Origin of the sequence: Streptomyces uncialis (assembly GCF_001905345.1) — a bacterium.
Taxonomy (GTDB): domain Bacteria; phylum Actinomycetota; class Actinomycetes; order Streptomycetales; family Streptomycetaceae; genus Streptomyces; species Streptomyces uncialis.
This window is the reverse complement of record NZ_LFBV01000005.1, coordinates 1-114,688: the sequence shown is the minus strand read 5'-3', so window position 1 is coordinate 114,688 and position 114,688 is coordinate 1. Positions and strand designations below refer to the sequence as shown.

The following is a 114,688-nucleotide window of genomic DNA, read 5'->3' as shown; positions in this document are numbered from 1 at the left end:
CACCGGCTGGTCAAGCCGCACGGGCAGAACCTCGACGGGGTCTTCGGGCTGCTCACCAATGTCGCGTGGACCTCGCTCGGCCCCGTCGCCGTGGACGACATCGAGACGGTCCGGCTGAACGCCCGCGCCGAGGGCCTGCACCTCCAGGTCACCTCCGTCGACAAGTTCCCCCGGATGACCGACTACGTCGTCCCGAAGGGCGTCCGGATCGCCGACGCCGACCGGGTCCGGCTCGGCGCGCATCTGTCCGAGGGCACCACCGTCATGCACGAGGGCTTCGTCAACTTCAACGCCGGGACGCTCGGCACCTCCATGGTCGAGGGACGGATCTCCGCCGGGGTCGTCGTCGGTGACGGCTCCGACATCGGCGGCGGCGCCTCCACCATGGGCACCCTCTCCGGCGGCGGCAGCGTCATCATCTCCATCGGTGAACGCTGCCTCGTCGGCGCGGAGGCCGGGGTCGGGATCGCCCTCGGCGACGAGTGCGTGGTCGAGGCCGGGCTGTACGTCACCGCCGGTACCCGGATCACCCTGCCGGACGGTCAGATCGTCAAGGCCCGTGAGCTGTCCGGCGCGTCGAACATCCTCTTCCGCCGCAACTCCGTGACCGGAGCGGTCGAGGCCCGCCCGAACAACGCCGTCTGGGGCGGTCTCAACGAGGTTCTGCACAGCCACAACTGACCCATGTGACGTGCCGCTCCGGGCGGCCCGCACGGCACCGGTCCCCGGTCGCCGCGCGGGCCGCCCTTCGCCGTCCGCGGGCACCGGCACACCGTACGGGGAATCGTCCGCGCACAGGCATAGCCGCCGGGCACCGCACCCGTCCGACAGGGCAGACGCCCCTGCCCGGGGGCGCCCACGTGTCGAGGAAGGTGACGATGGATGCCGAAGGGCAGCAGAGTTTCCGGGAGTTCCTGGCGAACCGGTCGTCGGCGTTGCTGAGGACCGCCGTGCTGCTGAGCGGGGGCGATCAGCACGCCGGGGAGGATCTGCTCCAGAGCGCGCTGCTCAAGGTCGTCGGCCGCTGGAACCGGATCGACGACCATGAGGCGTACATCCGCCGCATCCTGTACCGGCAGCAGGTCAACCGCTGGCGGCTGAAATGGCCCCGGCGCGAGGTGGTGGTCGCCGAACCGCCCGAGCGGAAGGCCGCCGGTGACGCCCACGCGACCGCCGAGCTGCGGCTCGTCCTGATGGCGGCCCTGACCCGGCTCACCGCCCGGCAGCGCTCCGTCCTGGTGCTGCGCTACTTCGAGGACCTGCCCGAGGCCGAGGTGGCCCGGATACTGGGCTGCACGGTCGGCACCGTCCGGTCCACCACCCACCGCGCGCTGGCCCGGCTGCGCTCCCGCTCCCCGGAGCTGGTCGCCCTGACCGGCGGCGAGCCCGGCTGGGCCCGTCGGCAGGACCCGCCCGGCGGATCACCCTCCGGGCCACGACCACTCGACCCGGCCGCCCCCCAGGAGACCCGGCGGCCCGGCGGCACCACGTACGCGGAGGCAAGCCCGTGAATGTCGAGAACGTGCTGAGGAGCACCCTGCGGGAACGGGCGGAGCACACCGGTCCCGCCCCGTCCGATCTCGCCGACCGGGTGCTGGGTGCCCGCCGCCGCAGGCGCCGCGTCCGCTGGGGCCTGTCGGTGCTGGTCGCCCTGACGGCCACCGGACTCGCCCTCGGACAGATGCTGGGCGGCTCGGTGGACACCCGTCCGGCCAGCGAACGGGACAAGCGGGACGTGATCGGCCGCGCCGACCAGAGCCCGCCGCGCGAGTTCGTCGCGGCGGGGGACACCGCGCTCGCCGCGCACTACACGATCCACTGGGCGGACGTCTCGTCGCAGCGGATCGGCCGACGCGACTATCAGCTCCTCGACCAGCGGACCGGCACCTACCGGCCCGTCCCCTGGCGCTATCTGGACGTGGCACCGGGACTGCGGACCGCCGCCGTGCTGGAGCAGGACCTGCCCGCCCGCCGGGTCGGTCTCGTCGACATGACGACCGGCAAGGTCACCCGCTGGATCGATCTGCCGGGCAACAAGGCCGGCGCCGTCGCCTTCTCACCGGACGGCAACCGGCTGGTGGCCACGACGTACGACGGGACACCGGAGGAGATCACCCTCGGGCAGGGAAGCCATTTCGCGCGGGCCGACGCGCGGCGCACCGGGTTCTGGATCATCGATCTGCGCTCGGGCCGCACCGCATGGCACCCGGCACCCGACGAGGCGGAGTACACCAGCTTCATCCCCCGCCGGGACTTCGACTGGAGCTCGGACGGACGGCTCGTCCGCAGCCCGAACGACAAGAAGGGGTACGACTACTACGACCTGAAGGGCGGCAAGGCCACCGCGCCCACCGCCGAGAAGCACCTCACGTCCCACCCCGGTGAGGTGTCTCCGGACGGCACACTGGTGGCGGGCGGACCGGCCGGGAACACCACCTCCTGGCTGATCGACGCCCGTACCGGGGCCCGCGAGGACGATGTAACCGGCTCGGAGTTCCTCGCCTGGGCGGACGACAGAAGAGCCGTCTTCCTGGGCTGCCAGGGCCTGACCTGCGAAGACTGGGACAAGCGGGTGGAAACGCTGCTCCTGGTCGATGTGCGCACGGGCCGTGTCGAACCGCTCAGCGGGGAGCGCCCCATGAACAAGACCGAGAAGGAGCTCTGGCAGCCGGTCTTCGCGCCACGTTGACCCCCGGGCCCGGGACGGGGCGATCCCGTCCCGGGCCCGGGGGCCCGCCGCGACCGCCGGTCAGGGGCGGAAGCGCAGCACCTGCGGGTCGTGGTCGCTGTTCTGGTCAGCGAACTCCGCGTTGAGGTGGACCGAGTCGTAGGCGAAGTCGCCCCGGCGCACCGAAGGACTGATCAGGATCTGGTCGAGCACCTGGCTGTTGCCCTGGTACGTGTACGAGTACCGGTCCGACTCCGGCAGCGACCTGACCGCCGGCCACAGCGCCCCGCCGTCCGCCAGGAGCTCGGTGGTCCGGGAGAACTCGAAGTCGTTGATGTCGCCGAGGGCGATCACATCGGCGTTCCGCTGGACCTTCAGGATGTCCTTGACGAAGGAGTTCAGCTCGGTCGCCTGGAGATGCCGCTGGGTCTCCGAGGAGCGGTTCGGGGGCTGGAACTGCGAGGTCAGTGCCTGGTCGCCGCCCTTGGACGCGAAGTGGTTGGCGATCACGAACACCGTACGGCCCCGGAAGACGAACTCGCCCGCGAGCGGCTTGCGGCTGCTCTCCCAGGCGGGTGAGGCGGGGGTGATCCGGCCCGGGGACACGGTCAGCGCGGCCTGTCCGCCGATCCGGGTGACCCCGGCGGCGGTCGTCGCGTCCCCGCCGGCGCGGTCGGTGAAGGACACCCGCTCCGGGTCGAAGAGGAACACCTGGCGGATGTTGCCGCCGGGCTGGCCGCCGTCCGCGCCGTCCACCGGGTCGATGGACCGCCACGCGTAACGCGGTCCGCCCTGCGCGACGATGGCCTCCGTGAACTTGCGGACCGTGGCGTCGGCGGACACCGTGCCGTCGTTCACCGGGCCGTTGCCGTCCTGGATCTCCTCCAGCGCGACGATGTCCGGCGAGGCCAGATTGCCGACCACGGCCTTCGCCAGCGCGTCGAACTTCTCCTGCGGGTCGCCCGGGTCGAGGTTCTCCACGTTGTAGGTCGCCACCGCCAGCTCCCGGTGGTGCTGCGGACGGGTCCGCTCCCGCTCCGGACCCCGGTCCGCGACCGTGCCGAGCGTGCGCGCGGTCAGGGTGTAGCCGCCGAACTGGTTGAAGTCCAGCGGCCCCTCGGCGCCGCCCGTCAGCACATCACCGACATCGGCCACCGGGAACGGCCGCTCCGCGAGCGGGATCAGGGACTGGACCTGGAGCCGTCCGGTGTTCTGGTCGTCGTACGAGCCGTAGACCGTGCCGCCGCGCCGGTTGTCGTTCTCGTCCGGCTTCACCGTGACCCACAGCGCGCTGTACGGGTCGGTGGCGCCGACCACCCGCGAGGTGCCGACCCGGACGTTCATGCCCTCCAGGGACTCGTAGCGGTCCAGCGCGTAGGCGCGCGGGCGCAGCGGCAGCCCGTTCACCGAACCCTGCGCCGCCGGGTCGCCCACCGGGGCGTAGGCGTCGGGCACGGACCGGCGGTCGAGGGTCACCGGCGCGGGCAGCGCGTTGCCGGAGGAGTCGACCGTGACGGTCGCGCGGCTGAGCTGGGTCAGCGACTGGTTCCCGCTCGACGCGCCGCCCGGGACGTACTCGGCGACGGTCCCGGAGACCCGTACCGCGTCACCGACGGCCACCTTCGGGGTGGTCCCGGTGAAGACGAAGAGGCCCTCGCTGGTGGCCGGATCGCGGTCCGGGTTCGGGTCCTGGAACCAGAACCCTCTGGACGAGCCGTAGCCACGGACCCCGGTCACGATCCCGGTGACATCCGTGACCTGCTGCCCGGCGAGCGGGGATATCCGGGTGGTGCCCTGGACGTCATGGACGGCGACCGGGCCCGCGTCCGGCCCGGCCTGGGCGGGAGCGGTGAGGACCACGGCCGTCAGGGTGGAGCAGACGGCGGCGACGGTGAGCGTGGCGAGACGGGTCGAGGTGCTGCTCGGCAAGGGAGATCCCTCCAGGGTCGGGACGGGTCGGGTGGAGAAGGGTGGGGCAGGTCGGGTCGGTACGAGCGGGGCGGTACGGGCAGGGGCGCGGCTGTCGGGACCGGACGCCGGGACCGGACGCCGGGACGGGTGGAACGCGGGCTGAACGCCGGGGCGGGCCGGACGGCGCGGGCCGGGCGTCCGGGGTGGTGCGGGGGTGGCATCGGGTCGTTCGGGGCGCGTGGTGGTGCGGGGGTGGTGTCCGGGCGGCGCACGGGGTGCCACCGGTGGTCGTCCCGGCGGTGCTCCCCGGCCGTCGCGGGTGTCGGCGGTGGCTGTGGTGCTGGTGATGAGGGCGGTCACGGGCCGGTCCGGGCTGGGCGACGCTCTGCCCGGGTCCCGTCACCGTGCGGTTTCTACGCGCGTCAATCTCTTGCGTCGGCGGGGGAGTTGTCAAGGTCCCGGAGGTGTACTCCACTTGTCGAGTACATGAACCAGGCGGCATGGGGTGAAATCCGTCTAGGCTGAGCGGCCGGACCATATGCCTGGAGGAGAACCCCCCGATGTCAGACCGTTCCCCGCTGCCCCCGGTGCTGCTGCGCCCCGAGGCGGAGCTCGCCCGGGAGGCGCTCGCCGCCCCCCTGTTCTCCCGCGCCGTGCGGCTCGCGCGGTGGGCCGCCCCCGGGACCCCGGTGAGCGCCGGGGGAGAACTGGCTGAGGAACTGCTGCCCGCGGCGGCCGTCGAGCTCGGACTCCTCGACCCCGGCGCGGTGGGCCTCGGCGAGGACACCGGCGTGAGCGGGTCCGTCCCGGCCGCCCAGGTCGAGGACGCGCTCGCGGACGCCGGTGAGGCCTGGCGGGTCGCGGTCGACACCGGACTCGTCGAGGTCACGGAACCGGCGGACGAGCCGGCGGACGGCGACGAGGACGGACCCGACGGCACCGCCACCCAGGGCGAGGAGCTGGAGCTGATCACCTCGGGCTCCCCGCAGGACGTCCTCACGCTCTGGCTCACCGCCCTCGACACCGTCCTGGCCGACGCGACCGTCCCCGATCTGGACGACCTGATCGGCTCCGTCGACGAGGAGGGCCTGGTCGACCTGCGGGAACTCGACTGGGACCCGGAGGCCGAGGCCGACTTCCTCGAAGGCGTGCTCGGCAATCTGTATCTGCTGACCGTCGACGAGGACGGCCCCGGCGACGGCCCGGTGCCGCTGCCCGCGCTCGCCGCGTCGATGCTCGTGCCCGACGACATGGGCGAGCCCACCGACGACGTGCTGGAGCAGGTGTCCGACGCGATGCTGAAGCTCGACGGCCAGTTCCGGATGCTCGCCCCGGTCGGCCTGGTCGAGTACCGGCCCGTGGACGAGGCGCTGATGGCCGACGCCGACGAGTCCGCCGCGCCCGGCGCCGACGGCCCGGCCGTCCCGGACGACGACATCGACGTGAGCCGCTACGGCATGGTCCGGCTCACCCCGCTGGGCCTGTACGGGGTACGGGCGCGGATGCTGGAGGCCGGTCTCGACGTCCCCCTCGTCGGGGACCTCGCGGACAAGGGCGCGGACGTCCTGCTGGACCGCGCCGGAGCCTTCCCGCCCGCCGCGGCCCGCGCCGAGACCGCGCTGTGGCTCGGCCGCCGCGAACCGCTCGCCGCCGCCCGGGAACTGCTGTCCGCCGCACGCGGCGAGGACGCGGACGGCCCGCTGCGCAGGCTCAGCTGCCAGCAGGCCCTCGCCGTCCTCGGCGCCCCGGCGGAACCGGCGGTACGGGAGGTGCTGGACGATCCGGAGCTGGGCGGTCTGGCCCGGGTGTGGCTCACCGAGCACGGCGCCACCGACGTCCCGCCGCCCGGTGAGGACATGATCTTCTGGCTGACCGTCGACACGGTCGCCGCCCAGCTCGCCGCCGAGGGCAACAGCGAGGAACTCCAGGGGCTGGTCGAGGGCATCGCCGCCCAGCACTCCGGGTTCTTCGGCACGGTGTGGCGGGTCGACCACCCCGCCACGGCGGACGTCCTGGAGGCGATGGGGAGGCTGCACCCCGACAAGGCGGTGGCCAAGCTGGCCCGGAAGGCCGCGTTCAAGGCCCGGTCGCACCGGGCCTCGTGACCCGGCGGTCCGGCGCCCCGCGCGTCGGACCGCACCCCGGGGGTTTCGGTCACCCCGGGGTTCGTCGGTTCGCCGGTTCGCCGGTTCGGCAAGCGGCGGTTCGCCGGGCATCGCCCGGAGCGGCCGGGTCGCGTTCGTGCCCCGGACACCCCTGGAGCGGTCTCCCAGGCACTTACGGATGCGGGCTGTGCGGGAACCGAGGGCGGGCTGTGGCGGGAACCCGAGGACGGGCTGTTCCGGAGCCCGGCTCCGGGTGCCGAGGGTGACTCAAGTGCGCGCGGGGGCGTACGCCTTGACCTCCGCGCGGCCGAGCCGGACGTACCAGCCGTGGCGGTCGGCGGCCAGTTCGGCGACCGTCCCGCCCGTGTCCCAGCTGCCGAGCGGTTTCCCGTCGGAGCTCCGGAACGCCTCGCAGATCCGTCCGGCCACCGCGTACACCACCGCGCCGACCAGCACCGGCGGACAGGAGGCGGGGCCGTCGCCGACGCTCCTGGCGGACCAGCGCGGCTTGCCCGTACCCGGGTCGACGCATTCCAGCGTCCGGCCGCCCGACCAGTGCACCAGCGCTCCGCCGTTCCCCACCGGGGCGCGGGTGCCGCCCGCGCGCCGGGGCCAGTTGGGCTCCAGGCCGAGGGTCGCCCGGCCCCAGGACAGTGCGCCGGTCGAGGGGTCGATGCCGTGCAGCCGCCCGCCCGACACCAGCAGCGCGGCGTCCCTGACCCGGCCGAACGCGGTGGTGCCCGGTGACACGGTGAGCCCGAGTTCCCGCTCCCGGACGCGTTTCCCCCCGGCCGGGTCGAGCAGGACCAGCCGTCCCCCGGCGTCCAGCAGCGCCGGTCGGTCGTCCGCCACCGCCCCGGCGACCGCCCAGCCGGGCCGGCCGTCGCTCCGGCCGCCCTCCTCGTACGTCCAGCGGTTCCGGCCGTCGTCCAGGCCGATGTAACGGGCGACCGCGCCCGGGGCCGGGTCGGTGAGGAGCACACCGCCGGGGAACGCGACCGCCCGCTCCCACCGGACGGACTCCGTACGCCGCCAGAGCCGTTCGCCGGTCGTCAGGGACGCGGCGTGCAGCAGGTACTTCGCGGGGTCGCCGGTGTCCTCGTACAGGCCGACCAGGGTCCGGCCCGACACGGTGAACCACAGGGGGCCCGACGGGAGGCGCGGGTCCAGGGGCAGGGCGCGCCCGTCGCGCAGCCGCAGCGGCCGGGTGCCCAGATCGCCCGCCGTGAGCAGACCGCCGACGACACCCCAGGCGGTGGGGGCCGAGGTGGACGCCTTCGCCGCCCACGCCCGTCGGCCCCCGGCCGCGTCATGGGCCTGGACGGTACCCACGGCCGGGTACCCGTCGCGGGTGCCGTGCACGACCACCCCCGTCCCGCTCGCGAGGATGGCGTCCACCGCGCCGCCGTCGCCCGCCGACAGGGTCCAGCGGGGGGCGTCCGGGCCCGCCCCGCCCGTACGCACCTCCCACTCGGGAGGTCCGGACGGGCCGTCGTCCGGGGTGGGGAGGCTCGCCGCGTAGGCCACGAGACCGGCGAAGCCGCCCGCTCCGGCGATCAGCAGACCGCGACGCCCCAGCTTCCGCAGCCGCCGCGCGCGCTCCCCGGGCACCGGGACGGGAACCCCCGGGACGGCCGGGGTGGCCCCGGACGGGGGGCCACCGGCTGTCGTCGTCCGAGTGGCGGTGTCCACCCGGATCCTCGGGTCGGTCTTCGGGCGGGTGCTCGTGGCGGCTGGTGTGGCGGCGGCCGTGGCGGCGGGCCGCGGGTCCGGGTTCATGGCCGGGTCCGGGGTCGTGCCAGTGCTCGTGTCCGGGGTCGGGACGGTGGCCTGTGCGCGTGGGTCGGCGGGTCCGCTCGCCTTGTCGCCCGGGGTGCGCGGGGCGCCCGGGGGCGGCTGGGGTGGTGCTCCGACCAGGGTCCGTACCGGGTCCGTACGCCACCACAGGGGGGCCGCCCGGTCCGCCGTGCGGCGCAGGATCTCGGCCGGGCCGGGGCGTCGGGCGGGCTCCTTGCGCAGACAGTCCGCGACGAGCGCCCGCAGCCCCGCGGCCGAAGGCACCCCGTCCAGATCGGGTTCGTCGTGGACGGCCCGGTACAGCAGCACGGCCGCGTTGCCCGCCCCGAAGGGCGCCCGGCCGGACGCCGCGTACGCCAGGACCGCGCCCAGGGCGAAGACATCCGTCGCGGGTGTCACGGGTGTGCCCTCCGCGATCTGTTCGGGGGCCATGTAGCCGGGTGTCCCGATCAGCGCCCCGGTCCCGGTCAGGCCCGGGTGGGTGCCGTCGGTGACCCGGGCGATCCCGAAGTCGATCACCCGGGGCCCGTCGCCGGTCACCAGGACGTTCGACGGCTTCAGGTCGCGGTGCACCAGACCCGCCGCGTGGATGTCGCGCAGCGCCTCCGCGAGCGCCCCGCCGAGCGCGAGCGCGGCGGCCGGGGCGAGCGGGCCGCCGACCGCGACGGTACGGCGCAGGGTGACCCCCGGCAGATACGCCGTGGCGAGCCAGGGCAGCGCGGAGCCCGGGTCGGCGTCCACCACCGCCGCCGTGAACGCGCCGGTCACCGCCCTCGCGGCAGCGGCCTCCCGGCGGAACCGCGCCCGGAAGTGCGCGTCCCCGGCGAGATGCGCGTGCACGGTCTTCACCGCGACCAGCCGCCCGCCCGGACTGCGTCCCAGGTACACCTGCCCCATCCCGCCCGAGCCGAGCCGCGCCAGCAGCCGGTGCCCGCCGAGTTGTTCCGGGTCACCCGGCCGCAGCGGTTCACCGACTCCGGGCGGTGCGCCGGCCGGTGCACTGGCCGGTGTGTCCGGTGTGTCCGGTGGCCTTTCGTCCGCGCCGGGCGGTGTCCCGAGCCGTCCTCGGGGTGCCCGGTCCGGTCCGGGCCGCGTCCCGTCCGCTCCGAGGGGTGTCTCGGTTGCCCCGGGCTGTGCCTCGCCCTCCCCGGCCGGGTCGCCGTCCCCGGGGGGTGTCCGGTCGGTCCTGGGCCGCGTCTCGTCCACTCCGGGGGGTGTCCGGTCGGCCCCGGGACGTGCCTCGCCCCGCCCGGCGGGTGCTCCGATCCCTCCGGGGGGTGTGCCGTCCGGTCCGGGTGGCTTCCCGCTCGCCCCCGGCGGTGTCCCGCTCATCGCCGTACCCGGCCCGTCACGGGCGTTCCCCTCTCGCCGTCAGCGGATCGGGCGGGGCGTCGTCCCGCCCGACCGTTGGCCATGGGTCCTCCGACCCGTACGTCATCAGTCGTCCGGCCCGCCGAGGGTGTGGACGGTTCCGGTGGCCCATACATGGACCACTCCGTCCCCCGCCGCCGCGCGGACCGTGTCGAACCGTTCCACGGGCGCGGCCCACACGGTGTCGCCCGTCGCCGCGTCCAACGCGTGCACACCCCAGCCGGGACGGCCGCCGCCCGGTGTCGCCCCGACCGCCGGATCGGGGCCCGCCGCGTACACCAGACCGTCGGCCACCAGCGGTACGTTGCTGTCCTCGGCGAGCGGCGCCACGTCATGGCGGCGCCAGCGGACGGCGCCGCCGTCCACGTCGAGCGCGCCGAGCCCGCCGCCGTCCGTGCCGAAGTGGACGAGACCGCCGACCACCACGCCGGTGATCCCGACCGGCTCGCCTTCCTCCGGCTGCCGCGACCAGCGGACGCCGCCGCTGGCCCGGTCGACGGCCTCGACCCTGTCGTACACCGCCTGATGGACGACGCCCCTGGCCCCGGGGCGTACCCCGGGCCGGGCGGAGCCGCCCGCGATCTCCTCCAGTACGTCGCCGTCCCGCTCGCGCAGCAGGAACAGCGGACCGGTGGGGGCGGCGCGCCGCCGGTCGCCGGATCCGTCGACCGCGAGGGCCAGGACACCGTCCGCCAGCTCCGCGCCGATGGCCTCGGCGGCGGTGCCCTGATGGAACCAGAGCGGTTCGCCCCGTGCCCGGCCATAGGCGTACACGCGCCACGGCTTCCCCGCCGAGGAACGTTTCTCCCATCGGGTGCCGTACGGCCAGGTGGTGACGAGGCAGAGCCGGTCGGCGGAGCGGACGAGCAGCGTACGGGTGCCGTCCGGTGTCCACGCGTCGGTCAGCGGACCCGGACGGCCCGGAAATCCCGCGAGGCCCGGGGTCTCCCAGCGGACCGTACCGGCCGCCGAGTCGAGGGCGATGATCGCCGTGTCCCACATGGTGTGGCGCAGGGCGTGCACCGTCCTGCCGTCCGGATGGACGGAGTTCACCTCCGGGTACGTCCACGAGGTGGTGCCCGTCCGGGCGTCGAGCCGGTGGAGGGTGGTGTCCGTGTGGGCGAGGAGCGCGGGTCCGTCGCGGTGGAGGGCGACGGTGGACGTGGCGGGTGCGGCGATCTCACGGCTCCAGCGGACGACGCCCCGGGGCAGGGTCCGCGCGGACGGCGTCCGCCGCGGCTTCCCCGCCCCCACGGTGTCCCCGGACGCGTTGTCGTCGCTGAGGGCGAGCGCCGTCGCGGTGGCGGCGGCCGAGGCCGCGGCCAGCCCGGCCGCCCCCCAGGAGAGAAACCGGCGACGGGCCAACAGGCCACGCGGGGGCTGCTCAAGAGCACCGCGCGGGGGGTCCCCGGTGGGGGCGGCGGTGACGGTGGTGTCGGCAGGGGCACTGGGGCCGGTGTCGGCGGTGGCGGTGCCAACAGCGGTGACGATGGCGGTGTCAGGGGCGGGAGGCGGTGGGCCGGTGGGGACCCGGCCGTCAGGTGCTGTGCCGTCAGGTGGTGGCCCGGCGGGGGCTTGACCAACAGGTGCGGGGCCGGAAGGTGATGCGCCACCAGGCGTTGGACCTGCGAGCCTTGGACCGGCGAGCCTTGGGTCAGCGGGTGTGGGGGTGGCGGGAGCCGTGTGCTGGGCGTCGGGGGTGGCGGGAGCCGCGCTCCCGGACGCGGCCCACTCGGTGTACGCGGTGACCGCGCGGGCCGCCGCGAGGTCGTGGTGGCCGATCAGCTCGGTGACCGTGGGCGCCTCCCACCAGGGCGCCGAGGCTCTCGGCGCGCACCAGGCCAGCAACTCCGGGACGGTGGGACGGTCCGCGGGCTCCTTGGCCAGACAGCGGCCGAGGAGATCGTCCCAGCCGCCGTCAGGGACCCCGATCAGATCGGGTGCCTCATGGACGGTGCGGTAGAGGATCTGGGGCGCGGTGCCGGAACCATGGGGGTTGCGGCCGGTCGCGCTGAGCGCGAGGAGCGCGCCGAGGGCGAAGACATCGGCGGCCGGGCCGGTCTCCCCGTCCCGGGTGATCTGCTCGGGGGCCATGAAGCCGGGGGAGCCGATGATCTCCCCGGTGCCGGTCAGCGTCTCCTCGTCGTCCGAGGCCGTTCCGTCGCCGCGCCCGGCGTCCCCGCCGGGGTCGCCGCCCGTGGCGCGGGCTATCCCGAAGTCGATGACCTTCGGCCCGTCGGCCGTCACCACGACATTGGACGGTTTCAGATCGCGGTGCACCAGTCCCGCCGTATGGACGGCCGCCACCGCCTCCGCGAGTGCCGCGCCGAGCGCGGCGAGGTTCCCGGAGTCCAGCGGACCGAGCGCGGCCAGCGCCTCCGAAAGCGCGGGACCGGCACAGAACTCGACGGCCAGCCACGGGTGTCCGGCCTCGGGATCGGCACCCAGGACGGCCGCGGTGAAAGGTCCGCGGATGGCTCGTGCCGCTGCCGTCTCCCGCCGGAACCGTTCCCTGAATCGGGGGTCCGCCGCCAGGTGCGGGTGCACCACCTTGACGGCGACGAGCCGCCCCGAAGCGGAACGTGCCAGGAACACCCGGCTCATCCCGCCCGCCCCGAGCGGCGCCACCAGAAGGTACTCCCCGAGCCGCCCGCCGGGCTCGGCGCCACCGGGACCGCTCCCGTACCCGAAGGCGGAACCGCCGTCCGCGCGCTCCGGCATCTCTTCCGTGCCCCGCACCATCAACGTCCCTCCTCCGTAACGACGCTACGCCCGTACGCCGTCCTCCCGTCCGGTGAACACCGACGCCCGGACGATCACAGCGACGCACATGGGACACAACGGGGTTGCATCCGGCCGAAATCCTCCCCGGGACTTGTCCACGCAGGATCGAGATATCTAACATTTCACCGTATGGGCGGCGTACACGGTGCCGACGGAACGAGAGGCGTACGGATGCGGAACGCGAGCGGTTCCGGAGGGCCGGGCGGGCCGGGGCGTACCGGCACCGCCGGGGCACCTGGCCGGACGGCCCGCGTCGACGCGCCGAAGAGCCCGCCCGCTCCGACCCTCCAGCTTCTCCCGCTCGACCCGGCCGGTGCCGGGGACCGAGCGGTTCCGCTTGCATGGGGAACCGGCACCGGCACCGGCGACTTGCGACATTCGGGGACTTCGGGGACTTCGGGGACCGTCGGGGCGGCGGGTGACAGCGGGGCCTTCGCGGGGATCGGTGTCGGCGGGGTGCGCCGGGTCCGGCGGACCCTGCTCCGCGACCAGGCGTACGAGTCGATCCGGGACGCCATCGTGGGCGGGGACATCCCGCCCGGCTCGGTCGTCCGGGACACCGAGCTCGCCGAACTGCTCGGCCTCTCCCGCGCACCGGTGCGCGAGGCGTTCTCCCGGCTCACCGACGAGGGTCTGCTGGAGTCGAAACCGCAGAGCTACACACGGGTGACCGAACTCGTCGCCGCCGATGTCCGTGACGCGGCGGCCGTGGTCCGGGCCATGCACGAGGTGGCCGTCCGGGCAGCCGTACCGCGCCTCACGGACACCGACCTCCAGGCGATGCGCGAGGCGGACGCCCGCTTCCTGCGGTTCGTGTCGGAGGGGGACATCGATGCCGCGCTGCACGCCGACGACGAACTGCACCACACCCTCGTCCGGGTCGCGGACAACCGCGCGGCGGCGGCCACGATCCGCCGCTACACCCCGCTGATCCGCCGACTGGAACGCGACCGCTTCGGTGATCCGGTGACCTGCCGGTCCGCCGGACTGCACGACCGTCTGATCGCCGCGTGCGCGGCCCGTGACCTCACGGCCGCATGCACGGTGACCACCGAGATCTGGCGTGGCCTGGAGCAGTTGGCGGACGACTGCGACGCGGACGGGCCGGGCCCGGTGGACGCCCTGACCGGCCCGGGCTCCCCGCGTCGTACGGGACGATAGCCGCCTTCGCCCAGCCCCGCCGAAGGCCGGGCGCCTTTCCCGTTTCGAACCATGCTGCTCGTCGGCCGTACGGCCGACGGCGGGTGGGGCCCCGGATGCCGGGTACCCCACCCGAAGGGTGTTACAGCGCCTGCGCGCTCGGCTTCACCATGCCGCGCACCGTGCGGGACTTGACGAAGTCGCCCAGGGCCGTCATCTCCCACTCGCCGCTGAACTGCCGGATGAGCTTGCACATGATGACGCCCGTCTGCGCCTCGGCGTTCGTCAGGTCGAAGCGGACCAGCTCCTCGCCCGTCGCCCCGTCGAGCAGCCGGCAGTACGCCTTGGCGACATCGGTGAACTTCTGGCCCGAGAAGGAGTTCACCGTGAAGACCAGGCCCGTCGCCTCCTGGGGGAGCCGGCCGAGGTCGACCATGATGACCTCGTCGTCCCCCGCGCCCTCACCCGTGAGGTTGTCGCCGGAGTGCTTGATGGAGCCGTTCAGGATCGAGAGCTTGCCGAAGTAGCAGCTGTCGAGGTGGTTGCGCTTCGGGCCGTACGCGATCACCGAGGCGTCGAGGTCGATGTCCGCGCCGCGGTACGCGGGCTCCCAGCCGAGGCCCATCCGCACCTGGGACAGCATCGGACGGCCGCCCTTGACCAGCGACACCGTCTGGTTCTTCTGAAGGCTGACGCGGCCCTTGTCGAGGTTGATCTTGCCCGCGCCGAGCGGCGGCGCCGCGGGCGGGGCGGCCGGGGCCGCGGCGGGCGGCGGGGCCTGCTGCTGGGCGGCCGGGGCCGGGGGCGGCGGCGCCGCGGCGACCGGGGCGGCGGCCGGGGCGGCCGGAGCCGGTTCCTCCACGCTCACGCCGAAGTCCGTCGCGATGCCCGCGAGGCCGTTCGTGTAGCCCTGGCCCACCGCGCGGGCCTTCCACACGCCGTTGCGCAGATAGACCTCGACGATCACCAGCGCGGTCTCCCCGCTGAGCTGCGGCGGGGTGAAGGTGGCCAGGACGGAGCCGTCGTCGGCGTTGCGGATCGTGGCCGTGGGCTCGATGCCCTGGAAGGTCTGCCCCGCCGCGTCCGGGCTGGCCGTCACGACGATCTTCTCGATGCCCGCGGGGACGGCCGAGGTGTCCACCGTGATCGCGTCGGGCGCCGTGCCGTTGCCCGAGCGGTAGGCCACACCCGGGCCCGCGGGCTGGTTGTAGAAGATGAAGTCGTCGTCGGAGCGCACCTTGCCGTCGGCGGTGAGCAGCAGGCCCGAAACGTCGAGCCGCACCGGAGCGGCGACGTCGACCGCCACTCGCGCGGCGGTGAGAGGGATGTTCGAGCCGGGGGTCATAGCTGTCATGCCGGGGTAACGAACGACCCCGCACCGCCGTTCCCTCACCCGCACGACAAGTCGCGAATCCGCTCAAATGGACCCCCAGGTCGCCTTCGCTCGCGCTTCCGAGGTCCCCCGGCTGGACGTACTTGTCCCCGCACAGGCCGTCCGTGGGTGCGCAGTTCCCCGCAGGCCGCCTTCGCTCGGGCTCCGGGGCTTCCTGCCGGGCCGCTTCGGATCGCCGACCTCGGCGGCCGGGTGCGGTTACTGGTGCGTGGCCAGGAACGGCAGGAGGACGTCGGCCATCTCGTCGGGTACCTCCTCCGCGAGGTCGTGGCCGGCGTCGAAGGTGTGTCCGGTGACGTCGTGGGCCATGAGCCGCATCTGGGACTCGTTGCGGTCACCGATGAACGCGGATCCGCCGAGGGCCAGCACCGGGATGTCCAGTTTCTTCTGTGCGGTCCGCCGGTTCTGTTCGGCGTCGACGAGCATGGCCCGGTAGATGGAGAGCATCGCGCGGATCCCGCCAGGCATGGAGTAGCAGCGCACGTATTCGTCGACCGCGTCGGGGGTGGCGCTGTCCGGCCGGCTGCGCTCGTACTTGATCATGTAGGTGATCAGCTCGCGCTCGTGTCCGGCGATCAGCATCTCGGGTATGTCCGGCTGGAAGTAGAAGCCCAGGTGCCACAGGTGCATGCCGCTGGAGATGTTCTCGGGGGTGAGGGCTGTGTGGTCCTCGAAGCCGAATCCGGGGAACAGGGCCTCGGCGAACACGAGAGCGGTGACGTGGTCGCGGTGGCGGGCGGCGAGTTGGTAGCCGATCACCGCTCCCCAGTCCTCGCCCGCGACGGCGTATGTCCCGTGTCCGAGGTGGTTCATCAGCTCTGCGATGTCGTCGCTCATCGTCGCGGAGTCGTAGCCGTCCGACGGGCGGGCGGAGTCGCCGAGACCGCGAAGGTCCGGGACGACGACGGTGCAGTGGGGCGTCAGCTTCGGGACGAGGTGGCGCCAGTGGTAGCCGGTCTTGGGCACGCCGTGCAGGAGCACCACCGCGGGGCCGGACCCGGCTGTGCGGTAGTGCAGACTCGTTCCGTTCACGGCGGCTCGGCCCGTGCGGACAGGCGTTCCGTCATGGTCGAACATCATGTTTTTCCACCTTCTCGGTGTACGTCGCGATGCGGGTGTCAGTGGACTTGCGCGGGGTCGACGAGGGTCACCAGGCGGCTCGGTCCGGTGCCGTCCGCGGTTGTCCGGGCAGCGGAACGGCCGGCGGGGCGCAGGGCGACGTTCTCCGGGTAGAGCCGGCCGAGCAGGGCCAGTACGACGAGGTCGTCCTGACCGGTGGCGTCCAGGGTGACGTCGCCGCTCCGCGTACACACCAGTCCCGGCGCGCGCAGCGCGGACCAGGCGTCGGCGGTGCCGGACGCATCACCTGCGGCGGGGTCCTCACGCTGGGCGAAGCGGTGGCCGCGCAGGGCTTGGCCGAGGTCGACGTGGGCGGTGGTGCCGTCGTGGGTGACCTCGATGCGGGCGGTGCGGGTCCCGTCGGCGACCGGCGCGGTGACGGTACGGGCGGAGAACGGGCCGGATGTGGTGGTGGCGGGCGGCAGGTCCTCGACGAGGGTGCGGGGTGCGGCGTAGTAGTCCCGCACCGCGGGGACATACGTGGCGGCTTCACCGACGGCCGGGTCGGGTTCCGCCGAGAGCGGGCGTACTCGGGACGGGTGCGGGGGGCATGGGTCCTCCGAAGTCTTCGACCGAAGCGGGGCGAGGTCGCCTGATCCCGTGTCCGGGCGGGCACCGGCCACTTTTCTGGATCGTGCGATACAGATTCCGGGCATGAAAAACTCAGTCGAGGGCGGCCAGCGCGACCTCCATAAGGGGTTCGAGGGCGCGGACGTCCGGCGTGATCTTCGCGGAGACCAGCAGTCCGTTGAGGAAGGTGACGAGGAAAGCGGCGAGGCTGTACGGGTCGTGCCGCTTCGCGATCTCACCCCGCTCCGCCGCGACCCGCAGCACTTCGGCGAGCGCGTCCCGGCCGGCGTCCTGCGTGTCGCGCACGGTGCGCCGGGTCGCCGCGTCCTCCGGCAGGCGCTCGCAGGCGGCATTGACCACCAGGCAGCCCCGGCCGTCGTCCTCCACGGCGATCCGGACCCGCTCGACCAGCATCGTGCGGATCGCCGACCGGGCGTCCGCCCCCTCCTCCAGGCTGCGCAGGGCGTCCGCCGCGAGGGTGGTGCGGTAGTGCTCCAGCGCCGCCCGGTACAGGCCGGCCTTGTCGCCGAACGCGGCATACAAGGACCCCTGCCCGATCCCCAGGTGTCCGGTCAGGTCGCGCACCGAGGTGGCCTCGTAGCCGCGCGTCCAGAACAGCTCCATCGCACGGCTCACCGCCGCCTCCGTGTCGAACTCCCGGGTCCTTGCCATGACCTCACCGTAACCTATCTGGATCGTGCGCTCAAGAAAAGAGTCCCTGGCCGCCCGGCCATTCGCTGACCCGCAGGCCGCCTCACGGCTGCTCGTCGTCAGCGTCCTCGGCGGTGTCCGGGTCGCGCGGCGGGCGCAGGTGCATGGCCTCGTCGATCCGCCCGTACTCGGCGAACGCGGCGCCGAGCGGGGTCGGGTGGCCTTCGCGGCCGAACATCCGCAGCAGGTCGTAGGTCCGGACCTGGTTGGTGAGGAGCGACAAGTTGATCTTCCTTTGGGGTGTTGTCAGGCCGTGCGGACATAGGCTGAGGCTCTCGACGAGGTGACGGGGGGAAGCGTTGTGGAGGTCACCGTTCAATGGATACGGACGTCCTGGACGAAGCGGTCCCGTGGAGGTGAGGCCGCGGCTCGCAGGAACGCCGTCCCGGTCGGCTTTCGCGTCCCGCCTGCGTCGCCCGCGGTAGCGCATGTGGTCCGCATGGATGAGAGCGACGGCTTCGACCCCTTCGACGGCCAGGAAGACCTGCGGAAGGTCGACGTCCGGCTCCGGGAGGACGAGGGCCGCTTGCGAGTCCTTCCCCGGGTCCAGCCCCTCTTTGCCCTACCTCCTCGGCCACGGCGGCCCCCGGCCGTACGGCTCGTTCCCGGACAGTGGGTCCGCTGGCAGCTCAACTACCGTTTCAGCAGTGCGGCGGGGGTGCGGGGCTGGTCGTACTGGCTCGACACCTTCAACATCGCTTACGGCCCGGTGGAAGCCGACGTGTTCTTGTCTCCGCCCACGGTGCTCGTCGATGAGCGAGGACCGGTCCGGTAGCCCCCGGGTAGCGGTCACGGACTGATGCTTTCGGGTTTCCCTTCGGGACAGGCGGGTTGCCCGAGCTCCGCGAGAAGCTTGTCGATGCGGTCGCTGGTGCAGCGATGCCGTTCGACTTCGCGGCCCCAGCCGCGTTGGAACGGGCAGGCGATCGCGTTGACGGCCGGCATCAACTGGTCGAGTTCGTCGTCGGAGATGAAGCGGGGCACTTTCAGCGGGAACTTGAGTGCGTCACCGGCGCCGATGGGAGTGTGGCCGGGCACGTCGGCGTACTGCCAGGGCACGGTGTCCCGGAAGAACTGCGACAGCCCCGGCTTCACCCCAGGGGTGCTAGCCGACCATGATCGATCTCAGCGGCACTTTCTGTACCGCAACTCCTCACACCCGGGTTCCACACCTGGGCGTACTTGTTCCTGTGCGGGTCGTTCGTGATGCGCAGTTCCCCGCGCCCCTTAGGGTTCCTGTTCGGCTGCGGATGGCTCTCGGCTGCTCGCGCAGTTCCCCGTGCCCCTGGGGTTCCCCACCTGGACGTACCTGTTCCTGTGCGGGTACTCCGGGGGTGCGCAGTTCCCCGCGCCCCTGGATGCTGCCCCATTACGGTCGCTCTTCGGGTGCGGGCCGGTCCTCGTTTTTGCGCAGTTCCCCGCGCCCCTGAAGGGGCGCCCACCTGGGGCTGCCGTCCGTCTGCGGGCTGTCAGCAACCGGGGCCGGGGTTCATACCCCCCTCCTCGCGCAGTCGCAGGACTCACCGAAGGGGGTGGGCGGGAATCTCTGCCCGCAGACTCCGATGCTCTTCAGTAGGACCACAGGTACGTCGTACCGAGCGTGTCGGATCGAGGACGGAGAATCCCGACCGGCACCGACCCGAAGAACCGACCGGACGCGCCCCAAAGGGGCGCGGGGAACTGCGCACAACCACCGACCGACGGCACAGCAACGAAGTACGCCCAGCCGGACAGACCTAGGAAGCGCAAGCGAAGTCGACCCGAGGGGAACTGCGCGAAACCACCGAACGACGGCACAGCAACGAAGCGCGCCCCGCCGGACGGACCTCAGAGGCGCAAGCGAAGGCGACCCGCCACGACCAGTCCGGCCGAGCCCAGCGCGAGCAGCAGCACCCGGTGGTCCACCCCCGCGACCAGCCCCGCGCCCACACCCAGCGCGACCGCGTTCGGCGCGAGCAGCAGCGTGTTCGCGGTGGCCACCGCACGCCCCAGGAACGCCTCGGGCACCGCCCGCTGCACAGCGGTCAGCGCCGCGATCAGCACACACGGCAGCCCCGCCCCGACGGCCGCCGACGCCACCAGCGCCACCGACACGTCCGGCACCGCCCGCGCCGCGACCGCCACCGCGAACAGACCCGCCCCGTACGCCGCGAACCGCCGCTCGCCCAGTCGCCGCAGCAGTCGTCCGGCGACCGCTCCCACCGCGACCGACCCCACGCCCTGTGCCGTGTACAGCGCACCCACCCAGCCCGGTGGCCGTCCGAGCCCCTCGTCCACCACGGCGAAGACGACCGCGCCGTTGACCCCGGCGAGCAGCATCACCGCCCCGCAGCCGACCAGCAGGGGCCGTAGCGCGAGACAGCCCCACAGCTCCCGGACCCCCTCGGCCACCGCGCCGAACCCCCGCGCCGTGCCCGGCTCCGGACGGGGTTCGTCCACCCGTACCCGCGCGTAGAGACCGGCCGCGAGGGCGAACAGCACCGCGGCGAGGACGGCCACCGCCGGGCCGCCGTACGCGGTGAACAGGCCCGCGCCGGCGAGCGGGGCGATCAGTTTCACCCCCTCGTTGGCGGTCGTCCGCAGCCCGTTGAAGTCGCCCAGCAGATCCCGGTCCACGATCCGCGTGACCAGCGCGCCCTCCGCCGCGTCCTGGACGACACCGGTCGCGCCGTACAGCACCAGGACCGTGAACAGCAGCCACAGCCGGTCCGCCGAGTCCACCGCGCACAGGGTCAGGAGGAGCAGGGCGAGCGCCAGGTTCGAGCGCACCAGCAGGGGGTGGCGCCGGGTGCGGTCGGCCAGCGTGCCGAGCAGCGGGCCGAGCAGCACGGGCGCCCAGAGTGCGAAGGCGCACAGCGCCGCGAGGGCGTTCGACCCCGTGAGGTCCTTCACCCAGATCCCGGCGGTCAGCCACAGCAGCGACGCCCCGCATCCGGCGCCGACCACCCCGCCCAGATACAGCGCCGCGTCGCGGTCGCGCAGCACCCTGCCCGTCGCTCCGGTCCCGCCGGTCCCGTACTTCTCGCCTGTCATGAGAGGCGAGCGTGCGGCTAAGACCCCCCGGCCGGGATCAGGCGGTTGCCTCAGATCCGGCCGGGTCCGAGGGGCGGACCGTATCCGCGGGTACCGATGAGTTCCGAGGCACCCGGGAGTCACCCCTCACACAGGACCTCACAGGACCGCATCACCGCCGCCCGCCCGCCGACCCGCCGCCCGACCGCTGACCCGCCGGCCACCACCGCCCGACGCACCGCCGGCCCTCCCCGTGAAGGAGCCACCATGTCCACCCCGCCCAGCCCGCCCGCGCCGTTCGTCGACCTCACCTCCCAGGCCCGGTCGGTCGCCCGGCTCGCCGAGGGGGTCCGTGAGGACCAGCTCGACGCGCCCACCCCGTGCCCCGACTACGCGGTACGGCACCTCCTGGGCCATCTCGTCTCGCTGTCCGTCGCGTTCCGCGACGCGGCCCGGCGGGAGCTGGGGCCGACCACCGACACGTCCCCCGGTTCGTCCCTGCCCGAACTCCCCGCCGACTGGCGCGTGGCGCTGCCCGGGGCACTGGCCGAGATGGCCGAGGCGTGGCGCGACCCCGCCGCCTGGGAGGGGGAGACCCGCGCGGGCGGGGTGCCGCTGCCCGGTGCCGTCGCGGGGCTCGTCGCCGTGGACGAACTCGTCGTGCACGGCTGGGACCTGGCGCGGGCCACCGGCCAGGAGTACGCGCCCGACGAGGCGGCCCTGCGGGCGAGCGAGGCACTTCTGACCCCCGTCGAGGACCCGGCGGCCGACCCCACCGACGACTCGGCCACCGAGCCCCCCGCCGCCGAGGACCCCGCCGCCAAGGACTCGTCCGAGGACTCCGCAGGCGACCCCGCCGGTGACGCGTCCAGCGGTGCGGGGCTCTTCGGCCCGCCCGTGCCCGTCCCGGACGGCGCGCCCCTCCTGGACCGGGTCATCGGTCTCAGCGGGCGCGACCCCGGATGGCGCGCCTGATCCCACGGCCCGCCCGCCGGGACCCCGGGGCCGGACGCCCGCACGGACGGTGGCGGAGCGTCACCGTACGCACCGTTGTCACCGTTCGGGCCACTCGCCCGGCATGGGCGCGGTGTTTTTGGGAGACTGGCCGGATGATCGATATGCGTGTGGCGAATTCCGCCGACTACGACCGGATCGACGCCCTCGACGATTCCTTCACCACGGACCGGATCATGCATGTGACCTCCGGGGAGGCGGGCTTCGAGATCCGGAGCGTGGCCGTGCAGCCGCCACTGCGCAAGGAGTACCCGCCCACCGGCGAGGAGGGCGGCGGCAGCGGGGACCCGGACGCCCCGCACATCGTCGTCGCCGTCACGGACGGCGAGATCATCGGATTCGTCGCCGTCCGCTACGCCGCGTGGAACCGGCGGGCGCATGTCGAGCAGATCACCGTCGCCCCCGGGCACCGCGGCAAGGGCCTCGGCAGCGCGCTGATGGCCCAGGCCGAGGCGTACGGGCGCAAGTGCGACGCGCGGACGCTGTGGCTGGAGGTCACCAACGTCAACGCGCCCGCCGTACGGGCCTACCGGCGGATGGGCTTCGAGGTCTGCGGGCTCGACACCAGTCTGTACGTGGGCACGCCGTCCGAGGGCGAGATCGCGCTGTACATGGGCAAGTCGCTGATGTGACGGGCCCGGTACGGCCCCGGCGGGGGCCGTACCGCCGCCGCGAACGGCGTGCCGTCACGTCCCTACTTCAGGGCGGCGGCCATCATGGCCTTCGCGATCGGCGCCGCGAGGCCGTTGCCGCTGACCTCGGAACGGGCCGCGTCCGACTGCTCGATGAGGACGGCCACGGCGACCTGCTGCCCGCTGTCCGGGTCCTGGCCGTACGAGGTGAACCACGCGTACGGCTTCTCGCTGTTGTTCACACCGCGCTGGGCCGTGCCCGTCTTGCCGCCCACGGTGGCCCCGGGGATACGGGCGTTGCTGCCGGTGCCCTCCTCGACGACCGTCTCCATCGCGGAACGCAGGCCCCGCGCCGTGGACTCGCTGAGGACCCGCTCGGTGGCCGGGTCCGTGAAGTCCTCCAGGGTGTTCCCGTCGGCGTCGGTGACCTGGGAGACCATATGCGGCTCGACCAGCTCGCCGTCGTTCTCGATGACCGCCGACACCATCGCGATCTGGAGCGGTGTCGCCGTCACCTCGAACTGCCCGATACCCGTGAGCGCCGTGGACGGACGGTCCATGCCCTTCGGGTAGACGCTCTCGTACGCGCGGACGGGGATGTCCTGCTCGGCGTCGTTGAAGCCGAACTTCTCCGACATGGCCCGGACCTTGTCCTCCCCGAGGTCCACGGCGGCCTTGGCGAAGACGTTGTTGCACGAGTAGCGCAGGGCCGTGCGCAGCGAGGCGTTCTCACAGGGGGCCGTGGCGATCGCGTTCTCCAGGACCCGGGTGGTGTCGGGGAGCTTGTACGGGCTGGGGCTCTTGGTGGCCTCGTCCACCGAGGAGTACAGGCCCTCCTCCAGCGCCGCCGCCGCGACGACCAGCTTGAACGTCGAACCGGGCGCGAGCGGGTTGCGTATCGCGCGGTTCACCAGCGGCTTGTCGGGGTCCTCACCCAGCTCGCTCCACCGCGCGACGTCCTGCTGGCCGGAGCCGGAGAACACCGACGGGTCGTACGACGGGGTCGACACCATCCCGAGGACCCGGCCCGTGGCCGGGTCGAGGGCGACCGCCGCGCCCTTGGTGTCCCCGAGCGCCTCGAACGCGGCCCGCTGCACCTCCGGATCGATGGTCGTGACGACACCGCCCGGGTCGGCGCGCTTGCCCGTCAGCACGTCCATCGGGCCGCCCAGCTCCAGGGAGGTGCCGTCGAGCACGTCCTGGTAGACGCCCTCCAGGAGGTTCGCCCCGTACACCTGCGAGCTGTAGCCGGTGACCGGCGCGTACAACTCGCCCTCCTTGTACGTGCGCTTGTACGCGAGGTCGCTGCCCGTGGTGCGCTTCGAGCCGGTGACCGCTTCCCCGGCCACGATGATGTCACCGAGCGGATAGGCGTACTGCTCGATCGCCTTGCGCCGGTTCTCCTTGTTGTCCGCGAGGGCCTGGCCTTCGTAGAACTGCACCCAGGTGACCCGCCCGAGCAGGGCGAGGACGAGGAGCAGCGAGAAGACCGAGGCACGTCTGATCATCTTGTTCATCCTGTCCGGTAGGACGAACGGCGCAGTTCAGGGGTTCCCCGCCGGCCCGCGCGCGGCGGCGCGGCGGTCCGATTCTCATGGAGTGTTCAGGAACTCCGGACGAACCCGGCCTCGTAGGCGGCGATCACCGCCTGGGTCCGGTCCCGCGCCCCGGTCTTCGCCAGGACCCCCGCCACATGGGTCTTCACCGTCGCCGCGCCGACCTCCATCCGGGCGGCGATCTCCGCGTTGGTCAGCCCCCGGGCCATCAGCCGCAGTACGTCGCCCTCCCGGCCGGTCAGCCGCGCCACCCACGGCGGGGCGGGCGCGGCCCGTCCGTGCGCCCCGGCGAGCGCCCGGACGGCCGCCGGGAACAGCAGGGTGTCGCCGCGCGCGACCAGCCGCACCGCCTGTACCAGGGTGTCCGCGTCGGTCCGCTTCAACAGGAACCCGGAGGCGCCCGCGCGCAGCGCCTCGTACACGAAGGCGTCGTTCTCGAAGGTCGTCACCACCAGCACCCGGGGCGGGGTGCCGACGGGGGCGCCCACGATGCGTTCGGTCGCGCGGATGCCGTCGATGCCCGGCATCCGGACGTCCATGAGCACCACATCGGGCTGAAGCTCCCGCACCACGGTGACCGCCTCGGCCCCGTCCGCCGCCTCCCCGACGACGGTCAGATCCGGCTCGGCCTCCAGGATCACCCGCAGCGCGGTGCGCACCATGCGCTCGTCGTCGGCGAGCACCATGCGCAGGGAGCGCGGCGCGGCGGAGGATCCGGTGGGTGACGGGGTCGTCATGGGTCCCTTTCCTTAAGACAGCGGGCAGCGGGCAGCGGGCAGCGGATACGTGTGCCCATACATGCACGTACGGGTCGACGCGTACGGGGTGCGGGGCGGGTGCGGTCCGGCCCGGGGTGCGAACGGCGGGGTCACCGTGGGGCGCGCAGGGGCAGCCGTACCCGCAGCAGCCAGCGGTCCTCCCGGGCGCCCGACTCGGTGCGGCCGCCCAGCAGCCGTGCGCGGTCCGCGATGCCGCGCAGCCCATGGCCGCCTCCCGGACGCGACGCGGTGTCCGCCGATCGGGGCAGCGGGTTGTGCGCCGTGATGTCCAGGTTCCCGTCCGCGACGGTGACCGTCAGATCCACCCTGACCCCCGCGCCCGCGTGCCGCAGCGCGTTGCTCAGCGCCTCCTGCACGATCCGGTACGCCTCCCGGGACACCTGCGGCGGCAGCGCGCCGAAGCCGTGCGGGCCCGGGTCCAGGGTGGTGTCCAGCAGCGCGCCACCGGCGCGGGTGCGCCGCAGCAGCCCGTCCAGGTCGGTCTCCAGGGTCGGCGCGGGCGCGGTCGTGCCCCGCTCACCGGTGTCGCGAAGCACCCCGAGGACGGCGTCGAGTTCCCCGACCGTGCGCCGGGTGGTCTCCTCGATCGCGGCGAGGGCCTCCCGGACGAACCCGGGATCGGTGTCGAGGACCTTGCGGGCGGCGACCGCCTGGAGGGTGACCGCGCTGAGCGCGTGCCCCACCGAGTCGTGGAGCTCGCGGGCGAGCCGCCCCCGTACCGCGAGATCGGCGGCGCGCCGCTCCGCCTCCGCGAGCCGGTCGGCGGGCGCCGGGCCGAGCAGCGCGGGCGCCGCCCGGGCCAGCAGCGCCCCGGCGAGCGCGACGCACCCGGCGAGCAGCAGCAGCATCGCGGCGCCCGCGAGCGGTGACAGGACGAGCGCCCACACGCCCCCGTCGCGGTAGAGCTCCCCGAGGGGCCCCGTCCGCAGCCCGGGGACCAGCGGCAGCAGGAGCACCACCGAGGCGAACGGGACGACCGCGAGGGTCATCCCGCTGGTCACCGCGCCGACCCCCAGATGCAGGGTGAACCACACGGCCGTGCGCCCCCGGGCCGCTCCGCTGCGGGCGGGCCCGTCCGCCAGCTCGGTGCCGTCGCCGTCGCCGATGCCGCAGAGCGCGCGGACGGCGGTCACCGACAGCGGGCGGGTCGGCGGGAACAGCGCGGTGACGGCGGCCAGCGGCAGTCCGGCCAAGAGCGCCAGCACATGCGGGGGTCCCAGGAAGGCGGGACCGCCGATCTCCGTGCCCAGGCTGACGAGCACGATCGAGCCGACCAGGTAGTACGGCATCGAGAGCGCGCCGCCGAGGACCAGATGGGTCCAGCGGCGCAGGGCCCGGCGCCCGTACAGGGCCGACAGCCCCCGGGCCGGGGTGGACAGCGCCCGTGTGACGATCCGGGTCATGGCCCCGGTCGAGTTCTCGGTCATGCTCCCGGCGTTGCTCCCAGCCTTGCTTCCGGCCATTCTTCCGGCCTTGCTTCCGGTCATGGGGACACCCGCCCGTCCGGTGCGTCTCCCGCGTCCGGCCCGTCCGGCGTCCAGGGCCGGGGAACCGGAGCGGGGGCCGACGCGGGGCCCGGCGTGGAGGCGGCAGCGGAGGCCGGGGCATCCGTCGGGCGGACGGGCGCCGGGGTGGCGCCCGCGTGCGCTCGGGCGCGCCCCGCGAGGAACCGCGCGCCGACGGCGGCGACGAGTGCTCCGGCGATCATCTGGCAAGCGTAGGCGAGGTACATGGGGCCGCTGGTCCCCGAGGCGATGCCTCCGCCGCCGAGCGAGGCGAGGCTGATCCAGCCGCCCCAGGTGGCCGTGGCACCCGAGCCGAGCCAGGCCGCCGCGAGCGCCACCCACACCGGCACCCGTACCCGTACCCGCACTCGCACCGGTACCCGTACCCGTACCCGCACTCGCACCGGTACCCGTACCCGTACCCGCACCCGCACCGGTGCCCGCGCCCGCGCCCGCACCCCCACCCACCGCGCGCCGTCCCGCCCGAGGGCCAGCAGCCCCGCACCGGCCACCGCCACCAGCGGGAACACCGCGCAGGTGGCCTCCATCACGGCCAGCTCCCCGGTGCTCCGTCCGGCGAGCCTGGTGCCGTCGGCGCCCATGGCGAACCCGGACGCCCACAGCGTGTGCAGGGTCGCGGGGACCAGGGCGACCAGTGCGGCGGCGCCCGTGACGGCCCGGGGGGCGGCCCCGGCGGTCGGCAGGTCCCGTACCCGGTCCCGCCACAGATGCCCCCAGCGGTCGCGGGCGTACAGCGCGAACAGGGCGCCCAGCGACAGACCTTGCACGATGAAGCCGCCGTAGACCATCCCGAAGACCCACTCGTGCAGGAAGGGCTCGGCTCCCTCCCCACCTCCTCCGCCATCCCCGGCGGACACGCCCGGTCCGCCCCCGCCGAGCGCGCGGACCAGCAGCTGGAGCGGGTACGCGGTCATGATCGGGGCCAGCAGCCCGGTGGCGGTCCACATCGGCACCACCAGCAGCCAGGCCGGGACGCGCCGCCCCCACGGCCGGGTGAGCAGCAGCGCGAGCACGATCACGCAGGCGTCGAGGGCGAGGGTGACCAGGTTCGCGACGGCGGTGACGGCCGGGTCGTCGAGCAGCAGACTGTCCTCGGGCATCCCGATACGACTGCCGCCGAGCCAGGCGGTCTTGAGGGCGAGGTACGGGACGCACGCGGTGATCGCCACGGCGCGCAGCACCCGGCGGACGCGGTCGGGCGGCGCGGTCGCGGTGCGGGGCCCGCCGGTGGGCTCCGGGGTCGGTGTCATGGCTCCAACCTCCCGCGCCGGGGCCCTCGTCCACCTCCTGCCGGACGACGATCCGCCTCCGCCGCTCGGGGGAGGCCGGGCCGTCCCGGTCCCGGTCCGGGGCAGCCGAACGGACGGCCGCCGATGGATGCCCCCGCCCCGGAATGCCACACTGACCGTCATGGACCGAACCCCACCCACCTCCGCAGCCCCGCAGATACCCGAACTGCCCTTCGTGGTGCGCTCCTACGGACCCGAAGGCCACTGGACGTACGCCGACGGCGTTCTCGGCGCGCGGGCCGGTGCCCGGCAGGACCGGTTCGTGCCGCCGGGGGGCCACGCGCTCGCCCCCTCCTCGGACGCGCCCCGGCTGCTCGGCACGGCCCCGGAGGGCGACTTCCAGCTGAGCGCGCGGGTCACCGTCGGCTTCGCGGGGGACTTCGACGCGGGCGTCCTGTACGTCCACGTCGGTGAACGGGAGTGGGCCAAGCTCTGCTTCGAGCGCTCACCCGGTGTCCCCACCATCTGCTCGGTGGTCACCCGGGGCCATTCCGACGACGCCAACTCCTTCACGGTCGACGGTGACAGCGTCTGGCTGCGTGTGAGCCGTACCGGCGACGCCTTCGCGTACCACGCCTCCACCGACGGCGAGCGCTGGACCTTCGTCCGTACGTTCGCCCTCGGCAGCCCCGGGGACACGGCCCGCGCCCTGGTCGGCTTCATGGTCCAGTCCCCGGTCGGTGACGGCTGCCCGGCCGAGTTCCGGGACCTCGCCTTCCACCGCCACGCCCCCGCGGACCTCCGCGACGGCAGCTGACCGGGACCGGGACCGGGACCGGAACCGGCTCGGCGACCCGGCTCAGCGACCGGGCCCCGGGGGTGCGCGAGGGGGGAATGTACCGATCCGCCACGGTGTTGCCCCGGGGAAAAGTGGTCCCGGAGAGAAGTGGGAGCGGTCTGTCATGCGCGTCGAGATCTGGAGTGACATCGCCTGCCCCTGGTGCTATGTCGGAAAGGCCCGCTTCGAGAAGGCGCTGGCCGGGTTCCCGCACCGTGAGCAGGTAGAGGTGGTCCACCGCTCCTTCGAGCTGGACCCGGGACGGTCCAAGGACGAGGTGTCGCTGGTCCTGCCGATGCTCAGCAAGAAGTACGGCATGACCGAGGAGCAGGCGCGGGCGGCCGAACTCGACCTCGGGCGGAACGCGGCGGCCGAGGGACTGGCGTACCGCACCGAGGGACGTGACCACGGCAACACCTTCGACATGCACCGGCTGCTGCACTTCGCCAAGGAGCACGGCAGGCAGGACACGCTGATCGGTCTGTTCTACCGGGCGAACTTCGCCGAGGAGGAGTCCGTCTACGGCGCCGCCGAGGACCGGCTGGTGGCCCTCGCCGCCGAGGCGGGCCTGGACGCGGACGCCGCCCGCGCGGTCCTCGCGGACCCGGAGCGCTACGCCGACGCGGTCCGCGCCGACGAACGCGAGGCCGCCGAGCTGGGCGCGAACGGCGTCCCCTTCTTCGTCCTCGACCGCCGGTTCGGTGTGTCCGGGGCCCAGCCCGCCGAGGTCTTCGCCCAGGCCCTCGACCAGGCGTGGGGCGCCCGCTCCCCGCTCACCCCGATCGTCCCGGCCGGCGCGGACACCGACGCCGAGGCGTGCGGGCCCGACGGCTGCGAGATACCGCAGGACGCGAACCAGGCCGCCGAGCGGGCCTGAGCTGCCACGGGCGCCTGAGCTTCCACGGGCCTGGGCTCTATCGGGCCTGAGGTTCCACGGGCGTGAACCCGGCCACCAGCCGCGCCTGAGCTTGCGCAGGCGCGAACCCGCCACCGGTCACGCCCGCGTTTCCGCAGTTCAAAGGCGGGCGCGGGGGCGTCCCCGGCCGGATACACCGGGAGGCGTCATGGACCGGGGCGCGGCGGGGCGGCACAGTGAGGCCATGGAGACACTTGCCGTTACCGCGATCCGTACCGAGTTCACTCCCGAGGCGACCTATCTGAACACCGCCAGCACCGGGCTGCTCCCCGCCAGATCCGTCACCGCGATGCGGGAGGCGGTGGATGCCACGGCCGCGGGGCGGCCGGCCGATATGTTCGAGGATCTGGAGGCGAGCCGCGCGAGTTTCGCGCGGCTCGTCGGCGTCCCGGCGTCCCGGGTCGCGGCGGGGGCGTCCGTCGCCGTGTACACCGGGCTGGTCGCCGCTTCCCTGGCGCCGGGCACGGAGGTGCTCACCGCCGAAGGGGACTTCAGCTCGCTGGTCACCCCCTTCCGTGTCCGCCAGGACCTGAAGGTGCGCGAGGTGCCGCTGGAGCGGATCGCGGACGCGGTGCGCCCCACGACCGGTCTGGTCGCGGTGAGCGCCGTCCAGTCCGCCGACGGACGGATCGCCGATCTGCCCCGTGTCCGGGAGGCCGCCCTCGCCCACGGCGCCCGTACCTATGTCGACGCGTCGCAGTCCGCCGGGTGGCTGCCGATCGACGCCGACGCGTACGACTACGTGGTGTCCGTCGCGTTCAAGTGGCTGCTGTGCCCGCGCGGTGTCACGTTCCTCGCCGTCCCCGAGGACTTCGGCGGGCTGAGCCCCGTGTTCGCGGGCTGGGTGTCGGGGGAGCGGCCCTGGGACAGCTGCTACGGCCCGGTCCAGGAGCTGGCACGCTCGGCCCGCCGGTTCGACGAGAGCCCGAGCCTCTTCTCGTACGTGGGGGCGCGGCACTCCCTGGCCCTGGTCGAGAGCGTGGGCGTGGACGCGATCCGCGCCCATGACGTGGCCCTGGCCGACCGCTTCCGCGCGGGTCTGGACGCCCTCGGGCACACCCCGGTGCCGTCCCCCGGCTCCGCGATCGTCTCGGTCCCCGGGCTCGGGGCCCGCCAGCGGGAGTTCAGCGACGGCGGGATCGAGGTCTCGGACCGCGCGGGCAATCTGCGCGCGGCGTTCCACGTCCACAACACGGAAGGGGACGTCGACCGGCTCCTGAGCGCCCTGTAGGAACCCGGGGCCACGCGGGACCCGGGAGCGGGACCCGGCAGCGGGACCGGGAACAGGACCGGGAACGGGCCCCGGGACCCGTAAGGCGAGCCGCCCGGACCGCCGTACGCTCCGCCCCCGCCCGTACGCCCGCCCCCGTACGCCCGCTCACGGCCCGCCGTGCTCCTCGCGCGGCGGTGCCCCGGGCGGGTCGTCCCCGCGCTCCCGGGGGGCCTGCCCGCACAGGTTCGCCTCGACCTTCTCCAGCAGCCGGGCCAGCTCCCGGCGCTCCGCGGGGTCGAGACCGCCGAGGGTCCGGGTCTCCAGTTCGCACCAGGCCGCCGCCATCCGGTCGTGCAGCGCGCAGCTCGGCTCGGTCGCCTCCACCAGGACCGCGCGCCGGTCGCAGGGGTCCTGTCCGCGCCGGACATGGCCCGCCTGCTCCAGCCGCTGGAGCATCCTGGTCACCGTCGAGGGGTCCAGGTCCAGCACCTTGATCAGCTCGGACGGGCGCACCGGCCCGGAGCTCCACAGATGCATCATCAGGAACTCCTGGCCCGGGTACAGGTCCAGGTCCCGCAGCAGCTCGCGGGCGGTGACGCGGTGCAGCCGCGCCACCCGGGCCAGGGTGTTGCTGACGGGGCCGCCCCGGGCCGCCGGGGGACAGTCGGGGTCGGACGGGGCGGGGCCGGAGGAAGCGGTCATGGGGAGGCTCCTGGGTGGGCGGGGCGGACCGGGGCAGCGGGGGGTCCGGCTGCCGGGGGGCCGGTGGTGGCGGGGCCGCCGCCGAACCGCGTTACGTGCGTGGGGGGTTGGTCCGCCAGATTACCTTGGCCGGCCAAGGAATGAGCTACAGTGGCGCGCGGTTCTCTTGCTTGGCCGACCAACTATCGCCCCGGCCGGCCATCGCGCCGACCACCTGGAGCGCCGGCCGACCAGTGCGCCGGCCAACCATCGCACCGCCAGACTTTCGCACCGCCCGACCTTCGTACCGATCACCGTGCTGGGGAGCAGTCACCATGACGACAGCGTTCGACCCGATCGACCTCGCCGGGACCCGGCTCGCCAACCGCGTCGCGATGGCGCCGATGACCCGCAGCCGCGCCGGTGCCGCCGGAGTGCCCACCGCGCTGACGGCCGAGTACTACGCCCAGCGGGCGACCGCCGGTCTGATCATCACCGAGGGCGTCCAGCCCAGCGCGGTGGGACAGGGCTATCCGGACACACCGGGTCTGCACAGCCCGGAGCAGACCGCCGCCTGGCGCGCGGTCACCGACGCGGTGCACGCGCGCGGCGGCCGGATCTTCGCCCAGCTGATGCACACGGGCCGGATCGGGCACCCCAGCCTGCTGCCGGACGGGCTGGTGAACGTCGGGGCGTCCCCCGTGGCCGCCCAGGGCGAGGTGTACACCGCCGAGGGCGCCAAGGCCTTCGTCACCCCCCGGGAGCTGACGGACACCGAGGTCCACGCGACCGTCGCGGACTTCGCGTCGGCCGCCCGCAACGCGGTGGACGCCGGGTTCGACGGGGTCGAGCTGCACGGCGCCAACGGCTATCTGATCCACCAGTTCCTCGCGGCAGGGTCCAATGTCCGCACCGACGCGTGGGGCGGTTCGCCCGTGGCCCGCGCCCGGTTCGCCGTCGCGGTGACCGAGGCGGTGGCGGCGGAGATCGGCGCCGCGCGCACCGCGCTGCGTATCTCGCCCGGAAACGGGTTCAACGACATCAGCGAGCCGGACCCGGAGCCCGTGTACACCGAACTGGTGCGGCGGCTGGAGCCGCTCGGGATCGCCTATCTGCATCTCTCCGAGGGCTCCGCGCGGATACGTGAACTGACCCACACCCTGCGCAAGCTCTTCTCGGGCGTACTGATCCTCAATCCGCCCTCGCCCGACGACGCGGACGGCACCGATCACCGGGCGCTCGCCCTCGTCGAGGACGGTACCGCCGACATGGTCGCCTTCGGCACACTGTTCCTCGCGAACCCGGACCTCCCGGCGCGGCTGCGGACCGCCGGTCCGTACAACCCCCCGCACCGCCCCAGCTTCTACGGCGGCGACGCCCGTGGATACACCGACTACCCGACGCTCGACGGAAGCTGACGAAGCGCCGCCCCGCCTCCACGTGCCACGGGAACGCGCGGCGGGGCGGTGACCGGAAGGTTCCGGTCACCGCCCCGCCGTACCACCGTGGTGCTCAGCGCACGGGGGTGAAGTCCCGTGCCCCGATGTACTCCGGCCTGCGGACCGGCGCGGCGAAGGGCTCCTGCGCCGTGTTCTCCACGCTGTTGAAGACGATGAAGACATTGCTGCGCGCGTACGGGGTGATGTTGTCGCCCGAGCCGTGCATGCAGTTGCAGTCGAACCAGGTGGCCGACCCCGCCGCACCCGTGAACAGCCGGATGCCGTGCTCGTCCGCGAACTGTGTGAGCGCCCCGTTCGACGGGATGCCCGCGTCCTGCATCTGGAGCGACCGCTTGTAGTTGTCCTTCGGGGTCGCTCCCGCGCAGCCCAGGAACGTCCGGTGCGAGCCCGGCATGATCATCAGACCGCCGTTGGTGTCGAGGTTGTCGGTCAGCGCGATCGACACGGACACCGTCCGCATGTTCGGCAGTCCGTCCTCGGCGTGCCAGGTCTCGAAGTCCGAGTGCCAGTAGAACCCGGACGCCCCGAACCCCGGCTTCACATTGATCCGGGACTGATGGACGTACACGTCCGAGCCGAGGATCTGCCGGGCGCGGCCCACCACCCGCTCGTCGCGCACCAGCGCGGCGAACACCTCACTGATCCGGTGCACCTCGAAGACCGAGCGGATCTCCTGGGAGGACGACTCCACGATCGACCGGGGGTCGGCGCGGATCGCCGGGTCGCCGACCAGCCGGTCGAGTTCGGCGCGGTAGCCGGTCACCTCGTCGGGCGTGATCAGCTGGTCCACGGTCAGGAAGCCGTCCCGCTCGAACGAGGCCAGGTCCTCGCGCGCGACGGGGCCCGGGGCGTCCGGGGAGTTCCAGACGACCGGGTCCTTGCGCGGCACGGACACCTCGGTGGCGCCCCGGCTCGGATACAGGTCCGCGCGGATGTCGGTCGTGGTGGCCATCGTTCATACCTCCTCGGTCAGAAGCGGATATACGCCGTTCTCATCGTGGTCCTCACGGCCCGTGACGGGCGGGTTGAACACGCACACGCACCGGAAGTCGGTCTTCGGCCGCAGGGTGTGCCGCTCGTGCCCGTCCAGCAGATACATCGTCCCCGGGCTGATCCAGTGCTTCTCGCCGGTCTCGTCGTCGGTCAGCTCGGCCTCGCCCTCGACGCACAGCACGGCCTCGATGTGGTTGGCGTACCACATGGAGGTCTCCGTACCCGCGTACAGCACGGTCTCGTGCAGCGAGAAGCCGACCCGCTCCTTGGCGAGGACGATGCGTTTGCTCTCCCAGGTGCCCGAGCGTGACTTCACATGACGGTCGGTTCCCTCGATGTCCTTCAACGATCGGACGATCACGGTGACGTGCTGCCTTTCTCTGGCGGACGGACGGCGCCGGACGGATGACGCCGGACGGACGGGTGTCCCCGGCGGACGGACGCTGCCCGGGACCGGCCGGGACGGCGCCGGGACATGGATCAGGTAGGGGGGTCGGGTATCGGGACCGGGACCGGCGTGGGGCCTGGTCCGGTTCAGGGCCGGGTTCGGGGCCGGATCAGGGTCCGGGTCCGGGTCCGGGTCAGGCGGTCTCGCGGACCGCGCGGGTGAGGGTGCGCAGGCCCTCCTCCAGCTCGTCGGGGGAGACGGTCAGCGCGGGAAGCAGCTTGACGACCTCGCCCTCGGGGCCCGAGGTCTCGATCAGCAGCCCCAGCTCGAAGGCGCGCCGCGCCACCCGGGAGGCCCGCCCCTTGTCGTGGAACTCCACACCCCACACCAGTCCGCGGCCCCGGAACTCCTTGATCTCCTCGCGGTGCTCCTCGGCCAGCGCGCCCAGCGCCTCCTGGACCTGCTGCCCGCGCGACAGGGTCTGCTTCTCCATCGCGGGCCCGTCCGACCAGTACGCCTCCAGGGCCGCCGCGGCCGTCACGAACGCCGGGTTGTTGCCGCGGAAGGTGCCGTTGTGCTCGCCGGGCTCCCAGATGTCCAGCTCCGGCTTGAACAGGCACAGCGACATCGGCAGCCCGTAGCCGCTGATCGACTTGGAGACCGTCACGATGTCCGGCACGATGCCCGCCTCCTCGAAGGAGAAGAACGCGCCGGTGCGCCCGCAGCCCATCTGGATGTCGTCCACGATCAGCAGCATGTCCCGCCGCGCGCACAGATCCGCCAGCGCCCGCAGCCACTCGGCGCGCGCCACATTGATGCCGCCCTCGCCCTGCACGGTCTCCACGATCACCGCGGCCGGCTGGTTGAGCCCGGAGCCCTGGTCCCCGAGCAGCCGCTCGAACCAGAGGAAGTCCTGCACCTGGCCGTCCAGGTAGTGGTCGAACGGCATCGGGGTGCCGTGCACCAGCGGGATGCCCGCGCCCGCCCGCTTGAAGGCGTTGCCCGTGACCGCCAGCGAGCCCAGCGACATCCCGTGGAACGCGTTGGTGAACGACACGATCGACTCGCGGCCCTTCACCTTGCGGGCCAGCTTCAGCGCGGACTCCACGGCGTTGGTGCCGGTCGGACCCGGGAACATCACCTTGTAGGGCAGGTCACGGGGACGCAGCACCAGGTTCTGGAACGACTCCAGGAACGCCCGCTTCGCCGTCGTCGACATATCGAGACCGTGGGTGACCCCGTCGCGCTCCAGGTAGTCGATCAGGGCGCGTTTGAGTACGGGGTTGTTGTGGCCGTAGTTGAGCGACCCGGCCCCCGCGAAGAAGTCGAGGTACTCATGGCCGTCCTCGTCGTACATACGGCTGCCCTGGGCACGGTCGAAGACGGTGGGCCAGCTGCGGCAGTAGCTGCGCACCTCCGACTCCAGGGTCTCGAAGACGCTCAGGTCGGGCTGGGTGATGGTCACGGCAGGTCTCCTGGCTGTTCGGGGTGACAGGTGGTGGGGCGGGTCGGCGTGAGCGGGACGGGCGCCGGTGGTACGGGTCCGGCGCCGGTCAGCCGGCGAACGGGCCGATGCGGTAGAGGATCTCGGGGTCGTGCCCGCCGTCGGGGAACACCCCGGCGCCGAAGAGCACCTCCCGGTCGACGGCCAGCCCGTGCCGTTCGGCGTACGAGAGGAACAGCCGCTCGGAGGCCGTGTTGCCGGGCGTGATGGTGGTCTCCAGCGAGTTCAGCGCGACGGGCGCGGACGCCCGGTCGGCGGTGACCCGCTCGGTGAGCCCGTCCAGCAGCGCCGCGGCGAGTCCCCGGCCCCGGTGCGCCGTGTCGACGGCGACCTGCCAGACGACGAGCGTGCCCGGACGGGTGGGCCGGATGTATCCGGTGATGAAGCCGACCGGCTGCCCGTCCGCGTCACGTGCCACCACGGAGGTGCCCGCGAAGTCGCGGCACCACAGGAGATAGCTGTAGGAGGAGTTCAGATCGAGGGTCCGGGAGTCCCGTGCGATGCGCCAGAGCGCACCGCCGTCGGCCACCGTCGGACGGTCTATCCGTAGTCCGTCGGGCATTTCTCGGAATTGCGTTCGCAGGTCTGCTTGTGCAGCGGTCATGCGGATTTAATTTACCGAGCAATTCCTTGGATTGCATGGCCCGGTGGGGTTACTTCCAGGGCGTCGTTATGTTATCACGCGGGCGCATGCGGACGCGCGAGAAGGCAGCAAAAAGCCCGTTTCGTACTGGATTTATGGTACGAAACGGGCTTGATGTGGAATGGATCACAGGATCGTCGACCTGGCGGAACCTGCCGCAATTGCGCCGCCGTGCGTTCACGAAACCTTAGCGTTTAGGGTTTGGATAAGCGGGCAGGAGAATATGGGCGCCTGAGCGAAAACTAATTTCGAATATTAATGCCCGTACAGGCAACCCCGGCCCCGTGAATTACGTCCACGATTCCAGGAGGCCCGTACGGACCCGCTCGGCGCCCCCGCCGGACAGACCTGCCGGGCGGACGTGGTGGCCCTCCGGCGCTCGCCCGGCGGATGCCCGTCGGCCGCCGCCCCGGCCCGCCCAGGGGCTCAGCCCGACAGCGCCCCGGCCAGCGCCGCCAGCGAGCGCTCGACCACTTCGTCCGTCGCGTCCGGGCCGTAGTGGTTGACCCGCACCATCTCCCGCGCCAGCGCCCCGCCCCCGGCCACCAGTGGCAGCCCCGGGTCGAGCGCGAGCGCCCGCGCCACCACCGCGGACGCGTCCGCGTCCGCCGGGACCCGCAGCGTCGTCGCCACCGGAGCCGCGTCCCGCGCCTCGGTGACATACGGCTCCAGCCCGATGCCGAGGGCCGTCGCCCCCGCCCGGGTGGCCCGTGCCGCCGCCGCGTGGCGCGCCATCACGATGTCCGGCCCGACCGACTCGATCCGCTCGACGCACGCCTCCAGCGCCAGCATCTCCAACTGCGCGGGCGCGTGCAGCAGCGCCCGGCGCCCCGCGTCGATCCACCGCTCCTTCCAGTCCAGCAGCGACAGATACGAACGCCGCGGCGCCTGCGGGTTCGCGGCCATCCGCGCCCACGCCCGCTCGCTCACCGACACCGCCGACACCCCGGCCGGACCGCCCATCGCCTTCTGCGCGCCGATCACGCACAGGTCCACGCCCCACGCGTCCGGCAGCAGTGGTTCCGCGGCCACGGAGGCCACCGCGTCCAGCATGAACAGCGCGCCGTGCCGCCGGACGACCTCACCGATCGCGGCGACCGGGTTGGTGTTGCCGGTGGCGGCCTCGGCGTGCACGAGCGACACGAAGTCGATCTCCGGACGGTCCGCCAGCGCCCGCTCGACCTCCTCGGGCGTCACCGCCGCGTGGTACGGCACCGCGAGGTCGATCACCTTCGCGCCGCAGTCCCGCAGCCAGTCCCCGAAGGTCTGCCCGTACGGGCCGGTGATGACGTTCAGCGCGGTCGTGCCCGGACCGGCCGCCCCCCGGATACAGCCCTCCAGCGGGAGCAGGGCCTCGCCCTGGGTGATCACGACGTCCTGCTCGGTGGCCAGCAGACCCGCCACCCGCCGCTCGATCGCGGCGAAACGGTCGGCGGTCAGGGGCGCCAGGTCGAGTAGGGGATGGCTCACGGCGCTGCTCTCCTCGGTACGGGAAGCCGTGGACGGCTCACGGAACGACATGAGCGTAACCGCAGGTCGCCGGGGGCGGGACAGGAGCCTGCCGGGCCCGCGCGGGCGAGGGGTAGGTTGCGGGACATGAGCGATCGCACGGTGCTGCACGTGAGCGGACGGGTGCTGGTGGGACCCGACGACGTACGGGACGAACTGTGGGTGGTCGGGGGGCGGATCACCTACGAGCGGCCGGCCGGCGTCCGGGACACCGTCACCGTACGGGGGTGGGCGCTGCCCGGTCTGGTGGACGCGCACTGCCATGTGGGACTGGACGCCCACGGGCCCGTCCCCGCCGCGACCGCTGAGAAGCAGGCCCTCACCGACCGCGAGGCCGGGGCCCTGCTGATCCGCGACGCGGGCTCCCCCTCCGACACCCGCTGGATCGACGACCGCGAGGACCTGCCGAGGATCATCCGCGCGGGCCGCCATATCGCCCGCACCCGCCGCTACATCCGCAACTACGCCCATGAGATCGAGCCCGCGGACCTCGTCGCGTACGTCGCCCAGGAGGCCCGCCGCGGCGACGGCTGGGTCAAACTCGTCGGCGACTGGATCGACCGCGACGCGGGTGACCTCACGGCCTGCTGGCCCCGGGACGCCGTCCGGGCCGCGATCGCCGAGGCCCACCGGCTGGGCGCCCGGGTCACCGCGCACTGCTTCGCCGAGGACGCGCTGCGCGATCTGGTGGAGGCCGGTATCGACTGCGTCGAGCACGCCACCGGACTCACCGAGGACACCGTCCCGCTGTTCGCGGAACGCGGCGTCGCCATCGTCCCCACCCTGGTCAACATCGCCACGTTCCCCCGGCTCGCCGACGGCGGCGAGAGCAAGTTCCCCCGCTGGTCCGCGCATATGCGACGGCTCCACGCCCGGCGGTACGACACCGTGCGCGCCGCCTACGACGCGGGGGTGCCCGTCTTCGTCGGGACGGACGCGGGCGGCTCGCTCCCCCATGGACTGGTCGCGGACGAGGTCGCCGAACTCGTCACCGCGGGCATCCCGCCCGTCGAGGCCCTGTCCGCCACCACCTGGGGCGCCCGGCGGTGGCTCGGCCGCCCCGGCCTCACCGAGGGCGCCCCGGCGGATCTGGTCGTGTACGAGACGGACCCCCGGGCGGATGTCCGGGTCCTCGCGGCTCCGCGACGGGTGGTGCTCCGCGGCCGGATCGTCGGCTGAGCCGATCATCGCCCCCGGGCGCGCACGCTGTTGACGAAGCGTCACCCCGGCGGTCCGGGGCCGGTCCGGGCTGCCCGAAACCGCACCGGCACCGGCCTGACCCACCCTCCCCGGGTCCGTCTCCCGCACCCCACGGGTGACCGGAGGGAACATCCGTACCCGCATATTCAAACAAAAGCGCGAAAACCCCCCTTTGGGGTGAACTCACGCCAGGTGGCTGTCCGTTCACTCTCGGTGCGCGAGTATTCCGGCAACGGCACGGTCACCGCCCACGACGGTCCCCCGTCGCGGTGCCGAGGTGACCCCGCCGCGCACTTTCCTGATGTCTCTTGTGGGGGTCCCACCACCTTGAACAGCAACGCCATCCGCCTGCCCGCACGCCGTCTCGCCCAGGCCGCCGCCGCCACCGTGCTGGCCGCCGCGCCCACGGTCCTGGCCGGAGCGGGTACCGCGCACGCCACCGGCGACGAGGGCAAGGCGAGCGCCGTCGTGCTCCGCACCGGACTCGACGTCTCCCTGCTCGACAAGACCGTGCACGCACCGCTCGCGGTCTCCCTGAACGACGTCCAGGCGCCCGCCAGCGCCGACCGGACCGCCCTGACCGCGCGGCTCGACGGCGTCGGGGGCGGCAAGCCGTTCAGCCTGCTGCGCGCGGACGTGGCCCAGGCCAAGGCCACCGTCGACAAGCAGCGGGCCGAGGGGTTCACCAACCTCGTCCGCGCCCAGGTCCACCTCCCCGGACTGCCGCTGCTGTCCCTCATCGAGGTGCAGCAGGTCACCGCGAAGGCCGTGTGCGCGGTGGGGCAGCGCCCCGTCGCCGAGTCCGAGGTGCTCGGGCCTGTGACCGTGCTCGGCCAGAAGGTCACCCTGTCCGCCGGGGGCACCACCGAGGTGAAGGTCCCCGGGATCGGCGAGGTCCGGCTGGACCTCTCCCAGAAGTCCACGACCACCCGCACCGCCGCGGCGACCGCGCTGGAGCTCGACGTCTCCGTGAACCCGCTCAAGCTGAACGTGGCCGACGTGAAGGGCACGGTCACCCTCGTCGGCGCCACGTGCGAGACACCCGCGAAGGCCGCCGTCGTCCCGTCCGCACCCGCGGAGCCGTCCGCCGAACCGTCGGCGCCCCCCGCCGAGGAGAAGCCCGAGGCGCCTGGCGTCAAGCCCCAGTCCGGCGGCGAGAACCTCGCGGAGACCGGCGGCAGCTCCATGACCCCGTACCTCGCGGGCGGCGCGGTGGCCCTCCTCGCGGCAGGCGCCGCCGCCTTCCACTTCACCCGCAAGCCCCGCAACACCTGACACCACCCCAGGCCCCGCACCAGGCAGCGCCCCCAAAGGGGCGCGGGGAACTGCGCAAAAACGAGAGCGGCCCGCACCCGAGGGACGACCGCACCAGGCAGCGCCCCCAAAGGGGCGCGGGGAACTGCGCAAAGACGAGGGCGGCCCCGCACCCGAGGGACGACCGCACCGGGCAGCGCCCCGAAAGGGGCGCGGGGAACTGCGCAAAAGCGAGGGCGGCCCCGCACCCGAGGGACTACCGCAAGGGGGCAGCATCCAGCGGCGAGGGCGAGGGCGAGGGCGAGGACATGGGCATAGGCGCAGGCGACGGCGACGGCAACGCCGAGCCCAGCGCCTCCAGGAACCGTCCCACGGTCCCCGCGTCCCGCACCGCGACCCGAAGCCACCCTGCCCCCAGCCCGGGAAACGTGTCCCCCCGCCGCACGGCGAACCCGAGCCCCCGCAACCGCTCCCGGACCCCGATCCCATCGGGGACCCGGACCAGCACGAACGGCCCTTCGGGCACCCCGGCCACCGTCACCGCCGCGCCGAACCCGGCGAGGCCCGAGAGCAACCGCTCCCGGTCCTCGCCGACCCGCACCGCGACCCGTCCGGCCTCCGCCACCGCCTCCGGCGACACACACGCCTCCATCGCGACCAGCCCGGGCGAGGACACGGGCCACAACGGCTGGGCCCGTTCCAGCAGCCGTACCGTCCCGGGGTCGGCGACCACATAGCCGACCCGCAGCCCGGCGAGCCCCCAGGTCTTCGTCAGGCTCCGCAGCACGATCAGCCCCGGGACGCGGTGCCCGGCGAGCGATTCCCGTTCGCCGGGCACCGCGTCCATGAACGCCTCGTCCACCACCAGCGTCCGGCCGGGCCGGGCCAGCCCCGCCACGACCGCGGCCGGGTGCAGCACGGACGTGGGGTTCGTCGGATTGCCGATGACGACGAGATCCGCGTCGTCGGGCACCGCCCCGGGCGTCAGCCGGAACCCGTCCTCCGGGCGCAGCAGCACCCGTTCCACCCGGTGCCCCGCGTCCCGCAGGGCCGCCTCCGGCTCGGTGAACTGCGGATGCACCACGACCGCCCGCTCCGGTGACAGCGCCCGCGCGATCAGGACGAACGCCTCGGCCGCCCCGGCGGTCAGCAGCACCTCCTCCGCCGTCACGGCGTGCCGCGCGGCCACCGCCGCCCGGGCCGCCCGGCCGTCGGGGTAGGCGGCCAGTCCCGTCAGCGACGCGGCGATCCGCTCGCGCAGCCAGTCCGGCGGTGTCCGCTCCCGGACGTTCACCGCGAGATCCGTCAGTTCCCGGCCGTCGTCGCGCACCTCGGCGTCCCCGTGGTGCCGCAGGTCGTACTCGGGTGCCTCGGCGGACAGCCCCGCCGCCTGCGGGAGTCCCGCCCCGAGGGCCAGCGCGCAGGTCGCCCGGGAGGGGCCCCCGTCCCGCCCGGCCGAGCGGCGTTTGGGGACCAGCAGCCGCCCGCCCCCGATCAGCGCCGCGGCCTCCGCCACGGACGGCGTGCCGACCGCCGCGCGTGTCCGGTCCGACGGCTCCGGGACCGGGACACCGGCCAGCCGGTCGGCCGGGTACGTCAGCAGCGGGACCCCGAGCCGCGCGGCGGCGCCGACCACCCCGGGTTCACCGGCCTTCGCCGCCACCGTCGCGAGCGCGGACAGCGCGGAGCCGTCGGCCCCGGCCTCCCGCAGCACCGCGTGGACCAGCTCCAGCACCTCGTCCTCGGACACCCCGCGCGAGGCCCCGACCCCGGCCACCACCGGGCCGGGGGACGGCGACGGCGCGGGCACTGAAGACGTCATGGACGGTTCCTCTCGGCGGCGGGGGAGCACCCGGGTACGGGGCGAACAGGTATCGGTCGGGTGATCAGTGGATCTTGTACGTGCGCACGGGCGGCCGATCGGCTAGCAAGGGACCATGGCCGTGCTGGTGGCGCTGGGTTCGTTCGTGATGACGCTGGTCGGCGGCTGGGCCGCGCTGCGGGTCGTCGACCGTCGGCATCTCGTGCTCGGCTTCGCGGGCGGTCTGATGCTCGGCGTCGTCGGCTTCGACCTGCTGCCCGAGGCGATGGAGGGCGCCGGTCAGCGGCTGCACGGGGTGCCGGTCGCGCTGCTGCTGTTCGTCGGCGGTTTCCTCGTCGCCCATGTCGTCGAACGGCTTCTCGCGCTCCGCCAGTCGGAGCACGGCGCGCACGAGCCCGGCCATGTCCCGCAGGCCGGACTCGGCGCCGGTGCCGCGATGGTGGGGCACAGCTTCGCCGACGGGGTCGCCATCGGCGCGTCGTTCCAGGTCGACGCCGCGATGGGGACGGCTGTCGCGATCGCGGTGATCGCCCATGACTTCGCGGACGGCTTCAACACGTACACGGTCACCAGCGCGTACGGCAACGACCGGCGCAAGGCGCTCGCGATGCTGTTCGCGGACGCGCTCGCGCCCGTCGCCGGGGCCGCGTCGACCCTGCTGGTGACGATCCCGGAGGACGTCCTCGCCTGCTACCTCGGCTTCTTCGGCGGCGTCCTGCTGTACATCGCGGCGGCCGAGATCCTCCCGGAGGCCAGCCACCGCCACCCCGCGCGCTCGACACTGCTGTGCACGGTGGCCGGGGCGGCCCTGATGTGGCTGGTCATCGGCACAGCGGTCCACTGACCCACCCACCCCCCAACCCCGGCACAGCAACGCCCAACGCGAGCCGGGGCGTACCTCAGGGGCGCGGGGAACTGCGCACCCCGGACCACGCCACAGCAACGCCCAACGCGAGCCCGGGCGTACCTCAGGGGCGCGGGGAACTGCGCACCCCGGACCCCGACGCAGCAGCGTCGAACGCGAGCCAGGGCGTACCTCAGGGGCGCGAGGAACTGCGCACCCCGGACCACGGCACAGCAACGTCGAACGCGAACCCGGGCGTACCTCAGGGGCGCGAGGAACCGCGCACCCCGAAGTACGGCACAGCAACGCCGAACGCGAACCCGGGCGTACCTCAGGGGCGCGGGGAACTGCGCACCCCGGACCACGCCACAGCAACGTCGAACGCGAACCCGGGCGTACCCCAGAGCCGCGGCCCCCCGCACCCCCGCACCCGACCGGAAAGGTCACCCGCCCCCACGCCCCGCCGCCCCCGCGGCCCCCGCCGAGGCCACGACGAACCGCTCCGCGACCCCCGCGGCCCCAGCCCAATGCGTATGCAGATAACTCGCGTGCACACCGCCCCGCACGAACCCCTCCACCCGGCGCTCCGCCCCCCGGAACCCCCACGCGGGGGACGACCCGGCACCAGGCTCCAGCACCGTCCGGTGGAACTCATGGCCCCGCATCCGGGTCCCGGTCACCGCCAGCGGACTGTCCGACACGGCCACCGCGTCCCGGTACCCCAGCGTGAGCCGTCCCGACATCCGGGCGTCCCCGGGCACCACCCCGCACATCGGCCGCCCGTCCAGCGACCGCGCCAGGTACAGCAGTCCCGCGCACTCCGCCGCGACGGGCGCGCCCGACGCCGCGAGCCCGGCGACGGCCGCCCGCAGCGACTCGTTCGCGGCCAGCTCACCCACGTACACCTCGGGGAACCCGCCGCCGATCACCAGTCCCGCCGTGCCCTCGGGCAGCCGCTCGTCCCGCAGCGGATCGAGGACGACGACCTCCGCCCCCGCGGCGGTCAGCAGCTCGGGGTGCTCCGCGTACAGGAACGAGAAGGCCGGCCCACCCGCGACAGCGATCACCGGCCGACGCCCCGCACCCCCCGCCCGGACCGAAGGCGACCCAGGGACCGATGACCCAGCGACCGAAGGCGCCCCAGGGACGGACGACCCCGCGGCCGAAGGCGACCCCGAGACCGAAGGCGACCCCGCGGCCGAAGGCGACCCCGCGGCCGAAGGCGACCCCGCGGCCAGCGCCAGCGCCTCCGCCGGGTCCCAAGGCTCCTCGTGCAGCGGCCCCGCCGTCCTCGCCAGCGCCAGCAACGCGTCCAGGTCACAGCCCCGCCGGACCGCCGCGGCCATCCCCGCGACGGCGTCCGCCGCGTCCCCGTGCCGTTCCGCGACCGGGACCAGACCCAGGTGCCGGGACGGCGTGGCGACCCCCTCGGCGCGCCGCAGCGCGCCGAGGACCGGCATCCCCGCCTCCTCCAGCGCGTCCCGCAACAACGCCTCGTGCCGGTCGGAGCCCACCTTGTTGAGGATCACCCCGCCGATCCGCACCTGGGGGTCGAACGACGCGAAGCCGTGCACCAGCGCGGCCACCGACCGCGACTGCGACGACGCGTCCACGACCAGCACCACCGGGGCCCGCAGCAGCTTCGCGACCTGCGCGGTCGACGCCAGCTCGCCCTGCCCGGAGGCGCCGTCGTAGAGGCCCATCACCCCTTCGACGACGGCCAGTTCACAGCCGCGCGCCCCATGCGCGAACAGCGGCCCGACCAGCTCGGGGCCGCACATGTACGCGTCGAGGTTGCGGCCGGGACGGCCGGTGGCCAGCGCGTGGTAGCCCGGGTCGATGTAGTCGGGGCCCACCTTGTGCGGGGACACCCGCAGCCCGCGCTGCGCGAACGCCGCCATCAGCCCGGTGGTCACCGTGGTCTTGCCGGTGCCCGACGCGGGCGCGGCGACGACCAGTCTCGGTATGTCGATCAGCACGCCGTCACCACTCGATGCCCCGCTGGCCCTTCTGGCCCGCGTCCATGGGGTGCTTCACCTTCGACATGTCGGTGACCAGGTCCGCGAACTCCACCAGCTCGGCGGGGGCGTTGCGGCCGGTGATCACCACATGCTGGTTCCCGGGCCGCTCCCGCAGCACCGACACCACCTCGGCCACATCGATCCAGCCCCAGTGCAGCGGGTACGCGAACTCGTCCAGCACGTACAGCCGGTACGTCTGCGCCGCCAGGTCCCGCTTGATCTGCTCCCAGCCCTCCCGGGCCTTCGCCGCGTTGACCAGGTTGGAGTCGGCGCCGTCCGCGGCCTCGACGGGCGCGCGCTGGATCCAGGACCAGCCCTCGCCCATCTTGTGCCAGTCGACCGTGCCGCCCTCGCCGCTCGCGCCCAGCACCCGCAGCGCGTTCTCCTCGCCGACCTTCCACTTCGCCGACTTGACGAACTGGAACACCCCGATCGGCCAGCCCTGGTTCCAGGCGCGCAGCGCCAGCCCGAACGCCGCCGTCGACTTGCCCTTGCCGATGCCCGTGTGCACCATCACCAGCGGCCGGTTGCGGCGCTGACGGGTGGTGAGTCCGTCGTCCGGGACGACGGACGGCTGTCCCTGTGGCATTACGCGACCCTTCCCCGGGCGCCCGCTCCGGCGCCCCGTACATCCCTGACCAGTCCCGCGAGCACATCGGCCCGCAGCTCCTCCAGCGTCACCGGGGTTCCGCCGAGGTCCACGGCGAGCCGTCCCGCGAGCCCCAGCCGCACCGGGCCCGACTCGCAGTCCACGACCACCGACGCGATCCCGTCGGCCGCCAGCAGGCCCGCCGCGCGGGACGCCCGGCGGACCGGCTCGACCCCGCCGGTGGCGCGGCCGTCCGTCACCACCACGAGCAGCGCCCGGCGCGCGGGGTCCCGCAGCCGCTCCACCCGCAGCACCTCGCGGGCCCGCAGCAGTCCGGCCGCCAGCGGGGTCCGCCCGCCGGTGGCCAGCGACTCCAGCCGGTTCGCCGCGGTGTCGACCGACGACGTCGGCGGCAGCGCCACCTCGGCGTCCGCGCCCCGGAACGTCACCAGCCCGACCTTGTCCCGCCGCTGATAGGCGTCCAGCAGCAGCGACAGCACCGCGCCCTTGACGGCGCTCATCCGCCGTCGCGCGGCCATCGAGCCCGACGCGTCCACCGCGAACAGCACCAGATTGCCCTCCCGGCCCTCCCGGCTGGCCTGCCGCAGATCGTCGCGGCGCACCACCAGCCCCGGGCCCGAGCGGCCGCGTGCCCGCTGGTGCGGGGCGGCGGCCCGGACGGTCGCCGACAGATGCAGCTTCGTCAGGGTGCCCCGGGGCCGGTGCGAGCCGGTGGTGCGGCCGTGCTCGGTGCGCGCCCGGGAGCGGCGTCCGGCCGCGCCCTCGCCCAGCCCCGGCACGGTCAGCGTCCGGGCCCTGAACGGCTCCGACGCGGCCACGGCGGCCTGCTGCGGGGCGGCGGCCACGGGCCGGGCCGCGCCGTCCCCCTCGGCGGGCGCCGGACCGTCCACGGGGTCGCCGTCACCGGTGGTGTCCGGGGCGCTGTCCGGGGCCTGGCGTGGCGGCGGGGGGCCGTCGGGGCCGTCGCCGTTCCCGGGGCCGCCCGGTCCGTCCGGGTCGTCGGGGCCGCCGTCGGGACCGTCCGGCTCGGGCTCCGGATCGTCGTCGTCCTGCCCCTCGCCCCGGCCTTGTTCCTGGTCCTGGCCCTGGTTCTCGTCCGGGACGTCGTCCTCGTCCTCGTCGGGGCCGCACCGGTCCAGCACCTCGTCGAGCTTGTCCTCGTCCAGTCCCGGCGCGTCGAACGGGTTGCGGCGCCTGCGGTGGGGGAGTGCCAGCAGGGCCGCCTGCCGGACGTCCTCCGTGCGGACGGCCGTCCGGCCCGCCCACGCCGCGAGCGCGGTCGCCGTCCTGGCCATCACGATGTCCGCGCGCATCCCGTCCACCTCGAACGCCGCGCAGGCCGCCGCGATCCGCAGCAGCGCGCCGTCGCCGAGCCGTACCCGGGGCAGCAGGGCGCGGGCCGCCACGACCCGGGCCCGCAGCGCGGTCTCGTCGTCCGTCCAGCGGACGGTGAACGCGGCGGGGTCGTCGTCGTACGCGAGCCGCCGCCGGACCACCTCGACCCGCTGGGCGGGCTCCCGGGACGCCGCCACCTCGACGGTCAGCCCGAAGCGGTCCAGCAGCTGGGGCCGCAGCTCGCCCTCCTCCGGGTTCATCGTGCCGACCAGCAGGAACCGGGCCGCGTGCCGTACGGACACCCCCTCCCGCTCGACGTACGAGGCGCCCATCGCCGCGGCGTCCAGCAGCAGATCCACCAGATGGTCGTGGAGGAGGTTCACCTCGTCCACGTAGAGGATGCCCCGGTGGGCGTCGGCCAGCAGGCCCGGCTCGAACGCCTTCACCCCGTCCGCGAGGGCACGTTCGATGTCGAGCGCGCCGACCAGACGGTCCTCGGAGGCGCCCACCGGGAGCTCCACCATGCGGGCGGGCCGGGTCAGACCGGTGCCCGGTTCATGGGGCCCGTCCGGGCAGGCCGGGTCCGGTGCGGCCGGAGCGCAGGAGAAACGGCAGCCGGTGACCACCGAGACCTCCGGCAGCAGGGTCGCGAGGGCCCGGACCGCGGTGCTCTTGGCCGTGCCCTTCTCCCCCCGCACCAGGACACCGCCCACCGCGGGGGACACGGCGTTGAGCAGTAGCGCGAGTCGCAGGTCGTCCTGGCCGACGATCGCCGTGAATGGATACGGGGTGTTCACCCGTGGCCCTCCCTGTCGTTGCTGTGCGGGTGCCTGTCTCGGCCGGTTCCCGCGCCGGCCGGTCGTCGTCGCCCGGCGCGGGCTTCCGTGCCCCGTCCGCCGGGGCCGGGGTGCGTCATGGGGCGCCGGGCGGGACGAAGGGGAGATCCGGCGCGGGGCCCGACTCGATCAGACGCCACAGCGCGTCCGTGTCGGCGTGCCGCTCGATCAGATCGCCCAGCCGGTCCAGCTGCTCCTCACGGAGCGCCGCGAACGAGGTGTCCGGCGCCGCCACGAAACGCCGCCCGGTCAGCGCGGCGACCTCCCGCAGGAACGCCCGGCGGAACCCGTCCGACTCCAGGGAGCCGTGCCAGTGCGTCCCCCACACCGCGCCCGAACGGCATCCGTCCAGGAACGGTTCCCCGCCCAGCACCTCGGCCACCCCGTGATGGATCTCGTACCCCTCGACCCGTTCACCGAGGGCCGTGCCCGAGGGCCGCCCGAGCGTCTTCTCCCGGGCGAAGCGGACCCGTACGGGCAGCAGCCCGAGCGCGTCGACGGCGCCCGCGCGGGACTCGACCTCGTCCTCGATGTGCGCGCCGAGCAGCTGGAACCCGCCGCAGATCCCCAGCACGGGACGCCCCTCGGCGGCCCGTTCGCGCAGGACCCGCGCGAGCCCGCGCTCCTGGAGCCAGCGCAGCGCCCCGACCGTGCCCCGGGTGCCGGGGACGACCACGAGGTCGGCGTCGGCGGTCTCCTCGGGCCGGTCGACGAAGCGGACCACGACACCGGGTTCGGCGGCGAGCGCGTCGACATCGGTGAAGTTCGACATCAGCGGGACCGCGCACACCGCGATCCGCAGCACCTCCGCCCCGGCCGGCGGCGCCACCGACGACTCCCGGACCGTGCCGCGCAGCGAGACCCGCAGCCCGTCCTCCTCGTCGATGCCGAGTCCGTGCTGGAACGGCAGCACCCCGTACGTGGGCCGGCCGGTAAGACCGCGCAGCATGTCCAGGCCGGGCTCCAGCAGCGAGACGTCGCCGCGGAACTTGTTCACCAGATAGCCCGCGACCAGGGCCTGGTCCTCGGGCGCGAGCAGCGCCGTCGTCCCGAAGAACGACGCGAACACCCCGCCCCGGTCGATGTCCCCGACCACGACGACGGGCAGTCCGGCGGCCCGCGCGACGCCCATGTTCACGATGTCCGTGCGCCGCAGATTGATCTCGGCGGGGCTGCCCGCCCCCTCGCAGATCACGGCGTCGTGGGTGGCCCGCAGCTCCTCCAGGCACTCCACGACGGTCCCCAGCAGAGCCTCCCGGCCACCGGGCACCGGCTGCCCCGCCGCCGGACCGCCCGCCGGGCCGAAGAACCCGCGCGCGCTCATCTCACCGACCGGCCGCCCCATCAGCACGACCTGACTGGTGCGGTCGCCGCCGGGCTTCAGCAGCACCGGGTTCATCAGCGCGCTGGGCTCCACCCGCGCGGCCTGCGCCTGCATGGCCTGGGCGCGCCCGATCTCGGCGCCGTCCCGGGTGACGAAGGAGTTGAGGGACATGTTCTGCCCCTTGAACGGCGCGACCTTCACCCCCTGACGCACCAGCCACCGGCAGATCCCGGCGGTCACCACACTCTTGCCCGCGTCGGACGTCGTCCCCGCGACCAGCAGCCCGCCGCCCATCAGCGGCCCCCCGTCCTTGTCGTGGTCCGCGCCCCGAGCGCGAGCCGTCCGGCCGCGCAGACCCCGAGGGTGAGCCAGGCCACCCGCCGGGACAGCCGGACCGCGCGGTCGATGTCCGCCACGGTGACGGCCCGGCCGCCGCCGTTCAGCTCGGGCCGGTGCTCGACCCGGCCGCCGTAGGAGAGGGTGCCGCCCAGCCGGACGCCGAGGGCCCCGGCGAACGCGGCTTCCGCGACGCCCGCGTTGGGGCTGGGATGGCGTCCCGCGTCGGCCCGCCACGCGCGGGCGGCGCCCTTGGGCGAACCGCCCGCCAGTACGGCGAGGGCGCCGGTGAGCCGGGCGCCGGGCCAGCCGACGACATCGTCGAGCCGTGCCGAGGCCCAGCCGAACCGGCGGTGCCGGGGCGACTTGTGGCCGACCATCGCGTCCAGCGTGTTCACGGCCCGGAACCCGACGAGCCCGGGGACCCCGGCCACGGCACCCCACACCAGGGCGCCGACCACGGCGTCGGAGGTGTTCTCGGCGACCGACTCGACCACCGCGCGGGCGATGCCGTCGGCGTCCAAGGCCTGCGGGTCGCGCCCGCACAGATGCGGCAGCCGCGCGCGGGCCGCCGTCAGATCGCCCGCGTCGAGGGCGGCGGCGACGGTCCGCGCCTCCCGCCCGAGGCTGGTCCCGCCGACCACGGCCCAGGTGGCGGCGGCGGTCAGTACGACGGAAGCGGTACGGGAGCCCCGCACCGCACGGGTGGCGAGGGCGGCGGCACCCGCCGCGCCCCCGGCGCACACCGCGGTGTGGAGCGCGCCCCAGCCGCGGTGGTCACGCCACAGCACGTGTTCGACGGCGCCCGCGGCACGGCCGAAGGCGGCGACCGGGTGTCCGCGGCGGGGATCGCCGAGGAGCAGGTCGCCGATCAGACCGGCGGTGGCGCCGTACGTGAAGATCCGTCCGGCACTCATCGGCTCAGTCCGCCGGGCCGTTGAGGACCTTCGTACGCTGCGTGGGTCCCGCGCCGGTGCGCGTGGGACCGGGTGACGGGCGCCCCGGCATGACTGTGTGTCCTCACTCAGGGTCCGCGCCCTGGGTCGACGGATACGCCGGCGAGAGTCTCCTGGCTTCCGGATCGGCGCCGCCCCCGGCCTTCCAGCCCCTGCGGGCCGTGACATCCGGTGTGGGGGAGCGCTCCCCGGTGACAGTGGCGGGACCGCGCCGGATTCGCACCGGCTTCCTCTGCTGCCGCCGTAATGGCCCCGGAAGTCCACCACGCCCCCGGAACAGCCGTCAACCACGCGCTGACCTGCGGCGGCGCAGTGTGTGAAGACCCACACGCACTCGGTGACGGCGGGGGTGACGACAGCCGTCGCGGGAGCCGCCGCAGGAGCCCTCGCGGGAGCCGTGCCGGGAGTGATGACGCTGGCCGGTACGAGGGGAGGGTGACGGCGGCCGGTACGACAGCCGGGGCGGCCGGGTGCCGGGGACCTTGGGGGTGACGACAGCGGTCCGGCCGGTCACCGCGCTGGAGGCGGTGACCGGCCGGACCGGTGGTTCATCGGATGCCGCGACCCTGTCGTCACCAGGGCGACGGGGGCCGGAGCCGACGCGGGGGCCGGGGACCGGCCGTGGGACGGCTCGGCTCAGATGACGATCAGATAGATGCCGTAGCTGACCGCGGCCACACACAGCGCGAAGCTGGCGTAGGCGCTGGTCGCGGCGACGGCCGCGGCCCCGCTCTTCGCACCGCCGTTGGCGGCGACGGCCGCGTCACGCTTGGAGAGTCCGACTATACCGAGTGTGAACAGGCCCACCAGGGCCACGGTGGCCACGAGGCTCACTCCGAACACCGTGCCCAGTGCTACCCAGTCGATCTTCATGGGAGGGTTCCTTACACCTTGGCGGTCCGCGGAGCGGACTCCGTCGAGGGACCGTTGTCGGCCGGGATGGTTGCCGTGAGGTCACCCGTGACCGTCACCGTCTCGGCGGCCGGCCCCGCCGGGGGAGGGGTGACAGCGGCCATGGCGTTGGTGACGACGCCCGCGGGCTCGCCGTCCACGTCGTTGACGTTGTTGTGGTCGACGATGTCACGCCGCGACAGCACCCAGATGACCGCCGAACCGGCGATCAGCAGTGTGCCGGTGGCGATGACGCCCCAGGTGCCCTGCTTGGTGAGCAGCTCGGCGAGCGCGCCGACCAGACCGGCGGCCGGGAGGGTGAGCCCCCAGGCCACGAACATCCGGGTCGCGGTCGACCAGCGGACGACCCCGCCCTTGCGGCCGAGGCCCGCGCCCATCACGGCACCGGAGCAGGACTGCGTGGTGGAGAGCGAGAAGCCGAGGTGCGAGGAGGCCAGGATGACCGTCGCGGCGCTGGTCTGCGCGGCGAAGCCCTGCGGCGGCTCCAGGTCGGTCAGGCCCTTGCCCATGGTGCGGATGATGCGCCAGCCGCCGAGGTAGGTGCCGAGCGCGATGGCGATACCGGCCGAGGCGATGACCCACGCGGGCGGGTTCGACCCGGGCACGAGGACACCACTGGTGACCAGCGCCAGGGTGATGATGCCCATCGTCTTCTGCGCGTCGTTGGTGCCGTGCGCCAGCGAGACGAGACCGGCCGAGGCGATCTGACCGGCGCGGTAGCCCTTGGAGGCCGCCTTGCCGTCGGCCTTGCGGCCGATCCGGTAGGTCAGGCGGGTCGCGATCATCGCGGCCACACCGGCCACCAGCGGGGCGGCGATCGCGGGCAGCAGAACCTTGGTGACGACCGTGGAGCCGTTCACGGAGGACCAGCCGGCCGACATCACCGCGGCGCCGATGAGGCCACCGAAGAGCGCGTGCGAGGAGCTGGAGGGCAGACCCAGGAGCCAGGTCAGCAGATTCCAGAGGATCGCGCCGACGAGCGCCGCGAAGATCACTTCTGTGCGGAGGCCCTGTTCGTTGATCATGCCGCCGGAGATCGTCTTGGCGACCTCGACCGACAGGAAGGCACCGACAAGGTTCAGCACGGCGGACATGGCCACCGCCGTCTTGGGCTTCATTGCGCCAGTGGAGATGGTCGTCGCCATCGCGTTGGCTGTGTCGTGGAAACCGTTCGTGAAATCGAACACGAGAGCGGTGACGATCACGATTCCGAGGAGGAGCGTGATGTTTTCCATTTACCCAGGCTTCTGTTGGACGACAGTGGCGGTTGGAACGTAGGCAACCTGAGTGAACGGAAGATGAACTGAGGCAGGCATCGCGGTGTCCCAATCTGGAGCAAGGCTATTCCGCATAGCGGAACCCGGCGAGCGTGCCGCACCGGCGCCGCGGAATCCCGGACTCCGGGGCTCCCGGGGGACTCCCGGGACGCACCCTCCGGACCCCGGCGCGGACTCCAGGAGATCCTGGTCACGCACGGTTTCGGGGTCCGTCCACCACCCGCCCGACCGGTACTCACCGACCGTTCACCCACCGGGCGACGCCCGGCGGCAGGCCGCGCGGACCTCGCTGTCCGCGCCGCGGTGTTCGTCGGTGCCGGAACGCCCTGTCGATCGGAACCGCTCACGGCCTGTCCTCGACACCTCTTCCGACTGTACGGCCCATGACTCGAACTCCTGACATTAGAGCCGATTTGCCCCCGTATGTAAGGAAGGTCACCTGATCACCCTCGGCCCCACCGGTGCCATCCAGCCGCAGGACCCCCGCATACCCGGTAGGCCGGGCCCCGACGGGGATCCGGCCTACCGCTGCATGGCCCGTAGGGCCTGTGCCGGACGGGGCAGAGGAGCGGGGGCGTGCGGAGAGGTGAAGCCCGGGTACCGGCAGCCCGGGTACCGGCAACGGGATCGGCCGCTGCCGAGGCCCGCGCCGAAGGGCGAAGCCCGAACACCCCCGCCGCGGCCCGGCCCGGCCCCGCTCCACCCCGGCCCGGCCTCCGCCGCGACCCCGCCCGGCCCCCCGTCGACTGGCCGCCCGAACCCCCACCGCAGACACTGGACGAGTGCGTACCGCCCAAGCGACGGCAGCGGCCGTCACCGCCGCAACCACCACCGCCCTGGCAGCCCTGGCCGCGGGCCACGTCGCCAGTGGCGCGGCCCTGAGACCCGCCGCCGGCCGCCCCCTCCCCACCGAACCCCGCCTCACCCTGCACGCCGTCACGGCGGGCGACGCGGCGGGCAGGGCGACGGCCGCCGCGACGAGCTCCGCAGGGAGCCCCGCGACGAGCTCCACGGCGGGCCGCGTCACCCTCACCCGCGCCCTCGCGTCCCTGCGCCCCGGCGTCTACGGCCTCGCGGGCGACGGCACCCACGCCGTCGTGGGCCCTGTCGTCACCTCGGCCCCCCACACCGCCGACACGGTCGTCCGCCGCCTGGAGCGGGTCACCCACGGCGCCCTGGAGCCGGGCGACAAGGTCTGGCTCACCCCCCAGGTGCACATCGGCAATCCCCGCACCGCCCTGGGCCTCGACCACGCCGACGTCAGCGTCCCCGGCGAACTCGGTTCCCTGCCCGCCTGGTTCGTCCCGGGCGCCCGGGACACCTGGGTCATCGCCGTGCACGGTCTGGGCACCACCCGCGAGCACCCGATGGTCGTCATGGAGCAACTGCACCGGCACCGCTTCCCGGTCCTCGCCCTGGCCTACCGGGGAGACCTCGGCGCGCCCCGTCCCCCGGACGGGCTCAGCCACCTCGGCGAGACGGAGTGGCGCGATCTGGACGCCGCGATCCGCTACGCCGTCCGCTACGGCGCGGAACGCGTCGTCCTGCACGGCTGGTCCACCGGCGCCACGATGGCCCTGCGCGCCGCGACCCACTCCGCGCTGCGGGACCGTATCGCCGGGATCATCCTCGACTCCCCGGTCCTGGACTGGGAGGCGACCGTGCGCGCGCTCGCCGCCGCCCGGCATGTGCCCGGCCCCCTGCTCCCGCTGGCGGTCCGCGCGGCCCAGGGCCGCACCGGACTGCGCCCGCACCAGATCCGCGAGCGCGCCGACATCCGCGAGCTGCGCGTCCCCACGCTGGTGGTGCACGGCCCGGGGGACACCGTCGCCCCCTGGGGGCTGTCCCGCCGCTTCGCCCGCACCCGGCCCGATCTCGTCACCCTGCACACCGTCCCGGACGCCCCGCACGGCGCGATGTGGAACGCCGACCCGAAGGGCTACGAAGAGGCCATGCGCCGCTTCCTCACCCCCTTCGGCTGACGCGCACCCCGTCCCCCCTCCCGCCCCGGTGGCTCCACGCGGCCCCGGCGGCACCACCGCCACCCATACCCCCCTGCGGTAACGCGCACCTCGTACGGGGCCCGTGCGGGCACCTCCGGCCGTGCCTTCCGTTTCTCCTCTCTCGAACACGGCACGAACCACGGGACAGGGGTTCGCTGTCTACCCGCGTGGCATTCCGTTTGGGTTTTCCGACCGTCAACCGGAAGACTGCACCCGTGACGTCCCGTATCCCGCGCGACTCCAGGCTCCGACTCGTCCGTCCGCGCCCCCTGGCCGCCGCCACCCCGGCGGTCGGTGAGCGACGCACCCGCCGCCCCGCACCCAGGCCCCCGGAAGGCACACCCGCGCCCTCCGAACTGGCCCGCACGGCCCGTGCCGGCCTCGCCGGCGCGGTCCGGGTCGCCCGCTGGGCCGACACCGAACTGCGTCCCGGCGGTGACCTCACGGGGCCCCGGAGGAACCCCGCCCCCGGCCTGCGCGGCGCCCCGGCGCCGGCCGCACCGGCCGCCTCGGGCACCCCGCACAACTCCCTCGCCACCACGCCCGACGGCGGCGGCAACCTCTCCGACCCCACCGCCGAACGCGCCGCCGCCGAACTGGGGCTGTCCGCGCGTCAGATCCGTGCCGACTGGGACACCGCCCGGCTCGCCGGACTCGTCGAGGTGCACGGCGACTACGCCCGCCCCGGCTGGCGGCTGCGCGCCTGGGACCGGGACGACGCCGCCGTGCTGCGCGGCTGGGTCGCCCTCTTCGACGCCTGGTCGCTGGCCCACCCCGCCCCCGGCGGACTCGACCCGGCGGCCGTCGCCGAGGCCGTGGAGGCGATGCCCCAGGTGCTGTCCTTCCTCCAGCTCTCCGCCGGACCCGTCCCCGTGCCGCAGCTGCTGGACCTGCTGGAGCAGCGCGTCACTGAACTGCGCACCGAGCGCTGCGAGATCCCCTACGGTCCGCGGCCCGAGCCCCCCGCGCCCGACGCCCGCGCCGCCGCCACCGCGCTGCCCGCCCTGCTGGACTGGGCCCTGCGCGCGCTCACCGCCGTCGGCGCGCTCACCTGCGCCCCCGGCCAGGCCACCCTCACCCCGCTCGGCAGCTGGGCGGTGTGGGTCAAGCTGGAGCAGATCTGCGTGGCCGCGCAGAGCCAGGCCGGGGGCAACATCGAGCAGTCCGCCGAGGACATGCTGCGCGGCTGCGCGCGGCTGCGCCCCGGTGACGCCCGCGCCGAGTACCGCGCGTGGCTCGCCGCCCGGACGGTCTCCAGCGCGGTCACCGAACTCGTCGGCGCGGCCCGGGGCGAGGACGCGCTGCTGCGCGGGCTGGCCTTCGAGGCGCTGCGGGTCGTCGGCGCCCCCGCCGAGTCGGAGGTCCGCCAGGTCCGCGACGAGCCCTCGCTGAGGCCGTACGCCCTGCTGTGGCTGGCCGAGATAGAGGGCGTCGACCCCGAGGACACCCACACCGTCCTCACCCATGACGAGGAGACCTGGCTCTGGGTCGACACCGCGGCGGCCGTCGCCGACCACGGTGAGGCGCAGCTGCTCGTCCGCCATCTGGAGTCCGCGCGGCAGCCCACGGTCCCGGCGCTGCTGGACGACATCCGCAAGGTCGGGCATCCGCGTACGGTGCAGGTCCTCGTGGCACTGGCCGCCGCCCATCCCGATCCCGCGCTCGCCAAGGCCGTGCGCCGCGCGGCCTTCCAGGTCCACACCGGGGGAGGCTGACCCGCCCCGGACCCGCCGGATCACCCCCCGATCGCGGGGGCGTACGTACCGAAGCTCCACAGATTGCCCTCGGTGTCCCGGGCCAGGTAGTCCCGCGAGCCGTAGTCCTGGTCCGCCGGGGGCGTCACGATCTGCGCGCCCTGCTCCACGGCCCGCCGGTGGTGGGCGTCGATGTCGTCCACCACCACGTACGTCCCCGACGGGCCCGCGCCGGACATCGCCTGGTCGAACCGGCCGCCGCGGCCCTTGGAACCGAGCATCACCGCGCCGTTCCCGTGGGCCAGCTCGGCGTGCGCGATCCGGCCGTCCGCCCCCTCGTGGACACTCACCACCGTGAAGCCGAACGCCTCCGTCAGCTGCTTGATCGCCGCGTGCGCGTCGGCGTACAACAGGGACGGGTAGACGGTCGGCGGGGTGCCGTTCGCCGCTGCCATGGGACTCCTCCTCGGTCGTGCGGCACCGGGCCGCTCCCGGCGCCTCCGCGAGCGGAAACCGGACTGTCACTCAGTGTGACACCGGCCACTGACAGTGACCTCCTGAACGGCCGCCGTCCCGTCCGTCCGCTCCGCCCCGCGCCCTGCCGAGATCTCCGCACGACCCCCGCCGAGACCCTGCCGCGACCCCCGCTGCGGCTTCCCGCCAAGGCGTCCGGGGCCCGATCGGGAAATCCGCTTGCGTACGCCCGTTAGAATTGCTCCATGGCTGTTCTCCTCGTGCATTAGACGGCGTCACCCGCCCTCGCCGCCCACCTCGCCGTCCACCCGCCACAGGAGTACGTCCGTGATCACCGCCTCCGGTATCGAGCTGCGTGCCGGTGCCCGCATCCTCATCGAGTCCGCGACCTTCCGTATCGCCAAGGGCGACCGCATCGGCCTCGTGGGCCGTAACGGCGCCGGCAAGACCACCCTCACCAAGGTCCTCGCCGGGGAAGGCCAGCCCGCCGGGGGTACCGTCGCCCGTTCGGGCGAGGTCGGCTACCTCCCGCAGGACCCCCGCACCGGCGACCTCGACATGCTCGCCCGCGACCGGGTGCTGTCCGCCCGCGGCCTCGACACCCTGATCCGCAAGATGCGCGAGAACGAGCAGCGCATCGCCGTCGGCCAGGGCGCCACCCGCGAGAAGGCCATGCGGCAGTACGAGCGGCAGGAGACCGAGTTCCTCACCAAGGGCGGGTACGCCGCCGAGGCCGAGGCCGCCACCATCGCCGCCGCGCTCAACCTCCCCGACCGGGTCCTCGGCCAGCCGCTCCATACGCTCTCCGGTGGCCAGCGCCGCCGGATCGAGCTGGCGCGCATCCTCTTCTCGGACGCGGACACCCTGCTCCTGGACGAGCCCACCAACCACCTCGACGCCGACTCGATCGTCTGGCTGCGCGACTACCTCAAGACGTACCGCGGCGGCTTCATCGTGATCTCCCACGACGTCGACCTCGTGGAGACCGTCGTCAACAAGGTGTTCTACCTGGACGCCAACCGGTCCGCGATCGACGTCTACAACATGGGCTGGAAGCTGTACCAGCAGCAGCGCGAGGCCGACGAGAAGCGCCGCAAGCGCGAACGGCAGAACGCCGAGAAGAAGGCCGCCACCCTCAACGCCCAGGCCGACAAGATGCGCGCCAAGGCCACCAAGACGGTCGCCGCCCAGAACATGGCCCGTCGCGCCGACCGGCTGCTGGCCGGTCTCGACGCCGTCCGCCAGTCCGACAAGGTCGCCAAGCTGCGCTTCCCCGACCCCGCGCCCTGCGGCCGGACCCCGCTCACCGCCGAGGGCCTGTCCAAGTCGTACGGCTCGCTGGAGATCTTCACCGATGTCGACCTGGCCATCGACAAGGGCTCCCGGGTCGTCATCCTCGGACTGAACGGCGCGGGCAAGACCACCCTGCTCCGGCTGCTCGGCGGGGTCGAGAAGCCCGACACCGGCGAGGTCGTCGAGGGCCACGGCCTCAAGCTCGGCTACTACGCCCAGGAGCACGAGACCCTCGACCCGGAGCGCACGGTCCTGGAGAACATGCGCTCGGCGGCTCCCGACCTGGACCTGGTCCAGGTCCGTAAGACGCTCGGCTCGTTCCTGTTCTCCGGCGACGACGTCGACAAGCCCGCCGGCGTGCTCTCCGGCGGGGAGAAGACCCGGCTCGCCCTCGCGACGCTCGTGGTGTCCTCCGCCAACGTCCTGCTCCTGGACGAGCCCACCAACAACCTCGACCCGGCCAGCCGTGAGGAGATCCTGGGCGCGCTGCGCACCTACAAGGGCGCCGTCGTCCTCGTCACCCACGACGAGGGCGCCGTGCAGGCGCTCCAGCCCGAGCGGATCATCCTCCTCCCCGACGGTGTCGAGGACCTGTGGGGCGCCGACTACGCGGACCTGGTCGCCCTCGCCTGACCCCGCCCGCCCGGCGCCCACGCGCCCGGCCCGCCGACCGCCGCCCGCCGGACCTTCCCCGGCGGGCGGTTTCCGTTCCGGCCCGGGCCCCCGGTCCCCGACCCGGGCACCGGTCCCCGACCCGGACCGCACCGGCCGGTCCGGTCGGACAGCGCCCGGCCACCCCGGACCGGGCCGACCCCGACCCGTGCCGCCGCCCCCGGAGGGCGTGGCCGCTCGATGGGTGATCCAAGCAGTGATCCACCGCGTATGGATCATTCGGCCCAGCGGTGATCCATCAAAGGTGTGAGATCGCCTAGTGCCGTGGTGCGCCCTACACCGATCCCAGGGAGCGGACCCGTCCCTTCCACTTCCGCCCGGCATCGCCGTTCTGACCTGCCGATTCCCCGCCGATCGGCTGCCAGGGGGTGTGAAAGCCCGAGCGGAGGCAAAGATTCCCCTCGTGTGGATCGCTTCCCAATCGGCCTCCGATGTCGTACTGACCTTGCCGAATGGGTGGCCAGGAAGCCGAAGAGGGGTGATCATGAGAAGTCCAGAGCGCACTTCCCATGAGGAGGCACGGGTGGCCGAGACTCTGAAGAAGGGCAGCCGGGTAACCGGCGCCGCGCGCGACAAGCTCGCGGCAGACCTGAAGAAGAAGTACGACTCCGGTGCGAGCATCCGGGCACTGGCCGAGGAAACCGGCCGCTCGTATGGATTCGTCCACCGGATGCTCAGCGAATCCGGCGTCACGCTGCGGGGACGCGGCGGGGCGACGCGAGGCAAGAAGGCGTCCGCCGCGGGCTGAGGTTCCGGCGGCTCCACCGGCTCCGGTGTGGCCACCCGGTCGGCTTCCGGGCCGACCGGGTGGTTACTGTGCAGTCACTTAAGGGTGCGGCCGTGCGTGTACGGTCCCGCACCCTCCGGACGGCACACCTCGGAGGCGCTCCATGACGTCGGTGGAACCGGTACTCGACAAGGACGGCGTACGGCTCGTCGTGACCGATCGGACCGCGACGGTCACACTGACCGGCCCGGCCCGGCGCAACGCGCAGAGTCCCGCTCTGTGGCGGGCCCTGGTCGAGGCCGGACAGGCCCTTCCGGGTGCCGTTTGTGTCGTCGTGCTGCGCGGTGAGGGTCCGTCCTTCTCCGCGGGACTCGACCGGCAGGGGTTCACCCCGGAGGGCTTCGACGGCGAGCCGTCGTTCCTCGATCTCGCGCGCGGCACCGACAAGGAGCTGGACGCGGCGATCGCCGGGTACCAGGAGGCGTTCACCTGGTGGCGGCGGAGCGACCTCGTGACCATCGCCGCTGTCCAGGGCCACGCCATCGGCGCGGGCTTCCAGCTGGCGCTGGCCTGCGATCTGCGGATCGTCGCCGAGGACGTGCAGTTCGCCATGCGCGAGACCGGGCTCGGTCTGGTGCCCGACCTCACCGGCACCCACCCCCTGGTGGGACTCGTCGGCTACGCGCGGGCCCTGGAGATCTGTGTGACCGGCCGCTACGTCCAGGCCGCCGAGGCCGAACGGATCGGCCTCGCCAACCTCGTCGTCCCCGCCGACCAGCTGGACGCCGCCGCGAGCGACCTCGCCGCCGCGCTCCTCGGCGCGCCCCGGGACGCCGTCATCGAGACCAAGGCCCTGCTCCAGGGCGCGACCCGCCGCGGCTACGAGGAACAGCGCGCCGCCGAACGCGCCGCCCAGGCCCGACGGCTCCGCGACCTGGCGGGCCTCGGCGACTGACCCGCCCCGGCCCCGGGTTCCTCAGCCCCCGGCCCCTCGTCCGCCGTCCGGGCCGCCGGGTCCCGTGCGTCGGGGTCGGGCCCCCCGGGTCCGGGCCGCCGGGTCCGTGCATCCGGTCCGGCGCATCCGGTCCCGTGCATCCGGCGGTCCTGTGCGTTCGGCGGTCCCGTGCGTTCGGGCCGGGTCCACCGGGCCGGGGCCGGTCAGGGGTCCAGCGCGGTCACCAGTACCGCGACCGTCGGGCGGTCCGGAGCCGCGTCCGTGACCGCCCGGCGTACCGCGCGCACCACGGCCGGCGGACCGGCCGCCACCGACAGGGCCAGCTCCACCCGTACATGCCGCCGCGGCAGCGCCGCCGCGTCCCCGTCGCCCGGGTGCTCCGCGATCCGTACCGGGGCGGCCCGGCCGCCCAGCGCGCCGGTCAGCCGGGTCACCCCGGGCACCGCCGCCGCCACCGCGCCCAGCCGCCCCGCCTCACCGTCCGGTTCGTCCCCGGGCGCTCGGTCCGTACCCGCGTCGTCCCCGGCCCGCGGTCCCGTACCGGCGCCGCTTTCGGCTCGTCCGTCAGCCGGGCGTTTCTCCGGGCCGTCCCCGTCCGGGTGACCGCCGTTCGCCGCGCCGTCCGGGTGATCCGGGGCCAGGACCCCGGTCACCCGGAGGTCCACCTCCGTCACCGCCAGCCCCAGTGATCCGGCCGCCGCCGCGAGCGCCGTACGCACCCCGGCCACCGTCACGGGCAGCGGGGTGTGCAGTGTCGCGGCCAGCTCCGCGGTGATCCGCAGCGGGCCCGGCGGCACGGCGCCCGGCGGTGCCACAACCGCCGGTTCCCGGGCCGTTCCAGGGGCATCGTCCGAGGTCACGGGGGAGGCCGCGGCGATCCGCAGTGCTCCGAGGCGCACCCCCGACCGGGTGTCCAGCGCCCGTCGCAGTGCGCCGCGCGCCGCGGCCTCCGTCACCCAGGCCCCGTCACCCGGTCCGCCCAGCGGCAGCAGTCTGCCGAGGCCGAGCTGCTGCCTTACCACCTGTGTCCAACCGTCAGCGGTCATCGCCCCAGCCTGCCGTATCCCCGGCGCGCCACCCGGCAACCGCGCTTAGTGTGGATTGCAGGACCACGACTCCGGTGAGAGGGACGAACGGCGATGACCGAATCCACGCAGCGGAAGGGCCCGGACAATCCGGCGCAGTCCTCGAACGAGCAGCGCGAGTCGCTGCGCAAGCAGAGCGGGGCCAGGAAGGGCGGCGATCCGGCCACCCGGGGCCGCACCACCATCGCGGACGGTGTGGTCGAGAAGATCGCCGGACTCGCCGCCCGTGATGTCGTCGGTGTGCACGCCATGGGCAGCGGGCTGTCCCGGACGTTCGGCGCCGTCCGCGACCGGGTGCCCGGCGGCACCAAGTCCGTGTCCCGAGGGGTCAAGGCCGAGGTCGGCGAGGTCCAGACCGCCCTCGATCTGGAGATCGTCGTGGACTACGGCGTGGCGATCGCCGAGGTCGCCCGCGCGGTACGCGAGAACGTCATCACGGCGGTGGAGCGGATGACCGAACTGGAGGTCGTCGAGGTCAACATCGCCGTCAGCGATGTGAAGCTCCCCGACGAGGAGGACGACGAGCCGGAGTCACGGCTCCAGTGACACCCCCGAGGACCGCCGCCCCCGGCGAACCCGGGGCGCGGCCCGGTCCCGTCCCGGACCCCCGCAGCAGCGCACAGGCGCAGAGGAGCGCACGATGAGCATGGCCGTGGTCGGCTTGATCGCCGGAATGGCACTGGGCTTCGCCGGTTACTTCGGCGGCTTCGGCGCCTTCCTGCTGGTGGCGGCGCTCGGCGCCGTCGGTTTCGTGGCGGGCAGGTTCCTGGAGGGCGACCTGGAACCGGGTGACTTCTTCCGTTCCCGTTCCCGTGGCGACCGGCGGGGGTGACGGTGCCCGCTCAGGTCGTCGACGCCGCCGAGCGCGGCGCCACCGCGATCGCCGACCGGGTCGTCGCGAAGATCGCCGCGCAGGCCGCCCGTGAAGCACTGACCGGACTGCCCCGCGCCGCGGCCCCGCCGCACGCCACGGTCGTCGTGCACAAGGACAGCGCGCGGGTCCGGGTCGTCCTCGAACTCGGCTACCCCTCCGACATCGGCGCCCAGTGCGGTGCCGTACGCCGTCAGGTCGCCGAACGGGTGCGGACCCTGGCGGGGATGACGGTGCCCGAGGTCACCGTCCAGGTGGAACGGCTGCACTCACCGCTGGACAGCGGTACCCGGGGGAGGACCCGATGAGCGAGCCCCACGAGCCCGCGAAGGCTTCCGCCAAGGCGGGTGCGGGCGGGTCCGCCGGTGGCGGTGCGGGTGCCGGTGCGCGTGGCGACGGTGGTGCGGGCCCGGTGTCCGTGCTCGATCCGTCCGGCGACGACAGCGCGTACCCCGCGTCGTCCGCGCCCCGCCGCTTCTGGTCGCCGCGCCGGGTGCCCGCCGGGATCGTCGCCGCCCTGCTCGTCGTCGCCGCCGGTCTCCTCCTGTACGACATCGCCGCCGTACGCGCCGGACGCCCCGCGATGCACTGGCGGCAGGTCCTCGGCCGGGAACTCGCCGAACGTCCCCTGGACGATGTGTGGGTCCTCGTCGGCGCGGGCGTCGCGGCGGCGCTCGGCCTGCTGCTGCTCGTGCTCGCGCTCACCCCCGGCCGGCGCGCCCTGCTGCCCATGCTGGGCGCCGACGACGCCATGCGCGTGGCGCTCGATCGCCGCGCCGCCGCGATGGTCCTGCGGGACCGGGCCGCCGAGGTGTCCGGGGTGCAGTCCGTACGGGTACGGGTGAAGCGCCGCAAGGCGCGTGTCCGTGCCGTCTCGCACTTCCGCCCGCTGGACGACGTCCACACCGATCTCGACTCCGCGCTCGCCGACGGCGTCCGCGAACTGGGCCTCGCCAGGCCCCCGTCGCTCGACATCCGGGTGCGGCGGCCCGGCAAGAAGGGGTGAGGCCCGTGCTCAGGACCGTCGACCGTGTGCTGCTCGGTCTGCTGGGGCTCGTCCTGCTGATCGCCGGGGGCAGCGTCCTCGCGATCGGCCTCGGGGTGCGCCCGCCCTCCTGGTGGCCCTACGAGGATCAGCACGACGTCCTGCTGAGCGCGGCCCGGCGGACCCGCTGGCGCGACGAGGGCTGGTGGTGGCCCGTGGTGATCGCGGCGCTCGCCGTCGCGGTGCTGCTCGCCCTGTGGTGGCTGTCGGCGGTGCTGCGCCGCCGGCGTCTCGCGGAGGTCCTGGTCGACACGGGGGACGGCGAGGGCGCGGTGGTGCGGGGGCGCGCGCTGGAGTCCGTCCTGGTGACGGAGGCGGAGGCGATGGACGGGGTCGACCGGGCGGAGGTGCGGCTCGTCGGCCGGCGGGGTGAGCCGGGGGCCCGGGTGCGGCTCGTGCTGGAGCCGCACGGGGTGCCGCGGGATGCCGTGCGGCGGCTGCACGGGGAGGTGCTGGCGGGGGCCCGTACCTCGTCGGGGTCCGCGCGGTGGCCCTCCACGGTGCGGATCCGGGCGGTGAAGCACCCCCCGGAACGCGTGACCTGACGGGTCGCCTTCGCTTGCGCTTCCCAGGTCTGTCCGGCTGGACGCACTTCGTTCCTGTGCCGTCGCTCGTCGTTTTCGCGCAGTTCCCCGCGCCCCTGGATGCTGCCCCTGTTCGTCGTTCTTCGGGTGCGGGCCGGTTCTCGTCTTCGCGCAGTTCCCCGCGCCCCTTTGGGGCGCACCCGGTCGGTTCTTAGGGTCGGTGCCGGTCGGGATTCTCCGTCCTCGATCCGACACGCTCGGTAAGTCGTTCCGTGACCCGACTGAAGAGCATCGGAGTCTGCGGGCAGAGATTCCCGCCCACCCCCTCCCGCAGCAGCGCGGGTCCGCGAGGAGGGTGCTTCCGCAGACGACGGACAACAGCGAGGGCGCCCCCAAAGGGGCGCGGGGAACTGCGCAAAAGACGAGGGCGGCCCCGCACTCGAAGAGCGACCGTAAGGGGGCAGCATCCAGGGGCGCGGGGAACTGCGCACCCCCGTTCGACCCGCACGGGAACGGGTACGTCCAGGTGGGGAACCCCAGGGGCGCGGGGAACTGCGCATCCACGAACGACCCGCACGAACGGGGTGCGCCTACCGGGGCTGACCCAAGGGGCGCGGGGAACTGCGCGAAGACGAGGGCGGCGACGCACTCGAAGAGCGACCGCGAGGGGGCACCACCCAGGGGCGCGGGGAACTGCGCACCCCCGTTCGACCCGCACGGGAACGGGTACGTCCAGGTGGGGAACCCCAGGGGCGCGAGGAACTGCGCATCCACGAACGACCCGCACGAACGGGGTGCGCCTACCGGGGCTGACCCAAGGGGCGCGGGGAACTGCGCGAAGACGAGGGCGGCCCCGCATCCGAAGAGCGACCGCAAGGGGGCAGCATCCAGGGGCGCGGGGAACTGCGCAAAAACGACGAACGACGGCACAGGAAACAAGTACGCCCAGCACAGGGAACCCAGGGGCGCGGGGGAACTGCGCACCCACGAACGGCCCGCACGGGAACAAGTACGTCCAGCCGGACGGACCTCGGAAGCGCGAGCGAAGGCGACCCGCGCCCCCTGCACCCCGGGCTGGTCAGAAGCCCTTGCGGGCGCCGCCGTCCACCGGGACCATCACCCCGGTGAGGTAGGACGCCGCGGGCGACAGCAGGAACGCGGCCACCCGCCCGAACTCCTCGGGCGTCCCGTACCGCCGCAGCGGGATCTGCGACTCGAACCCCAGCCGGGTGGCCCCCGGGTCCGCGGACAACGCGTCCAGCTCCCGCACCCGGTCCGTGTCGATCCGCGACGGCAGCAGCCCCACCACCCGGACGCCCCGCGGACCCACCTCGTCCGCCAGCGACTTCGCGAAGCCCGCGAGCCCGGGCCGCAGCCCGTTGGAGATGGTGAGTCCGGGGATCGGCTCGTGCACGGACGCCGACAGGACGAACCCGATGACCCCGCCCTCGAGTTCCCGCGCGGCGGCCCGCGCGAACCGCACCGCGCCGAGGAAGACCGACTCGAACGCCGTGCGCCACTGCTCGTCCGTGTTGTCGTCGAGATGGCCGGGCGCGGGCCCGCCGACGCTGATGAGGATGCCGTCGAAGCGGCCGAACCGCTCGCGCGCGGCCCCGATCAGCCGCTCCGGGGCATCCGGGTCGGCGTTGTCCGCCGCGAGCCCGACGGCCCCCGGCCCGAGGGCCGACGCGGCCTCCGCGGCACCCCGCTCGTCGCGCCCGGTGACGATCACCTTGGCCCCGTCGGCGATCAGCTCACGGGCGCTCGCGTTGCCGAGCCCCCGGGTCGCCCCGGTGACGACGTACACACGGTCCTTCAGTCCAAGATCCATGGCCCTATCCTGCCCCGGGAACCGGCCGGGAGTCAGTACGGGAGCCGGGGTGTGAGGACGGGACGGGTCAGACCGGGACGGTGGCGGGGGCGTCCGCGGACGAGGTGGCCGCCGCCTTGGCCGCCGCCTGGTCCCGCAGTTCCCGGCGCACCAGGATCACCCAGCCCACGGGCACGGCCGCGGTGAACAGCCACCACTGGACGGCGTACGCCATATGCGCGCCGATCCCGCTGGAGTCGGGGGCGGGCAGCAGCTCCGGGGTCCCGTTCGCGGGGGCGGGCGAGGCCAGCTGGACGAAGCCGCCGAGCACCGGATCACCGAGGGTCGTGGCCATCTGCGCGCTGCCGATCAGCATGACCATGCCGTCGGGGAGGCCCTTGAGGTCCTTGATGCCGCTGGTCGAGGTGGTCTCGTCGGGCATCAGCCGCCCCGTGACGTTCACCTCGCCGCGCGGGGGCGCGGGGATCGGCGGGACCTTGTTCTGCGGCCCGTTCGCCTCGATCCAGCCCCGGTTGACCAGCAGCACCTTGCCGCTGTCGAGGACCAGCGGGGTGACCACATGCACCCCGACCCGGTCGTCGGCGTTGGTCCGGCGGCGTACGACGACCTCGTGCTCCGTGTCGTACCGGCCGGTCGCCGTCACCTGGCGGTAGCGCTCCCGCTCGGACACCTTGTGCCCCGGGGAGGTCAGCTCCTCGGCCGGAACGGGCGCCGCCTCGATCGACGTCGCGATCCGTTCGTTGCGCGCGACCCGGCTCTCGTGCCGGTGGAACTGCCAGAAGCCCAGCTCGATCATCACGGGGATGAGGACGAGGGCGAGGAGGGTGAGGATCACCCACTGCCGGGACAACAGGAAGCGGTACACCCCACGACCGTACAACTCGGCCATGGGGCGATCGTCGCCAGGGGGCCCCGAGCGGGCCCGGTCACCGTCCCGCCCCCGCCGGCCGGTGGGAGGCGTCACCCGCCCTGGGACGGGGGAGTGCCGGGCTTCGGCGCGGCCGGTGCCACGTCGAGGAGGAGCTGGCCGAAGGCGGCCTCGTCGATCACGGGGGTGCCGAACTGCGCGGCCTTCGCCGTCTTGGAGGTGCCCGACCCGGGGTCGTTGGTCACCAGCAGGCTCGTCAGCCGGGACAGGCTCGTCGCGATGTGCAGCCCCGCCTCGACGGCCCGGTCCTCCAGCAGCTCCCGGTCGACGGAGGTGTCCCCCGAGAACGCCACCCGCATGCCCTGCCGGAGTGGCTCGCCCGGGACGTACCGCCCCGGGTTCGGATACGGGCACGCCGGGCGCTTGCGCGAGGGCCGCCAGCTGCCCGCGCCGTACGAGGAGCCCCCGGCGCGCGCCCCCGGCGAACCGCCGCCGTACGACGCCTGGCGGCCGATCACGGGCGTCGCCGGGCTGTCCGACCACTCGGTGAGCGGACGGCACTCCAGCAGCGGCAGCCGCAACCCGTCGCGGGCGGCGGCGCGCAGACTCGGGCGGAACGCCTCGGCGAGCACCCGCGCGTCGTCCAGCGCGTGGTGCGCGCGCTGCTGGACGACCCCGAAGTGCGCGGCCAGCGACGCCAGCTTGTGGTTGGGCAGCGGCAGACCGAGCTCCTTGGAGAGCGCGATGGTGCACAGCCGCCGGCGCACCGGGGCGGTGCGCCCGGCGCGGGCGTACTCGCGGGCGATCATCGACCAGTCGAAGACGGCGTTGTGCGCGACGAGGACCCGGCCGTCGAGGCGGGAGGCGAACTCCTCGGCGATGTCGGTGAACAGGGGCGCCCCGGCGAGCGCGGCGCTCGTCAGCCCGTGGATCCACACCGGGCCCGGGTCCCGCTGGGGGTTCACGGTGGTGTACCAGTGGTCCTCGACGTCACCGCGCGCGTCGAGGCGGTACACGGCGGCGGACACGATCCGGTCGTCGCGGGCGAGGCCCGTCGTCTCGACGTCGACGACCGCGTACCCCTCGGGATACGCGGTCGGCCACTCGGGCGGGTGCGCTGCGGTCGTTCGGTCGTCGAGCATGGTCAACGAGGATACGTCCCGGGACTGACACTCTGTCCGCCACCACCCGTGTTCGGGCGGGAAACGCCCCTCGCGCGCGGGGGGCGCACAACTCCGCAGGACATGTGTCCACTTGGCCCGGTCGGAGTCCGTGGCGCGTCGGCGGGTCTACGGGGGCACCCGCGCGCGGGTGCCCCCGTACGGCTGGTCAGCGCAGCGCCGCCACCAGGTCCTGGGCCGCGAGCTGCTCCAGCCCGCAGCCGTCGACCGGGCCCGGGAGCAGCCGGTACACCTCCCCGGTCACGTCGTCGGGCGCGAGGTCGCCGCGCACCAGCGCGCACAGGACCCGCTTGCCCCGCGCGTGGGCCGCGGCGAGCTTGTCGACATCCTTGCTCGGGAGCCGTCGCTGCGGGGTGCCCACGTCGCGGATCCGGGCGGCGAAGGCGGTGACCGTCTCCCCGGCCTGACGCCGGTAGTGCCACAGTTCGTCCGTCCCCTCGGGGCGCGGGTCGCGGTGGATGACGGCGACCTGCTCCGCGCGGGCGGCGGCGTGCCACACGGCGAGGTCCCACAGGGTGGTGCGGCCCCGGCCGAAGGACTCCGTCAGATCCCGTCCGATCCGGCCCAGGTCCCACCGGTGGCGCTCCACGCTGTGATAGCCCTCGGACGCCGGGAGATGGACGTCCGTCCACAGGCACGTCCGCCGTTCCAGGTCCACCAGCATCGGCAGCAGGATGCGTGAGCTGCCGGCCAGGTCGAAGCGCTGGCGCACCGCGCGCGGGTCGAAGCGGGCGTCGCGTCCCACGCGCGGCAGGGCCATGAACCCGGCGAAGGCGTCCGCGAGCTCGTCGAAGGGTGTGTTGTCGTAGGCGAACACGACCGGCACGGCGTAGCGGACGCCCGCCGCGCCGAGCGCCACCGGGTCGAGGTCCACGTACTCGGAGGAGCCGTTCGGCCGGGGCGCGGAGGTCAGGTCGCCGGAGTGGGTGGCCGCGTCCCGGAACCGCAGCCTGGTGTAGTCGCACAGCCCGAGGTACTCCCAGCGCGCGTCGTAGAACGCCACGGAGAGGTCCAGGTCGACGGCCTTGTGACCGTCCTGCGTCCAGTGCAGGAAGAGCCGCACGATCTGTCCGTCGGGCAGCGGTCGGGTGCTCCCGCGCGGGACCCGGATCAGCGACCGGGCCGCCGCCCGCTCGGCGCTCGGCACCGCGAGGTCGGCGAGGTCCGTGTCCAGGACGGCGAGGTCCACCCGGGACGCCGCGGACAGCCGTCGCAGCAGTTCGGTCTCCAGCAGCGCGCACGCGCGCGTGGTGACGGCTTCCGGCAGCGGCGTCCTGGTGTCGTCGGTGCTGTACGACCGGGTGACCCGGCCGCGGGGCAGGAACACCCGACGCCCGGCGGGCAGATGACGGGCCCGCAGCTGTCCGTACGCGCTGAGCAGCGGCCCCGTACCGGCCTTCGGAAGCGTCTCACGCAGTACGTCCGCGACGCGGTCCGCCGCCTTCGGGTCGTCGGAGGTGAGCCGCAGGAGGTGGTCGAGCCTGCGGACGAGTTCACCGGGCCGGCGTGCCAGCAGACCGACGGCGGTGCGGGTGTCCCGCGCGCGGAGCGCGTCCTCCAGCCGGGCGCCCCAGGTGCGGGCGCGTACCCGGGTGCCCTCGACACGGACGGCGTCGGGGTGTTCGGACGCGGTACGGCGCAGCGCGGCGCCCAGCGCGTCGTCCGTCAGCTCCGTGCCCCGCAGGACCGCGCACGCGAGCGCGGCCCTCGGGTGGCGCTCGTGGCGCTCGTAGGGGTGCAGCAGTTCCGCCGCGCGCTTCCAGCCGGACGGGTGCCGGGACATGTCCTCGACCAGCGCCCGCGTGGGCAGCGCGTCCAAGGCCGCCAGCAGTTCGCGGCGCAGCGGACGCGGCAGGGTCCGCAGCCGTACGCGCGGGGTGACCTCACCGAGGTCGGCGCCGCCGCCGGACCACACATGCAGCAGGCGCAGCACATCGGTCGCGGTGGTGAGCCGGGCGGCGAGCAGCGGCCGGACCGCGTCCCGGGTCGCGGGCTCCCGCAGCAGGGTGCCGAGCACCAGGGCTTTGGTCTCCCGTACGGGGATGTCCTCGGGCAGCCAGTCGGGCGTGGTGGGCGCGTGGGCGAGCAGGACGGCCAGATCCTCCCGGTCCTCCGGCGACAGCGGCGTACGGCGGCCCAGCAGCCGTCCCAGGGCCCGCGCGCTGTCGGCGGCGGGGTCCGTGGCGAGGGCGAGCGGCTGGAGGGGGCCCTTCACGGGCGCGGGCGGCGGGCCGTCGGCGGGCGTGGTGGGCGCGGTGGGGCGCAGGAACGGGTCGGCGGGGTCGATCCGGCGGTGGCACAGCGGGCAGCCCGAGTAGTCGGCACCGTCCCAGCAGGACCGGCACACCAGATGGGCGCACGGCGCGACCGGGTGCACGACGCCGGTGGTCCCGCACAGCACGCACGGCTGCTCGGGCGTCTGGAGCAGCAGCGCGAACACCCGCCGTACGTACAGCTCGTGGGTGTTCTTCGGCACGGAGTGCGGGAAGCCGCGGAACAGCGGGGTGTGGGTGCGGTCGGCGCCGGTCAGCCGGTCGAGGTCGCGCAGCAGCGCCATGCCCTGACGTCGCAGTCCCCGGCGGTCCAGCGCGGCGAGCGCGGCACGCAGCGGAGCGGTGAGCACATGGCCCCGCTCCAGCAGTTCCGCCTCCAGCGCGACGAGCGGGAGGTCCTCCGACGGGCGTCCGGGACGGGACCCCGTGGTGGCGACCTGGACGGTGCGCAGACGCCGGAGCAGGACGAAGGAAAGCGTGGTCATGGTGGGTCCCCCGGGATATGACGAAGCGGGGGCGGAGAGTGCGCGCACTACGGTTCTTTTGCAGAGAAGTAGAAGGAAGCACGCCGCGGAGCCGCCCCCGCGTCCCTGAGTCTACGAGGGCGCGATCACCCGGCACCAGCGGATTTCCCCGCCCCGCAACGCGCCCTCCCCGCGCGGGCGGTGCCCCTGGGCTCAGCGCCAGCAGTACGTGCCCGAGTCGACGACCGCCCCGCGGTGTCCGTCGCCGGGGTCGTGGCCGGGCTCGCGCTCGCACAGGACCATGAGGTCCGACAGATCCCGTCCGGTGACCTCACGGTACGACGCCAGCATGTCGCCTGGCAGCCTTGTGACGGCCCCGCACAGCCCCTCCAGCGGGCCGGGAGGGGCGGCCGGGGCGAGCGGCTCCTCGGCCCCGTCCACACCGACCACGCGCCAGAACCCGACCGTCTCCGCGCGGTAACGCAGGTGCCCCGCGCTGACGTCGGCGTGCGCGGTGGCCCACGCGTCCACCACGTCGACACGGTCCCAGGCGGCGGCGGGGGAGCGCGCGCCGCACGCCGCGCACACGAGCTGGAGCACCGGCGCCTCGGGCACCCCGGGCCCCTCGTCACTGACGAGGAACCGCCGTGCCCAGCGGACCTCCCCGGTCCGCCCCCGGGCCGGGCCGGCCACGGCGCTCGCGGGCGCGGCTTTCTCCGGCTTGTCGTCCGTCAGGTGTTGTGTCATGTGGCGCACCTCCGTCGGTGGTTGGTCCACCCAGATTCCCGCCCGCCGGAATCCCCCGCCAGTGGCCTCGTGTAGGCCAGGTGTAGGCCACAATGGAGGCTGTGCGAAATGTAGTCGGCGCCAATATCAAACGCCTCCGGGAACAACGGAATTGGTCGCAGGCCCATCTCGCCCGGCGCATATGCATCGCGGCGGATGTGGCAGGTGATCCGATCGGACGACAAGAGGTAAGTCGCTACGAGAACGGGCGCCGGACCCCGAGGGAGTGGCTTCCCTTCGTGGCCCAGGCGTTGAACGTCTCGGTGCACACCCTCACCGAACCCTGCTCGGCCCCGGGCCCCGCCGCTGAGGACAGCGCGGACATCACGGAGCACGCCCGTGCCTCGGTGGCGCATCTGCTGGACCACGACAACCGCTTCGGGGGCGATCACGTCGCCACCGCGGCCGTCCAGGTCTGGCGGAGCGGACAGCGCACCCTCGACACGAGCAGCAGGCAGCACCTGGCCGCGATCGCGGAACTCGCGGAGGTCGCGGGCTGGATCCTGTTCGACGCCGACCGGCAGGACGAGGCCCGGCACGCACTGCTGGAGGCGCATATGTACGCCCGGCTGGCCGGTGACGGTCCGCTCCAGTGGTTCGTGCTCGACCTGGTCGCGATGCACAGCCTCCACACCGGCAGGACCGCCGAGGCCCTCAGCATCTCCGACGAGCTGCTCACGCGCCCCCGGGTGCCTCGCCGAGTGGCTCTGATGGCCCAGATCCGCCGGGCGACGGCACTCGCGCACGCGGGCGACCGTTCACGCGCGCTGGCGGCCATCGAGACGGCGACCGGCGGATTGCAGGACTCGGTGCACGAGAGGGACCCCGCGTGGACGTGGTGGATCGACGAGGGGGAGGTGGCCCGTCACCACGGCGAGATCCTGATGTCGCTCGGCGCCACCCGGGCCGCGCTCCCCGAACTCCATCACGCGACTCTGGTCGAGCCGGGGGAGGGCCGCCGCAAACTCGGCCACGCCGTGGCCGAGCTGACCGCGCTCGTGGCCCTGGGGGCCTGGCACGAGGCCGAGACGGCCCTCACGGAACTGGTCCTGCCGCTCGGCCATGTGTCCTCGTCCCGCATCCGCCACCGCCTGGGCACGACACTGAGACACATGGAACGGTACGCACCCCCCTGGCTCACCACCCTGGCCAGGGACATCACCCCGACCGTGCCACGAGCCCGGCGGGAGCCACAGGAGCGATGAGAGCGCGCCGACCCCCCGGCACGGGCGACGGGGCCGCAGGGCAGGATGGGGGGTATGAGCATCGTGAAGATCAATGTCCTCACCGTCCCGGCGGAGCAGCGTGAGGTGCTGGAGCAGCGGTTCGCCTCGCGCGCGGGGGCCGTGGAAGGGTCCGACGGGTTCGAGTGGTTCGAGCTGCTGCGCCCCCTTGAGGGCACGGACGACTACCTCGTGTACACCCGCTGGCGGAGCGAGGAGGACTTCCAGAAGTGGATGGACGGGCCCATGCGGTCCGCCCACCGGGACGGCGCCGCCGCGGGCGGTGAGCGGCCCAAGCCCGCCGCCTCGGGGTCGTCCGTGTGGTCCTTCGAGGTCGTCCAGCAGGCCGCGCCCAAGCAGGGCTGAGGTCCGCGCCCACATCACGTTGCGGGCCGGGTCCCGGGCCCACCTGGGCCGAGGTCCGCGCGGCACGCCGGGGCAGGTTCCCCGTGCCGCGGGGCCCGGGGTGAGACGCTCCGCGCGTGAGCGAACCGACGACCCCCGGGGGCGGCCCGCCGCCCGCGCCGCACGCCGAGGCGCACGGCGGTGCCCTCGGCGGCCGGCTGAACTGGCTGCGGGCCGCCGTCCTCGGCGCCAACGACGGCGTCGTGTCGACGGCCGGTCTGGTGGTCGGTGTCGCGGGCGCCACGAGCGACCGGGACACCCTGCTGACGGCGGGACTCGCGGGGCTGCTCGCCGGGTCGCTGTCGATGGCGGCGGGCGAGTACGTGTCCGTGTCGACGCAGCGCGACTCCGAGAAGGCGGCGATCGCCCAGGAGCGGCGCGAACTGCGGGACGAGCCCGACGAGGAACTCGCCGAACTGACCGGACTGCTCGCCGCGCGGGGACTCAGCCCCGAAACGGCGCGGGAGGCGGCCCGTCAGCTCACCGCACGGGACGCGCTGCGCGCACACGCGCGCGTGGAGCTCGGCATCGACCCCGACCAGCTCACCAACCCCTGGCACGCGGCCTGGGCCAGCTTCCTGGCGTTCACGGTCGGCGCGCTCCTGCCGCTGCTGGCGATGGTGCTGCCGCCCGCCGACCGGCGGCTCGGTGTGACCGTCGTGTCGGTGCTCGCCGCACTGGTGCTCACCGGCTGGTCCAGCGCCCGGACGGGCGCCTCCGACCCCCGGCGGGCCGTCGTACGCAATGTCGCGGGCGGCGCGATCGCCATGGGCGTCACCTACGCCGTGGGGTCGCTGCTGGGTGCCAGTGGGATCTGATCCGGGGCGACGGCTGTCCTGTGCGCCCGTGTCCTGTGCGCCCGCGCGCGTGTGTGCGGTGGGCCCGCCGTGCGGGGCAATTGGCGGAGGTGGACAGAACTCGCCCCTACCGGACGGTAATACTTGTGGGTAACCACGTCTGGTGGTGACCCCGAGCGGGCCCTTACGGTGCACGCATGCCCCATCTGCCCGATGTCGTGCTGTGGTCGATACCCGCCTTCGTGCTGCTCACCGTCGTCGAGATCGTGAGCTACCGGCTGCACCCCGACGAGGACGCGGCGGGCTACGGCACCAAGGACACCGCCACCAGCGTCACCATGGGCGTCGGCAGCATCGGCTTCGACCTGCTCTGGAAGATCCCCGTCGTCGCGATCTGGACCGCCCTGTACGAACTCACCCCGCTGCGGGTGCCCGTCCTGTGGTGGACGATCCCGCTGATGCTCCTCGCGCAGGACTTCTTCTACTACTGGTCGCACCGGGGCCACCATGTCGTCCGCGTGCTGTGGGCGTGCCATGTGGTGCACCACTCCAGCCGCAGGTTCAACCTCAGCACCGCGCTGCGCCAGCCCTGGACCAGCCTCACCGTATGGCCGTTCTATCTGCCGCTGATCCTGTGCGGGGTGCACCCGGCGGCGCTGGCGTTCTGCTCGTCGGTGAACCTCGTCTACCAGTTCTGGGTGCACACCGAACGCGTGGGCAAGCTGCCCCGGGCCGTCGAGTACGTGCTCAACACCCCGTCCCACCACCGGGTCCACCATGCGTCCCAGGGCGGCTACCTGGACCGCAACTTCGGCGGCATCCTCATCGTCTGGGACCGCCTCTTCGGTTCCTTCGCGCCCGAGACCGAACGGCCGGTCTACGGGCTCACCAAGAACATCACCACCCACAACCCGCTGCGCGTCGCCACCCACGAGTACGCCGCCATCGCCCGTGACCTCCGCGCCGCCCGCACCTGGGGCGACCGCGCCGGACACCTCCTGCGGGGCCCCGGCTGGCAGCCCCCGGCCCCGGAGCCCGCCACCCTCCCCACGGCCCGTACCGGCCCCGCCGAGCCCCCGGCGCACCCCGCCACCGCCCCCGGCGGCACCATCCCCGAAGGACCCGCGTGATCCAGCACCTCACCCCCGCGACCGTGCAGGGCGACCGGCGCGCCACGGTCGCCCGCGTCCTGCTCCTCGGCTACGGCGTCGCCGCCACCGCCGACCTGCTGGCCCTGCTCGCCGACGCCCCCACCGGGCACACCGTCTTCAAGCCCCTGCTGCTGCCGCTGCTCGCCGCGTACGCAGCCGTCAGCGGCGGCCCCCGGCTGCTGACCGTCGCGCTGCTGTTCGGCTGGGGCGGTGACGTGATGCTGCTCCTCGACGCCGACCTCGCGTTCCTCGCCGGGATGGGCTCCTTCGCGCTGGGCCACCTCTGCTACCTGGTGCTCTTCGCGCGCCACGGCGACCGGCCCGCCGACCGCCGCGCCCGCGGTCGCCGTACCGCCCTCGGCGTGGCGTACGGGGCCGCCCTCGTGGGCACCGTGGCGCTGCTCTGGCCGGATCTGCCCGCCGAACTGCGTGTCCCGGTGGCCGTGTACAGCCTGCTGCTCACCGTGACCGCGTTCCGCGCGGGTGCCCTCGGCCTGGTCGCGGGGCTCGGCGGCGCGCTCTTCCTGCTGTCCGACACCCTTATCGCCACCGGCATCGCCGACTGGCCGCAGCTCCCGCGTCCCGACCTCTGGGTGATGCTGACCTATATCGCCGCGCAGTTCCTGCTGGCCACCGGGGTGCTCCGGGCCTTCGCCGCGCGCGGGCCCGGGACCCGGCCGTACCGTGGGAAGCGCACCTGAACGGCGGTATCCGCACCGGGAAGGCCCATGCGCGCGACGACGATCCACGGCACCCGTGACATCCGGGTGGAGGACGTGCCCGCGCCCCGGGTGCAGTTCGCCACCGACGCCGTCGTACGGGTCACCCGCGCGTGTGTGTGCGGCAGCGACCTGTGGGCCTACCGGGGCGAGACCGAGCGGCGGCCGGGGCAGCGGATCGGGCACGAGTTCCTCGGCGTGGTCGAGGACACCGGCTCCGAGGTGACCCGGGTGCGTGGCGGTGACCTGGTCGTCGCCCCCTTCGCCTGGTCGGACGGGGTGTGCGAGTACTGCCGTGAGGGGCTCACGCCCTCCTGCGCGCACGGCGGCGCCTGGGGCCGCCCCGGCTACGACGGCGGCCAGGGCGAGGCCGTACGGGTGCCCTACGCCGACGGCACCCTCGTACCGCTGCCCGCCGAAGCGGCCACCGACGACCGTCTGCTGGCCGCGTTGGTCACCCTGTCCGACGTGCTCGGCACCGGACACCACGCGGCCCTCGGCGCGCGCGTGGGACCCCGGACGACGGTCGCCGTGGTCGGGGACGGCGCGGTCGGCCTGTGCGCCGTCCTGGCCGCCCGCAGGCTCGGCGCCGAGCGGATCATCACCCTCGGACGCCATCACCCGCGCACCGCGCTGGCCCGCCGCTTCGGTGCCACCGACATCGTCCCCGAACGCGGCGAGGAGGCCGTCGACGCGGTCCGTGAACTCACCCACGGCCAGGGCGCCCACGCCGTCGTCGAGGCCGTCGGCACCGAGCAGTCCATGCGGACAGCCGTCGCCATCGCCCGGGACGGCGGCGCCGTCGGCTTCGTCGGCGTCCCGCACGGCAGCGGCACCGGGATCGACCTCACCGTCCTGTTCCGGCGGAACATCGCCCTGCGCGGCGGCGTCGCCCCGGTCCGGACGTACATCCCCGAACTGCTGCCCGACGTGCTCGACGGCACTCTCGACCCGTCGCCCCTCTTCGATCTGACGATCGGCCTGGAGCAGGTGCCCGACGGCTACCGCGCGATGGACGAACGCACCGCCCTCAAGGTCCTCATCACCTTCGGGGACCGCGACGGCACAGGTCCGCGCGGCAGCGGCCCGCTCACCACCACAGAGCGCCCCATCTGATCGGCACCGGCAACGCCGTCAGCAACGCCGACACGGCCACCACCAGCCCCAGCAACGCGACCTCCACGCGCGCGGGGACGAACGCGTGCAGCGCGTCGGCCGCCTGCCTCGACCGCCGCCCCCGCCGCCGGTCGCGCCGCCGCAGGCGCTGCCGCGCGGCCAGGGCCAGCGCGGCGACAGCCACCATCAGCAGCACCTTGGCGAGCAGCACGCGCCCGTAGGACGTCGTCCGCAACTGTTCGAAGAGGGTGTCCGGCGGCATCCGGCGCAAGGTGCTGACCAGCCCGGTCGCCGTCACACCCGCGATCAGCAGCGCCGCCACGCGCGCGTAGAGCGCCAGCAGCGCGGCACCCGCGCGCGGCGCGGACACCCGCCACCGCCAGCCGGCGCGCACCGCGTACAGCAGGCCGCCCGCCCACAGCGAGGCGCACAGCAGATGCACCAGTGTCAGTCCGGCCCCGACCATCGGCCGCAGCTCCGTGACGGGGTGCGCGCGCAGCGCCTCGGCCACCACGACGGCGGCCAGCGGCAGCGCCCGGACCACCGGCCGGCGTGAGCGCGCGAGCAGTCCGGCGGCGACGAACGCGTTCACCTCTATCAGGGCCAGCGCGCCGTCCCTGCTCTGGTAGAGGCCCCCGATGTCCATGTCGGACAGCTTCGAGGGGACCAGGTTCCCGGTGGCCACCACCGACGCCAGCCCCAGCGCCGCGACCGTCCCCGCCCATGCCGCGTATCCCGACCACGCCCTTGGTACGTCCTCCGGCGCCTGCGGCACCCGGCGGATCAGCCATCCGCCGAGCACCTCACCGGCCTGGACGGCGAGCGCCGCGAACATGACCGTCCGCAGCAGGCCGATCCCGGCGGTTCCGGGGGCCGGGTCCTCGCCGGTGCCGCTCAGGGCCGCGGACGGCCCCAGCAGGGGGATCAGGGCGGCGAGCAGCAGCAGGACGAGGACGGCGGCGGTGCGGCTCACCTGGGCGGTCGGCCGTGGGGCTTGCGTCGGCCGGGCGACCGGCGTCGGCTCGGGGCCGGGCGTGGGCGGCGGTATCGCGGGTATCGCGGGCTCGCCGTCCGCCCGGGAGTCGCAGGACAGGGACATCACACCGAATCTTCGCCATCCACCCGTGAGCGGGGCAAGTCCCGGTGCGCGGGTCGCCTTCGCTTGCGCTTCCCAGGTCCGTCCGGCTGGACGTACTCCGTTCCTGTGCCGTCGCTCGGTGGTTTCGCGCAGTTCCCCGCGCCCCTGGATGCTGCCCCGGTCCGTTGCCCTTCGGGTGCGGGTGCGCCCTCGTCTATTCCCGCCCACCCCCTCCCGCAGCCGAGCGACTGCGGGAGGGGGTGGGTGCCCCCAAAGGGGCGCGGGGAACTGCGCACCCCCGTCAGTACCCGCACAGGAACAGGTACGTCCAGGTGTGGAACCCCAGGGGCGCGGGGAACTGCGCACCCCCGTCAGTACCCCCACAGGAACAAGTTCGCCCAGCACACGAAACCCAGGGGCGCGGGGAACTGCGCATCCCCGAGCGACGGCACAGGTACAAGTGCGCCCGGCACGGCGAACCTCAGAAGCGCGAGCGAACGCTACCCGCACGGGGGCAGGTGGGCTCAGGGGCGGAGACCCGAAGGCAGGTCTCCGGGCACCCCGGGGAACACGGGGGGACCGTTACTTCCGGACTGCGTCGAGCGCGTCGGCGATGCCCGCCCCGTAGAACCCGTTGCGGTTCTTGCCGCCCTCGCACACCGCGTCGATCTTCCCGTCGCCGTTGATGTCGTACGGGTCGGTGCACGGTGTCGCGTCGGCGCCCCGGTACAGCAGTTCCTTGACCCGCGCGGCGGAAGCCCGCGGATGCGTGGACTTGATGAGCGCCGCGACGCCCGCGACATGCGGTGACGCCATCGACGTACCGGCCATGTAACCCCAGCGCCCGCCCGGCAGCGTGCCGAGGATCAGACCGCTGGTGGCGGGCGGCTCCGGCCGCTGGTACGCGGTCGAGTCGCCGCCGGGCGCGGCGATGTCGACGACGCCCTTGCCGTAGTTGGAGAACGACGACTTGATGCCCTTCGCGCCGGTGGACGCGGTCGTGACGACACCGGGGAGCTGGGTCGGGATGTCGAGACACTCCGACGGGTCGATCACCCGGGTACCCGGGGTGGTGTCGTTGGGGCTGGACGGGTCGGTGAGCTCGTCCGCGGCGAGGTCGAAGTTCTCGTTGCCCGCGGCGGCGACGTTCACCGTGCCCTTGCGCTCGGCGTACAGCGAGGCCCGGGTTATCGCCTCGACCAGCGCCTTCTGGTCCGGGTCGTCGGCGCAGTTGAAGTACCAGGGGTCGGTGTAGTAGCTGTTGTTGGTGACGTCGACGTCGTTCTCGGCGGCCCACATGAAGCCGCATACGACGGCCTCGGTGTAGAAGAAGCCCGCGGTGGTCGACACCTTGATGCCGGAGACCTTCACGCCCGGCGCGACCCCGGTCATGCCGAGGCCGTTCTTGGCCGCGGCTATCTCGCCGGCGACATGGGTGCCGTGCGGGCTCTCGGCCGCGCTGGGCCGCCACGCGCCGTCGGTGGTGTCGGGCGCGCCGGAGACGCAGTTGACGGACGCTTCGCGGTCGAAGTTCGGGGCGATGTCCGGGTGGGTGTCGTCGACCCCGGTGTCGATGACGGCGACCGTGACGTCGCGGCTGCCCAGGGTCCGCTCGTGGGCCTTGTCGGCCTTGATGGCGGGCAGGTCCCACTGGAGGGGCTGGAGCGGGTCCTGGGCGGGGGCCGCGGCCTCGGTCGCGGCCCGCACCTGCTCGGCGGTGAGGGTCTTGGGCGCGCCGAGGTCACCGGTGGCCTGCGCGGGCAGCGGCGCCGTACGGGTGGCGCCCGCCGACTCGACCCCGCGTATCTTGCGCAGCTTCTTCGCGAAGTCCGGGTCGGCGGAGTGCGCGACGATCACCCCGATCCGGTCGTACGCCGCGACGACCGAGCCACCGGCGGCGGCGATGGCCTTCTTGACGGAGGAGGAGGCGTACTTGTGCCGCAGGTTGACGACATAGCTGAGGTTGGCGCCCTGGACGGTGGCGGCGCTGAACGCGGTGGCCCGGGCCTCGGTGTCGGCCGCGGTGGCGGTGTTCGGCAGGAAGGCGAGGGAGGAGGCGACGACGGCCATGCCGAGCGGGATGGTGACGGTACGCCGGGTGCGTGACGGACGAGCGCTCATGTGATCTCCAGTTCGTCGGACCGGCGCGCGGGCGCCGGGTGGGAGTAACGATCTGAGGGGGTGCGGTGCGCGGGCGCGCGCGGGCGCCCACGGGTGCGCGCTGTGTGCGGCCCGGCGCGGGAAGCCGGGAACCCAGGGGCCGGGCCGGGGACCTGCGAAGGGGCCGGGTGACCGCCGCGCGGACAGCGCGGCGGTCACCCGGCCCCGGGGACGGTCAGTCGACGGCGTCGAGGGCGTCCACGACGCCGTGGCCGTAGAAGCCGTTGGTGTTCTTGCCGCCCTCGCAGGTGGAGTCCACGACCCCGTTGCCGTCCGGGTCGTACGGCGTGGTCGGGCAGCCCGGGTTGTCGGCCTGCGCCTTGAGCAGCGCCTGGAGCACGGCGGGCGGGGCCCACGGGTGCTTCGACTTCAGCAGCGCGGCGACCCCGGCCGCGTGCGGCGCGGCCATCGACGTGCCCTGGAGGTACGCGTAGCGGCCCTCCGGCATGGTCGACAGGATGCGGCCGTTCTTCGACGGGGTGTCGGGGATCTGGTACTTGTCGCCACCGGGCGCGGCGACGTCCACGACGCCCTTGCCGTACGAGGAGTAGTACGACTTGATGCCCTGGTTCCCGGTCGCGCTGACCGTCACGACACCCGGCAGCTGGGTCGGGAGGTCGAAGCACTCGCTCGGGTCGATGGTGCGGTCCACCGGTGTCGAGTCGTCAGGACTGGAGTCGTCCAGGATCGCGTCGGAGGCGAGGTCGTGGTTGGAGTTGCCCGCCGATGCCAGGTGCAGGGTGCCCTTGCGCTGGGCGTAGAGCTGGGCACGGTTGACTGCGTCCACGATGGCCCGCTGGTCCGGGTCGTCCATGCAGTTGTACAGCCACGGGTCCACGTAGTAGCTGTTGTTGGTGATCTCCACCCCGCGGTCGGCGGCGAAGACGAAGGCGCACACGACGCTCTCCGGGTAGAACAGCTCGCTGACCGGGTCGGCCACCTTGATGCCCGCGACCTTCACCCCGGGCGCCACGCCCGCGACACCGACACCGTTGCGCGCGGCGGCGATCTCACCGGCGACATGGGTGCCGTGGTAGTGCTCGGGGGTCTGCGGACGCCAGGCGCCCGGCGAGGTGTCGGGCTTGCCGCCGACACAGTTCGCGGACTGCTCCGCGGAGAAGTTGGGCGCGAGGTCCGGGTGGGTGTCGTCGACGCCCGTGTCGATGACCGCGACGGTGACCTTGGAGCTGCCGGGGTTGATCTTCGCCGCCTTGTCGGCGCCGATGGCCCGCAGGTCCCACTGGTCGGCCTCCAGCGGTTCCGTCGCGGGAGCGCTCTCGCGTGCGGCCGGGGCGCTCTGGGCAGCGGCGGCGGCAGCGGCCTTCGACAGGTACTGCGGGCCGCCCTCCTGGGTGGTCCCGGCGGCGCTCAACGGCGCGGTGCGGGTGGCGCCCGCGGAGTTCACCCCGCGCACCTCGCGCAGTTGCTTCGCGAAGTCGGGGTTGGCCGAGTGGGCGACGATCACGCCGATCTGGCGGTACGCGATCACGACCGTCCCGTCGGCCTCGGCGACGGCCCGGGTCACCGCGTCGACCGTGCGCCGGTCGGTCCTGGTGTTGACGACGTACGCCAGCTTCGGGCCGGTCGGGGCGGTCGCGGTCGTGCCGGCCTTCGCGTCGGCCGGGGTGGCGGTCGCGGTACCCGGCAGGAAGCCGAGCGAGGCGACCAGCGCCAGACCGATCGGCACCGTCAGGGCCGACCGGCGTCTGGAGCGCAGCGGAACCATGGGATCTCCACATCATCCGGAAACGGAACAGCCCGAACACAAGGGTTGGTGCTCGGGCAGGTACATGACGTATGGCTCAGGGTGAAGCTATCCCCAGCCGTCCCCGGCCTTCAATGATTTCCGGAAGAAATGCTGAACGTGCCGTTCTATGCGCGTCCAGTTGGGCGGCTCGTCCCGATCCCGTCCCCGCCCGGCAGCCCGTCGGCGGACCCGGCCGGGGCCCGGACCGGCGTACCGCCGACGGCGGACGGCCGCCGATCGATCGGCTCCGGACCGCTTCCTCGGGGCGGGCGGCGGCGTTGGGCAAGCGGTACGAGAGCACCCACCCCCCTGTCGGATCACGCGCGATGGGCCTAACATCCATGCGACCTGCGTGATCCACATCACTGTGAGGTCACCACCCGTCATGTCCCTTCCCTCCCAGCCGTCCTCCCCCCTCGGTCACGCACCGGTTCCGACGGCACCGGTGATGTCCCCCGCCGCGGACGACCCCTCCGAAGCGACCGCGGCGGCCACCACGACCGCATCGAGTCCCACACCAGGGTCACACCCCACATCCATCGCATCCGCACCGCGAGGAGACTCCGTGGCAACCGACGCACCACCCCCGCCCGGCGACGAACCCGCCCGCCGGGCCGATCTGCCGCCGACCGAGGAGTTCATCGAGGTCCAGCGCAGCGCGGAGTTCGCCGAACTGCGCCACTCGTACCGCTCGTTCGCGTTCCCGCTGACCGTGGCCTTCATCGCCTGGTACCTGCTGTACGTGCTGCTCTCCAGCTACGCGGGCGCGTTCATGGGCACCAGGCTGTTCGGCAACATCAACGTCGCCCTGGTCCTGGGCCTCGCGCAGTTCCTGACGACGTTCCTCATCGCCTGGTGGTACTCCCGCCACGCGGCGGCCAAGCTCGACCCCAAGGCCAAGGCCATCAAGGACCGGATGGAGGGCCGCGCATGAGCGCCGAGGCAGCAGCGCTGGCACCGGCCGTCCTCGCCGCCTCCGAGGCGAGCGAGCACCGGCCGCTGATCATCTCCCTGTTCGCGGCCTTCGTCGTCGCGACCCTGTTCATCACGGTGTGGGCCGGACGCCAGACCAAGGACGCCGCCGACTTCTACGCGGGCGGACGCCAGTTCACCGGCTTCCAGAACGGACTCGCCGTCTCCGGCGACTACATGTCCGCCGCCTCGTTCCTCGGCATCGCGGGCGCCATCGCCCTCTTCGGGTACGACGGGTTCCTGTACTCCATCGGCTTCCTGGTCGCCTGGCTCGTCGCCCTGCTCCTGGTCGCCGAACCCCTGCGCAACTCCGGCCGCTACACCATGGGCGACGTCCTCGCCTACCGGATGCGCCAGCGCCCGGTGCGCACCGCGGCCGGTACGTCCACCATCGTCGTGTCCATCTTCTATCTGCTCGCGCAGATGGCCGGTGCCGGAGTCCTCGTCTCCCTGCTGCTCGGCATCACCAGCGACAGCGGGAAGGTCCTCATCGTCGCCCTCGTCGGCGTCCTGATGATCCTCTACGTCACCATCGGCGGGATGAAGGGCACCACCTGGGTCCAGATGGTCAAGGCCGTCCTCCTCATCGGCGGCACCCTGCTCATCACCTTCCTGGTGCTGCTCAAGTTCGACTTCAACATCTCCGACCTGCTCGGCAGCGCCGCCGAGAACAGCGGCCAGGGCGCCGCCTTCCTGGAGCCGGGCCTGAAGTACGGCGCCACGGCCACCTCGAAGATCGACTTCATCTCGCTGGGGATCGCCCTCGTCCTCGGCACCGCCGGACTGCCGCACATCCTCATCCGCTTCTACACCGTGCCCACCGCCAAGGCCGCCCGGAAGTCCGTGAACTGGGCCATCGGCATCATCGGCGGGTTCTACCTGATGACCATCGCCCTCGGCTTCGGCGCGGCGGCGCTCATCTCACCCGAGGAGATCGTCGCCTCCAACAAGGCGGGCAACACCGCGGCACCGCTGCTCGCCCTGCACATCGGCGGTGTCGACTCGACCTGGGGCGCGATCCTGCTGGCCACCATCTCGGCCGTCGCGTTCGCCACGATCCTCGCGGTCGTCGCCGGACTCACCCTCGCCTCGTCGTCGTCCTTCGCCCATGACATCTACGCCAACGTCATCAAGAAGGGCCGGGCCACCGAGAAACAGGAGGTACGGGCCGCGCGCTGGGCCACCGTCGCCATCGGTGTCGTCTCCATCGGCCTCGGCGCCCTCGCCCGTGACCTCAATGTCGCCGGGCTCGTCGCCCTCGCGTTCGCCGTCGCGGCCTCCGCGAACCTCCCGACGATCCTCTACAGCCTCTTCTGGAAACGGTTCACCACCCGGGGCGCCCTCTGGTCGATCTACGGCGGACTGACCACCGCGGTCGTCCTGGTGCTGTTCTCGCCGGTCGTCTCCGGCAAGGCCACCTCGATGTTCCCGGACGCCGACTTCCACTGGTTCCCGCTGGAGAACCCCGGGATCATCTCCATCCCCGTCGGCTTCCTCCTCGGCTGGCTCGGCACCCTCCTGTCGAAGGAGCCCGCCGACCAGGGCAAGTACGCCGAACTGGAGGTCCGCTCGCTCACCGGCACCGGAGCCCACTGACCCCGCCGAAGGGCCCGTCCCGCCCGGCCGTGCCGCACCCGTGTCCGCCTCCCGCGGACCGGTACGGCACGGCCGGGCCGCGTCCGGGACACCGGACTCCTGGTGTTGTCGGTGGTCTCACGTACGCTCGGAGGTGACGGGAACCACGCGAGGCACCGGACGGACCCGCGAGAGGGAACCCGCGAAGGACCGAAGGAACCGCACGCACACGAGGACACCGGGGGAGGGGACCGCACATGCTGATCGACACCTACGCGCGGGTCGCCACCGACCTGCGCGTATCGCTGACGGACCGCTGCAATCTCCGCTGCACCTACTGCATGCCCGAAGAGGGCCTGAAGTGGCTGGCCAGACCCGACCTCCTCACCGACGACGAGATCGTCCGGCTGGTCCGCATAGCCGTCACCCGGCTCGGCGTCACCGAGGTCCGCTTCACCGGCGGCGAACCCCTGCTGCGCCCCGGACTCGTCGGCATAGTGGACCGGGTCGCCCGGCTCACGCCGCGCCCCCGGATCTCCCTCACCACCAACGGCATCGGCCTCGCCCGCACGGCCGCCGCGCTCAAGGCGGCCGGTCTCGACCGGGTCAATGTCTCCCTCGACACCCTGCGCCCCGACGTCTTCAAGACCCTCACCCGGCGCGACCGCCACCAGGACGTCCTCGCCGGACTGGACGCCGCGCACCGCGCGGGCCTCACCCCCGTCAAGATCAACACCGTGCTGATGCGCGGACTCAACGACGACGAGGCGCCCGAGCTGCTCGCCTGGGCCATCGAGCGGGACTACGAGCTGCGGTTCATCGAGCAGATGCCGCTCGACGCCCAGCACGGCTGGAAGCGGGACGGGATGATCACCGCGGGCGACATCCTCGCCTCGCTGCGCACCCGTTTCACCCTGGACGCGGAGGAGTCGGCGGTCCGGGGTTCCGCGCCCGCGGAGCGCTGGACCGTGGACGGCGGGCCGTACCGCGTGGGGGTGATCGGCTCGGTCACCCGTCCGTTCTGCGCGGCGTGCGACCGTACCCGGCTGACCGCCGACGGACAGGTCCGCAACTGCCTCTTCGCCCGCGAGGAGACCGACCTGCGGGCAGCCCTGCGCACCGCTCCCCGCACGGACGGCAGCGCTCCGGACGGGACCGGCACCACCTCGTACGAAGGCGCCATCGACACGGGCGGCGCCGTCAGCGACGCGGACGGGACCGGCGCCGGTCCGGACGACGAGATCGTCCGGCTCTGGAAGCTGGCCATGTGGGGCAAGAAGGCGGGCTCCGGTCTGGACGACCCGGCCTTTCTGCAACCCCAGCGTCCGATGTCGGCCATCGGCGGCTGAGCCGCCGCCCGCGCGGAGCGGTCCGTGCGATCAGCTCTCCGGCTCCGCCGACCCCGTCGGCCCGTCCCACTCCGCGAGGGTCACCACATCCTTGAGGAACCCCCGCACCCCGAGGAACTGCGACAGATGCTCGCGGTGCTCGTCGCACGCGAGCCAGGTCTTGCGCCGCTCCGGCACATGGATCTTCGGGTTGTTCCAGGCGAGCACCCACACCGCGTCCGCCCGGCACCCCTTGGCGGAGCACACCGGAGGACCGGGGACGGGGTCCGGGGACGAACCGGGGAGGCCGGGCAGACCGGAGAGCGGCGGAAGGAAGTTCACGCCCCCACAGTAGGCGGCCCGGCCCGCACCCCTCCGGGACACCCCCCGCCCGACCGCCGCGAGGATGGCCGGATCCCGGTCGGCGGGGCGCCCATGAAGGGGGCGCGGAAGGCGGGGAAAAGGCGACGCCGAGCAGCCACGGGGGGAGCTGCCCGGCGTCGGTCACATAGCTCCGACGGGGGATGCGGAGCGCGTACGCAGTATGTCACGCGTCACCCGTCGGCCGGGACCGGATCGGCATGATTGATCTGAGCCGCCCTTGAGGTCCCAGGGACGACTCCGGTCAGTCCGACCCGTCCCGGACACCGCCCGCGGGCGGGCCCCCGGCCTCCCCGGAAGGAGCCCCGCCGGGCGCGGCCGGGGATTCCGCAGGGGCCTGCGCGGCGGCCTTCGGAAGCACGGGCCGGGCGGGCGCGGGGACGAATGTCGAGGGCAGCGAAGGGGCGTTCTCGCGCCCCGCGTTGGCGATCACCACGGAGATATAGGGGAGCACCATGCCGAGGACCAGCGCCACGATCGCCACATGGCGTTGCACGTTCCACAGGGACGCCCCGGCGACGAACGAGACCGTGCGGACCGACATCGAGATCATGTAACGCCGCTGTCTGCGGCGCACGTCCTCGGTCAGCCCCTGCCGCGCCCCCGTGATCCGGAAGACCTCGCCGCTGTTCTGCTTCCGCATCCCGTTCCACCACCGCCCTGGTCCGTCGGACACCACCGGTCCGGCCCGCCCCTCACGGTACGCCCCGGCCCGGGTTCCCACGAGGCCGGGTCGGGCCCCGCGAGGCGGGGCCCGGGTCCCCCGTCACGCGTATGGCCGCGGCCGGCATGCGGCGTACGGAACCCGGCCCGAGACTGAGGGAACTGCTCGCGACGAATCACGCGTCGCGCCAGATCAGGAGGCACCCATGGGCTGGTTGTGGGCGATCATCGTCGGTTTCGTGCTCGGTCTGATCGCCAAGGCGATCCTGCCGGGCAAGCAGCACAGCCCTCTCTGGCTGACGACGATCTTCGGCATCATCGGCGCGGTGGTCGGCAACTCGCTGGCCTCTGCCTTCGGTATCGCCGAGACCAAGGGCATCGACTGGGGCAGACACGCGCTCCAGATCGTCGCCGCCATCATCATCGTCGGACTCGGCGACATGCTCTACATGGCGTTGTGGGGCAACAAGAAGAAACAGACGACCTGACGTACGGCACGCCTGCCGTACGTGAGAGGGGTGGCCCCGCGGTCCTCGACCGCGGGGCCACCCCTCCTTGTCGTGCGTCGTACGGCTCAGCCGCCCGTGACATCCGCCCCGGGGCCGCCGGCCGCCTCGTCCGTGACCTCGATCGCGGCGAGGTTGCGCTTGCCGCGGCGCAGCACCAGCCACCGCCCGTGCAGCAGCTCCGAGGGGTCCGGGACGGCGTCCTCGGCGGTGACCTTGACGTTGTTCACGTAGGCGCCGCCCTCCTTGACGGTGCGCCGCGCGGCCGACTTGCTCGCCACCAGACCCACCTCGGCGAACAGGTCCACCACCGGACCCAGCTCGGTGACCCTGGCGTGCGGCACCTCGGACAGGGCCGCCGTCAGTGTCGCCGGGTCCAGGCCGGCGAGCTCGCCCTGGCCGAACAGCGCCTTCGACGCGGCGGTCACGGCGGCGCACTGGTCGGCGCCGTGCACCAGCGTGGTCAGCTCCTCCGCCAGCGCGCGCTGGGCCGCGCGCGCCTGCGGGCGCTCCTCGGTGGCCCGCTCCAGCTCCTCGATCTCCTCGCGGGAACGGAAGCTGAAGATCCGCAGGAACTTGGGCACGTCCCGGTCGTCCGCGTTCAGCCAGAACTGGAAGAAGGCGTACGGCGTGGTCATCGCGGGGTCCAGCCAGATGGTGCCGGACTCCGTCTTGCCGAACTTGGTGCCGTCGGCCTTGGTGATCAGCGGGGTGCCCAGCGCGTGGACCTGCGCACCCGGCTCGACCCGGTGGATCAGGTCGGTGCCGGAGGTGAGGTTGCCCCACTGGTCGCTGCCACCGGTCTGGAGCGTGCACCCGTACCGCCGGTACAGCTCCAGGTAGTCCATGCCCTGGAGGAGCTGGTAGCTGAACTCGGTGTAGCTGATGCCCGCGTCGGAGTTGAGCCGCCGTGCGACGGCCTCCTTGGCGATCATCTTGTTGACCCGGAAGTGCTTGCCCACGTCCCGCAGGAACTCGATGGCCGACATGCCCTGGGTCCAGTCCAGGTTGTTGACCATGACCGCCGCGTTCGGGCCGTCGAAGTCCAGCAGCGGCTCGATCTGCCCGCGCAGCCGCTCCACCCACGCGGCGACGACCTCGGGCGCGTTCAGGGTGCGCTCCGAGTTCGGCTTCGGGTCACCGATCAGCCCGGTGGCCCCGCCGACCAGGCCCAGCGGACGGTTTCCCGCCCGCTGCATACGGCGCATGGTGAGGATCTGCACGAGGTTGCCGAGATGCAGGCTGGGCGCGGTCGGGTCGAAGCCGCAATAGAAGGTGACAGGACCGTCCGCGAACGCTTTGCGCAAGGCGTCCTCGTCAGTGGACAGGGCGATCAGCCCGCGCCACTTCAGTTCGTCGACGATGTCCGTCACGGTTCTCTTGTCTCCTCGCAGCGTGTGGGGTGGGCGGCGGCACATACCCGGGCGCCCCGCCGGTCAGTCTAGCTTCGGGGGTCAGACCCCCTGGCTCACCGAGCTCATGTTGAAGTCCGGCACGCGCAGCGCGGGCATCGCCGCCCGAGTGAACCAATCGCTCCATTCCCTGGGCAACGTCTTTTCGGTCCGTCCGGCCTCGACGGCCCGCCCCAGCAGATTCACCGGCGACTCGTTGAAGCGGAAGTTGTTGACCTCCCCGACGACCTCGCCGTCCTCCACCAGGTACACGCCGTCCCGGGTCAGCCCGGTCAGCAGCAGCGTCGCCGGATCGACCTCGCGGATGTACCACAGGCAGGTCAGCAGCAGGCCCCGGCCGGTCGAGGCGACCATCTCGTCCAGCGAGCGGTCCGCACCGCCGTCCAGGATCAGGTTCCCGATCGCCGGGGCGACCGGCAGCCCGGTCAGCTCCGCGCTGTGCCGGGTGGTCACCAGCCGGGACAGCGACCCCTCGCTGATCCAGTCGGTCGCCGTGAGCGGCAGCCCGTTGTCGAACACCGACGAGTCACCGCCGGAGGAGTGGGCCAGCACGAACGGCGCCGTCTCCAGCCCCGGCTCATGGGGGTCGCTGCGCAGCGTCAGCGGCAGTCCGGCCAGTTTCTCGCCCACCCTGGTGCCGCCGCCCGGCGTCGAGAACACCGTGCGCCCCTCGGCCGCGTCCCGGCCCGCCGCCGACCAGTACTGGTAGATCAGCAGATCGGCCACGGCGGTGGGCGGCAGCAGCGTCTCGTAGCGGCCCGCGGGCAGCGCGATCCGCCGCTTCGCCCAGCCGAGACGCCGCGCCAGGTCGGTGTCCGTCTCCCGCGGGTCCACATCGGTGAAGTCCCGGGTCGACCGGCCCGCCCACGCCGACCGGGTACGGTCCGGCGACTTGGCGTTCAGCTCCAGCGTCCCCATCGGCTGGTCGTGCCGCAGCCGCAGCCCCGTCGAGGTGCCGAGATAGCTCGACACCTGCTCGTGGTTGGCGAAACCGTACAGTTCCCGGCCGCCCGCGCGGGCCGTCGCGAAGGCCTCACCGAGCGCCGGGGCGAAGTCCGCGAACACCGCGGACGAGGTCTCGTGCGGGGCGTCCGTGAAGCCAGGGGAGTGCGCCTGCCCCGACACCAGCGGCTGCGCGTCCTCGGCCGCGCCCCCGGCGCTCCGCGCGGCCTCCTCGGCGGCCCGCACCAGCGGCTCCAGATCGGCGGCGGTGACCGCCGACCGGGACACCACCCCGGACGCCGTGCCCCGCGCCCCGTCCACCGTCGCGATCACGGTGAGGGTGCGGCCCCGGGTGACCCCGTTGGTGGTCAGGGCGTTGCCCGCCCACCGCAGGTTCGCGGTGGAGTGCTCGTCCGCGATGACGACACAGCCGTCCGCCCGGGACAGCTCCAGCGCCCGCTCCACCAGCTCGTGCGGCTTCCCCAGCCGCCCCTTGCGCCCGCTCATCGCCCTGCCTCCTGCGTGGTGTTGAGGATGTTCACACCGCGGAAGAGCGCGGAGGGGCAGCCGTGGGAGACCGCCGCGACCTGGCCCGGCTGGGCCTTGCCGCAGTTGAAGGCGCCACCGAGGACATAGGTCTGGGGGCCGCCGACCGCGGTCATCGAGCCCCAGAAGTCGGTGGTCGTCGCCTGGTACGCCACATCGCGCAGCTGCCCGGCGAGCCTGCCGTTCTCGATACGGAAGAAGCGCTGCCCGGTGAACTGGAAGTTGTACCGCTGCATGTCGATCGACCAGGACCGGTCCCCGACCACGTAGACGCCCCGCTCCACCCCGCCGATCAGGTCCTCCGTCGACATGCCCGCCGGGTCCGGCCGCAGCGACACGTTCGCCATCCGCTGCACCGGGACATGCCCGGGGGAGTCGGCGTACGCGCAGCCGTTGGACCGCTTGAAACCGGTCAGCCGGGCGATCCGGCGGTCCAGCTGGTAGCCCACCAGGGTGCCGCCCCTGACCAGGTCCCAGGACTGCGCGGCCACCCCCTCGTCGTCGTAGCCGATCGTCGCCAGCCCGTGCTCGGCGGTGCGGTCACCGGTCACGTTCATGATCTCGGAGCCGTACCGCAGCTTGCCCAGCCGGTCGAACGTCGCGAAGGACGTGCCCGCGTACGCCGCCTCGTAGCCGAGCGCCCGGTCCAGCTCGGTGGCGTGCCCGATCGACTCATGGATCGTCAGCCACAGGTTCGACGGGTCGACGACCAGGTCGTACAGCCCGGCCTCGACGCTCGGCGCGAGCATCTTCTCGGCGAGCAGCTCGGGGATGGTCTCCAGCTCACCCGCCCAGTCCCAGTGGTCCCCGGTCAGATACTCCCAGCCACGTCCGGCCGGGGGCGCCAGCGTCCGCATCGAGTCGAACTCGCCCGTCGACTCGTCCACCGCGACCGCCGTGAACTCCGGATGCAGCCGGACCCGCTGCTGGGTGGTGACCGTGCCCGCCGTGTCCGCGTAGAACTTGTTCTCGTGGACGGTGGTCAGGGCCGCGTCCACATGGCTCACCCCCTTCGCGGCCAGCAGCTTCGCGCTCCACTCGGCGAGCAGCCCCGCCTTCTGTTCGTCCGGCACCGCGAACGGGTCCACCTCGTACGCCGACACCCATGTCCGGTCGGCGTGCACCGGCTCCCCGGCCAGCTCCACCCGCTCGTCCGACCCGGCCGCCTCGATGACCCGCGCCGACAGCTTCGCCATCGCCACCGCCTGGGAAGCCACCCTGGCCGCCGCGTCCATCGTCAGGTCCACCCCCGACGCGAACCCCCAGGTACCGCCGTGCACGACCCGGACCGCGTAGCCCAGGTCCGTGGTGTCCGAGGACCCCGACGGCTTGGCGTCCCGCAGCCGCCAGGACGCGCTGCGCACCCGCTCCAGCCGGAAGTCCGCGTGCTCGGCCCCCAGCGAGCGGGCCCGCGCGAGCGCCGCGTCGGCGAGTGCCCGCAAGGGCAGCGCCGTGAAGGCTTCGTCGATCGAATGTGGCACGGAGGATCTCCCGAGGGGCGTGAGGGTGTGGTGCGGGCGGACGGCCGGAGCACTCCGCGGGACGGACGGGACGGGCCGCCGTCCCCGCCGACCGGCCCGCCCCGATCATGTCCGACGGGGGTCCCGAAGGCCACCTCCTGGCGGGTACCGGACGGTGCCGTTCTGTAGGGTCCCGACAGCGGGCCCTCCCCGTCGCTGTCGGTGGCCGATTCTCTCCGTGCGGGACGGTACCGATAGGTTTTCGAAGGGTCGGTCACCAGGACCCGCCGCCACCGGCGGCGGCCGGGACCACCGCGTCAGCAGACCGCTATCGAAAGGGTGATCCGTTGAGCCGCTCGGTTCTCGTCACCGGAGGAAACCGGGGCATCGGCCTCGCCATCGCCCGCGCGTTCGCCGAGGCCGGCGACAAGGTCGCGATCACATACCGCTCGGGTGACCCCGAGGCCCTCACGGCCCAGGGCTTCCTCGCCGTCAAGTGCGACATCACCGACACCGAGCAGGTGGAGCGGGCGTACAAGGAGATCGAGGCCGAGCACGGCCCGGTCGAGGTGCTGATCGCCAACGCCGGGGTCACCAAGGACCAGCTCCTGATGCGGATGTCCGAGGAGGACTTCACCTCCGTCCTCGACACCAACCTCACCGGCACGTTCCGGGTCGTGAAGCGTGCCAACCGGGCGATGCTGCGCGCCAAGAAGGGCCGTGTCGTCCTGATCTCCTCCGTCGTCGGGCTGATGGGCTCCGCGGGGCAGGCCAACTACGCCGCCTCCAAGGCCGGCCTCGTCGGCTTCGCCCGCTCCCTCGCGCGGGAGCTCGGCTCCCGCAACATCACCTTCAACGTCGTCGCGCCCGGCTTCGTCGACACCGACATGACGCAGGTGCTCAGCGAGGAGCAGCGCGCGGGCATCGTCAAGCAGGTGCCGCTCGGCCGTTACGCGCGGCCCGAGGAGATCGCCGCCACGGTGCGGTTCCTCGCGTCGGACGACGCCTCGTACATCACTGGAGCCGTCATCCCGGTTGACGGCGGACTGGGAATGGGTCACTGATCAGCATGAGCGGAATCCTCGACGGCAAGCGCGTCCTCATCACCGGGGTGCTGCTGGAGTCGTCCATCGCCTTCCACACCGCGCGTATCGCGCAGGAGCAGGGCGCCGAGATCATCCTCACGGCCTTCCCGCGCCCCACCCTCACCGAGCGCATCGCGAAGAAGCTCCCCAAGCCGACCAAGGTCATCGAGCTCGACGTCACCAACGACGAGCACCTGGGGCGCCTCGCGGACGTGGTCGGCCAGGAGCTGGGCGGGCTCGACGGGGTCGTGCACTCCGTCGGCTTCGCCCCCCAGGACGCCCTCGGCGGCAACTTCCTCAACACCCCCTTCGAGTCCGTCGCCACCGCCATGCACGTGTCGGCGTTCTCGCTGAAGTCGCTGACCATGGCGTGCCTGCCGCTGATGCGCGACGGCGGCTCCGTCGTCGGTCTGACCTTCGACGCGCAGTACGCCTGGCCGCAGTACGACTGGATGGGCCCCGCCAAGGCGGCCCTGGAGGCCACCAGCCGCTACATGGCCCGTGAACTGGGCAAGCAGCAGATCCGCTGCAACCTCGTCTCGGCCGGTCCGATCGGTTCGATGGCCGCCAAGTCCATCCCCGGCTTCGAGGACCTGGCGAAGGTGTGGGACAGCCGCTCCCCGCTGGAGTGGGACCTGAAGGACCCGGAGCCCGCGGGCAAGGGCGTCGTCGCCCTGCTGTCCGACTGGTTCCCGAAGACCACCGGCGAGATCATCCACGTCGACGGCGGGCTGCACGCCATCGGCGCCTGAACCACCCGGCCGGCCCCTCGCCCGGCCCTCCGGTGTCACCGACGACGCCCCGTTCCCGCACCGCGCGGGGACGGGGCGTCGCCCGTTCGGGTCAGCAGCGCAGGCGGACGGGGGGCCGAACGGGGCAGGCTGGAACACGCGTTCCCGTGTCCCGCCCAAGACGCGGTGCTTCCCTTGTGGTGCAGCCGCGGCACACCTCACCGTGCGTCGCCGTACAGCCGAGGAGGTTCCCTTGTGCGCTTGTCACATGGATTCGTCCCGCTGCTCGCCGTACTCATCTTCCTGACCTCGCTGCCCGCGGGCGCCGTCCCGGGCGGGATCGACCCCGATCCCGGGCCCGAACGGTCCACCCGCGCCGAGGGCGACTTCGGCCGGTCCGGCGCCGAGTGCCGTACCAGTGTCGAGGGCGCCGAGGCCGTCACGTACTGCCACAACCCCTACCCGGCCGTCTACCGGGTCAGCCTGCACATCGAGTGCGTCCAGTGGTGGGACATCGACGTCGACGGCAGCCCCGTCGAGGTGGGTCCGGCCGGGACGGTACGGCTCACGGGCCGCTGCTGGGAGGGCATCGCGTCGGTGTGGGTCACCGAGCAGCGGGTGTGACGGACGGACCGGTCTGACAGACGGACCGGCCGACCGGCCGGTCGTAGCCGTGCCGATCAGCGTGCCGACCGCCCCGTGCCGGGTGCCGGGGCCGTGCCGTGGGTGCGATGCCAGCACTTCAGGGCGTACGCGGCGGCCTCGGCGGCGGCCGTCTCCTGGTCACCGGCCCGCACGGCGTCCACCAGCCGCGCGTGGTCCATATGGGCGTCCGGCGTCAGCTCCGCGCCCACACCCTCCCGCAAGCGGTCGCGCAGCACCTCGCCGAGGTCCGCGTACATCGCCGTCAGCACATCGTTGTGGGACGCGGCGACGACCGCCAGATGAAAGGTCGCGTCGGCGGTCACGAACCGCTCCGTGTCCCCGGAACCCCAGGCCTCCTCACGGCGCGCCAGCAGCGCGTCGAGCTGCCCGAGGTCACGCTCCGTACGGCGCTGCGCGGCCAGCCGGGCCGCGCTGGACTCCAGCGTGGAGCGCAGCTCGGCGATGTGCAGGGGGTCGGCGTCCGCGAACCTGCGCTGCATCACCCCGGCCAGCTCGCTGGTCGCCACCACATACGTACCGGAGCCCTGCCGGATGTCCAGCAGACCGTTGTGCGCGAGCGCCCGGACGGCCTCCCGGACGGTGTTCCGCGCCACACCGAGCTGCTCGACCAGCTCCGGCTCGGTCGGGATACGGGAGCCCACCGACCACTCACCCGAGGTGATCTGCGCCCGCAACGCCGCGATGACCTGCTCGGACAGGGCCGATCGTCTGGGATGGCTGAGCGGCATACGGCGTCGGTCCTTCGCTCGGTGTTGTGAGGCAGGCAACGGAACGACCAATCATCCCATGATTCTATGATGGGTGTCATGCAGAGCGAGGACATCCCCACGAGCAGCTCCACGGCCGGTTCCGTGACCGCCCCGACCACCGGGACGCGTCCGCGGTCCGCCGGGACACCCGTCGCCCCGCGCCCCGGCGCTGCCCCGGCCCCGGGCGGCGAACCGCTCGTCCCCACCGGTCCGGACCCGCGCACGGGCCAGGCTCCCGCCGCACGGCGCTGGACCGTCCGGCTGATGATCATCGGCATCGTCCTCGCCGCGCTGAACCTCCGCCCCGCCATCACCAGCTTCGGCGCCCTCCTCGAAGAGGTACGGGTGGGCCTCGGTATGAGCGGCAGCCTCGCCGGACTCCTCACCTCCGTCCCGCCCCTGTGCTTCGCCGTGTTCGGGATCATGGCCCCGCGCCTCGCCCGCCGCTTCGGGCCCGCCGCCGTGGTCTGCGCGGGCATGGCCGCGGTCGCGCTCGGGGTCGCGATCCGCCCCTTCCTGGGCGGCACCGCCGGATTCCTGGCCGCCAGCGCCCTCGCGCTGATGGGCATCGCGGTCAGCAACGTCCTCATGCCGGTGATCGTCAAGCGCTGGTTCCCCGACCGGGTCGGCTCCATGACCGGCCTCTACTCCATGGCGCTGTCGCTGGGCACCGCGGGCGCCGCCGCCGTGACCGTCCCCCTGACCGACGCGCTCGGCGGCAGCTGGCGCACCGGACTCGCCCTGTGGGGCGCGCTCGCCGTGGCGGCCGTCGTGCCCTGGCTGCCGCTGGTCCGCGAGCGGGGCCGTACGGGGGAGCCCCGTACCGGACGGACGGCCGCCGCCGCGCCCGCGTCGGACGGGCTGCGGATCACCCGCAGCCGCACCGCCTGGGCCCTCGCCGGATTCTTCGGCCTCCAGGCCACCGCCGCGTACATCACCATGGGCTGGATGCCGCAGATCTTCCGCGACGCGGGCGTCCCCGCCGGTACGGCCGGGCTGCTGCTCGCCGTCACCATGGCCATGGGCGTACCGCTCGCGTTCGTCATCCCCCGGATCGCCACCCGACTGCCCCACCAGGGCCCGATCGTCGCCGTACTGGGCGTCTGCGGGCTCGCCGGATACGCCGGGCTGTACCTCGCCCCCGCCTCCGGCGCCTGGGCCTGGGCCCTCCTCCTCGGGATCGCCAACTGCGCCTTCCCGCTCGCCCTGACCATGGTCGGGATGCGGGCCCGCACCGCCGCCGGAGTGGTCAAGCTGTCCGCGTTCGCGCAGAGCGCGGGATATCTGCTGTCGATCCCCGGTCCGCTGCTCGTCGGTGTGCTCTACCAGCACAGCGGTGGCTGGGGGCTGCCGATCGCCCTGATGGCGGGCCTGATGATCCCCCAGATCACGATGGGTGTGCTCGCCGGACGCAACCGCACGGTCGAGTCCGAGCTGGCGGCGGCCAAGGGCTGACCCTCTCCTGGGGAGTCGCGGGGGCGACCCCCGGAGGGAGCCCGCGCCGGTCCGGTGCGAGACTGGGCCCATGCCTGTTCTCGACCCGAACCCCCAGAACGGCCAGAAGAAGCTGGTGCTCGTCTTCAGCGCCATGCTGGCCATCACCGTAGTCATCGGCGTCATCGCCACGATCGCGTCCCCCTGACCCGGAACCCCGGCCGCCCCGGCCCCCGGGATCTGCCCGGGGGTGGGGGTAGCCCCCCTGTCCCCTAGGGGGCCAGGGTCAGGGTCAAGTGGGTGGATCTCCGGATGGGTTGAGCACGCCGCGCTCCGTACTGTCGAACCATGGCCGCGGACCTGCGGCCGACCGACCGTCGAGGATCCACGGAGGCGTCATGCCGGTCCGACCGTACGCCCGGACATCCAGCCCCGTGTCCACGCCCCGCGCCGGGATCCGGCTGCCCTGGTGGGCCCTGCTGCTGCCCGCCGCCGCCTTCGTGATCCTCCTCGGGCTGATCCTCAACCCCGCCGAGGCCCAGGCCGCGACCGCCGAGCCGGGCGCCACCCAGCTGCTGGAGCGCGTCAGGGACCTGCTGGCCCGATAGCCCTCGTGGCACCCCCGGAAACCGTGGGGAACGGCCGGTCAACTCCCTGCGCCCGGTAACAGGTTTCATGCGAAGCTGGAACACATGAGCGTCGCAGAACCCCGCAGGATCGTCGTTTTCCGGCACGCCAAGGCCGACTGGCCCGACGTCGCCGACCACGAGCGCCCGCTGGCCGAGCGCGGACGGCAGGACGCCCCCGTCGCCGGACGCAGGCTCGCCGACACCGGAATCTCCTTCGACCTGGCCCTCTGTTCCACCGCGGTCCGTACCCGCGAGACCTGGAAGCTGGCGGTCCACGAGCTCCCGCATCGACCGCGGACGGTCTACGAGGAGCGGATCTACGAGGCGTCGCCGGGTGAGCTGATCACCCTGCTGAACGAGACCCCCGACGAGGCGCGGAACGTTCTCCTGATCGGCCACAATCCTGGGGCGCAGGGGCTCACCCAGGTGCTCGCCGGCTCCGCCGAGGGTGACGCCGCGGAGCGGCTCGCGGGGCGGGGTTTCCCGACCTCCGCGTTCTCGGTGCTCACGTTCACGGGTTCCTGGAAGACCCTGGAACCCGAGTCGGCCACCCTCACGGGGTACTGGGCCCCCGGCCGGACCCCCTGACCCACCCCGTCCGTACCTGCGGCTGAGCGGCCCCCAGGTGGGTGCCTCGTGCTGTTGCTGCCCGGGTGCGGGCCGGTTCTCGTTTCGCGCGGTTCCCCGCGCCCCTGTCGGGGCGCCATCTGCTTGTTCTTCGGGTCGGTGCCGGCCCCGCACCCGACCGACAGCCTCAAGAGGCGCCCCCGAAGGGGCGCGGGGAACTGCGCAAAAACGAGGACAGCCCCGCACCCGAAGAGCAACCGCAATGGGGCAGCATCCAGGGGCGCGGGGAACTGCGCGAGCAACCAAGGGCCACCCGCACCCGCACCCGAACGGGAACCGGAAGCGGCACGTCCTCAGGGGCGCGGGGAACTGCGCACCCACGAACGACCTGTGCGGGAACAAGTACGCCCAGCACAGGCACCCGGAGGCGCGAGCGAAGGCGACCCGCGGGGAACTGCGCACCCCACGAGCGACGACACAGGGACAAGCACGCCCCGCACAGGAAACCCCGGGGCGCGAGCGAAGGCGACCCGCCGGGGGAAGACACCTCAAACCTGGACGGAGTCCTCGTCGTGGATGTCCGCCGCCTCGACCTCGTCCCGCGTCACCCCGAGCAGATACAGCACCGTGTCGAGGAACGGCACGTTCACCGCCGTATGCGCCGCCTCCCGTACCACGGGCTTCGCGTTGAACGCCACCCCGAGCCCGGCCGCGTTCAGCATGTCGAGGTCGTTCGCCCCGTCCCCGATCGCCACCGTCTGGGACAACGGCACCCCGGCCTCCGCCGCGAACCTCCGCAGCAGCCGCGCCTTGCCCGCCCGGTCGACGATCTCGCCGGTGACCCGCCCGGTCAGCTTGCCGTCCACTATCTCCAGCGTGTTGGCCTGCGCGAAGTCGAGTCCGAGGCGCTCCTTGAGGTCGTCCGTGACCTGGGTGAACCCGCCCGACACGACCCCCACCTGGTAGCCGAGCCGCTTGAGCGTACGGATCAGGGTCCGGGCACCCGGCGTCAGCCGCACCTCGCTGCGGACCTTCTCCACCACCGACGCGTCGAGCCCCGCCAGCAGCGCCACCCGCGCGTGCAGCGACTGCTCGAAGTCCAGCTCCCCGCCCATCGCCGCGGCCGTGACCTCCGCGACCTGCTCCTCGCAGCCGGCGTGCGCCGCGAACAGCTCGATGACCTCGTCCTGGATCAGGGTCGAGTCGACGTCCATCACCACCAGCCGCTGCGCCCGGCGGTGCAGCCCCGCCGACACCACCGCGATGTCCACGCCGAGCGCGGCGGACGCGGTCGCCAGCTCCGTGCGCAGGGCCTCGGTACTCGCACCGGACACCGCGAATTCGACGGCCGTCACCGGATACTTGGCGAGGCGGAAGATCCGGTCGATGTTGCCGCCGACCGCGGTGATCCTGGACGCTATGCCCGCCGTCGACTCCGCGGTGAGCGGGTGGCCGAGGACGGTCACGAGGGAGCGGCCGACACCGCGCGGGCGGTTGTCACCGTGGCCGGAGATGATCTCGGCCTGCATCTTCATGGACTGGGCCCAGCCGTGGACGGTCACCCGCAGATCGCCCGCGAGCCCGTGGGGCGGCTCGGTGACGAGGGCGCACAGGGTGATGCGGCCCCGGGTGACGACCTGCTCGATGTCGACCACGTCGACGGAGTAGGCGGCGAGGGTGTCGAAGAGCCCCGCTGTGAGACCGGGGCGGTCCCTGCCGAAGATCTTGACCAGGAGAGTGGGAACGTCTGAGGTCTGCGAAGCGCTCATGGTGCTTCCACGGTATCCGGCGCCCCCGCCGGACGCGCGAGCGGTCCGGTTGCCGGACAGCCGCACCTCCCGCCGCGCACCGCGTGCCCCGCCCGCACCCCGCGTCCCGTATCGGTGCCCGCACCCGAGGCCCCGCCCGACCGTCCCCCGGCACCCGTCCGACCGCCCGCCCGGCCCCGGTCGGACCGTCCGCCGGGCCCCGGTCCGATGGCCCGACTTTCGAATAGAGGGCTGAGCCTGAAATAGTTCCCCACATTGTTCGCCATCCCTAAACTCCCCATGACGGGGGACTAATCGGGGGACACAGCAGTGGGGCATGGAGTGCCGGAACTCGTAGTGGAAGTGAACGGACGGACCTGGACGCTCGACCCGTCCAGGCCGTTGACCCTCGGACGTGATCCGCAGGGGGACATCGTGCTCGACGACGCCAGGGTCTCCTGGCGGCACGCCACGATCAGCTGGAACGGCCGGACGTGGGTCGTCGAGGACCACGGCAGCACCAACGGCACCTTTGTGCAGGGCCATCGGATCCATCAGGCGGACATCGGCCCCGGAGCGGCCGTCCACCTCGGCAACGGCAACGACGGCCCGCGGATCGATCTGCGGACCGCCGGCGCCCCGGCCGCCGCGCACCAGCAGGCCGCCCCTCAGCAGGGCGCGTCCGCGCAGCAGCAGGCGTGGCCGGGACAGCAGCCGCAGCAGGCCCCGGGCGCCCAGGACTGGCAGCAGCAGCCCGCCCAGCAGCCGCCCGCCCAGCAGGTACCGCGGCAGCAGGGGCCCGGCGGGGCCGGTGCGGCGGGCGCGCCGCCGGTGTACGGCGACCGCAGCCCCACCACCTTCCACCAGCTCGCCCTCGGCCGGGTCATGCGGATCGGCCGTGCGCTGGAGAACGAGCTGGTCGTCTCCGACCTCCAGGTCTCCCGCCACCACGCCGAGTTCCACGCCACCCCCGACGGCCGGTTCCAGATGCGGGACCTCGGGTCCCACAACGGCACCTACCTCAACGGTATGCCGATCGCCAAGGGCGGCACCGTCCTGCTCGGCCCGACCGACATCGTCGGTGTCGGCCACTCGACGTTCCGCCTGGTCGACGGCCGGCTGGAGGAGTTCGTCGACACCGGCGAGATCTCCTTCTCGGCCCGCCATCTGACGGTCACCGTCGACGGCGGCAAGCAGATCCTCAAGGACGTGTCCTTCGGCGTCCCGGAGAAGTCCCTGATCGCCGTCATCGGCCCGTCCGGCTCCGGCAAGTCGACGCTGCTCAAGGCGCTCACCGGCTACCGCCCCGCCGACCGGGGCGATGTCCTGTACGACAACCGGAACCTGTACAAGCAGTTCGCCGAGCTGCGTCAGCGCATCGGACTGGTCCCGCAGGACGACATCCTGCACAAGGAGCTGACCGTCCGGAAGGCGCTGAAGTACGCGGCGAAGCTGCGCTTCCCCGCGGACACCAGCGAGCAGGAGCGCGAGCAGCGCATCGGTGAGGTGCTGCGCGAGCTGAAGCTGGACATCCACAAGGAGAAGCGGGTCAGCTCCCTGTCCGGCGGCCAGCGCAAGCGGGTGTCGGTGGCGCTGGAGCTGCTGACCAAGCCGTCGCTGATCTTCCTGGACGAGCCGACCTCGGGTCTCGACCCGGGCATGGACCGCGATGTGATGCAGCTGCTGCGCGGGCTCGCGGACGACGGGCGCACGGTCCTGGTGGTCACCCACTCGGTGGCCGAGCTGGCGCTCTGCGACAAGCTGCTGGTGATGGCGCCCGGCGGGTCCGTCGCCTACTTCGGCCCGCCCGAGGAGGCCCTGAACTTCTTCGGCTACAGCAGCTGGGCCGATGTGTTCTCCGCCTTCGAGAACTACCGCGACTACGACTGGGCGGGCCGCTGGAAGGGCTCGCAGCACTACCAGATGTACGCCGCGGACATCGACGCCGTGGCCCCGCAGTCGGTGCAGCCGCCGTCCCCGCAGACGGTGCGCCCGCCGAAGCCGCAGAGCTGGGGCTCACAGCTGCTCACCCTGATCCGCCGCTATGTCACGGTGATCGCCTCGGACAAGGGCTTCATCGCCCTGATGCTGATCCTGCCGGCGGTCCTGGGCGCGGTCAGTCTGCTGATCAAGCCCGACCAGGCCATGCTGCCCAATCTGCCGGACGCGGACGGCACCATCACCCCGAACGGCACCGCCACCACGGTCCTGCTGATCCTCGCCGTCGGCGCCTGCTTCGCGGGCGCCGCGAACTCCGTCCGTGAGCTGATCAAGGAACGGGTCATCTACGAACGGGAGCGGGCCACCGGTCTGTCCCGGTCGGCGTATCTGATGTCCAAGGTCGTCGTGCTCGGGATGATCACCGTGCTCCAGGGCGCGATCGTGGGCGGTATCGGCTTCACGATGCGTGACATCCCGGAGGAGGGGGTCGTCCTCGGCGGGTTCACCCTGCTGGAGCTGTGTCTGCCGGTCATGGCGCTCGGCTTCACCTCGATGATGTTCGGTCTGATCATCTCCGCGCTGGTCAAGACGGCCGAGAAGACCATGCCGCTGCTCGTGATGTTCGCGATCGTCCAGATCGTCTTCACGGGCTGCCTGTTCACCCTGAACGGCGCTGTCGGTGTCAACGAGCTGTCCTATTTGATGCCGTCCCGCTGGGCCGTCGCGGCGGCGGGCGCCACGCTGAACCTCAATGTCGTCACCCCGAACACCGACGACCCCGGCAACACCGACCCGCTGTGGGACCACACCGCCGGGACCTGGCTGCTGGACATGGGGGTCCTGCTGCTCCTCGGGGCGCTGTGCGGCCTTCTGGTGGCCCACTTCCTGCGGCGCCACGAGCCGGAGGTCATGCGCAAGTAGGTCACCGACCGACCCGGGACGGCCGCGGAGGGCGACCCACCGGACGGCCGGCCCCACGAGAGACGCCGAGGGCGGCACCCGCGCGGGTGCCGCCCTTCGTCGTGCCGGCGTGGAGCTCCGGAGGTCCCGGCCGGGCTCAGTAGGCGCCGAAGACGTTGTCGATCGAGCCGTACCGGTCGGCCGCGTAGTTGGCGGCGGCGGTGATGTTGGAGACCGGGTGGTAGATGTCGAACGGCGTACCGGACACGTGGTACGAGCTGAACGTCGGCGGGATCACCTGGAGCAGCCCCTTCGAGGGGATGCCGTTGCGGGCGTTGATGTCCCACAGGTTGATCGCGCGCGGGTTGCCGCTCGACTCACGGATGATGTTGCGGTACAGCCCGTTGTACGAACCCGGGATGTCGTTCTTCTTCATGACGTCGAGGGACTCGCGGATCCAGCCGTCCAGGTTGTTCGCGTACGACACGGTGCGGGCGGCGGCGCGGCTCGCGGAGGTCGGCTGCTGACGGGACTGCTCGGCGTCGGCCTTCGCCTCGGCGGCACGCTCGGTCTTCGTCTTGTCGACGGCCTGCTTCGCCTCGGCGGCGCGCTGGTCCTTCTGCGCCTTCAGACGGTCGGCGGCGGCCTTGGCCTTCTGGTCGGCCACGGCACGCTGCCCGGTGACGTCCGTGCTGACGTCCTGGAGCTTCTGCTGCTTCTGGAAGGCCGCGGGGGCGGCGGCCTCGGTCACCGGGGCCTCGGAGCCGCCGGACGGGATCAGGGTGAACGCGAGGGCCGCGGCACTGAGGGTGGCGACACCGGCGATCGAGTACTTGTGCGTCCGGGTCAGCTTCAGGCGACTGTCACCGGAGGAGTTGCTGTTCTTCGGCATGGCAGTGGGACCTCTTCGAGTAGCGGAGGTCGCTCGGGCCCGGCAGGGGACAGGTGTTTCCGACACAAACGCCGCGGGCAGACTCCCGCGGCGTCGAGCGACGGCAGCCATTGTTAGCGGCCGCAAAATCGCGTGGCAATCATGTGACGTACGAAGCCGGATAGTGGATCAGGGGGGCCGGTGAAGGCCCCGAATCGGGCACCCGTCCCGTTCACATGGCCTTTATCCGACCACTAGGGACCTTCGTACGTGACGTGCGTCCTATGCCGGGGCTCACATCGCCCTTACCCCGATCTCACCTTGAGTTGCTGGAGCAACGCTCACCGTGAGGGTTCTCCGTCGGCAGGACGAGATGCACGTCCCCGAACTCGTGCCACAGGTAGAGGCCGTGCAGCGCCTCCTCGTACGCGCGGGCCACGGCCCGCTCACCGGCCAGTGCCCGCAGCAGCGCCCGCTGCGGCGCCCGCGGCCCGTGCAGCCCGGTCAGCAGCCCGTCCACCACCCGCGCCCCGCGCCCGGGGGCCACCACCAGATCCGTCCATCCCCGCGCCGCCCGGACCACCGCGGGCGCCCCCGCCGCCCCGCCGTCCCGGGGAGTGGGGTCCGCCGCACCCCGCGCCCCGGCCCCCTGGCCGAGCCTCACGCCCCCGGACACCCCCTCCGGGGCCCCCGCCCCGGTGGACGCCCCCAGGGGCTCCACCGCCGACTCCACGGCCCGCACCGCCGTCGCCCCCACCGCGATGACCCGGCCGCCGCCCGCCCGCGCGGCATTGATGAGCCGCGCCGACGCCTCCGGCACGCCGAAACGCTCCGCCGGGGGAGGACCGACCGCCTCCGGCGGCGCCACCCCCCGGTCCAGCCGGACCGGCGCGAACTGCACCCCCCGCCGCACCAGGTCCGTGACCACCCGCGCCGTGAAGGGCCGCCCCGCGGCCGGCATCTCCGCACTGCCCGAACCGTCGTCCGACCGCAACGCGAACACCGTCCGGTACGCCGACAGCGGCTGATCCCGCTCCGTGTACGCGTACCGGACCGGCCGCCCGTACCGCCGCAACAGCTCAGGCACCCCCGTACCCGCCGCCCGCCCCGCCGCACCGGCCACCAGCCGCGCCCACCACAGCCGGTCCCCGCCGCCCGCGGACTCCTCCAGTACCAGCCGCGCGCCGCCCGGCAGCCGTACCGCTGTATCCACACGCGAGCCCGCACGCGCGCGCGTGGTGCCCGTCCCGTCCGGTTCCCGCAACTCGACGGCCCACCGGCCGTCGTCCCCGCACACCGAGAAATGCACCACCACGCGCGCGCGGCCCACCTCGCCGTCCACCGCGGCGGCCAGCGTCGGCGAGGTGTTCACCACCAGCACGTCACCCGCCCGCAGCAGCGCGGGCAGCTCCCGGAACATATGACCCGACACCTCCGGGCCCCGCGACACCAGCAACCGCACCGCGTCCCGGCCCGCGCCCCCGCCCCGCCGTTCCACCGGCAGCCGCGCGGGCAGCCCGTCCGGCACCCGGAACACCGGCGCCGCGCCCCTGCCGACGGTCACCTCGGTTCCAGCAGCCCGGGTGCCGCGTACCGCCCACTGGCCGGACGCTCGTCCAGCAACCGCAGGAACGCGGGCACCACCTGCTCCGGCAGCGGACGCCCCGACTCGTCCTCCGCCGGCTCCGCCGCCCGGTACAGATCCGTCCGCATGTCCCCCGGATCGACCGCCCACACCCGCAGCCCCGGCTCCTCCACCGCCAGCACCGCCGCCAGATGGTCCAGCGCGGCCTTCGACGCCCCGTAACCGCCCCACGTCTCGAACGGCTCCGCCGCCGCCTCCGAGCTCAGCGCCAGCACCGTCCCCCGCGGCGCCCGCCGCAGCAGCGGAAGCGCCTCCTGGACCAGCCCCAGCGCGGCCACCACATTCACCTCCAGGGCGTGCCGCAGCCCGTCCAGCGGCTGCGCCTCCAGCCGCACCAGCGGCTCGGCGCCCAGCACACTCGCGTTGTTCACCAGCAGATCGAGCCCGCCCAGCGCCCGCGCGGCGGCCACCAGCTCCGCCCGGTGCGCCCCGTCCGTCACACTCCCCGGCAGCGCCGTCACCCGCGTACCGTGCGTGCGCACATCGTCCGCCGTCCGCTCCAGCACCCCGGCGGTCCGCGCGTCCAGCACCAGGTCCCAGCCCCGCCGGGCCAGCGCCAGCGCCAGCGCCCGCCCCAGTCCCTTGGACGCCCCCGTGATGATCGCCACCGGCATGGCAGTCGGTCCCCTTCCCTGTTCTGGTCCCCGTCCGAAGCCCGACCGCCCCGCCGTACAGCCGGCTCCTGCCCTACGGCGGGACGGTCCGCCGCACATAGGGCGCGGCACCCCCAAACGTAGGAACCCGCCCGCCCCGCCCGCCTCGGACGCCGGGCGCAGACCCCGGGTCCCTTGGCCCTAGTCCGCTCGGCCTACCCCGCCCCGACCAGCGGACCGATACGCAGTGTCACCCCCCGCCGGTACGGTGAAAGCATGAGTCACGGCCCACGATCCGGCCTCGCCGCGGTCAGCACCGCGCTGCTGGCGATGAGCAGGCACCTGGAGGTACGCGACGTCCTCAAGACGATCGTGGCCTCCGCCCGCGACCTGCTCGACGCGCAGTACGCCGCGCTCGGCGTCCCCGACGACCACGGGGGCTTCGCCCAGTTCGTCGTCGACGGCGTGAGCGACGAGCAGTGGCGCGCCATCGGCCCCCTCCCCAGACAGCACGGCATCCTCGCCGCGATGCTCAGGGACGCGCGGACCGAGCGTCTCGCCGATGTCCGCCGCGACCCCCGCTTCGAGGGCTGGCCCGCCTCCCACCCCGACATGTCCGACTTCCTCGGCATGCCGATCAGGGACGGCGACGAGATCATGGGCGCCCTCTTCCTCGCCAACAAGAACTGCCCCAAGCCGCACAACACCTGCGGCTTCACCCAGGAGGACGAGGACCTCCTCACGATCCTCGCGCAGCACGCCGCCATCGCCCTCACCAACGCCCGCCTCTACGAACGCAGCCGCGAGCTCACCATCGCCGAGGAACGCTCCCGCCTCGCCCACGAACTGCACGACGCCGTCAGCCAGAAGCTCTTCTCCCTGCGTCTCACCGCCCAGGCCGCCGCCGCCCTCGTCGACCGTGACCCCGTCCGCGCCAAGGGCGAGCTGACCCAGGTCGCCGCCCTGGCCGCCGAGGCCGTCGAGGAACTGCGCGCCGCCGTCGTGGAGCTGCGCCCCGCCGCCCTCGACGAGGACGGCCTCGTGGCCACGCTCCGCACCCATGTCCAGGTCCTCGACCGCGCCCACTCCGCGCGCGTCACCTACAGCGGCTATCTGCCGCGCGCCCTTCCCGCCGCCCAGGAGGAAGCCGTGCTGCGCGTCTCGCAGGAAGCCCTGCACAACGCCCTGCGCCACTCCGGCGCCGGGCAGGTGGACGTCAGCCTCGACCCCCGGGGCAAGGGCGCCCTCCTGCGTATCCGCGACGACGGCGGCGGCTTCGAACCCCGGACCGTACGCCGCGCGGGACGCCATCTCGGTCTGGTGTCCATGCGTGACCGCACCGCGGGCGTCGGTGGCAGGCTGACCGTGGAATCGGCGCCCGGCGAGGGCACCACGATCACGATGGAGGTTCCCGGTGGCTGACAAGAGGATGATCCGTGTTCTCCTCGTGGACGACCACCAGGTCGTCCGCCGGGGACTGCGCACCTTCCTGGAGGTACAGGACGACATAGAGGTCGTCGGCGAGGCCGCCGACGGCACCGAGGGGGTCGCCCAGGCCGAGGAGCTGAAACCCGACGTCGTCCTGATGGACGTCAAGATGCCCGGCATGGACGGCGTCGAGGCCCTGCGCCGGCTGCGCGAACTGGCCAACCCCGCACGCGTCCTCATCGTCACCAGCTTCACCGAGCAGCGCACCGTCGTTCCCGCGCTGCGCGCCGGAGCCGCCGGATACGTCTACAAGGACGTCGACCCCGACGCCCTCGCCGGAGCCATCCGCTCCGTCCACGCCGGACATGTCCTGCTCCAGCCGGAGGTCGCGGGCGCCCTGCTCAGCCAGGAGGGCACCGGCGGCGGCCACGGCCGCGCGGGCTCGCTCACCGAACGCGAACGCGAGGTGCTCGGCCTCATCGCCGACGGCCGGTCCAACCGCGAGATCGCCCGCGCCCTCGTCCTCTCCGAGAAGACGGTCAAGACCCATGTGTCGAACATCCTCATGAAGCTCGACCTCGCCGACCGCACCCAGGCCGCGCTCTGGGCCGTCCGGCACGGAGTGGCCGGCTGACCCCGCGCCCCGAGCCCATCCGCTGACCAGCGCTTCTTTCGCCACCCTTCCGCACGGGCGCGCCCCGGCGCACGCCACCGCGCGAAGGGGCGCCGGATTCCCGCCGGAATGAGATTCATACCATCGTGTGGATGTCACTCGAACGGCGTATCCGGGGGGAGTCCCGGCCGTTCTCCATGGTGTGCCGCGGCGAACGGTCGCGGCGAGCCAAGGAGGAGCCAGAAGTGAAGAACCTGAAGCGTGCCGCAGCCGTGACGATGGTGGCCGGTGGCCTGGTCGCCGCCGGTGCGGGGATGGCCTCCGCCACCGGCGGCGCCCACGCGCACGGCCAGGCCGTCCACTCCCCGGGCGTCGGCTCCGGCAATGTCGTCCAGGCCCCCGTGCATGTCCCGGTCAACGCCGTCGGCAACACCGTGAACGTCATCGGCCTGCTGAACCCGGCCTTCGGCAACCTCGGCCTCAACCACTGACGGGTCACCCCGGCAGACCCGGCCCCCCGGCCCCACCGGGGGGCCGCCCGCGCGTGCCCACCCCGGACCCGGCCCGCACCGTCCGGCACCCCACCGGCCACCGACACCCAGCCCGCCACTGTCACTGCCACCTCCACCGCACCCGGTACGGGGCAGACGGCCGCGGCGGCCGGGCGCACCGGTCCGATGGTCGGCCCATGGGCCTATTGCTCCGATCGGGCCGATCGGAGTGCTCCCCCGTGTCATCCCCCGGGGGCGCACGTTTCTCAGCGTGCGACCCGCGGCCGGGTCGAAACGCTCACCCAGGAGGAAACAACCCCATGAAGATCGCGAAGAAGGCCGTCCTGGCAGTCGCCGCCGCAGGCATGGCGGCCGGCGCCGCGGCCGGCTCCGCCGCCGCGGACGCGGGCGCCGAGGGCGTCGCTGCCCACTCCCCGGGCGTCGCCTCGGGCAACGTCGTCCAGGTGCCCGTCAACGTTCCGGTGAACGTCGTCGGCAACACGATCAACGTCATCGGTCTGCTGAACCCGGCGTTCGGCAACGCCGGCGTCAACCAGTGACCTGACACCACCGCGACCGTGGCCCCCGGAGAGATCCGGGGGCCACGGCCGTTCCCGGGGCGTATGCCCCTACCCCCGCTCCCGCGACTCCACATACGCGTTGTACGCGGCCACCTGCGCCCGCCGGGCCGTCCGCTCCACCGGCCGCAGCACCTCCGCCCGGGCCGCCAGCTCTGCCGCGCTGACGGCGCCCCCGTGCCCGTGCTCGTACTCACCGGCCACGGACACCAGCACCCCCACCCGCTGCGCCAGCTCCAACACCCGTACCGCGCGCGGCGGGTACCCCGGCGCGAGCAGCTCGCGCCCCCGCTCGGCCCGCGCCCGGTACGCGTCGACCGCCGCCTCCGCGACGGGCCCCGACCCCGCGAGGTCCAGCCGGGACAGGACCCGGGTCGCCTCCCGAAGGGCCTCCGCGAGCTCCCGCTCGGCCTCGCTCAGGGACGGCACGTCCGCGGGCGGCGCCACCCGCACCGGCAGACAGTGCCAGACCACCTCGACATGGACATCGCCCTGCGGACCCGCCTCGAAGACCTCCGGTACGAGCCCCAGCGCGGCCCCCTGGCAGACCACCGCCTCCTCGGCCTCCAGCGCGCGGGCGTTGAACTCCGGCGGACCGCTGAGCCCCAGCGGATGCCCCGACACCGGCAGCGCCACCCGCAGCCCGGACACCCCGAGAGCCCGCAACCGCCCCAGCGCCAGGGTCAGCCCGATGGGCCCGGACTCCCCGGGAACGCCTTCGACACGGTGGACGGCGTCCTCACCGACCACCGCCTCCGCCGCGTCGTCCGGCGAAACAAAACCGGCCAACAGGGCATTTCCCCAAGCCGCCAACCGTCCAGATCGTGGTTCCGAGAGCATGGGAACACCCTAAGGACCGACCGAGCGAACCGTGCGCACGAGCCGTGGCGTAGGTTTTGTCCGGGGGCTGCGTCCACCGACGCACGCGACGGCCGATCTGCATGGGAGACAACGCGCTCATGAGCGATGTACTGGAACTGGTGGACGTATCAGTGGTCCGCGAGGGCCGGGCACTGGTGGACCAGGTCTCCTGGTCGGTCAAGGAGGGCGAGCGCTGGGTCATCCTCGGCCCCAACGGCGCCGGCAAGACCACGCTGCTGAACATCGCCTCCAGCTACGTGTTCCCCACCAAGGGCACGGCCACCATCCTCGGCGACCAGCTCGGCAAGGTCGACGTCTTCGAGCTGCGCCCCCGTATCGGCGTCGCCGGTGTCGCGATGGCGGAGAAGCTCCCCAAGCGCCAGACCGTCCTCCAGACCGTGCTCACCGCCGCGTACGGCATGACCGCCGGCTGGCACGAGGACTACGAGGACATCGACGAGCGGCGCGCCCGCGCGTTCCTCGACCGCCTCGGTATGAGCGACTACCTGGACCGCCGCTTCGGCACCCTCTCCGAGGGCGAGCGCAAGCGCACCCTGATCGCCCGCGCGCTGATGACCGACCCCGAGCTGCTCCTGCTCGACGAGCCCGCGGCCGGCCTCGACCTCGGCGGCCGCGAAGACCTCGTGCGCCGGCTCGGCAGGCTCGCCCGCGACCCCATCGCCCCGTCGATGATCATGGTCACGCACCATGTCGAGGAGATCGCCCCCGGCTTCACCCACGTCCTGATGATCCGTCAGGGCGAGGTGCTCGCCGCGGGCCCGCTCGAACTCGAACTCACCTCCCGCAACCTCTCGCTCTGCTTCGGCCTCCCCCTGGTCGTCGAACAGCGCGGCGACCGCTGGACGGCCCACGGACTGCCCCTCTCCTGACTCCGCCGACCCCGCGCGCGGGGACCCGCACCCGGGCCCCCGCGGCGACGCTCCCGACCGGCCCGCGGCCCACGTCCACCGGCCGGTACGGGAGCCTCCTCGGCCCCCGTACCCGGCAAACGCCCCGCGCTCGCCGAGATGCGCCCGATCTGCCCTGATAGGGGCCCTGTCCCCGGCACTCCCCGTGGTCCTACCATGACGATGTGGACATCGACGCATGGGTGTGGTGGCTGATCGGCGCGGTCGCGCTGGGGATTCCGCTCGTGGTGACGGCGATGCCGGAGTTCGGCATGTTCTCCGTCGGCGCCGTGGCGAGCGCGGTGACCGCCGCGCTCGGCGGAGGCATCGTTGTTCAGGTGATCGTCTTCGTCGTCGTCTCGGTGGCGCTGATCGCCGTGGTGCGCCCCATCGCGGCCCGGCAGCGCGCGGGACGGCCCGACCAGGCGACCGGGATCGACGCGCTGCGCGGCAAACAGGCCGTCGTCACCGAACGGGTCGACGGCTCCGGCGGCGGCCGGATCAAACTCGCCGGGGAGATCTGGTCGGCCCGCGCGCTCGACGGCGGACAGACGTACGAGGTCGGCCAGCAGGTCGACGTGGTCGAGATCGAAGGCGCGACGGCCATCGTCATCTGACGCCCCGTCAACCCGCCGCCGTCCGGCCTCACTCGGCCCCCCGCGGGCCCGGTGGACCGCCAACGGCCGCTCCTGGGCGCACGATCCGGTGGATCGGGGGCATCCGGTCACCGGAACGCCCCACGCACCGGGCGGCCGTCTGACAGACTCGACCGGAAAGATCTTCAAGTAGCCGGACAATCCTCCGATCGTCCGTCAACACCGAGGTACGAAGGGTACGGGGAGCCACGATGGAACCGATCATCATCGTCCTGATCATTCTGGTGGTGCTGGTCTTCATCGCCCTGATCAAGACCGTCCAAGTCATCCCGCAGGCGAGCGCGGCCATCGTCGAACGCTTCGGCCGCTACACCCGCACGCTGAACGCCGGCCTCAACATCGTCGTCCCGTTCATCGACTCGATCCGCAACCGCATCGACCTCCGCGAGCAGGTCGTGCCGTTCCCGCCGCAGCCCGTGATCACCCAGGACAACCTGGTGGTCAACATCGACACCGTCATCTACTACCAGGTCACCGACGCGCGCGCCGCCACCTACGAGGTCGCCAGCTACATCCAGGCGATCGAGCAGCTCACCGTCACCACCCTGCGCAACATCATCGGCGGCATGGACCTGGAGCGCACCCTCACCTCCCGCGAGGAGATCAACGCGGCCCTGCGCGGCGTCCTCGACGAGGCCACCGGCAAGTGGGGCATCCGCGTCAACCGCGTCGAGCTGAAGGCGATCGAGCCGCCCACCTCCATCCAGGACTCGATGGAGAAGCAGATGCGCGCCGACCGCGACAAGCGCGCCGCGATCCTCACCGCGGAAGGCATCCGGCAGTCCCAGATCCTCACCGCGGAGGGCGAGAAGCAGTCCGCGATCCTGCGCGCCGAGGGTGAGGCCAAGGCCGCGGCCCTGCGCGCCGAGGGCGAGGCCCAGGCCATCCGCACGGTCTTCGAGTCCATCCACGCGGGCGACCCCGACCAGAAGCTCCTGGCATACCAGTACCTCCAGATGCTCCCGAAGATCGCCGAGGGCGACGCCAACAAGCTCTGGATCGTCCCCAGCGAGATCGGCGACGCCCTGAAGGGCCTGTCCGGCGCCTTCGGCAACTTCGGCGGACTCGGCGGCGGCGCCCAGCAGTCCCCCAAGGAACGCCGAGAGAACCCTCCGCTGGACTGAACGCGTACGGCCTGACGCGTACGGCCTGTCGCGTACGGCTCGACACGCACGGCGTGCCCGAACGGCCGCGCCCCCAGCGGGGCGCGGCAACGGCGACGCGCGGTGACCGGACGCCGCAAGCCCGGCGGGAACCATCGGGGACACCGGCTAAGCGGCGGAGCGCCCCAACCACGCGGGCAGCGCGTCCTGTTCCTCCAGACCCAGCGCGAGCAGCATCGCGTCCGCCGGAGTCGGCTCGAACGGGTCCCGGAGCAACGGCATCCCCGCCTGCTCCGGTGTCCGGTCGGCCTTGCGGTGATTGTCCTCCGCGCAGGAGGCCACGGTGTTCAGCCAGGCGTCCGCGCCACCCTGCGACCGGGGCACCACATGGTCCACGGTCGTCGCCCGCCGGCCGCAGTACGCGCACCGGTGCCGGTCCCGGACCAGCACGCCCCGCCTCGACCACGGAGCGCGTCTTCGGAACGGCACGCGTACATACCGGCACAACCTGATCACCCGCGGCGCCGGAAGCTCCACGGCGGCCGCCCGCATCAGCAGTTCGGGGTGGGCCTGCTCGACGACGGCCTTGTCCTGGAGCACCAGGACCACCGCACGGTTCAGCGTCACCGTCGACAACGGCTCGAAGCTCGCGTTCAGCACCAACGTGTCGCGCATTGAGCCCACCTCCCCTACGCACCGGCCCACCCCCCTGGCGGGCTGGGATCAACTCTGGCCGGGTGCGCCGAGATGAACAACGCAATATCCACGCGTACCCGGGACTGCTGACACCAGCGGCGCTGCCGGAATCCTGCCCCGGCACAAAAATGCCCGCCTCTGATCACTTCCAAGACCAGAGGCGGGCAAAACGTCGCGTGAACGACGGACTTCGGTGGTTCCTCGCGGAATCCTCAGCTCTCGGCGGGAGCGGCGTACTCACCGATCAACCGCGCACGCGCGAGCGTATGGAACCGCAGATTGAATCCGACCACGGCCGGCGACGCGTCACTGTCCGGCCCCAGCTTCTCCTGGTCGACCGCGTACACCGTGAACACATAACGGTGGGCGGGGTCACCGGGCGGCGGGGCGGCGCCACCGAAATCCTTCGTCCCGTAGTCGTTGCGCACCTGTACGGCACCGGCGGGCAGCCCCACGAAGGAGCCGCTGCCCGCACCCGCGGGGAGCTCCGTCACCGACACCGGGATGTCGAACACGGTCCAGTGCCAGAACCCGCTGCCCGTCGGCGCGTCCGGGTCGAAGCACGACACCGCGAAACTGCGCGTCCCCTCCGGGAACCCCTCCCACCGCAGCTGCGGCGAGGTGTTCCCGGCGGCGTGGACCTGGGCGTCCTTCAGTACCCCGCCCGGCTCGACGTCCTCGCTCACCAGCGTGAACGAGGGCACCGGCGGATGGAAGTCATGGGGAAGGGGCGGCCTCTTGGACTCGGACTCGGTCACCTCGGTACCTCCTGGCTCTGTACGTTCGACGACAACGCTGCGCGCCGAGCCTAGAACCAGTTGCGCTTGCCGCCGACCTCCGACAGCCACTGGTTCAGATAGGCGGACCAGTCGGTCCCCTGGAAGTCGTGCAGCCCCACCTTGAAGGAACGGAAGGTGTCGCTGCCCTCACTGAAGAGACCCGGCTTCTTGTCCATCTCCAGGATGACGTCCATCTCGCGGTCGTCCGCGACGAAGCTCAGCTCCACCTGGTTCAGCCCGTGGTACTGCTGCGGCGGCAGGAACTCGATCTCCTGGTAGAACGGCAGCTTCTGCCGCGTCCCCCGGATGTGACCGCGCTCCATGTCCGCGTTCTTGAAGCGGAACCCGAGCTGCGCGAACGCGTCCAGGATCGCCTGCTGCGCGGGCAGCGGGTGCACCTGGATGGGGTCCAGGTCACCGGAGTCCACCGCGCGCGCGATCTCCAGCTCGGTCGTCACCCCGATGTTCATCCCCCGCAGGTGCTGACCGCCGAAGTGGGTGATCGGGGTCTCCCACGGGATCTCCAGCCCGAACTGCACCGCGTGCACCGCGCCGGCCTGGAGCTCGAAGGCCCCGCCCAGCCGCTGCTTGGTGAACGAGATGTCCTGCTTGTACTCCTGGTCGTTGCCCTCGACCTCGACCCGGGCCTGGAGCCCCACCGACAGGGCCTCGATCTGCTGGTTCACCGAACCGCCCTGGATGCGGACCTCGCCCTGCACCACTCCACCCGGGACGACATTGATCTCGGTGAGCACCGTCTCCACCGACGCACCGCCGGCACCCAGGCTCGCGAGCAGCTTCTTGAACCCCATGACTCTCCTTCCCAGGCCCTCGCCTGTGATGGTTGATCCTCGATCCTTAGAAACGCGTAACGGCCGTGACCGGTTCCGCTCCCTCACCCTGCCAGAACCGGCCACCCCCACCGCGCCACCCCCTTGCACTACGCTCGGAGCGCATGATCACGCCCGCCGACCGGACGCCCCTGCCCCGGGGATTCTTCGACCGCCCCGTCCTGGAAGTGGCCCCGGACCTCCTCGGCCGCACCCTGGTACGCACCACCCCGGCCGGCCCGATCGAGGTCCGCCTCACCGAGGTCGAGGCATACGCGGGGGAGGCCGACCCCGGCTCGCACGCCTTCCGCGGCCGCACCCGGCGCAACGCCGTCATGTTCGGCCCGCCCGGACACGCGTACGTCTACTTCACCTACGGCATGTGGCACTGCCTCAACATGGTCTGCGGACCCGAGGGCTTCGCGAGCGGTGTCCTGCTGCGCGCGGGGGAGATCGTCGAGGGCGCCGAGCTGGCCCGCAAACGTCGATTCTCGGCCCGCAACGACAAGGAACTGGCCAAAGGCCCGGCCCGCCTGGCCACGGCCCTGGACATCGACCGCGCACTCGACGGTACGGACGTCTGCGCCGGACCCGACGCGCCCCTGTCCCTTCTCCATGGCACCCCCGCACCCTCCGACCAGGTCAGGAACGGCCCTCGCACCGGAGTCTCCGGCGAGGGGGGCGTCCACCCCTGGCGCTTCTGGATCACGGGCGATCCCACTGTCAGCCCGTATCGGGCCCACGCCCCCCGCAAGCGCCGAACTTGACTCGCTCGTGACGGGTACGTAACGTGGCCCGAGCCGCTTGCACCGGGTACTGCGTAACGCCAGCAGCCGGAAGCGGCCAACCACTACCTACAACTCGCCCCTTCCAGGGGTGCGCATTTCGCATGCCGAAATTCGCATTCAAGGTTCTCGATTATGAGTTCCTGAGGGAGTCGGTTAACGTAGTGAATGTCGAAAGGCCGCAAGGCCAAAAGGCAAAAGCAGGAATCCCGCCCGACAGGGAATCGGATACGGAAACGGTCTGATAGAGTCGGGAACACCGAAGGGAAGCGCCCGGAGGAAAGC

General features: G+C 73.2%; 100 protein-coding genes, 4 pseudogenes and 1 riboswitch (1 of these 105 cut by a window edge). Of the genes and pseudogenes, 52 read left to right on the top strand and 52 right to left on the bottom strand.

Annotation, left to right across the window (positions count from 1 at the left end; all coding sequences use genetic code 11):
• The 3 genes from dapD to AB852_RS20800 form a co-directional block, all read left to right on the top strand.
• Positions 1-681, top strand: partial view of a 2,3,4,5-tetrahydropyridine-2,6-dicarboxylate N-succinyltransferase gene (dapD, locus tag AB852_RS20810; protein ID WP_073790774.1) — the 3' portion only. Its footprint begins 309 nt before the window's first position; the window shows 681 of its 990 coding nt (coding positions 310-990); the start codon falls outside the window, past its left edge; its stop codon occupies positions 679-681.
• A 197-nt stretch (positions 682-878) separates the two neighbouring features.
• Positions 879-1,511, top strand: coding sequence for a SigE family RNA polymerase sigma factor (locus AB852_RS20805; protein WP_079184814.1), 633 nt, complete (start codon positions 879-881; stop codon positions 1,509-1,511).
• The gene (locus AB852_RS20800) at positions 1,508-2,689 is read left to right on the top strand and encodes a WD40 repeat domain-containing protein (protein WP_073790772.1); all 1,182 of its coding nucleotides are present in this window, start codon (positions 1,508-1,510) and stop codon (positions 2,687-2,689) included. Before AB852_RS20805 ends, AB852_RS20800 begins: the two co-directional genes overlap by 4 nt.
• 60 nt (positions 2,690-2,749) lie before the next feature.
• On the opposite strand, the gene AB852_RS20795 is transcribed toward AB852_RS20800, so the two are convergent.
• Positions 2,750-4,597, bottom strand: coding sequence for an endonuclease/exonuclease/phosphatase family protein (locus AB852_RS20795; protein ID WP_073790770.1), 1,848 nt, complete (start codon positions 4,595-4,597; stop codon positions 2,750-2,752).
• Between the two features lie 542 nt (positions 4,598-5,139).
• On the opposite strand from AB852_RS20795, the gene AB852_RS20790 reads away from it, so the two are divergent.
• A complete protein-coding gene (locus AB852_RS20790) occupies positions 5,140-6,684 on the top strand; it encodes a hypothetical protein (protein WP_073790768.1) in 1,545 nt (514 codons plus the stop codon).
• Positions 6,685-6,951: 267 nt separating this feature from the next.
• On the opposite strand, the gene AB852_RS20785 is transcribed toward AB852_RS20790, so the two are convergent.
• A complete protein-coding gene (locus AB852_RS20785) occupies positions 6,952-9,402 on the bottom strand; it encodes a protein kinase domain-containing protein (RefSeq protein WP_342748492.1) in 2,451 nt (816 codons plus the stop codon).
• Between the two features lie 516 nt (positions 9,403-9,918).
• Complete coding sequence (locus AB852_RS20780) at positions 9,919-12,594, bottom strand: protein kinase domain-containing protein (protein WP_079184813.1); 2,676 nt, start codon at positions 12,592-12,594, stop codon at positions 9,919-9,921.
• Positions 12,595-13,077: 483 nt separating this feature from the next.
• On the opposite strand from AB852_RS20780, the gene AB852_RS37935 reads away from it, so the two are divergent.
• A complete protein-coding gene (locus AB852_RS37935; protein WP_245876875.1) occupies positions 13,078-13,797 on the top strand; it encodes a GntR family transcriptional regulator in 720 nt (239 codons plus the stop codon).
• 121 nt (positions 13,798-13,918) lie between these two features.
• Here AB852_RS37935 and AB852_RS20770 read toward each other — a convergent pair whose 3' ends face one another.
• The 5 genes and pseudogenes from AB852_RS20770 to AB852_RS20750 form a co-directional block, all read right to left on the bottom strand.
• Positions 13,919-15,121 (bottom strand): TerD family protein, encoded by a 1,203-nt coding sequence (locus AB852_RS20770; RefSeq protein WP_073790766.1) that lies wholly within the window; start codon positions 15,119-15,121, stop codon positions 13,919-13,921.
• A 246-nt stretch (positions 15,122-15,367) separates the two neighbouring features.
• Positions 15,368-16,249, bottom strand: a complete 882-nt coding sequence (locus AB852_RS20765) for an alpha/beta fold hydrolase (RefSeq protein WP_073790764.1) — start codon at positions 16,247-16,249, stop codon at positions 15,368-15,370.
• A 38-nt stretch (positions 16,250-16,287) separates the two neighbouring features.
• Positions 16,288-16,755 (bottom strand): hypothetical protein, encoded by a 468-nt coding sequence (locus AB852_RS39865; RefSeq protein ID WP_425444178.1) that lies wholly within the window; start codon positions 16,753-16,755, stop codon positions 16,288-16,290.
• A gap of 196 nt (positions 16,756-16,951) precedes the next feature.
• The gene (locus tag AB852_RS20755) at positions 16,952-17,530 is read right to left on the bottom strand and encodes a TetR/AcrR family transcriptional regulator (protein ID WP_073790762.1); all 579 of its coding nucleotides are present in this window, start codon (positions 17,528-17,530) and stop codon (positions 16,952-16,954) included.
• Positions 17,531-17,648: 118 nt separating this feature from the next.
• Positions 17,649-17,801, bottom strand: a pseudogene (locus AB852_RS20750) (Tn3 family transposase); the annotation flags it as partial.
• Between the two features lie 69 nt (positions 17,802-17,870).
• Here AB852_RS20750 and AB852_RS20745 point away from each other — a divergent pair.
• Positions 17,871-18,344 carry a hypothetical protein gene (locus AB852_RS20745; protein ID WP_073791607.1) on the top strand — a complete coding sequence of 158 codons (474 nt, stop codon included), beginning with the start codon at positions 17,871-17,873 and terminating at the stop codon, positions 18,342-18,344.
• Between the two features lie 14 nt (positions 18,345-18,358).
• Here the strand turns inward: AB852_RS20745 and AB852_RS20740 are convergent, their stop codons facing one another.
• The gene (locus tag AB852_RS20740) at positions 18,359-18,664 is read right to left on the bottom strand and encodes a hypothetical protein (protein ID WP_073790758.1); all 306 of its coding nucleotides are present in this window, start codon (positions 18,662-18,664) and stop codon (positions 18,359-18,361) included.
• Between the two features lie 732 nt (positions 18,665-19,396).
• Positions 19,397-20,602 carry an MFS transporter gene (locus AB852_RS20735; RefSeq protein WP_073790756.1) on the bottom strand — a complete coding sequence of 402 codons (1,206 nt, stop codon included), beginning with the start codon at positions 20,600-20,602 and terminating at the stop codon, positions 19,397-19,399.
• A gap of 246 nt (positions 20,603-20,848) precedes the next feature.
• Here AB852_RS20735 and AB852_RS20730 point away from each other — a divergent pair, with 246 nt between their 5' ends.
• Both AB852_RS20730 and AB852_RS20725 read left to right on the top strand, forming a co-directional pair.
• A complete protein-coding gene (locus AB852_RS20730; RefSeq protein ID WP_073790754.1) occupies positions 20,849-21,556 on the top strand; it encodes a TIGR03086 family metal-binding protein in 708 nt (235 codons plus the stop codon).
• 134 nt (positions 21,557-21,690) lie between these two features.
• Positions 21,691-22,227 carry a GNAT family N-acetyltransferase gene (locus AB852_RS20725; protein WP_073790752.1) on the top strand — a complete coding sequence of 179 codons (537 nt, stop codon included), beginning with the start codon at positions 21,691-21,693 and terminating at the stop codon, positions 22,225-22,227.
• Positions 22,228-22,289: 62 nt separating this feature from the next.
• Here the strand turns inward: AB852_RS20725 and AB852_RS20720 are convergent, their stop codons facing one another.
• The 4 genes from AB852_RS20720 to AB852_RS20705 form a co-directional block, all read right to left on the bottom strand.
• The gene (locus AB852_RS20720; RefSeq protein WP_073790750.1) at positions 22,290-23,744 is read right to left on the bottom strand and encodes a penicillin-binding transpeptidase domain-containing protein; all 1,455 of its coding nucleotides are present in this window, start codon (positions 23,742-23,744) and stop codon (positions 22,290-22,292) included.
• A gap of 86 nt (positions 23,745-23,830) precedes the next feature.
• Positions 23,831-24,520, bottom strand: a complete 690-nt coding sequence (locus AB852_RS20715) for a response regulator transcription factor (protein ID WP_073790735.1) — start codon at positions 24,518-24,520, stop codon at positions 23,831-23,833.
• A 131-nt stretch (positions 24,521-24,651) separates the two neighbouring features.
• Positions 24,652-25,965, bottom strand: coding sequence for a sensor histidine kinase (locus tag AB852_RS20710; RefSeq protein ID WP_073791604.1), 1,314 nt, complete (start codon positions 25,963-25,965; stop codon positions 24,652-24,654).
• 80 nt (positions 25,966-26,045) lie between these two features.
• On the bottom strand, positions 26,046-27,338 hold the full coding sequence (locus AB852_RS20705; protein ID WP_073790733.1) for a hypothetical protein: 1,293 nt from the start codon (positions 27,336-27,338) through the stop codon (positions 26,046-26,048).
• 160 nt (positions 27,339-27,498) lie between these two features.
• On the opposite strand from AB852_RS20705, the gene AB852_RS20700 reads away from it, so the two are divergent.
• From AB852_RS20700 to AB852_RS20690, 3 genes are all read left to right on the top strand, one after another.
• Positions 27,499-28,134 (top strand): DUF1349 domain-containing protein, encoded by a 636-nt coding sequence (locus AB852_RS20700; protein WP_073791602.1) that lies wholly within the window; start codon positions 27,499-27,501, stop codon positions 28,132-28,134.
• A gap of 145 nt (positions 28,135-28,279) precedes the next feature.
• Positions 28,280-29,032 carry a DsbA family oxidoreductase gene (locus tag AB852_RS20695; protein ID WP_073790731.1) on the top strand — a complete coding sequence of 251 codons (753 nt, stop codon included), beginning with the start codon at positions 28,280-28,282 and terminating at the stop codon, positions 29,030-29,032.
• Positions 29,033-29,219: 187 nt separating this feature from the next.
• The gene (locus tag AB852_RS20690) at positions 29,220-30,302 is read left to right on the top strand and encodes an aminotransferase class V-fold PLP-dependent enzyme (RefSeq protein ID WP_178391076.1); all 1,083 of its coding nucleotides are present in this window, start codon (positions 29,220-29,222) and stop codon (positions 30,300-30,302) included.
• Positions 30,303-30,449: 147 nt separating this feature from the next.
• Here the strand turns inward: AB852_RS20690 and AB852_RS20685 are convergent, their stop codons facing one another.
• A complete protein-coding gene (locus AB852_RS20685; RefSeq protein WP_073790728.1) occupies positions 30,450-30,986 on the bottom strand; it encodes a MarR family winged helix-turn-helix transcriptional regulator in 537 nt (178 codons plus the stop codon).
• 314 nt (positions 30,987-31,300) lie between these two features.
• On the opposite strand from AB852_RS20685, the gene AB852_RS20680 reads away from it, so the two are divergent.
• Positions 31,301-32,383 (top strand): alkene reductase, encoded by a 1,083-nt coding sequence (locus AB852_RS20680; RefSeq protein WP_073790713.1) that lies wholly within the window; start codon positions 31,301-31,303, stop codon positions 32,381-32,383.
• A 94-nt stretch (positions 32,384-32,477) separates the two neighbouring features.
• Here AB852_RS20680 and thpD read toward each other — a convergent pair whose 3' ends face one another.
• The 5 genes from thpD to AB852_RS20655 all read right to left on the bottom strand — a co-directional run bounded on the left by thpD (position 32,478) and on the right by AB852_RS20655 (position 37,423).
• Complete coding sequence (thpD, locus tag AB852_RS20675; RefSeq protein ID WP_073790710.1) at positions 32,478-33,377, bottom strand: ectoine hydroxylase; 900 nt, start codon at positions 33,375-33,377, stop codon at positions 32,478-32,480.
• A 3-nt stretch (positions 33,378-33,380) separates the two neighbouring features.
• Entirely contained in the window at positions 33,381-33,779 is a 399-nt protein-coding gene (locus AB852_RS20670) for an ectoine synthase (RefSeq protein ID WP_073790707.1), read from the bottom strand.
• A gap of 220 nt (positions 33,780-33,999) precedes the next feature.
• Positions 34,000-35,271: a diaminobutyrate--2-oxoglutarate transaminase gene (gene ectB, locus AB852_RS20665; protein ID WP_073790704.1), complete on the bottom strand. Its 1,272-nt coding sequence runs from the start codon at positions 35,269-35,271 to the stop codon at positions 34,000-34,002.
• 88 nt (positions 35,272-35,359) lie between these two features.
• A complete protein-coding gene (gene ectA / locus AB852_RS20660; RefSeq protein ID WP_073790701.1) occupies positions 35,360-35,914 on the bottom strand; it encodes a diaminobutyrate acetyltransferase in 555 nt (184 codons plus the stop codon).
• Positions 35,915-36,379: 465 nt separating this feature from the next.
• Complete coding sequence (locus AB852_RS20655; protein ID WP_073791597.1) at positions 36,380-37,423, bottom strand: pyridoxal-phosphate-dependent aminotransferase family protein; 1,044 nt, start codon at positions 37,421-37,423, stop codon at positions 36,380-36,382.
• Between the two features lie 126 nt (positions 37,424-37,549).
• Here AB852_RS20655 and AB852_RS20650 point away from each other — a divergent pair, with 126 nt between their 5' ends.
• Together AB852_RS20650 and AB852_RS20645 are read left to right on the top strand one after the other, a co-directional pair.
• Complete coding sequence (locus AB852_RS20650) at positions 37,550-38,641, top strand: amidohydrolase family protein (RefSeq protein ID WP_073791594.1); 1,092 nt, start codon at positions 37,550-37,552, stop codon at positions 38,639-38,641.
• 348 nt (positions 38,642-38,989) lie between these two features.
• On the top strand, positions 38,990-39,937 hold the full coding sequence (locus AB852_RS20645; RefSeq protein WP_073790699.1) for an SCO1860 family LAETG-anchored protein: 948 nt from the start codon (positions 38,990-38,992) through the stop codon (positions 39,935-39,937).
• Positions 39,938-40,172: 235 nt separating this feature from the next.
• Here the strand turns inward: AB852_RS20645 and cobC are convergent, their stop codons facing one another.
• A complete protein-coding gene (gene cobC / locus AB852_RS20640) occupies positions 40,173-41,738 on the bottom strand; it encodes an Rv2231c family histidinol phosphate aminotransferase CobC (protein ID WP_079184810.1) in 1,566 nt (521 codons plus the stop codon).
• A gap of 115 nt (positions 41,739-41,853) precedes the next feature.
• On the opposite strand from cobC, the gene AB852_RS20635 reads away from it, so the two are divergent.
• Positions 41,854-42,582, top strand: coding sequence for a ZIP family metal transporter (locus tag AB852_RS20635; RefSeq protein WP_073790693.1), 729 nt, complete (start codon positions 41,854-41,856; stop codon positions 42,580-42,582).
• A 443-nt stretch (positions 42,583-43,025) separates the two neighbouring features.
• Here AB852_RS20635 and AB852_RS20630 read toward each other — a convergent pair whose 3' ends face one another.
• From AB852_RS20630 to AB852_RS20600, 7 genes are all read right to left on the bottom strand, one after another.
• The gene (locus AB852_RS20630; RefSeq protein WP_073791591.1) at positions 43,026-44,558 is read right to left on the bottom strand and encodes a cobyrinic acid a,c-diamide synthase CobB; all 1,533 of its coding nucleotides are present in this window, start codon (positions 44,556-44,558) and stop codon (positions 43,026-43,028) included.
• A gap of 7 nt (positions 44,559-44,565) precedes the next feature.
• Positions 44,566-45,192 carry a cob(I)yrinic acid a,c-diamide adenosyltransferase gene (gene cobO, locus AB852_RS20625; RefSeq protein WP_073790690.1) on the bottom strand — a complete coding sequence of 209 codons (627 nt, stop codon included), beginning with the start codon at positions 45,190-45,192 and terminating at the stop codon, positions 44,566-44,568.
• Positions 45,192-47,345, bottom strand: coding sequence for a putative cobaltochelatase (locus AB852_RS20620; protein ID WP_073790688.1), 2,154 nt, complete (start codon positions 47,343-47,345; stop codon positions 45,192-45,194). Before AB852_RS20620 ends, cobO begins: the two co-directional genes overlap by 1 nt.
• Before the next feature lie 115 nt (positions 47,346-47,460).
• Positions 47,461-49,002, bottom strand: coding sequence for a cobyric acid synthase (locus AB852_RS20615; RefSeq protein WP_178391075.1), 1,542 nt, complete (start codon positions 49,000-49,002; stop codon positions 47,461-47,463).
• Entirely contained in the window at positions 49,002-49,961 is a 960-nt protein-coding gene (locus AB852_RS20610) for a cobalamin biosynthesis protein (RefSeq protein ID WP_073790686.1), read from the bottom strand. Before AB852_RS20610 ends, AB852_RS20615 begins: the two co-directional genes overlap by 1 nt.
• Before the next feature lie 146 nt (positions 49,962-50,107).
• Positions 50,108-50,232, bottom strand: a riboswitch (cobalamin riboswitch).
• Between the two features lie 404 nt (positions 50,233-50,636).
• Positions 50,637-50,873 carry a hypothetical protein gene (locus AB852_RS20605; RefSeq protein WP_073790683.1) on the bottom strand — a complete coding sequence of 79 codons (237 nt, stop codon included), beginning with the start codon at positions 50,871-50,873 and terminating at the stop codon, positions 50,637-50,639.
• A gap of 11 nt (positions 50,874-50,884) precedes the next feature.
• Complete coding sequence (locus AB852_RS20600) at positions 50,885-52,147, bottom strand: inorganic phosphate transporter (protein ID WP_073790680.1); 1,263 nt, start codon at positions 52,145-52,147, stop codon at positions 50,885-50,887.
• 824 nt (positions 52,148-52,971) lie between these two features.
• Here AB852_RS20600 and AB852_RS20595 point away from each other — a divergent pair.
• Both AB852_RS20595 and AB852_RS20590 read left to right on the top strand, forming a co-directional pair.
• Entirely contained in the window at positions 52,972-54,171 is a 1,200-nt protein-coding gene (locus AB852_RS20595; RefSeq protein WP_073790678.1) for an alpha/beta hydrolase, read from the top strand.
• A gap of 236 nt (positions 54,172-54,407) precedes the next feature.
• On the top strand, positions 54,408-55,907 hold the full coding sequence (locus tag AB852_RS20590; RefSeq protein ID WP_073790676.1) for a hypothetical protein: 1,500 nt from the start codon (positions 54,408-54,410) through the stop codon (positions 55,905-55,907).
• A 20-nt stretch (positions 55,908-55,927) separates the two neighbouring features.
• Here the strand turns inward: AB852_RS20590 and AB852_RS20585 are convergent, their stop codons facing one another.
• Positions 55,928-56,341 (bottom strand): VOC family protein, encoded by a 414-nt coding sequence (locus tag AB852_RS20585; protein WP_073790674.1) that lies wholly within the window; start codon positions 56,339-56,341, stop codon positions 55,928-55,930.
• 346 nt (positions 56,342-56,687) lie between these two features.
• On the opposite strand from AB852_RS20585, the gene AB852_RS20580 reads away from it, so the two are divergent.
• From AB852_RS20580 to AB852_RS20570, 3 genes are all read left to right on the top strand, one after another.
• Positions 56,688-58,286: an ABC-F family ATP-binding cassette domain-containing protein gene (locus AB852_RS20580; RefSeq protein ID WP_073790672.1), complete on the top strand. Its 1,599-nt coding sequence runs from the start codon at positions 56,688-56,690 to the stop codon at positions 58,284-58,286.
• A gap of 562 nt (positions 58,287-58,848) precedes the next feature.
• A complete protein-coding gene (locus tag AB852_RS20575) occupies positions 58,849-59,073 on the top strand; it encodes a helix-turn-helix domain-containing protein (RefSeq protein ID WP_178391074.1) in 225 nt (74 codons plus the stop codon).
• A gap of 142 nt (positions 59,074-59,215) precedes the next feature.
• On the top strand, positions 59,216-60,007 hold the full coding sequence (locus AB852_RS20570; RefSeq protein WP_073790670.1) for an enoyl-CoA hydratase/isomerase family protein: 792 nt from the start codon (positions 59,216-59,218) through the stop codon (positions 60,005-60,007).
• A 203-nt stretch (positions 60,008-60,210) separates the two neighbouring features.
• Here AB852_RS20570 and AB852_RS20565 read toward each other — a convergent pair whose 3' ends face one another.
• Entirely contained in the window at positions 60,211-61,053 is an 843-nt protein-coding gene (locus AB852_RS20565; protein WP_073790667.1) for a hypothetical protein, read from the bottom strand.
• Between the two features lie 93 nt (positions 61,054-61,146).
• Here AB852_RS20565 and AB852_RS20560 point away from each other — a divergent pair, with 93 nt between their 5' ends.
• The 5 genes from AB852_RS20560 (at position 61,147) to amaP (ending at position 63,553) form a co-directional block, all read left to right on the top strand.
• On the top strand, positions 61,147-61,638 hold the full coding sequence (locus AB852_RS20560; RefSeq protein ID WP_073790665.1) for an Asp23/Gls24 family envelope stress response protein: 492 nt from the start codon (positions 61,147-61,149) through the stop codon (positions 61,636-61,638).
• A 94-nt stretch (positions 61,639-61,732) separates the two neighbouring features.
• Complete coding sequence (locus AB852_RS20555; protein ID WP_073790662.1) at positions 61,733-61,924, top strand: hypothetical protein; 192 nt, start codon at positions 61,733-61,735, stop codon at positions 61,922-61,924.
• A gap of 2 nt (positions 61,925-61,926) precedes the next feature.
• Complete coding sequence (locus tag AB852_RS20550; protein ID WP_099283562.1) at positions 61,927-62,271, top strand: Asp23/Gls24 family envelope stress response protein; 345 nt, start codon at positions 61,927-61,929, stop codon at positions 62,269-62,271.
• Positions 62,268-62,969 carry a DUF6286 domain-containing protein gene (locus AB852_RS20545; RefSeq protein WP_079184809.1) on the top strand — a complete coding sequence of 234 codons (702 nt, stop codon included), beginning with the start codon at positions 62,268-62,270 and terminating at the stop codon, positions 62,967-62,969. The genes AB852_RS20550 and AB852_RS20545 overlap by 4 nt, the downstream gene beginning before the upstream one ends.
• Positions 62,966-63,553, top strand: a complete 588-nt coding sequence (gene amaP, locus AB852_RS20540) for an alkaline shock response membrane anchor protein AmaP (RefSeq protein WP_107499301.1) — start codon at positions 62,966-62,968, stop codon at positions 63,551-63,553. Before AB852_RS20545 ends, amaP begins: the two co-directional genes overlap by 4 nt.
• A gap of 1,057 nt (positions 63,554-64,610) precedes the next feature.
• Here the strand turns inward: amaP and AB852_RS20535 are convergent.
• From AB852_RS20535 to AB852_RS20515, 5 genes are all read right to left on the bottom strand, one after another.
• Positions 64,611-65,363: an SDR family oxidoreductase gene (locus AB852_RS20535; protein WP_073790654.1), complete on the bottom strand. Its 753-nt coding sequence runs from the start codon at positions 65,361-65,363 to the stop codon at positions 64,611-64,613.
• Between the two features lie 67 nt (positions 65,364-65,430).
• A complete protein-coding gene (locus AB852_RS20530; protein WP_073791580.1) occupies positions 65,431-66,228 on the bottom strand; it encodes an SURF1 family cytochrome oxidase biogenesis protein in 798 nt (265 codons plus the stop codon).
• A 95-nt stretch (positions 66,229-66,323) separates the two neighbouring features.
• Entirely contained in the window at positions 66,324-67,373 is a 1,050-nt protein-coding gene (locus AB852_RS20525) for a DEDDh family exonuclease (protein WP_073790651.1), read from the bottom strand.
• A 187-nt stretch (positions 67,374-67,560) separates the two neighbouring features.
• Positions 67,561-70,170, bottom strand: a complete 2,610-nt coding sequence (locus tag AB852_RS20520) for an MXAN_6230/SCO0854 family RING domain-containing protein (RefSeq protein ID WP_073790648.1) — start codon at positions 70,168-70,170, stop codon at positions 67,561-67,563.
• Between the two features lie 192 nt (positions 70,171-70,362).
• On the bottom strand, positions 70,363-70,896 hold the full coding sequence (locus tag AB852_RS20515; RefSeq protein WP_073790645.1) for a DUF7848 domain-containing protein: 534 nt from the start codon (positions 70,894-70,896) through the stop codon (positions 70,363-70,365).
• Between the two features lie 92 nt (positions 70,897-70,988).
• Between AB852_RS20515 and AB852_RS20510 the strand changes: the two genes are divergently transcribed.
• The 6 genes and pseudogenes from AB852_RS20510 to AB852_RS20485 all read left to right on the top strand — a co-directional run.
• Entirely contained in the window at positions 70,989-72,140 is a 1,152-nt protein-coding gene (locus AB852_RS20510; protein ID WP_073790642.1) for an NsdA family TPR-like regulatory protein, read from the top strand.
• A gap of 54 nt (positions 72,141-72,194) precedes the next feature.
• Positions 72,195-72,524, top strand: coding sequence for an antibiotic biosynthesis monooxygenase family protein (locus AB852_RS20505; protein WP_073790640.1), 330 nt, complete (start codon positions 72,195-72,197; stop codon positions 72,522-72,524).
• A 116-nt stretch (positions 72,525-72,640) separates the two neighbouring features.
• Positions 72,641-73,381 (top strand): VIT1/CCC1 transporter family protein, encoded by a 741-nt coding sequence (locus AB852_RS20500; RefSeq protein WP_073790638.1) that lies wholly within the window; start codon positions 72,641-72,643, stop codon positions 73,379-73,381.
• Positions 73,382-73,557: 176 nt separating this feature from the next.
• Positions 73,558-74,490: a sterol desaturase family protein gene (locus tag AB852_RS20495; protein ID WP_073790636.1), complete on the top strand. Its 933-nt coding sequence runs from the start codon at positions 73,558-73,560 to the stop codon at positions 74,488-74,490.
• On the top strand, positions 74,487-75,212 hold the full coding sequence (locus tag AB852_RS20490) for a lysoplasmalogenase (protein WP_178391072.1): 726 nt from the start codon (positions 74,487-74,489) through the stop codon (positions 75,210-75,212). Before AB852_RS20495 ends, AB852_RS20490 begins: the two co-directional genes overlap by 4 nt.
• A 27-nt stretch (positions 75,213-75,239) precedes the next feature.
• Positions 75,240-76,277 (top strand): annotated as a pseudogene (locus tag AB852_RS20485) (zinc-dependent alcohol dehydrogenase family protein); the annotation flags it as partial.
• Positions 76,278-76,320: 43 nt separating this feature from the next.
• On the opposite strand, the gene AB852_RS20480 reads toward AB852_RS20485, so the two are convergent.
• The 3 genes from AB852_RS20480 to AB852_RS20470 form a co-directional block, all read right to left on the bottom strand.
• Positions 76,321-77,403, bottom strand: coding sequence for a CopD family protein (locus AB852_RS20480; RefSeq protein WP_425444182.1), 1,083 nt, complete (start codon positions 77,401-77,403; stop codon positions 76,321-76,323).
• Positions 77,404-78,006: 603 nt separating this feature from the next.
• Positions 78,007-79,545, bottom strand: a complete 1,539-nt coding sequence (locus AB852_RS20475) for a S8 family serine peptidase (RefSeq protein ID WP_073790634.1) — start codon at positions 79,543-79,545, stop codon at positions 78,007-78,009.
• Positions 79,546-79,759: 214 nt separating this feature from the next.
• Positions 79,760-81,310: a S8 family serine peptidase gene (locus AB852_RS20470; RefSeq protein WP_073790632.1), complete on the bottom strand. Its 1,551-nt coding sequence runs from the start codon at positions 81,308-81,310 to the stop codon at positions 79,760-79,762.
• A gap of 586 nt (positions 81,311-81,896) precedes the next feature.
• Between AB852_RS20470 and AB852_RS20465 the strand changes: the two genes are divergently transcribed.
• From AB852_RS20465 to AB852_RS41655, 4 genes and pseudogenes are all read left to right on the top strand, one after another.
• A complete protein-coding gene (locus AB852_RS20465; RefSeq protein ID WP_073790629.1) occupies positions 81,897-82,265 on the top strand; it encodes a DUF485 domain-containing protein in 369 nt (122 codons plus the stop codon).
• The gene (locus AB852_RS20460) at positions 82,262-83,899 is read left to right on the top strand and encodes a solute symporter family protein (RefSeq protein WP_107499300.1); all 1,638 of its coding nucleotides are present in this window, start codon (positions 82,262-82,264) and stop codon (positions 83,897-83,899) included. Before AB852_RS20465 ends, AB852_RS20460 begins: the two co-directional genes overlap by 4 nt.
• Positions 83,900-84,135: 236 nt before the next feature.
• A pseudogene (moaA, locus tag AB852_RS20455) lies at positions 84,136-84,999 on the top strand (GTP 3',8-cyclase MoaA); the annotation flags it as partial.
• A 102-nt stretch (positions 85,000-85,101) separates the two neighbouring features.
• A pseudogene (locus AB852_RS41655) lies at positions 85,102-85,227 on the top strand (GTP 3',8-cyclase MoaA); the annotation flags it as partial.
• Positions 85,228-85,257: 30 nt separating this feature from the next.
• Here AB852_RS41655 and AB852_RS20450 read toward each other — a convergent pair.
• Positions 85,258-85,521, bottom strand: coding sequence for a hypothetical protein (locus AB852_RS20450; RefSeq protein ID WP_073791569.1), 264 nt, complete (start codon positions 85,519-85,521; stop codon positions 85,258-85,260).
• 310 nt (positions 85,522-85,831) lie between these two features.
• On the bottom strand, positions 85,832-86,230 hold the full coding sequence (locus tag AB852_RS20445) for a DUF3099 domain-containing protein (RefSeq protein WP_073790625.1): 399 nt from the start codon (positions 86,228-86,230) through the stop codon (positions 85,832-85,834).
• 226 nt (positions 86,231-86,456) lie between these two features.
• On the opposite strand from AB852_RS20445, the gene AB852_RS20440 reads away from it, so the two are divergent.
• Positions 86,457-86,738 carry a GlsB/YeaQ/YmgE family stress response membrane protein gene (locus AB852_RS20440; RefSeq protein WP_073790623.1) on the top strand — a complete coding sequence of 94 codons (282 nt, stop codon included), beginning with the start codon at positions 86,457-86,459 and terminating at the stop codon, positions 86,736-86,738.
• An 86-nt stretch (positions 86,739-86,824) separates the two neighbouring features.
• On the opposite strand, the gene tyrS is transcribed toward AB852_RS20440, so the two are convergent.
• From tyrS to AB852_RS20425, 3 genes are all read right to left on the bottom strand, one after another.
• On the bottom strand, positions 86,825-88,129 hold the full coding sequence (gene tyrS / locus AB852_RS20435; RefSeq protein ID WP_073790622.1) for a tyrosine--tRNA ligase: 1,305 nt from the start codon (positions 88,127-88,129) through the stop codon (positions 86,825-86,827).
• A gap of 81 nt (positions 88,130-88,210) precedes the next feature.
• Positions 88,211-89,617 (bottom strand): metallopeptidase TldD-related protein, encoded by a 1,407-nt coding sequence (locus tag AB852_RS20430; RefSeq protein WP_073790620.1) that lies wholly within the window; start codon positions 89,615-89,617, stop codon positions 88,211-88,213.
• Positions 89,614-91,137, bottom strand: coding sequence for a TldD/PmbA family protein (locus AB852_RS20425; protein ID WP_073790618.1), 1,524 nt, complete (start codon positions 91,135-91,137; stop codon positions 89,614-89,616). The genes AB852_RS20430 and AB852_RS20425 overlap by 4 nt, the downstream gene beginning before the upstream one ends.
• A 326-nt stretch (positions 91,138-91,463) precedes the next feature.
• Here AB852_RS20425 and fabG point away from each other — a divergent pair, with 326 nt between their 5' ends.
• The 3 genes from fabG (at position 91,464) to AB852_RS20410 (ending at position 93,556) form a co-directional block, all read left to right on the top strand.
• Positions 91,464-92,180 carry a 3-oxoacyl-[acyl-carrier-protein] reductase gene (gene fabG / locus AB852_RS20420; protein ID WP_073790616.1) on the top strand — a complete coding sequence of 239 codons (717 nt, stop codon included), beginning with the start codon at positions 91,464-91,466 and terminating at the stop codon, positions 92,178-92,180.
• 5 nt (positions 92,181-92,185) lie between these two features.
• The gene (gene fabI / locus AB852_RS20415; RefSeq protein WP_073790614.1) at positions 92,186-92,953 is read left to right on the top strand and encodes an enoyl-ACP reductase FabI; all 768 of its coding nucleotides are present in this window, start codon (positions 92,186-92,188) and stop codon (positions 92,951-92,953) included.
• 234 nt (positions 92,954-93,187) lie between these two features.
• Positions 93,188-93,556: a hypothetical protein gene (locus tag AB852_RS20410; RefSeq protein ID WP_073790612.1), complete on the top strand. Its 369-nt coding sequence runs from the start codon at positions 93,188-93,190 to the stop codon at positions 93,554-93,556.
• 56 nt (positions 93,557-93,612) lie between these two features.
• Here the strand turns inward: AB852_RS20410 and AB852_RS20405 are convergent, their stop codons facing one another.
• Positions 93,613-94,326, bottom strand: coding sequence for a FadR/GntR family transcriptional regulator (locus AB852_RS20405; protein WP_073790610.1), 714 nt, complete (start codon positions 94,324-94,326; stop codon positions 93,613-93,615).
• 78 nt (positions 94,327-94,404) lie between these two features.
• Between AB852_RS20405 and AB852_RS20400 the strand changes: the two genes are divergently transcribed.
• The 4 genes from AB852_RS20400 (at position 94,405) to AB852_RS20390 (ending at position 96,998) form a co-directional block, all read left to right on the top strand.
• The gene (locus AB852_RS20400) at positions 94,405-95,802 is read left to right on the top strand and encodes a CynX/NimT family MFS transporter (RefSeq protein WP_079184842.1); all 1,398 of its coding nucleotides are present in this window, start codon (positions 94,405-94,407) and stop codon (positions 95,800-95,802) included.
• A gap of 70 nt (positions 95,803-95,872) precedes the next feature.
• Entirely contained in the window at positions 95,873-95,989 is a 117-nt protein-coding gene (locus AB852_RS41380; RefSeq protein ID WP_099279381.1) for an SGM_5486 family transporter-associated protein, read from the top strand.
• 190 nt (positions 95,990-96,179) lie between these two features.
• A complete protein-coding gene (locus AB852_RS20395; protein ID WP_073790606.1) occupies positions 96,180-96,389 on the top strand; it encodes a hypothetical protein in 210 nt (69 codons plus the stop codon).
• A gap of 84 nt (positions 96,390-96,473) precedes the next feature.
• The gene (locus AB852_RS20390; RefSeq protein WP_073790604.1) at positions 96,474-96,998 is read left to right on the top strand and encodes a SixA phosphatase family protein; all 525 of its coding nucleotides are present in this window, start codon (positions 96,474-96,476) and stop codon (positions 96,996-96,998) included.
• Between the two features lie 527 nt (positions 96,999-97,525).
• On the opposite strand, the gene serB is transcribed toward AB852_RS20390, so the two are convergent.
• Complete coding sequence (gene serB / locus AB852_RS20385; RefSeq protein WP_073790602.1) at positions 97,526-98,746, bottom strand: phosphoserine phosphatase SerB; 1,221 nt, start codon at positions 98,744-98,746, stop codon at positions 97,526-97,528.
• Positions 98,747-99,067: 321 nt separating this feature from the next.
• On the opposite strand from serB, the gene AB852_RS20380 reads away from it, so the two are divergent.
• The gene (locus tag AB852_RS20380) at positions 99,068-101,587 is read left to right on the top strand and encodes an ABC transporter ATP-binding protein/permease (RefSeq protein ID WP_073790600.1); all 2,520 of its coding nucleotides are present in this window, start codon (positions 99,068-99,070) and stop codon (positions 101,585-101,587) included.
• Between the two features lie 136 nt (positions 101,588-101,723).
• On the opposite strand, the gene AB852_RS20375 is transcribed toward AB852_RS20380, so the two are convergent.
• The 3 genes from AB852_RS20375 to AB852_RS20365 form a co-directional block, all read right to left on the bottom strand.
• Entirely contained in the window at positions 101,724-102,458 is a 735-nt protein-coding gene (locus AB852_RS20375; protein WP_073790598.1) for a transglycosylase SLT domain-containing protein, read from the bottom strand.
• Between the two features lie 295 nt (positions 102,459-102,753).
• Positions 102,754-104,001, bottom strand: a complete 1,248-nt coding sequence (locus AB852_RS20370) for an S-adenosylmethionine:tRNA ribosyltransferase-isomerase (protein WP_073790596.1) — start codon at positions 103,999-104,001, stop codon at positions 102,754-102,756.
• Positions 103,998-104,696 (bottom strand): SDR family NAD(P)-dependent oxidoreductase, encoded by a 699-nt coding sequence (locus AB852_RS20365; protein WP_073790594.1) that lies wholly within the window; start codon positions 104,694-104,696, stop codon positions 103,998-104,000. The genes AB852_RS20370 and AB852_RS20365 overlap by 4 nt, the downstream gene beginning before the upstream one ends.
• 255 nt (positions 104,697-104,951) lie before the next feature.
• Between AB852_RS20365 and AB852_RS20360 the strand changes: the two genes are divergently transcribed.
• The 4 genes from AB852_RS20360 (at position 104,952) to AB852_RS20345 (ending at position 107,767) form a co-directional block, all read left to right on the top strand.
• Positions 104,952-106,097, top strand: a complete 1,146-nt coding sequence (locus AB852_RS20360; protein WP_073790592.1) for a GAF domain-containing sensor histidine kinase — start codon at positions 104,952-104,954, stop codon at positions 106,095-106,097.
• A 7-nt stretch (positions 106,098-106,104) separates the two neighbouring features.
• On the top strand, positions 106,105-106,737 hold the full coding sequence (locus AB852_RS20355; RefSeq protein ID WP_073791566.1) for a response regulator: 633 nt from the start codon (positions 106,105-106,107) through the stop codon (positions 106,735-106,737).
• 224 nt (positions 106,738-106,961) lie between these two features.
• On the top strand, positions 106,962-107,207 hold the full coding sequence (gene chpE / locus AB852_RS20350; RefSeq protein WP_073790590.1) for a chaplin ChpE: 246 nt from the start codon (positions 106,962-106,964) through the stop codon (positions 107,205-107,207).
• A gap of 320 nt (positions 107,208-107,527) precedes the next feature.
• Positions 107,528-107,767: a chaplin family protein gene (locus AB852_RS20345; protein ID WP_073790588.1), complete on the top strand. Its 240-nt coding sequence runs from the start codon at positions 107,528-107,530 to the stop codon at positions 107,765-107,767.
• A 69-nt stretch (positions 107,768-107,836) separates the two neighbouring features.
• Here AB852_RS20345 and AB852_RS20340 read toward each other — a convergent pair whose 3' ends face one another.
• On the bottom strand, positions 107,837-108,625 hold the full coding sequence (locus AB852_RS20340; protein WP_073790586.1) for a hypothetical protein: 789 nt from the start codon (positions 108,623-108,625) through the stop codon (positions 107,837-107,839).
• A gap of 119 nt (positions 108,626-108,744) precedes the next feature.
• On the opposite strand from AB852_RS20340, the gene AB852_RS20335 reads away from it, so the two are divergent.
• The 3 genes from AB852_RS20335 to AB852_RS20325 all read left to right on the top strand — a co-directional run bounded on the left by AB852_RS20335 (position 108,745) and on the right by AB852_RS20325 (position 111,334).
• On the top strand, positions 108,745-109,536 hold the full coding sequence (locus tag AB852_RS20335) for an ABC transporter ATP-binding protein (protein WP_073790584.1): 792 nt from the start codon (positions 108,745-108,747) through the stop codon (positions 109,534-109,536).
• Positions 109,537-109,739: 203 nt separating this feature from the next.
• A complete protein-coding gene (locus AB852_RS20330) occupies positions 109,740-110,171 on the top strand; it encodes an NfeD family protein (protein WP_073790582.1) in 432 nt (143 codons plus the stop codon).
• A gap of 230 nt (positions 110,172-110,401) precedes the next feature.
• Positions 110,402-111,334, top strand: a complete 933-nt coding sequence (locus AB852_RS20325; protein WP_073790580.1) for an SPFH domain-containing protein — start codon at positions 110,402-110,404, stop codon at positions 111,332-111,334.
• A gap of 147 nt (positions 111,335-111,481) precedes the next feature.
• On the opposite strand, the gene AB852_RS20320 is transcribed toward AB852_RS20325, so the two are convergent.
• The 3 genes from AB852_RS20320 to AB852_RS20310 form a co-directional block, all read right to left on the bottom strand.
• Positions 111,482-111,988, bottom strand: coding sequence for an HNH endonuclease (locus AB852_RS20320; protein ID WP_073790578.1), 507 nt, complete (start codon positions 111,986-111,988; stop codon positions 111,482-111,484).
• A gap of 233 nt (positions 111,989-112,221) precedes the next feature.
• A complete protein-coding gene (locus AB852_RS20315) occupies positions 112,222-112,767 on the bottom strand; it encodes a YbhB/YbcL family Raf kinase inhibitor-like protein (RefSeq protein ID WP_073790576.1) in 546 nt (181 codons plus the stop codon).
• Between the two features lie 50 nt (positions 112,768-112,817).
• The gene (locus AB852_RS20310; RefSeq protein WP_073790574.1) at positions 112,818-113,600 is read right to left on the bottom strand and encodes a sporulation protein; all 783 of its coding nucleotides are present in this window, start codon (positions 113,598-113,600) and stop codon (positions 112,818-112,820) included.
• Between the two features lie 143 nt (positions 113,601-113,743).
• Between AB852_RS20310 and AB852_RS20305 the strand changes: the two genes are divergently transcribed.
• Positions 113,744-114,385: a DNA-3-methyladenine glycosylase gene (locus AB852_RS20305; RefSeq protein ID WP_073790572.1), complete on the top strand. Its 642-nt coding sequence runs from the start codon at positions 113,744-113,746 to the stop codon at positions 114,383-114,385.
• Positions 114,386-114,688 lie beyond the last annotated feature (303 nt).

Excerpts from the sequence above, each read along its gene's own strand:
- AB852_RS20805 (WP_079184814.1), top strand. The coding sequence starts at position 879 with ATGGATGCCGAAGGGCAGCAGAGTTTCCGGGAGTTCCTGGCGAACCGG.
- AB852_RS20790 (WP_073790768.1), top strand. The coding sequence starts at position 5,140 with ATGTCAGACCGTTCCCCGCTGCCCCCGGTGCTGCTGCGCCCCGAGGCG.
- AB852_RS20780 (WP_079184813.1), bottom strand. The coding sequence starts at position 12,594 with ATGGTGCGGGGCACGGAAGAGATGCCGGAGCGCGCGGACGGCGGTTCC.
- AB852_RS20770 (WP_073790766.1), bottom strand. The coding sequence starts at position 15,121 with ATGACCCCCGGCTCGAACATCCCTCTCACCGCCGCGCGAGTGGCGGTC.
- AB852_RS20765 (WP_073790764.1), bottom strand. The coding sequence starts at position 16,249 with ATGATGTTCGACCATGACGGAACGCCTGTCCGCACGGGCCGAGCCGCC.
- AB852_RS20755 (WP_073790762.1), bottom strand. The coding sequence starts at position 17,530 with ATGGCAAGGACCCGGGAGTTCGACACGGAGGCGGCGGTGAGCCGTGCG.
- AB852_RS20735 (WP_073790756.1), bottom strand. The coding sequence starts at position 20,602 with ATGACAGGCGAGAAGTACGGGACCGGCGGGACCGGAGCGACGGGCAGG.
- AB852_RS20730 (WP_073790754.1), top strand. The coding sequence starts at position 20,849 with ATGTCCACCCCGCCCAGCCCGCCCGCGCCGTTCGTCGACCTCACCTCC.
- AB852_RS20725 (WP_073790752.1), top strand. The coding sequence starts at position 21,691 with ATGATCGATATGCGTGTGGCGAATTCCGCCGACTACGACCGGATCGAC.
- AB852_RS20720 (WP_073790750.1), bottom strand. The coding sequence starts at position 23,744 with ATGAACAAGATGATCAGACGTGCCTCGGTCTTCTCGCTGCTCCTCGTC.
- AB852_RS20715 (WP_073790735.1), bottom strand. The coding sequence starts at position 24,520 with ATGACGACCCCGTCACCCACCGGATCCTCCGCCGCGCCGCGCTCCCTG.
- AB852_RS20710 (WP_073791604.1), bottom strand. The coding sequence starts at position 25,965 with ATGACCCGGATCGTCACACGGGCGCTGTCCACCCCGGCCCGGGGGCTG.
- AB852_RS20705 (WP_073790733.1), bottom strand. The coding sequence starts at position 27,338 with ATGACACCGACCCCGGAGCCCACCGGCGGGCCCCGCACCGCGACCGCG.
- AB852_RS20700 (WP_073791602.1), top strand. The coding sequence starts at position 27,499 with ATGGACCGAACCCCACCCACCTCCGCAGCCCCGCAGATACCCGAACTG.
- AB852_RS20695 (WP_073790731.1), top strand. The coding sequence starts at position 28,280 with ATGCGCGTCGAGATCTGGAGTGACATCGCCTGCCCCTGGTGCTATGTC.
- AB852_RS20690 (WP_178391076.1), top strand. The coding sequence starts at position 29,220 with ATGGACCGGGGCGCGGCGGGGCGGCACAGTGAGGCCATGGAGACACTT.
- AB852_RS20685 (WP_073790728.1), bottom strand. The coding sequence starts at position 30,986 with ATGACCGCTTCCTCCGGCCCCGCCCCGTCCGACCCCGACTGTCCCCCG.
- AB852_RS20680 (WP_073790713.1), top strand. The coding sequence starts at position 31,301 with ATGACGACAGCGTTCGACCCGATCGACCTCGCCGGGACCCGGCTCGCC.
- thpD (WP_073790710.1), bottom strand. The coding sequence starts at position 33,377 with ATGGCCACCACGACCGACATCCGCGCGGACCTGTATCCGAGCCGGGGC.
- ectA (WP_073790701.1), bottom strand. The coding sequence starts at position 35,914 with ATGACCGCTGCACAAGCAGACCTGCGAACGCAATTCCGAGAAATGCCC.
- AB852_RS20650 (WP_073791594.1), top strand. The coding sequence starts at position 37,550 with ATGAGCGATCGCACGGTGCTGCACGTGAGCGGACGGGTGCTGGTGGGA.
- cobC (WP_079184810.1), bottom strand. The coding sequence starts at position 41,738 with ATGACGTCTTCAGTGCCCGCGCCGTCGCCGTCCCCCGGCCCGGTGGTG.
- AB852_RS20635 (WP_073790693.1), top strand. The coding sequence starts at position 41,854 with ATGGCCGTGCTGGTGGCGCTGGGTTCGTTCGTGATGACGCTGGTCGGC.
- cobO (WP_073790690.1), bottom strand. The coding sequence starts at position 45,192 with ATGCCACAGGGACAGCCGTCCGTCGTCCCGGACGACGGACTCACCACC.
- AB852_RS20615 (WP_178391075.1), bottom strand. The coding sequence starts at position 49,002 with ATGGGCGGCGGGCTGCTGGTCGCGGGGACGACGTCCGACGCGGGCAAG.
- AB852_RS20610 (WP_073790686.1), bottom strand. The coding sequence starts at position 49,961 with ATGAGTGCCGGACGGATCTTCACGTACGGCGCCACCGCCGGTCTGATC.
- AB852_RS20605 (WP_073790683.1), bottom strand. The coding sequence starts at position 50,873 with ATGAAGATCGACTGGGTAGCACTGGGCACGGTGTTCGGAGTGAGCCTC.
- AB852_RS20600 (WP_073790680.1), bottom strand. The coding sequence starts at position 52,147 with ATGGAAAACATCACGCTCCTCCTCGGAATCGTGATCGTCACCGCTCTC.
- AB852_RS20585 (WP_073790674.1), bottom strand. The coding sequence starts at position 56,341 with ATGGCAGCGGCGAACGGCACCCCGCCGACCGTCTACCCGTCCCTGTTG.
- AB852_RS20570 (WP_073790670.1), top strand. The coding sequence starts at position 59,216 with ATGACGTCGGTGGAACCGGTACTCGACAAGGACGGCGTACGGCTCGTC.
- AB852_RS20565 (WP_073790667.1), bottom strand. The coding sequence starts at position 61,053 with ATGACCGCTGACGGTTGGACACAGGTGGTAAGGCAGCAGCTCGGCCTC.
- AB852_RS20560 (WP_073790665.1), top strand. The coding sequence starts at position 61,147 with ATGACCGAATCCACGCAGCGGAAGGGCCCGGACAATCCGGCGCAGTCC.
- AB852_RS20555 (WP_073790662.1), top strand. The coding sequence starts at position 61,733 with ATGAGCATGGCCGTGGTCGGCTTGATCGCCGGAATGGCACTGGGCTTC.
- AB852_RS20545 (WP_079184809.1), top strand. The coding sequence starts at position 62,268 with ATGAGCGAGCCCCACGAGCCCGCGAAGGCTTCCGCCAAGGCGGGTGCG.
- AB852_RS20535 (WP_073790654.1), bottom strand. The coding sequence starts at position 65,363 with ATGGATCTTGGACTGAAGGACCGTGTGTACGTCGTCACCGGGGCGACC.
- AB852_RS20525 (WP_073790651.1), bottom strand. The coding sequence starts at position 67,373 with ATGCTCGACGACCGAACGACCGCAGCGCACCCGCCCGAGTGGCCGACC.
- AB852_RS20520 (WP_073790648.1), bottom strand. The coding sequence starts at position 70,170 with ATGACCACGCTTTCCTTCGTCCTGCTCCGGCGTCTGCGCACCGTCCAG.
- AB852_RS20515 (WP_073790645.1), bottom strand. The coding sequence starts at position 70,896 with ATGACACAACACCTGACGGACGACAAGCCGGAGAAAGCCGCGCCCGCG.
- AB852_RS20510 (WP_073790642.1), top strand. The coding sequence starts at position 70,989 with ATGGAGGCTGTGCGAAATGTAGTCGGCGCCAATATCAAACGCCTCCGG.
- AB852_RS20505 (WP_073790640.1), top strand. The coding sequence starts at position 72,195 with ATGAGCATCGTGAAGATCAATGTCCTCACCGTCCCGGCGGAGCAGCGT.
- AB852_RS20495 (WP_073790636.1), top strand. The coding sequence starts at position 73,558 with ATGCCCCATCTGCCCGATGTCGTGCTGTGGTCGATACCCGCCTTCGTG.
- AB852_RS20475 (WP_073790634.1), bottom strand. The coding sequence starts at position 79,545 with ATGAGCGCTCGTCCGTCACGCACCCGGCGTACCGTCACCATCCCGCTC.
- AB852_RS20470 (WP_073790632.1), bottom strand. The coding sequence starts at position 81,310 with ATGGTTCCGCTGCGCTCCAGACGCCGGTCGGCCCTGACGGTGCCGATC.
- AB852_RS20460 (WP_107499300.1), top strand. The coding sequence starts at position 82,262 with ATGAGCGCCGAGGCAGCAGCGCTGGCACCGGCCGTCCTCGCCGCCTCC.
- AB852_RS20445 (WP_073790625.1), bottom strand. The coding sequence starts at position 86,230 with ATGCGGAAGCAGAACAGCGGCGAGGTCTTCCGGATCACGGGGGCGCGG.
- AB852_RS20440 (WP_073790623.1), top strand. The coding sequence starts at position 86,457 with ATGGGCTGGTTGTGGGCGATCATCGTCGGTTTCGTGCTCGGTCTGATC.
- AB852_RS20430 (WP_073790620.1), bottom strand. The coding sequence starts at position 89,617 with ATGAGCGGGCGCAAGGGGCGGCTGGGGAAGCCGCACGAGCTGGTGGAG.
- fabI (WP_073790614.1), top strand. The coding sequence starts at position 92,186 with ATGAGCGGAATCCTCGACGGCAAGCGCGTCCTCATCACCGGGGTGCTG.
- AB852_RS20405 (WP_073790610.1), bottom strand. The coding sequence starts at position 94,326 with ATGCCGCTCAGCCATCCCAGACGATCGGCCCTGTCCGAGCAGGTCATC.
- AB852_RS20400 (WP_079184842.1), top strand. The coding sequence starts at position 94,405 with ATGCAGAGCGAGGACATCCCCACGAGCAGCTCCACGGCCGGTTCCGTG.
- AB852_RS41380 (WP_099279381.1), top strand. The coding sequence starts at position 95,873 with ATGCCTGTTCTCGACCCGAACCCCCAGAACGGCCAGAAGAAGCTGGTG.
- AB852_RS20395 (WP_073790606.1), top strand. The coding sequence starts at position 96,180 with ATGCCGGTCCGACCGTACGCCCGGACATCCAGCCCCGTGTCCACGCCC.
- AB852_RS20390 (WP_073790604.1), top strand. The coding sequence starts at position 96,474 with ATGAGCGTCGCAGAACCCCGCAGGATCGTCGTTTTCCGGCACGCCAAG.
- serB (WP_073790602.1), bottom strand. The coding sequence starts at position 98,746 with ATGAGCGCTTCGCAGACCTCAGACGTTCCCACTCTCCTGGTCAAGATC.
- AB852_RS20375 (WP_073790598.1), bottom strand. The coding sequence starts at position 102,458 with ATGCCGAAGAACAGCAACTCCTCCGGTGACAGTCGCCTGAAGCTGACC.
- AB852_RS20365 (WP_073790594.1), bottom strand. The coding sequence starts at position 104,696 with ATGCCGGTGGCGATCATCACGGGGGCGTCCAAGGGACTGGGGCGGGCG.
- AB852_RS20360 (WP_073790592.1), top strand. The coding sequence starts at position 104,952 with ATGAGTCACGGCCCACGATCCGGCCTCGCCGCGGTCAGCACCGCGCTG.
- AB852_RS20355 (WP_073791566.1), top strand. The coding sequence starts at position 106,105 with ATGATCCGTGTTCTCCTCGTGGACGACCACCAGGTCGTCCGCCGGGGA.
- AB852_RS20345 (WP_073790588.1), top strand. The coding sequence starts at position 107,528 with ATGAAGATCGCGAAGAAGGCCGTCCTGGCAGTCGCCGCCGCAGGCATG.
- AB852_RS20340 (WP_073790586.1), bottom strand. The coding sequence starts at position 108,625 with ATGCTCTCGGAACCACGATCTGGACGGTTGGCGGCTTGGGGAAATGCC.
- AB852_RS20335 (WP_073790584.1), top strand. The coding sequence starts at position 108,745 with ATGAGCGATGTACTGGAACTGGTGGACGTATCAGTGGTCCGCGAGGGC.
- AB852_RS20325 (WP_073790580.1), top strand. The coding sequence starts at position 110,402 with ATGGAACCGATCATCATCGTCCTGATCATTCTGGTGGTGCTGGTCTTC.
- AB852_RS20320 (WP_073790578.1), bottom strand. The coding sequence starts at position 111,988 with ATGCGCGACACGTTGGTGCTGAACGCGAGCTTCGAGCCGTTGTCGACG.
- AB852_RS20310 (WP_073790574.1), bottom strand. The coding sequence starts at position 113,600 with ATGGGGTTCAAGAAGCTGCTCGCGAGCCTGGGTGCCGGCGGTGCGTCG.
- AB852_RS20305 (WP_073790572.1), top strand. The coding sequence starts at position 113,744 with ATGATCACGCCCGCCGACCGGACGCCCCTGCCCCGGGGATTCTTCGAC.